Source organism: Sinorhizobium terangae (assembly GCF_009601505.1).
In the GTDB taxonomy this organism is placed as follows: domain Bacteria; phylum Pseudomonadota; class Alphaproteobacteria; order Rhizobiales; family Rhizobiaceae; genus Sinorhizobium; species Sinorhizobium terangae.
The window spans coordinates 1-81,859 of the sequence record NZ_WITC01000027.1 but is presented as its reverse complement, the minus strand read 5'-3'; the positions used below and the strand labels follow the sequence as shown (position 1 = coordinate 81,859).

Sequence of the window (81,859 nt, the reverse complement as noted above, 5' to 3'; positions counted from 1 at the left end):
CCAATCTCCCCCCTTGTGGGGGAGATGCCCGGCAGGGCAGAGGGGGGTAACGAAGAGTGCCTCAGATTCAGGTGTAAGGTGGCCGGGGCGCTCTGTCTCCCCTCAACCGTTGCGAATTTCGGTGAGCGTTCGCGTGGGCGTGATCGCTTCCGGGTCGAGCTTGATTTCGACGATGGCGGGCTTGCCGCTGGCGCGTGCTCGGAGGAATGCGTCTGCGAATTCTTCGGTTCGCACCACGGTTTCGCCGTGGCCGCCATAGGCGCGCGCGAGTGCTGCAAAATCCGGGTTGGTAAGGTCCGTCGCGCTGACGCGGCCGGGATACTCGCGCTCCTGGTGCATGCGGATCGTGCCGTAGATGCCATTGTTGATGACGAGCACGATGATCGGCAGCTGGTAGCGGATGGCGGTCGCGAACTCCTGCCCGTGCATGAGGAAGCAGCCGTCGCCGGCAAAGCAGACGACTTCGCGCTCCGGGTGGAGTTGCTTGGCCGCGACGGCTGCCGGCAGGCCGTAGCCCATCGAGCCTGATGCAGGGGCGGCCTGGGTTCCGTAACGGCGGAAGCGGTGGAAGCGGTGCAACCAGGTGGCGTAGTTGCCGGCGCCGTTGGTGAAGATCGTGTCCGGCGCGGTGTTCGCCTCGATCCAGTTCATGATCGGCCCCATCTGCACGTCGCCGGGCCCCTTCTCGGGCGGCGTCGACCATTTGAGGTAGGATTCGTGCATTGCGGCGGTACGAGCGGACCACGCGGGTTCGCCCGCAGGCCTGACGTTGCCGAGCGCCGCCACGAAATCGCGCGGGCACGCGGCGATCGCCAGATCCGGGCGGTAGACGCGGCCGAGCTCGGCGGGATCGGGATGGACATGGACCAGCGTCTGCCTGGGGTAGGGGACGTCGAGCAGCGTGTAGCCGGAAGAGGGCATCTCGGAAAAACGGCCGCCGACGAGCAGGACGAGATCGGCCTCCTTGATTTCCTTCGCAAGCGCGGGATTGATGCCGATGCCGACATCGCCGGCGTAAACCGGATTAAGGTGATCGAAGAGCATCTGGCGGCGGAAGGAGCAGCCGACGGGCAATCTCCAGCGCTCGGCAAAGCGCTGAAACTCAGCCACGCTTTCGGCAGACCAGCGCGTGCCGCCAAGAATGGCGATCGGTCGTTTGGCTGTGGCAAGCAGTTCCTCAAACCGGGCGATCTGGCTCCGGCCAGGATGGCTTTCGACCGGCTGGTAGGCGCGGGCCAGAGTGGCCTCGGTGCTATCGGTCAGCATGTCCTCCGGGAGCGTCAGCACCACCGGGCCCGGCCGGCCGGACGTCGCGACGGCGAAGGCGCGGGTCACGAATTCCGGGATGCGGGCTGGATCGTCTATTTCTCCCACCCATTTCGCGACCTCGGTAAAGGCGCGGCGATATTCGATCTCCTGGAAGGCCTCGCGCTCGCGCGCGTCGCGCTGCACCTGGCCGACGAAGAGGATCATCGGAATCGAATCCTGCCTGGCGACATGAAGGCCGGCGGAGGCGTTGGTGGCGCCGGGGCCGCGCGTCACCATGCAGACGCCCGGCTCGCCGGTGAGTCGTCCCCAGCAATCCGCCATCATCGCCGCGCCGCCTTCCTGCCGGCAGACGATGACGTCGATGTCGGTGTCGTGCAGCGCATCCAGAACCGCCAGATAGCTCTCCCCCGGCACGCACGAGATGCGCCTGACGCCATTTGCCACCAGGGCCTCGACAACCAGCTGACCACCCGTTTTCATCCAAATTCCTCCCAATGCTCTTTCATTCTTATCCGTTGCTGGCGCCTCAGATCGCCGGCGAGACGGGCGCGATGCTTGCGGTCTTCTCAACCCTGCGCTCGCGCCAGATAATATAGAGGCCCGAGCCGATAATGATCGCGATGCCGAGCCACTTCAGCGCGTCCGGCAGATCGCCGAAGACCAGCCAGCCGAAGATCGTCGCCGACACAATTTCGAGATATTGCAGCGGCGCGAGCACCGAGGCCGGGGCGGCGCGATAGGCATAGACACCGAGCACGCCCGAGATCGTCGCCGCGACGCCGACGCCAAGCAGGTAGAGCCACGCGTTGCCCTCGGGCCAGACGGGATCGAACACGCTCGAGCCGCTGCCTTCGCCCAGCGAGAGCAGGGCGAGGCAGAAGAGGCCGCCCCAGATACCCGCGTGGAACTGCATCGACCAGGGGTCCTCGTTCTGCGCGACCATGCGCGTGACGAGCAGGAAGACGGCGAGTCCGAAGGCGGAGACGATCGGCAGAAGCGCGATCAGGCCGACTTCCTTCATGCTCGGCTGGATGACGAGCAACGCACCGAAGAAGCCGACGGCGCAGGCGGTGTAGCGCCTCCAGCCGATCGTTTCCTTGAGGAAGATGCTACCGAGAATGGTGAGGATGATCGGCTCGACGAAGAAGATTGCGATCGCGTCGGCCACTTCCATCACCTTCAGCGTGGTGATGAAGGAGAGCATGGTCAGCACCAGAAGCCCGCCGCGAAGGGCATGCAGCGCGCTCTTCTTCCAGGTGAGGTCGAGGAGCGTGCGGCGGACGAGCACGACCGGCAGGATGAAGACGACCTGCAGCAGGAAACGGACGGCGGTGATCTCGGCCGAGGGTACCGTGGCGATAGCAAGCTTGGCGAAAATGTCGATCAGCGGCGAAATCAGAACGGCGATGACCATCAGCGTCAGGCCATAGGAAACGCGATTATGAGCGGTGGCGATTCTGGGCAGGGTGAGGTCGGTCATGGTCTTCCGTCTCGTCGGCGCTTCCGGTCGACCGCCTTCAGGCACCAGGCGACGAAGTCTTCGGTTGCCTGCTCCCGGCCGATCTCGTTGAGTGTTTCGTGGCGCATGCCGTCATGGATGGTAATGGTCACGTCGGTCATGCCGCGTGCCTTCATTCGTTCGCCGAGCCAGCGAATGGCGGCGCCGTTGAACGTCGAAGGATCCGCGCTGCCGCCGACGAGATGGACCGGCAGGTCGGCGGGCAACCGCGCCAGCCGGTCCGAGCGGGCGCCGGCGAAGGCGAATTTGAACACGTCGATCCAAAGCGACACCGTCGCATCGAAACCACAGAGCGGATCGGCCACGTATTTGGCGACTTCGTCTTCATCGCGCGACAGCCAGTCGAAATCGGTCTTTCGATCGGCAATCGCCTTGCTCCAGGCGCCGAATGTGAGTTTCGTCAGCAGCGGGCTCGGCACGTCCGAACCTTTGAGCATTCTCTCGATCGCCAGTATCGCCTGGCCGCCCCGGCCGGCGAGACCCGGACGGAAATTGGAGTTCCAGACGGCGAGAGCGTCGTAAAGCTTAGGATCGGTTTCTGCGGCGTTGAGCGCGATGAGGCCGCCCATCGAATGGCCGAAGAGGATAATCGGCAGGCCCGGATGATCGGCGGCGGCCACGTCCCGCATCGCCCGGACGTCCGCGATCACCTTGGCCGCCCCGTCGCGGTGGCCAAAGGTCGCAAGCGGGGCATCCGGTGCGCGGCTTTCGCCATGGCCGCGATGGTCGTGCGCATAGACATGGAACCCATGTTTGGCCATCGCCTCGGCGAAACGCGCATAGCGGCCGGAATGCTCGGCAAGCCCATGGCTGACAATGAGGATTCCGTGCGGCCCGGTCGAGGCCGCGAAGTGGCGCCAGCCGAGCGCAGCACCCGTCGGGCTTTGATGCGTCCTCACCTGCCCGAACATCCCATGCCCCCCCGGACCAATCGTCAGACTCTCGTGTGCGGGTTACCAACGGAGCGTCCGTTGCGCGAACCGGAAGCACTTTCCAGCAGAAAATGTGCCTCTCTGCGGAAAATGCACACCGGCCGATATCAAATCGATTTGCGCCGCAAAGGCAATCGTTGCTTGTTGCTTGTTGTGCATGACGTCACAACGAATCTGGAAATGAGAATTAGAGGTTGCAATTTTCGCGCATTCGTCGATATTTGTTCCCGTTTTGTTTTCATGTGGGGGTTATTCGAAATGCGGACGAGGGTGAAAGCGAATCTTGCGAGAGTTGCAACGCTCATGCTGGGGCTGGGACTGTCGTCCTTCGCCGCCGCCGAGGAAGTATCGACGCAGGAAGCCGCGGAAGTGGCAGGCTCCGGCAAGACGCAATATGTGCTGGCGGTCAGCTGGCAACCGGGATTTTGCGAGACGCGGCCGACCCGCAACGAATGCGCGGATCAGACGGCCGATCGTTTTGATGCGACACACTTCTCGCTTCACGGCCTCTGGCCGCTGAAGAAAAGCTACTGCGGCGTCGAGGCGGAGCTCAAGGCGCGCGATCGAAAAGGTGATTGGCTGGACCTGCCGAAGCTTGCCATGGCCGAGGAGACCGCTGCGCGCCTGCTCGTTGCCATGCCGGGGGTCAAGTCCGGCCTCGATCGCCACCAGTGGCTGCAGAGCGGCACGTGCCAGACGGCAAAGGCGGAAGATTATTTCAGGCTGCAACTGCGCCTTCTCGATGAATTGAACAGTTCCGCGGTGCAGGCCCTCTTTGCCGACAAACTCGGATCCGAGATTGACGAAAACGAGATCAAGCACGCCTTCGACCAGAGCTTCGGGGCAGGGGCCGGGGACCGGGTGCGCATGCGCTGCCAGACTGTCAACGGCCGCAGCGTCATAACCGGCCTCACCATCGGACTTGCCGGCGACCTTTCGGGCAAGGCCGGCCTCGGTAGCCTCATCCACGCGGCCGGGACGACCGAGTTCAAATGCGCCAAAGGGATCGCCGCCGCCGCCGGGCATGGTTGATCCGCGACGGTTGCCTGCCGGAAGGGATTGGCGTGGGCAGGCCTTTGGCGGATTGCCCCGCTACCATAATTCGCCTACATAGCGGGCAAATTTCCCTTCCGATGCGGAGCATTCCCTTATGGCACGTCAGTTCATCTACCACATGGCCGGGCTCAACAAGGCCTATGGCAACAAGAAGGTCCTCGAGAACATCCATCTCTCGTTCTATCCGGACGCGAAGATCGGAATTCTCGGCCCCAACGGCGCCGGTAAGTCGACGGTGCTCAGGATCATGGCAGGCCTCGACCACGAATACACCGGCGAAGCCTGGGTCGCCGAGGGTGCGACTGTCGGTTATCTGCCGCAGGAGCCGCAACTCAATCCCGCAAAGACCGTGCTCGAGAACGTCATGGAGGGCGTCGCCGCCAAGAAGGCGATCCTCGATCGTTACAACGAGCTGATGATGAACTATTCCGACGAGACGGCGGAAGAGGGCGCCAAGCTACAGGACATCATCGACAGCCAGAACCTCTGGGACCTCGACAGCCAGGTGGAAATGGCGATGGATGCGCTGCGCTGCCCGCCGGGCGACGCCGACGTCAACAATCTCTCGGGCGGCGAGAAGCGCCGCGTTGCGCTCTGCAAGCTGCTGCTGTCACAGCCGGATCTTCTGCTGCTCGACGAACCGACCAACCACCTCGACGCCGAAACGATCGCCTGGCTCGAAAAGCACCTACGCGAATATCCCGGCGCGGTGTTGATGATCACCCACGACCGCTACTTCCTCGACAACGTCACCGGCTGGATACTCGAACTCGACCGCGGCCGTGGCATTCCCTACGAGGGTAACTATTCCGCCTATCTGCAGGCCAAGGCCAAGCGCATGGCGCAGGAAGGGCGCGAAGAGGCTGCCCGCCAGAAGGCCATCAACCGCGAGCAGGAGTGGATCGCCTCGAGCCCGAAAGCCCGACAGGCGAAGTCCAAGGCGCGTGTTCGCGCCTATGACGAACTGGTCAAGGCAGCCGCCGACCGGCGTCCCGGCGACGCGCAGATCATCATTCCCGTCGGCGAGCGCTTGGGCCAAGTGGTCATCGAGGCGGAGAATATTTCCAAGGGCTATGACGACCAGCTGCTGATCGAAGGCCTGAGCTTTAAGCTGCCGCCCGGCGGCATCGTTGGCGTCATCGGTCCGAACGGCGCCGGCAAGACGACACTCTTCCGCATGATCACCGGCCAGGAACAGCCGAACGACGGTTCGTTCCGGATCGGCGACAGCGTGCAGCTTGCCTATGTCGACCAGAGCCGCGACGCGCTCGACCCCAACAAGACCGTCTGGGAGGAGATCTCCGGCGGCAACGACATCATCAAGCTCGGCAAGCACGAGGTCAACTCGCGCGCCTATTGCTCGTCCTTTAACTTCAAGGGCGGCGACCAGCAGCAGAAGGTCGGGACGCTGTCGGGCGGCCAGCGCAACCGCGTGCACCTTGCGAAGATGCTGAAATCAGGCGGCAACGTGGTCCTGCTCGACGAACCGACGAACGACCTCGATACCGAAACGCTGGCGGCACTCGAGGACGCGCTCGAAAACTTCGCCGGTTGCGCGGTCATCATCAGCCACGACCGCATGTTCCTCGACCGCTTGGCGACCCATATCCTTGCCTTCGAGGGCGACAGCCATGTCGAGTGGTTCGAAGGCAACTTCGAGGATTACGAAAAGGACAAGATCCGTCGTCTCGGCCCCGATTCAGTCAATCCGAAGCGCGTGACTTACAAGCGCCTGACGCGCTAGTCGGCGTGGCTTTGGGCGAAGCCGCCCGAGCCATAAATGTCTCACGAGTTCGAGGGCTATCTTTGGACGGGCGGACCGCGGGGTCCGCCCGTCAGCCTATCTTTCCTGCGTCATTCGATTGTCTTTACGCGCAAATTCGCTTGCGCACGTCTCGCAAATTACATAAAGATATCTTTATGTGTTGATGAGGAGGCGGTGGTGACGCGAGAAACGCTTGGATTGGACGCGTTGGTCGACGTGCTGAAGGCGGCGGGTGAGCCGACGCGGATGCGACTTCTTGCGCTGCTTTCTGCGAGCGACCTCACCGTCACCGATCTTACCGAAATTCTCGGACAATCGCAGCCGCGCATCTCCCGGCATCTGAAGCTGCTTGCCGAAGTGGCGCTCATCGATCGCTATCAGGAAGGGGCCTGGGCCTATTTCCGCCTGCGACAGGAGGGGGGACGCGTCGCGTTGGTGCGTGAGTTGCTCGCGGCGGCCGCGGCCGAAGATGCCATCCTCGCCAGGGATGCGACGCGGCTCGCCGTCCTGAAGCGGCAGCGTGCCGAGAAGGCGCAGGCCTATTTCAGCCGCAATGCCGCCGAATGGGATGAACTGAGGCGACTGCATGTCAGCGAAGGCGACGTCGAGGCGACGCTGAAGGCGATGGTCGGCGAGGAGCCGGTCGAAAGCCTGCTCGATCTCGGCACCGGCACCGGCCGTATCCTGCAACTTTTCGAGGGCATCTACCGGCGCGGCATCGGCGTCGACGCCAGCCGCGACATGCTGGCGGTGGCGCGCTCCAACCTCGACAGGGCGGGGATCACGAAAGCCTCCATCCGCCATGGCGATATCTTCAACCTGCCGCTCGACGGGCAGGCCTTCGATCTCGTGACGATCCATCAGGTGCTGCATTTCCTGGAAGAGCCGGAAGCGGCGATTGCCGAGGCCGCACGCATGCTCGCCCCTGGAGGCCGGCTCGTCATCATCGATTTCGCACCGCACGGGCTCGAATATCTGCGCGACGAGCATGCCCATGCGCGCCTCGGCTTTTCCCATCAGGCAATGGCCGATTGGCTGCAGAAGGCTGGTCTCGCGCTCGAGAAGACAACCGACCTCGCGCCGGAAGGCGTGGACGAGGGCAAACTGACAGTGACGATCTGGCTGGCACGCGATCAGCGTGTCGCCGATCACATCGCCGATATGCCGCGTCAGCGCGTTCAGGCAGGGGGAGTTTAGGAATGACGACACGGACGCTTTATCCGGCCGAGCGTGGCAATCTCAGGCTTTCATTCGAGTATTTTCCTCCGAAGACCGACGAGATGGAGGTGCAGCTCTTCCAGACGGTGGCTGACCTCTCGGTTTTCGACCCTGCCTTCGTCACCGTGACCTACGGTGCCGGCGGCTCGACGAAGGCCCGCTCGCTGACGACCGTCAAGCGCATGATCGGCGAAATGGGCATCGGGAACACTGCGGCGCATCTGACCTGCGTCGGCGCCCCGAAGGCCGAAGTCGATGCGGTGATCGAGGAGTTCCTGGCCTTCGGCGTCCGGCGTTTCGTGGCGCTCCGGGGCGACCCGCAGGGCGGCATCGGCAGCGCCTACCAGCCATTTCCCGGCGGTTATGAAAACGCCGCCGCGCTCGTCAAGGCCTTGCGCGCCCGTGGCGACTTCGAAATATCGGTTTCGGCCTATCCGGAAAAACACCCGGAGAGCCCGGACGTCGCCGCCGATATCGACATGCTGAAGCGCAAGGTTGACAACGGGGCGACGCGGGCGATCACGCAGTTCTTCTTCGACAACGACGATTTCGAGCTCTATCTGGAGCGCGTGCGAAGGGCTGGCGTCCAGGTGCCGATCGTGCCGGGGATCCTGCCGATCAACAATCTCGCTCAGGTGCAGAGATTCGCCGGACTGTGCGGTGCGCGTGTTCCCGAGGTGATCCATTCGCGGCTCGCCCATCTTGAAGACCAGCCCGCGGAGCGGTTCAAGGAAGCCACCCATATCGCCGCCGAGCAGATTGTCGATCTCGCCCGGCGCGGCGTGCGCGATTTCCATCTCTACACGATGAACCGCTCGCCGCTTGTTACCGCCGTTTGCGATCTTGTTGGCTACGCGCGCGTCCCGGCGCGGGAGGCCGCTGTCGACCTTCCGATGAGGGCGGTCGCAAGCGCGTAGACGTTTCCGGACAAACGCTACTGCATGTCTCCTTAAATCGACCTCGATTTAAGGACAAAGACATGCAGCAATTCAAAGTGCTACAGCGTCCTTTGCGCGTCTAATAAGACGCGCGGCGCTGTATGTTTCGAGCAAAGATAAAGCCCATGAACGGATCGACGTTCATGGGCTTTGGTTTTATCGCAGCCTGTTGACCGGGTACTCTCTGAGTGGCCTGCCTACAACTCTTGCTGCAAATGGATTTTCCGGAAATTAAAGTCCTTGTCTCGGTTTGGACTTTTCAGCGGCCCTGCTCAGACAAAAAGCATGACGGCCACGAATGCGAACGCTGCACTGATCATGAGGACATTCAACGAATGTGTAAGTCCCATATGATGATCCTCCCTGCGTTGACCGGTAAAACATAGGGCGAAAAAACGGCGCATGAAAGCGAAACTTGTGCTGCGCTGCGAAAAGAGGAATGTCAGAAAACGTTGTTTACAGGCGTAAGCGGCGGAAATCGTTTTGATATTCGAACTTGCCACATTTTTTTCACAATTGCTTCGCGCTGGTTAATGTAACCGTTTGTAATGCTCCGTGAGCCTCGCCGAAGCCATTTCGATTCGGTTTCAGGTCGAATATCGAAGCTTCAGGATGCGTCCGTCGAGGACCGCGAGGCCGGTTGCGATGAGCGCCATGCCGGCGATATCCGCCGTCTGCAGCGTCTCGCCGAGAAAGAGATAGCCAAGCAATATGGCACTCGGCGGTACGAGCAGAGTGACGAGCGAAGCATTGGTCGCCCCGGCCTCCGCCATGATCCGGAAATAAAGAATGTAACCGTAAGAGGTGGAGACGAGGGCGAGGCCAAGGACAGCGAAGACGGCCGTCATCGGCGGCGCGGGCAGCATCCATGGCGTATCGGCAAGCGCCGCGATCGGCAGCATCATCAGTGTCGATGCCGTCAATTGTCCGGCTGCAGTGACCGGCGGTGCCAGACTGCGGAAGCGCTTGCCGTAGGTTGCCGCCAGGCCGTAGCTGACGGCGGCCAGCACCGGCAGGACAAGTGCCCAAAGCGGGATCGTTGTGGAATTACCGACAAGGCCCGCAAGCGCACTCGGCCCGATGAGCACGATGGTGCCTGCCAAGCCCAGCAGACAGCCGCTGATCTTGGCGGCGCTCAGCTTCTCGTCGTCCGTTGCCATGTTGGCGATCAATACGGTCCAGATCGGGGTTGTCGCGTTCAGGATTGCGGCGAGTCCTGCGCCGATGTGGGTCTGGCCCAGGAAGATGAAGGCGTGCGGAATGGCATTGTTGATCAAACCCATCAACAGGAATTCGGGCCAGCGTTCCTTGAGCGCCGGATAGATGCCATAGCGGCCGCGGATGTAGATGTGGAGAGCAAGTGCTGCGAGACCGAGACGCAGGAGAACCAGCGTGAAGGGTGGCACATGGGCAACGGCAACGCGGGCGAAGAAAAAGGAGCCGCCCCAGATAAGACCGAGCAGGGTCAGGAGCGCCCAGTTGCGCATCGTCATCTGTGTGTTGATCGCCTTTGCCGGTGAACTCATGGTCGTGCCTGTGCCAATCTGCAAGTAATGCGCAAGCTCTAATACAGAGAAGCGGGTGTTGCCACCCGCTTCTTGCACGTGTTCGAGTATTACCAGACCCGTCGCGGTCGGTTCAAGGACGAGCGTGGATCAGAGCGCCTGCAAGAGCTCCGGCGTTGCCCAACCATCAGCAGGCAGTCCGAGCTTCAGCTGTTCCTTCTGCAGTGCGGCGCGCGTGCCGGAACCGAGAATGCCATCGATCTTACCGACATCGTGGCCAAGCGCCTGGAGCCGCGTTTGCAACGCCTTCATCTCGACGTCGTCGAGGCCCGGCTCCGGATTACCGCCCTGATAGGGCGGAGCGCCGGCGAGGCGGGTCGCGAAATAGGCGGCGGAGGTCGTGTAGATGAACGACTGGTTCCACTCGAGATAGATGTTGAAATTCGGATAGGTGAGGAAGGCGACGCCCTTGCGGCCCTGCGGCAGCACAAGCGATGCTTCAAGCGCGCTGCTGGCGGTGTTGCCGTCACGCGGCGTGACGCCGAGCGCGAACCAGTCGCCCGCCGTCATGCCGGATTGCAGCCCGGTCTTCTCCCAGGGCAGGTTTTCCGGGACGCTCACCTCCTGGATCCAGGGCTGGCCGGCCTTGAAGCCGAGGCTCTGGATGAACTTTGCCGCCGTGAGAATGGCGTCGGGCGAGCTCTTCTTCAGATTGACGTGGCCGTCGCCATCGCCGTCGACGCCATAGGCGATGATGTCTTCCGGCAGCATCTGCACCTGGCCGATCTCGCCGGCCCAGGCGCCGGTGGTCGTCGCCGGGTCGAGGTCGCCGTGCTGCACCATTTCGATCGCAGCAAGGAGCTGCGGCCGGAACATTTCCGGACGGCGGCAATCATGTGCCAGCGTCACCAGCGCATTGCGCGTGTTGAAATCGCCCTGGACCGCGCCGAAATCCGTCTCCATCGCCCAGAAGGCAGTGATGACCGGCGCCGGCACGCCGAATTCGCTTTCCGCCCGGGCGAAGACGTCGGCATATTCCCTCATCTTCTGCGCGCCGATATCGAGGCGGGCCTTGCTGACGGTTCGCTTGGAAAACTCGGTGAATGTCTGTTTGAACACGCCCTGGGCGCGGTCACGGCTCAGCACCTTCTTGTCGATTGCGGCGCCGGCGAGCGCCCGATCGGCGACATCGGCCGGAATACCCTTGGCAACGGCCTCGGCCTTGACGCCCTCGAGGAACGTGGCGAGATCACCGCCGCAGGCCACGGGTGGTATCGTTTGCGGTTGGGTTTGCGCCAGTGCTGACGTGCTGGCGAGCGCCAGTAGTCCGAGGGTGAAAAGAGCTTTGCGGGCTGTTCCAGTCATCATAATTCCTCTCCGTCGCCGCGCGGACCCCGGTAGGCCGGCGAGCGTGCAATCTGTCTCACACCTGTTCTCTCAGACCCGCATCGATTTGAGGAAACAGGCAACCTTTTGAAATGCCCCCAGCGACCTTTATGCGTCTGAGAAACGCCGGCGCTGTAGAAGTCTGCCGAAGCTCTCTCAGAGCATTATGACCGAATGAAGAAACGCGGGGCTTGTGCCTGCAATCTGGCCGCCAATTCTCGTCTATCTGGCGCGGGAAACCGCTGCGACCCACTTCTGCCAGTTTTTCGCGGACCCGGCGAAGGCATTGATGTCCGTGCTTCCCTGGATGCCGGGGATGACACCCGTGCTCGTGTATTGCCAGAAGGCCCAGCGGCGCTCGACATAGACCTCGCCCGGATGCTTGGCCGTGGAGCGCACCCAGAAGTGATAGTCCTTGAACTGGTCGACGAGGTTGTCGCGATGGAAGTCGACGGAAGTGTAGATGATCGGCCGCTTGCCGTAATACGCCTCCAGCCGGTCCATGAAGCGCTTCATCTCGGCGCGTACGGTCTCGGGCGAGGGGCGATAGCGGCAGGTCTTCGACTCGCCGTTCCATTCAGCATCCAGAACCGGCGGCAAATAGACGGCGCTCTTCGGCACATTGGCGATGAACCAGTCGGCCTGGGCGTCGGCCGTCGAGCAGAAGTAATAGAAATGGTAGGGCGCATAGGGAATTCCGGCGGCGCGCGCCTGCTGCCAATATTCATTGAAGCGCGTGTCGACCCTGTCCTTGCCTTCTGTCGCCTTGATGAAGGCGAAGGAGACGCCCGAATTCTTCACCCGCGCCCAGTCGATGTTGCCGTTCCACTTGGAAACGTCGATGCCGTGGATGTTGTGACGATGCGGCGTGCGGCCGCCGAAATCCTGCGGGTCCGTATCCTGGAACCGCGGTGATATCGAAGCGGTCTGTACCAGGTCGTAGTCGGTTGAGGTGCAGGCGGAAAGAAGGGTTGCAACAGGCAGCAAAGCCAGGAGAAGCCGGCGCATGGGGTTCCCGTTTTGAGACGATCGACGATCCTGCCTCACGCGATGGCTTCCATGATGATGATTTTCCCCTCGGAGGCGTGCCCCATTTTCACCATATCATCGTAAAAATTGGGTTAGCTCAAGCGGGAATTGCGGCAGAGGCAACCCAGGCGGGACGCTCGCTGGCGCGAGCGGGCTTCCGTCGGCGCCGCGCAGGATGTTCTCAGGCGCCGTTCCGATCCGGGCGACGATAGACGGCAAGCCAGGCATATCCCCGGCCGATCGACTTCAATTCGAGCGTCGCGCCGTTTCTCTTCGCCTTCTCGCGCATGATCTCGAAAAGCGTCTCGCGGGGCGTCACGTGAAAGCGCTTCAGCCATGCCTGGAGCAGGCGGCGGAAACCGCCGGGCCAACCCTCCTGCTGGCCGAAGTCGGCAATGTGGAGTGAGCCGCCGGGGTTGAGGGCGGCGATCGCAGCCTCGAGCGACTTCTCCCATTCGGGAATCATCGATAGCGCATAGGAGATGACGATGCGGTCGAAGCCCGGTTGCCCGAACGCGGCGGGCGTGAAATTCGTCGCATCGGCGACGCGCAGGTTTACGCTCGACAGGCCGTGACGCCGAAGCTTTGCCGTCGCGGTCGCGAGCATCTCCGCGGAAATGTCCAGACCGTACAGGTGCCTACCGGGATAGAGTTCGCCGATCATGGCGAGGTTGCGGCCGGTGCCGCAGCCGACTTCGAGCACCGAGGCGCCCGCCGGCGGATTGAGCTCCCGGATCAGCGTGTCGCGTCCGAAGAGGTAATATTTCCGAGTGAAGTCATAGATGTAGCGCTGATAGCGGTACATCTGGTCCATCAGGCGGGCGTGGTTGTTTTCCAAGGGCTGGGCGGCGTTCATGCTTTCTTCCGATAGACGTGGAAGCCGCCGTAGATGGCCGAACGGTCCGCTGCGCCGAGTTTGATGGACGTTTCGGCATCGTAGTGCCACTGGTCGAGCAGTGCAGCGGAAACGCGGCCCGGCAGGATGCTCGCTTCCGCGGCGGTGCGGAAAATCACCACGGCGCCGCGGTCGGCGGTGCGCGTGATCTCCGTCCAAAGGTCGTTCAACTGCCGATCGGTCATCCAGTCTTGCGCGTCGAGCAACACATAACGATCGACTGACGAAGCCGCCTTGCGGGCAAGCAGTTCGGTGAAGCTTGCGTGATGGACCTCGACGCGGTCCGCATGATCGCGGATCGCTTCGTGGTTCTCGGCCTGCAGATAGGCCGGCAGTTCGCCCTCGTGCGGCAGCGGGTAGCGCCGCGCGAAAGCCTGCCAGGCGAAATAGTTCTCGCGGAGCGGGAAATGGCAGGTGAGCTTTTCAAGACGGTGCCGCAGCACCGCGGCAAGCGACTTCTCCGCGCTGAGGCTAGCGAGCTCATCGAACTGCTGGGGCGGGATGCCGAGGCCGAAAAGCGAGCTCTTGCGGCTGGTGATCCAGCGGATGACCGGACGGTCGAACAGCGGCGCGAGCTTGTCGTCGAAGAACTGGCGTTGTTCACGCATCGAGCGCGCCTGGACGAACTCTTCCGGATTGATGCCGTGGAGACGGGCGAGCAGGTGACTGGCGGCAATGAAGCGACCGAGAAGGCCGGTTCGATAGATGTTGCGGCCGAAGACGCCGATGCGTCGGCGTCCGTCGAGGGACCGGCCGCTCCAGTATGCGCGGGTCGCCGCGTCGAGCTTCGGCGCGAGGAAGAGGTCGAAGGCCTGCACATTCGACCGCGTGCCGGCTTCGGCGAGAAAGCGCACGATATCCTTGTGGCTCGGCAGGTGGCGGAAGGCGGCAAGTTTCAGCCGGTTCAGTGCGATATGGTGCGGATTGAGGTCGACGACATCGATATGGGCAGGGCCGGCGGAGAGATAGGTCAGCATGTTGCAACCGCCTGAACCGATCGTCACGATGCGGTGTCCGGGACGGATCTGCATTGCTGCCATGTCGACGCTCGGGTCTTCCCAGATCTGCGGATAGACGAGACCGGAGAATAGCAGCCCGAACAGGCGTTCCGACAGGCCGGCGAGGGAGAGGGGCTTGTGCTGCAGCAGCGCGCTTTTCAGCTTCGGATTCTTCCTGCCAAAGCCGGCATCGGGAGCGAGTTCGGTCATCTTTGCCTGTCATCCAGTTGAAACTTAGGCGCTTCTAAAGTGACTCCGCTACACTTTGATGACGGGATTTCGCACAGGCGCGGGGCTTCCAAGGGCTTTTCCTTTCGCCTGAACCCTGTTTCTCTCGCGATTGCCGCGTGGTGGAGACGTGGTGGTCCTGAAGCCGGGAGGAAGCGCATGAAACGTTTGCTGAAGACGACCGCCGGGGCGGTGGTCGTCGGTCTTGCGGGCATCGGCGGCTGGCTGGCGCTGTTTCCGCCGGAGCTTCTGAAGGTCGGCGACGGCTATGCCGCCAAGATCGTCTGCTCCAATGTCTTCCTTGCCAAACGCGATCCGCAAGCCGTTCTTGCGGAAGACGTACAGGCGCCCGGTCACCCGCTCCTGAAGTTCGTCAGCGTCTCGGTCGATCGGGAGAAGCAGAGCGTGACGGCGCGCATATTCGGCTTTGCCGCTCCTGGCCGAGCGGTGCACAGGCCGGGACTTGGCTGCACCAATGTCGATGACAGCGGAGCGCAAGCGCTTGCGGGTTCGGTGAGCGAGACAAAAGACGAGACGGGAGCATACGAGGCCCATGATGCTGCCGTTGCCTGGCCCGACGGCAGCAAGGCCGAGATCGACCCGGCGATTCAAGGCGTCATAGAAGATGCCGGCCTGGCAGGTCCCGGCATACGGGCGATCGCCGTCGTGCGGGATGGCCGGCTGGTCGCGGAGACCTATGGACCCGGGTTTGATCGGGATACGCCTCTGCTCGGCTGGTCGATGACGAAGTCGGTGACGGCGGCGCTGGTTGGCCTGCGGATCGGTGAGGGAAAAATGGATGTCGCTCGCGGCGACCTGCTGCCCGCCTGGGCCGGCGATGATCGGTCGCGGATCAAGCTTGCCGACTTGTTGGCGATGCAGAGTGGGCTCGCGTTCAACGAGGACTATGGCGACGTCACCGACGTGACGCGCATGCTCTATCTCGAAAGCGACATGGCCGGCTTCGTGGCATCAAAGCAGCTAGACACGCAGCCGGCCGCGAAATTCCGCTATTCGAGCGGCACCAGCAATCTCCTCTCCCAACTATGGATGCGGACGTTCGACGACCCGGCCGAAGCGCTCGCCTATCCGCGCAAGGCGCTCTTCGCTCCGCTCGGCATGACCAGCGCCGTGATGGAAACGGACGCGAGCGGCACCTTCGTCGGTTCCTCCTACATGTATGCGACCGCACAGGACTGGGCGCGCTTTGCGCAGTTTCTGCTGGATGGTGGAAGCTGGAAGGGCAGGCGGATTTTGCCTGAGGGTTATGTTTCCTTCATGCGCACGCCATCGACGGCATCCGGCGGCGATTATGGCTCTGGCCAGGTGTGGCTGCAGGAGAACGGCATTCGGGCCGGCACGGGCAACTTCCCTGCGGATACCTTCTGGATGCTCGGACACGACGGACAGACGATCATGCTCGTTCCCTCTCTGCGGCTGGCCGTCGTCCGCCTCGGCCTCACGCCGTCGCGCACCGGCTACGACGTGCAGAAGCTGAATGCGAAAATAATAGAGGCGCTCGACTGAGCGCCTCGGACATCAGTTCCACCCCGTTTGTCGGACCCCGCGCTTACCGCATGTCCAGCGCGTCGAGCAGGCCTTTGCGCTTGGCGTGATAATAGTAGCCACTGGCGTAGAGCTTCACCGCCCCGTCATGCTGGCTGTCGGCCACCATCCAGGCGCCGCGCAGGTACTTGGTCGCGTATTTGAGGTTGGTTTCCGCGTCGAACAGGCCTTCGGCCGGTCCTTCATAACCGAGCCCCTTCGCGGTGTTGTAGCGGATCTGCATCAGGCCGTAGTTGCCCTTGCTGTAGGCGCGGGGATTGTAGTTGCTCTCGCGCTTGACGACCCGGTGCACGAGCTCCACCGGAATACCGTTCAGCTCGGCGTAATATTTGATCAGCCGGTCGAGCTCGGGACGGGAACTGGTCGGCGTCTTTGAAAACTTCAGCGAGTCGGGAATGACGTTTGCGACGGCGCCGACAGCCGAGCCGATCACGCCAGTGTTCGGCCGTGCCGTCGGAACGATCATCCGCTTGGCGACCAGCGTTTCGAGGCCGACCGGCTCGCCCGTGTCGAAATCCGATTCCCAGGCGACAGCAATCCCGAGGAAGGGCGTGGCCACCGGCTCGGCGCCGGCCGGCTTTTCCGCGAGTGCGGCCGATGCTGTCGAGGGGACTGCGGGCGCCGCTGGTGATGCCATCGCCACTTCAAACGCCTGACCGGGCTTGGCCGTGGGAATCGCTACCCTCTCAGGCGCGGCATAGGCCAGCGTCGCATCGCTCGCCGGCATCGTCGCAGTTGCAGGTACCGCGGTCGCCGCTACTGGAGAGATCTCAGTTGCCACGGTTGCCACCGCGGTTGTCGTCGATGCCGCGGCCGCGTCCGTCGCGGCCGGTGTGGTCTCACCGGGCGTCGTTTGAGAAACAAGGGCTGTCGAAGCTACGGTTGCCGCCCCGTTCGGTGTCGGCAGGGCATAGGCCGTCATTTCCGTTCCGGGCTTGGGGATGGGGGTGACCGTCTGTATGGCGGTCAGTTCTTCAAGCGACGTATGCTCGACCGTGGAGCACCCCGAGGCAATGGCCACCGATGCCAGGGCAGCGGCCGTAAATGCCTGTTTTGAAAGGGAGATACGGAATATAGCCATCGTGTCACTTTCGTGCTTCTGGGCCCCGTAGCCCCTGCAAATCAGTGGATGCCAACCACCGCGCTTGAATCTCCATTAACCCATGCCATCAGTTGCGGCAAGCGCGGCACCGATTTTCACGACGTGGCCCGCTTCAGACCGGCCGTCAGCACGCCGGCGCCGACCAGCAGCGAGCCGCCGGTGCGGTTGACCACGCGGCGAATATTCGGTTTGCGGATCGTGTTTCGGGCGGCCGAGGCGAGAAAGGCATAGAGCATTGCATTGAGTGCCGCGAGTATGAGGAACGTCGCCTCAAATACAACCATCTGGGCGAAGAGCGGTCGCGATAGATCGAGGAACTGAGGCAGGAAGGCGACGAAGAAGATGATGCTTTTCGGATTTAGTGCGGTGACCGCATAGGCGTGGAGAAAGATACGCCACGGCCTTTCCGGCGCGGCTGCGCCGTCGGCATCCTGATCCTCGCCGCCGACGGGTGCCTTCCAGAGCTTGATGCCGAGCCAGACGAGGTAAGCGGCGCCGACCCACTTCAAAATGGTGAAGATGGCAGCCGACGTGGCGAGCAGGGCGCCGAGGCCGAGCATCGAGGCGGTCATGGCGGTGAAGTCACCAAGGGTGACGCCGGCGACGGTCGCGCCGGCGGTCTTGCGACCGTGCCCGAGGGAATAGGAAATCACAAGAAGAATGGTTGGGCCAGGGATGGCGAGCAGCACTGCCGAGGCGGCGGCAAAGGCGAACCAATGTTCGAAGGACATGAAAAGGCTCCGCGCTTGGATGGTTTTCCTGGAAAGAACCCGGAGGGAGCCACGCAAGCGCGGAGCCGTCAACTGCAATTATGGGCGCTCTTTAGTCTGCCGCCTGCCACTTCTGGCCGATGACGTCCATGACGTCGCCGAACCACTTGGTCGACATGTCGAAATGCTTGCCGCCCTTGATGCGCGGAAACTCGATCGTGCGCAGCTTGCCGCCCTGGTCCTCGTCATGGCCGGTGACCCCGGAGACCTTGTTTAGAGCGCTTTCGACCGAAAGGTCGACCATGCCCTGGATCAGGCGAAGGTCGTCGCCATTGGCAGGCGCGGAGCGGGCGTAATAGCCGGACTTCTGCACCATCGAGCGTTCGGCGCCGAGAAGAGCTGCAAACTGCTTCGAGAACCAGTTGCCGACGTTGATCGTGTCGATCTTTACGTGGCCGAAAGCATCACGCTTCACTGTCTCGCCGGCCGCCTCGCGCTCGGCGACGATCGCGTCGAGGCAGGCACCTTCGCTGACGAACAGGGTGACGAAACCAGCGCGGTCCATGACTTCGCGCAGGCGCTCTGCCTCGGCGTCCAGATCGAACTTCATCTCCGGCAGGTAGAGGCCATCAATGCTCTTCAGCTGTTTGTTCATCATGAAGCCGTCGACATATTCCTTGTCTTTGGCCATCTGGATATAGGAGCGCGCGGTTGCCGCTGTCAGCCAGCCGCAATGGCGGCCCATCACTTCGTGGACGACGAGCGTGCGCGGCGCCGCGCTCTGCTCGTTGCTGACATTGTCGAAGAAGCGGGCGCCGTATTCGGCCGCCGTCCAGGCGCCGAGAGTCTGGCGGATCGGCACGACGTCGTTGTCGACTGTCTTTGGCAGGCCGACCACTGTCAGGTCATAGCCGTTCGCGCCGAGATAGGCGGCAAGATCGGCCGCCGTCGTATTGGTGTCGTCGCCGCCGATCGTATGCAGGATCGTGACACCGTCCGAGGCCAGCCTTTCGGCGGCGACCCGAAGCGGGTTCTGACCTTCCTTGACGAGCCCGCGTTTCACGCAGTCGGCTGTGTTGGTAAGTTTGACGCGGCTGTTGCCGATCGGCGAACCACCGTGGCGGTGGAGGATATGCGCCTTCTCGCGCATGTCCCTGGTGATCTCGATGCGGTCAGCGAGAAGCAGGCCCTGATATCCGGAACGGTAGGCAACGAGTTCGTAGTCGGGCGCAATGTCCGTGTACCGTTCGATCAGGCCGCCGACTGCGGATGAAAGGCAGGGGGCGAGCCCGCCCGCCGTCAGCATTGCGACTTTCTTCTTGGCCATGGTTCCTCCTCGGCGATTCGGCACTGGCAACGGCTCAGCGGAGCCGGTCATGTTCATTATCCTTGCTCATTCAAGGACACCGTGGTCTAGCGCAAATCCGATGGAAGTTAAATGACAGGCCTGTGGATGCTTCAAAAGTTCGGCCGCCAGCTGCGGAATCGATCAAGGCCCATATACTTCGAAATAGGTTGAGATTTACGGCAATATGATTTATTGAGGGGCCATCACAAACTCGTCATCCGTGACGTTTTCCGGCGATCGGCCGCTTGCAATTTGCCACCACTTCGGGTCATGCTGCAGGGTGGACAGGGAAAAATCGCACATATGTCATTCTGGGACAGCCTGCTGAAAATCGTCACAGCCACGGGCAATGCGCTCGCGGGCGTGGTAGAGGCCGTACGCACCCTCTTTGAAGGGGATCCGGAAACGCGGCGCAAGGTCGCGTTCTCGGTCGCAATGATCGCCCTTTCCGCGAAGATGGCGAAGGCCGACGGCATCGTCAGCGAGACCGAGGTTGCCGCCTTCCGCGATATCTTCAAATTTCCCGCCGATCAGGCGCAGAACGTTGCGCGTCTCTACAACCTCGCGCGTCAGGACGTCGCGGGCTACGAGGCCTATGCCGAGAAAATGGCGTCGCTGTGCTCTTCCTGCGAAAAGAACTGCCCGATCCTCGAGGACATCATCGACGGGCTCTTCCACATCGCGAAGTCCGATGGCGCCGTGCATGAGAAGGAACTCGCTTTCCTCATGCGGGTCGCGGAGATCTTCAAGATGGACGAGGAGCATTTCCAGCGCATCATGGCGCGCCATGTCCATCTCACGGGTGATCCCTATGAGGTGCTGGGCGTGTCGCCGAAGGACGATTTCGCCAAGATCCGCAGGCGCTATCGCGTGCTCGTGTCCGAGAACCATCCGGACATGCTGGTGGCGCGGGGCGTGCCGGAGGAATTTCACGCGATCGCGAACGATCGCATGGCGGCGCTCAACGCAGCCTATGAGGCGATCGAGAAAGAACGCCGCGCCGCATGACAGCGAAGACATGCGATTTTCCCGGTGCGCGTCTGGTGCCGTCGCCCAATTACGGCGAGCGCGCCGGCGGGCGAAATCCGGATATGATCCTGCTGCACTATACCGGCATGGAGACGGCCGCTTCGGCGCTCGACTGGCTTTGCCGCGAGGAAAGCCAGGTCTCCAGCCACTATTTCGTCCATGAGGACGGTCGCGTCGACCAGCTCGTCGCCGAGGGGCGACGCGCCTGGCACGCGGGCAAAAGCTCGTGGAAAGGCGAGACGGACATCAACTCCTGTTCGATCGGCATCGAGATCGCCAATGCCGGCCATCCGGGCGGACTGCCGGACTTCCCTGAAGCACAGGTCGACGCGGTCGTCGAATTGTGTCGGGACTGTGGCCAGCGCTGGTCCATCGCCCCGGAAAGAGTGCTTGCACATAGCGATGTGGCACCGATTCGCAAGGTCGATCCGGGAGAAAAATTTCCCTGGCATGTGCTGCACGCCAAGGGGGTCGGACACTGGGTGGAACCGACGCCGGTGGGCGGAGGCCGGTTTTTCCAGCGCGGTGACCGCGGGCAACCGGTCGAGGCCATCCAGTCGCTCTTGTCTCTCTACGGCTATGGAATTGAAATAACAGGCGATTTCTGTGAGAAGACGGAAGGCGCCGTGGCCGCTTTCCAGCGGCATTTCCGTCAGGCGAGAGTGGACGGAATCGCCGATGTTTCGACCATCGACACGCTTCACCGCCTGCTCTCCGCACTTCCGAATCGCAGCGTTTAGGCGGCGATTTTTGGGGGCGCAAATTTAGCGCGCTCATCACTTTCTTGCGCGATTTTTTTGTGTTGCCACATGTTTACCATGATGGCCCCTTCATTTTCCCTGCATCAACTGCAGGGGATGCAGCGCGACCGCGCCGCTCTTTTGTCAATAAAAACGATCGGGAAATTCGGTCGTGGCGGCGGGGTGCGCCGGCGCGAGCGGTTCCCCAGACCGGAGACTTCAAACTAAATGAGAATATCGTCTGTTGCTGCGGTGGCGGCATGCTTTGGCATGTCCGTTGCCGGGATGGATGTGTCGTATGCAGGGGATGTCGACAAAACCATCAAGACCTCTTCGCTTCAGTCAGTGACCAGAACGACTGGTTATCCGAAGCCTGACCTGAGCCTGTCGACGGGCTCGCAATATACGATCCTCATCCAATCCTACGCCAAGCAATTTGGCGTCCCCGCCGGCCTCGCCCACGCCGTCGTTCAGATCGAAAGCAACTTCGACGCGAATGCACGCGGCAGCGCCGGTGAGATCGGCCTCATGCAGATCAAGCCCGCCACTGCCCGCATGATGGGCTACTCCGGTTCCGCCAAGGGTCTCTACGATCCGGAAACCAACATCAAGTTCGGCATGATGTATCTGGCGAAGGCGCAAGAGCTCTCGGACGGCTCAACCTGCGGCACCATCCTGAAATACAACGCCGGCCATGGCGCCAAGCGCATGAACCCGGTGTCGAAGCGCTATTGCGGCAAGGTCGAGAGCATCCTGAACTAAGCGCTCAATCATCGGTTCCGCGGGGGGCTCCGCCCCGAGCCGATACATGACTTGCCTTGGATCGGTCGCGGTCCAAGGCCTACAGCGCCGCGCGTCGAGTCAGACGCGCAAAGGTCGCTGCAGAGCTTTGAGTTTCTGCATGATTTTGTCCGTAAATCGGTTCCGATTTAAGGAATCATGCAGTAGCCGGACAGGTCTCGCGTTCCGGCATAGCGTTAACCCCCGAAGGAATTCTGTGCCAATGCTCTTACGACATGTTATCCCGGCGGAGCGAACGATCGGGGAGTCGCATGTCGGAAAGTCTTGATTTCGTTGTCGTCGGCAAGGGCATGATGGGGGCTGCGGCCGCGCGGCATCTGGCCGCTGCAGGTGCAAGCGTCGCGCTTATCGGCCCCGACGAGCCAGAAGATTGGGCCAGCCACGGCGGCGTTTTCGCCAGCCACTACGACAATGCCCGCATTACCCGCACGATCGACGAGGATCCAGTCTGGGCCCGTCTCGCGCGCCGCTCGATCGATCGCTACCCTGCGATTGCCGGCGAGAGCGGCATCGACTTCTATGCGGAGGTCGGTTGCCTGATAGCGGCACCGGCGCCGGGCGGAGAGTTCGACTATCTGGACAAGGTCGGGCACGCCCGCGACAGGCTTGGCGTCGAGGCGCCCCTGATTTCTGGCGATGATCTCGTTCAGCGCTTCCCCTGGTTTCGTTTTCCACAAGGCTATGGCGGTATCCATGAGGCGAGCGGCGCGGGCCACATCAACCCGCGGGCGCTGGTGCGGGCGCAGACGCTGCTTGCCGAAAGATCGGGTGCGCGGGTCATCCGTTCCGAGGTGATTTCCGTCGATGAGCGTTCGGATCACGTCGCTGTTGCGACCGCCGACTTCCAGACGGTTCGCGCGAGGCGCGTCCTCGTCGCGGCCGGTGGCTTCTCGCTGTCGAACGCGCTGCTACCCCGGCCGATCGATCTTGTCGTGAAGGCGCGCACGGTGCTTTTCGCCGAGGTTGGCGCCGAGGATCTCGCCGACTTCGAGGGCATGCCGTCGCTGATCGGCGCGGCTCCGGAGCAGGCGCGAAGCTACTATTTGCTGCCGCCGGTTGCCTATGCGGACGGCAAATACTACATCAAGATTGGCGGCGACCCGACTGATCGGATGCTTGCGAGCGAACCGGCGGTGAGGGGATGGTTCCGCGCTGGCGGCAACAAGGCGGCGGCCGATCATATGCATGGCCTGCTGGCCGAAGTAATGCCGGGCTTCCGGCCTGTTTCGACGCATTTTGCGCCTTGCGTCACGTCGTTCACGCGGCACGGTTATCCCTATATCGGCTTTGCCAGCGATCGCCTCGCTGTCGTCACCGGCGGCAACGGACAGGCCGCCAAGAGTTCCGACGAGATCGGCCGGCTCGGTGCCGTGCTCGTCCTGAACGGGCACCTCGATGCCCCTGAATACGAGACCGACTTTGCGGTTTCGTACCGCTGACCGATCCGCGTAAGCGAAGATGAAATATTCGATTTCTCTGGCGCTTGCCGCTTCGGTCGGTTAATGACCCCTCTGCCAGTTGGCCGGGCAGCCGCGCTCCGCAAGTGCCGAAAGGCCGCGGGGGGAGGAAAGTCCGGGCTCCACGGAAACACGGTGCCGGATAACGTCCGGCGGGGGCGACCCCAGGGAAAGTGCCACAGAAAGCAAACCGCTTCGCTTCGCGGAGTAAGGGTGAAAGGGTGGGGTAAGAGCCCACCGCGGACATGGCAACATGGACGGCACGGCAAACCCCACCGGGAGCAAGACCGAATAGGGATGACACGGGCGCGCAAGCGTCCAGCCGGTTTCCAGGCGCGTCATCCGGGTGGGTTGCAAGAGGCTGCGCGCAAGCGCAGTCCCAGATGAATGGCTGCCACGCTCCGTTCCTCCGGGAGCGGGGCCATACAGAACCCGGCTTACAGGCCAACTGGCTATTTTTCTTTCCCCTGCTGTTCGCAACCGCATTTCGAGCGGAGCCGCCTCTTCTCAAACGAATCAGCAGCCGAAAGTTCCCGCGACCATTGCTGCCGCAGGGCGGTTTCGCGCGGGATTCCAAGGGATTAGGGTCCCGGTCGTAACTTTTTGTTAAACTTAACAACCTATCAATATTTGATCATCCGCAAGGCTTATTACGAGCTTCTCCCATTGACGCCCATATGGTCCCATGTTATCCCATAATGGCACTGCGCAAGGGCCGCGTCGTGGCCCATCATCGCAAAATTCCAAGGTTCCTTCCTCGGAAGGATCGGGCGGACACGCTTGTGTTCGGCGGGGGTCTTTTGCGCGCGCAGGCGAGTGTTCGCGCGGGCCAATGATCGTGGCCCGTCAGTCGGAGGCGGCCGTTTCGCGTTATGAACCGCTTCTTGTCACATGCTACGAACCGGATCGATGCAAAGGGACGGGTGTCCGTGCCTTCGGCGTTCCGCGCCGTGCTTTCGGATGGAGGCGTCCGGGAGTTATACTGCTTTCAGGACTTCGTCTTTCCGGCGATCAGCGTAGGTGGGCCGGAGCTTCTGGACCGGTTCGAGAAGCAGATGGCGGCAGAGGATCCGTTCTCGGATGTCGCCAACCAGATGTCGCTCCTCGTTCATGGGGGCGGCGTCTTTGTGAAGCTCGACCCGGAGGGCCGGTTGATGGTGACGGATTTTATTCGCGACTTCACCGGCATCTCGACCGACGTGACTTTCGTCGGGCGGGGCGATCATTTTCAGCTCTGGGAGCCGCAGGCGTTTGCGAGGGCGCAGGCGGAGGCCCGGGAAGGGCGCAAGCAAAGGGGGTTGCGTCCGGAATAGAATGGAGAGGCGGAATGGTGACGGATCAAGGCGGCGGAGATTCTGAAGCCGACGGCGGACCGGTTCGTCACATTCCCGTCCTGTTGAGCGAAGTGCTCGCTGCCCTCGATCCCGCACCCGGCAAGATCATTCTCGACGGCACGTTTGGTGCCGGCGGCTACACGTCCGCCATCCTGAAGGCCGGTGCCGACGTGATCGCGCTCGACCGCGATCCGACGGCGATTGCCACAGGTCAACCTCTTGTCGCTGCCTCCGAAGGCCGGCTCACGCTCATTCATTCCCAATTTTCAGAACTGGCCGAACATGCGCCGGCAGAAGGCCTCGACGGCGTCGTGCTCGATATCGGTGTTTCATCGATGCAGATCGACGAGGCCGAGCGAGGCTTTTCCTTTCAGAAGAAGGGGCCTCTCGACATGCGCATGTCGGCGGCCGGCGTCTCCGCCGCCGACGTCGTCAACCGCGCCAAGGTCTCCGATCTCATCCGCATCTTCGGCTTCCTCGGCGAAGAGAAGCAGGCGGGCCGCATCGCCCGCGCCATCGAAAAGCGCCGCGCGGAGGCGCCGTTCGAAACGACGCGCGACCTCGCGGGCCTCATCGAGACCGTCACGCCGCGCAAGGCCAAGGACAAGATCCACCCCGCGACCCGCGTCTTTCAGGCGCTGCGCATCTTCGTCAACGACGAACTCGGGGAACTCGCCAATGCGCTTTTTGCCGCCGAGCGGGTACTGAAACCTGGCGGGCGCCTTGTCGTCGTCACCTTCCATTCTCTCGAAGACAGGATCGTCAAGACGTTCTTCCAGGACCGATCGGGCAAGGCGGCCGGATCCCGCCATCTGCCGATGGTCGCGGCACGCGCCGCAACCTTCACGCCAGTTGGCAAGCCTATGATTGCGGCCAGCGAGGAAGAAGCGTCCCGCAATCCGCGCGCCCGGTCCGCCAAGCTCAGGGCCGGCATCCGCACGGAAGCCCCGTCGCCGGGAAACGATCTATCCATTTTCAATCTGCCGGAACTGGCGAGCCTTGCGAAACTGGGGGGCTAAGAGAAGATGCTGCGAACGCTCGACATTGTCCTGATCGTCGTCATGACGGCAGCTGCGACGGTCACCTACACGATCAAGCATCAGGCCGAGAACAAGCGCGAAGAAGTTCGCCGGCTCGACGCCGCGATCAAGCTCGAGGAAGACACGATCGATCTCCTGAAGGCGGATTGGGCGCTACTGACGCAACCGAACCGGCTCGAGCGCCTCGTGGGCGCCTTCGCTGCAGACCTGCAACTCGCGCCGACCCCTTCGACACAACTCGCGCGGCCCGAGGAGCTTCCGATGCTCAAAGCGGACCTGCCGCAGCCGGAAGACGACAAGGCGGCTGAAGACGGCATCGCCGCCGTCATCAAAACAGATGGTATTGCAACAGGATCGGTGGCGCGCTGATGTCGTTTCTCTCCCGTATCATGGTGCTGAAGAGCAAGGCGCATTTCTCGGCGGGCGGCAACAATCGCCCATCCGATGGGGTGAAAGTCACGATCCAGGGAGCACGCAAGAAAAGCGCCAGCCAGGCGAAGAACCGGGTGGCGATCGTCATTGCCAGCTTCGGCATCGTCTATGCGGTGATCGGCGGGCGGCTGGTGCAATACGGCATGGCCCAGCCGGAGACCGTTTCCTCGATCGGGCCTGCCGACAGTTTGATGGCCTCGCGCCCCGACATTCTCGATCGCAACGGCGAAATCCTCGCAACCGATATCCGCACCGTGTCGCTCTACGCCGAGCCGCACAAGATCGTCGATGCCGACGAAGCGGTCGAGCGTCTGGCGACGGTTCTCCCCGATCTCAATGCCCGCGAGATCTACAACAAGCTCAAGTCGAAATCCCGGTTCCAGTGGCTGCGCCGGCAACTGACGCCGAAGCAGCAGAGCGAAATCCTGGCGCTCGGCATTCCCGGCGTCGGCTTCCGCCCGGAAAAGCGGCGCTTCTATCCCGGTGGTCCGACCGCCGCCCATATCCTCGGTCATGTCAATATCGATAACCGCGGCGTTGCCGGCATGGAGCGCTACATCGACGGCCAGGGCCTCGCCGACCTCGCGGCGATCGGCATGACGAGTGATGCCAAACTCGAGCCGGTCAGGCTTTCGATCGATGTGCGCGTGCAGAACATCGTTCGTGATGTGATCGACGCAGGCATGAAGAACTTCCAGGCGATTGCTGCCGGCGCGGTCGTGCTCGACGTCCATACCGGCGAAGTGCTGGCAATGGCCTCGGTTCCGGACTACGACCCGAACAAGCCGGCGGAAGGCGCCGAGGAAGGCTGGATGAACCGCATGTCGAACGGCACGTTCGAGATGGGGTCCACCTTCAAGACCTTCACGATCGCGATGGGGCTCGACTCCGGCAAGGTGACGCTCAACGACAGCTTCGATGCGTCGGCGCCGATCCGCATCGGCGGCTTCACCATCAAGGACTTTCACGGCAAGCGCCGCGTGCTGACGGTCCCGGAAATCTTTCAGTATTCCTCGAACATCGGCACGGCCAAGATCGCCGACCTGATCGGCATCCCCGGCCACAAGGAATTCCTGACGCGCATGGGGCTCCTTTCGAAGCTGCCGACGGAGCTTCCGGAGGTCAAGACGCCGACCCAGCCGCGCGAATGGAAGAAGATCAACTCGATCACCATCTCCTTCGGCCACGGCGTTTCCACGACGCCGCTGCAGACGGCTGTTGCCGGAGCAGCACTGGTCAATGGCGGCAAGCTCATTCCGCCGACCTTCCTGCCGCGCACGGAGGAACAGGCAAACGAACTCGCGACGGCGGTCGTCAAGAAGAGCACAAGTGACGACATGCGCTTCCTGCTTCGCTGGAACGGCATTGCCGGATCGGGCAAGCGGGCGCTCGTTCCCGGTTTCAACGTCGGGGGCAAGACCGGCACGGCTGACAAGGTGGTCAACGGCCGTTACGCCCACGACCTGAACTTCAACGCATTCCTCGCCGCGTTCCCGATCGACAATCCCAAATACATCGTGCTCACCTTCATCGATGCCCCGAAGACCGGCGAAGGCGGCGGGCGGACCGCGGGTTCAAACGCAGCGCCCATGGTGCGCGACATCATCAGCCGCTCCGCGCCGCTTCTCGGCGTCGAACCGAAATTTGGAGAAGACGGTTCTGCCTTGCTTGTGTCTTATTGACCGTGAAATGAGAATGCGAGCGATTCGCGATCCGGCGGGTCGATATCGATGCGGGACATGCAGTTCATGAAGATCAAGGACCTGGCGGGAGCAGCTTTCCCGGAACTATCGGCGCAATTGAAGGGCGTTTCCTCGGATATCGAGATCGCCGGCATTACGGCCGATAGCCGGCAGGTCAAACCGGGCGATCTTTTTGTCGCTGTCTCCGGCACGAAGGCGAACGGTGCCGCATACATTGCCGACGCCCTTTCGCGTGGCGCCGCAGCCGTGGTCACCGCGGCCGGCGGTGTTGCCGAAGCCGGCATGCCGGTATTCGGGCTGTCGGAGCCGCGCCGTTTCCTGGCGAAGGCTGCAGCCGCCTTCTACGGTCGCCAGCCGGAGACCATGGTGGCGGTGACCGGGACGGCGGGCAAGACCTCTGTTGCTTCGTTCACCCGGCAGATCTGGGCGCATTCGGGCCTTGCCGCCGCGATGATCGGGACGACCGGCGTCGTCGCACCGGGCCGCAACGACTATGGATCGCTGACCACGCCGGACCCTGTCTCGCTGCACAAGCTGCTTAAGGAACTCGCCGATGTCGGCGTGACCCATGCGGCGATGGAAGCCTCCAGCCACGGCCTCGACCAGAACCGTCTCGACGGCGTTCGGCTTGCCGCTGCCGCCTTCACCAATCTCGGCCGCGACCACATGGACTACCATCCGACGGTCGAACACTACATGGCCTCGAAGATGCGCCTCTTCTCGGCCCTCCTGCCCAAGGGTGCGCCGGCGGTGATCTTTGCCGACGACCAATGGTCGGACCAGGCAATCGCCGCCGCCCGCAAAGCCGGCCAGGATGTGCGCACCGTCGGGCGCAAGGGCGAATTCATCACGTTGAAGCGCGTCGAGCACTTCCGCCACAAGCAGTCGGCGGAGGTGCATGTCGGCGACGATATCTTTGAAATCCACGTGCCGCTTGCCGGCGACTTCCAGATCGCCAACGCACTGGTTGCCGCTGGCCTTGCCATGTCCACCGGCATCAGCGCCAAGGCGGCCTTTTCCGCGCTTGAGAAACTGCAGGGCGCATCCGGGCGCCTGGAGCTTGTCGGGCACACGAAGGATGGCGCGCTCGCCTATGTGGACTATGCCCACAAGCCGGATGCGCTGGAGAATGTCCTGACTTCGGTTCGTCCGTTTACCACGGGTCGGATCATTGTCGTATTCGGCTGCGGTGGCGACCGTGACAAGGGCAAGCGGCCGATCATGGGCGAGATTGCCACGCGGCTTGCCGATGTCGTCATCGTCACCGACGACAACCCGCGCTCGGAAGTGCCGGAGGTCATCCGCGCCGAGATCATGGCTGCGGCCAAAGGCGCGACCGAAATCGGCGACCGCGCTGAGGCGATCCGCGCCGCGGTCGGGATGCTGAAAAGCGGCGACACGCTGATTGTCGCCGGCAAGGGACATGAGGAAGGGCAGACGATCGGTTCCGTGACCCTGCCGTTCTCGGACCACGAGGAAGTACGCAAGGCATTGGGAGGGCGGTGACTTGAACTGGCTCTGGACAAGCAGCGATCTTCTGGCTGCGATGAACGGCCGTCCGGTCGGAAATCTGCCAGAGGGCATAGCCGGCATCTCGATCGACAGCCGAACGATCAACAAGGGCGAGGCGTTTTTCGCGATTAAGGGCGATCGCGTCGACGGCCATGACTATGCCGGGATCGCGCTTGCCAACGGAGCTTCCCTCCTTGTCGTCAGTGAGGGCAAGATTCCCGCCCTCGGTCGGCTGATCGCACCTATGATCGTCGTCGATGACGTGCTGGAGGCCCTGATCCGCCTCGGCTGCGCAGCGCGCGACCGCAGTGCGGCAAAGGTTATCGCCGTCACCGGATCGGTCGGAAAGACCACGACGAAGGAGATGCTGAGACACGTGCTGTCCCCGCTCGGCAGGGTGCACGCGTCCGTTGCCTCCTTCAACAATCACTGGGGCGTGCCGCTGACCCTTGCGCGGATGCCTGAGGCCACCGACTTCGGCATTTTCGAGATCGGCATGAATCACCCCGGCGAGATCCGGCCGCTGACGAAGATGGTTCGTCCGCACGTGGCAGTCGTCACCAGCATCGCGCCGGCTCATCTCGGCAATTTCGAAAGCCTCGACGAGATCGCAGCGGCGAAGGCCGAGATCTTCGAGGGTGTCGTCAAGGGCGGCCACGCCGTCCTCAATATCGACAGCCCGCAATTCACTCTCCTGGAGCGCGCCGCCGGTGCTGCCGGTGTGAGCTACATCCATTCCTTCGGCGCCAATCCCAAAGCCGAGTTCCGGCTGGTCGAATTCACCGGTCGATCGGAAGGATCGGTGCTTTGGGCGGGGATCGGCGGCAAGACGCTTGAAGTCGCGATCGGCGCTCCGGGACGCCATATCGCCGAGAACGCCCTGGCCGTGATTGCGGCGGCGAAGCTTGCAGGCGCTGATCTCGATCAGGTCCTGGCCTCGCTTGCGACGATGCGACCGGAAAAGGGCAGGGGATTGCAGCACCGTCTGAAGGTCGGCACTGGACGGCTGACGCTTATCGACGAGAGCTACAATGCCAACCCGGCTTCGATGCGCGCCGCGATCTCGCTGCTGCGCGACGCCGAGCCGCCCGTCGGCGGGCGCCGGATCGCAATCCTCGGCGACATGCTGGAGATGGGCGAGCACGCGGCCGATGTTCATGCGGCTCTCGCCGGGCCGATCGTCGAGGCCGGCATTGTCGACGTCTGGCTCGCCGGGCCCGAGATGGCGCATCTGCGCGACTCTCTGCCGCCGGAGGTTTCGGTCGTTTATCGCGAGTCTGTCGACGATCTCACGGACTATGCACTCGCAGCGGTTGCCGCCGGTGATGTGGTGATGGTCAAATCGTCCAAGGGAACCGGCTGCGGGCGGATCATCCAGGCGCTTCTCAACGCCTATCCGGAAGAAGCGGCGAGGAGCAGGGAAGTATAGCGCTGCCACCACTGCACGTGGTGGATACCGCGCTCGGCCAGGGGATATGGCCTAACATAGTCGACCACAAGTGGGTAACGTCTATCAGATGATTCTGTTGGACGATGTCCGATTCTAAACCTTTGGGGAAAGGTCCCTTATGCTGATCTGGCTCGTGGAACTGGCGGACCACTTTCAATTCTTCAATCTCTTTCGCTACATCACTTTCCGCACGGGTGCAGCTCTCTTCACTTCCGCCCTGATCGTCTTCCTGTTCGGCCCGGCGATGATCGCATCGCTTCGTATCCGCCAGGGCAAAGGTCAGCCGATCCGCGCCGATGGTCCGCAGACCCATTTCAAGAAGGCTGGTACGCCGACCATGGGCGGTCTAATGATCCTCGCCGGTATCGTGGTCTCGTCGCTGCTGTGGGCCGACCTTTCGAGCGTCTATGTCGTTTCGACCCTCCTGGTTACGCTGGGCTTCGGCGCAATCGGCTTCTACGACGACTATCTCAAGGTGACCAAGCAGTCGGACAAGGGCTTTTCGGGCAAGGCGCGCCTTGGCATCGAGTTCGTGATCGCGGCGATCGCAGTCTTCTTCATGATGCAGGCGTCGCTTTCGGCGGGGACCGCCGGCTCCACTTTCGGTTCCTCGGTGACCTTCCCCTTCTTCAAGGACCTGATGCTCAATCTCGGCTATTTCTTCGTGCTTTTCGGCGGTTTCGTCATCGTCGGCGCGGGCAACGCCGTGAACCTGACCGACGGTCTCGACGGCCTCGCCATCGTACCCGTGATGATCGCGTCCGCCGCCTTCGGGCTCATCGCCTACCTCGCCGGTAACGCCGTTTTCGCCAACTATCTGCAGATCCATTTCGTGCCAGGCACCGGCGAACTCGCCGTAATCCTCGGCGCCGTCATCGGCGCCGGCCTCGGCTTCCTCTGGTTCAACGCACCGCCCGCCGCGATCTTCATGGGGGACACGGGCTCGCTGGCGCTCGGCGGCCTCATCGGCACGGTTGCCGTTGCCACGAAGCATGAAGTCGTTATGATCATCATCGGCGGTCTCTTCGTCATGGAGACGCTGTCGGTGATCATCCAGGTCTTCTGGTTCAAGCGCACGGGCCGCCGCGTGTTCCTTATGGCGCCGATCCACCATCATTTCGAAAAGAAGGGCTGGACGGAAAGTCAGGTGGTGATCCGCTTCTGGATCATCGCCGTCATCCTCGCGATGATCGGCCTTTCGACGCTGAAGCTCAGGTAACGGCGCGATGATTCCGGTCACCACATTCAAGGACAAGAAGGTCGCGCTCTTCGGGCTCGGCGGTTCGGGCCTCGCGACAGCGCAAGCGCTGGTCGCAGGCGGGGCGGAGGTCGTCGCCTGGGACGATAATCCGGACAGCGTCGCCAAGGCCGCGGCTGCAGGGCTTTCGACGGCCGATCTGCGCAGCGTCGATTGGTCGGCCTTTGCCGCCTTCGTGCTTTCTCCCGGCGTGCCGTTGACGCATCCGAAGCCCCATTGGACGGTCGATCTCGCCCGCCACGCTGGCGTCGAGATCATCGGCGACGTGGAACTTTTCGTGCGTGAGCGCCGGGTTCACGCCCCCGATTGCCCGTTCATCGCCATCACCGGCACCAACGGCAAGTCGACCACGACGGCGCTGATCGCCCATATCCTCAGAGAAAGCGGGCGGGACACCCAGCTTGGCGGCAACATCGGCACCGCGGTGCTGACGCTCGATCCGCCGAAGGCCGAGCGCTGCTACGTGGTGGAATGCTCCTCCTATCAGATCGATCTTGCGCCGACGCTTGAGCCCACGGCCGGCGTCCTGCTGAACCTGACGCCGGACCATTTGGACCGGCACGGCACGATGCAGCACTATGCCAGTATCAAGGAGCGGCTGGTGGCCGGAAGCGGCACGGCGATCGTCGGCGTCGATGACAGCTTCTCGAGCCTGATTGCCGATCGGGTGGAGCGCGCCGGAACCAGGGTCGTGCGCATTTCGCGTCGGAATGCGCTTGCCGACGGGTTTTATGCCGAGGGCTCGCGGCTGATGCGCGCAAGCGGCGGCACGTCTTCGCTGTTCGCAGACCTTGAAGGGATCCAGACGCTGCGCGGAGGGCATAATGCACAGAATGCCGCTGCCGCAATTGCCGCTTGCCTGGCGGTCGATGTCAACGAGAAGGACATTATCGATGGGCTGCGCAGCTTCCCGGGACTTAAACACCGGATGCAGCCCGTGGGCAAGAAAGGTGACGTCGTCTTCGTCAACGACAGCAAGGCGACCAATGCGGATGCCGCGGCGCCAGCACTTTCGAGCTACGATCGCATCTACTGGATCGCCGGCGGTCTGCCGAAGGAGGGCGGCATCACGTCGCTGGTGCCGTTCTTCCCGAAGATCGTCAAGGCCTATCTGATCGGCGAGGCCGCGCCGGCCTTTGCAGCGACGCTCGGCGAGGCCGTGCCCTACGAGATTTCCGGGACGCTGGAGAAGGCGGTCGCGCATGCGGCGGCGGATGCGGCACGAGACGAGGGCGGGCCTTCCGCCGTGATGCTCTCCCCGGCTTGCGCAAGCTTCGATCAGTACAAGAATTTCGAGGTGCGTGGAGATGCCTTTGTCGGGCATGTGGCAGCACTCGAAGGCGTGACCATGCTCGTCTGACGAGCGGAGCCGGCCTGAAGGATGGACATTGGCGCAGACCTGCGCCGGAAAAGGGGACAGACAGATGGTAAGCCGAGCCGAACGTGGCCCCGTGGCCGACTGGTTCTGGACGATCGACAGGTTGTTTCTGGCGACCTTCATCCTCCTGATGGGCGTCGGCTTCATGCTCTCCTTCGCGGCAAGTCCGCCGGTTGCCGAACGGCTCGGCCTCGACAGCTTCCACTTCGTCAAGCGTCATGCGCTCTTCCTCCTGCCGTCGCTCGCAGTGATGGTCGGCATCTCCTTCCTTTCGCCACGCCAGGTCAGGCGCGCAGCGATCATCCTGCTCGGCGTCTCGCTCGGGATGATGGTGCTGGTTCTCTTCGTCGGCCAGGAGGTCAAGGGCTCTCTGCGCTGGATATCGATCGGCGGCATTTCTATCCAGCCCTCGGAATTCATGAAGCCGGCCTTCGTTGTCGTCTGCGCCTGGCTTTTCTCCGAGCACGCACGGCAGCCGGAAATCCCAGGTAATCTCTTCGCCATCCTGCTTTTCGGGATCGTCGGGGCGCTTCTTGTCGCCCAGCCGGATCTTGGCCAGACCATCCTGACCACGGCGGTCTGGGGCGGCATGTTCTTCATGGCCGGCATGCCGTGGCTCTGGATTATCGTGCTTGCGGGCGCCGCGGTCGGCGGTTTCTTCGTCGCCTATACCATGCTGCCGCACGTCGCCGGTCGCATCGACCGGTTCCTGACCGGCGAGGGCGATACCTTCCAGGTGGATACGGCCCGCGAGGCGATCATTCGCGGCGACTGGTTCGGCCGCGGCCCGGGAGAAGGTGTCGTCAAGCGCATCATTCCCGACAGCCACACCGACTTTGTGTTTTCCGTGGCTGCCGAAGAGTTCGGCATCGTCTTCTGCATGGTCATCGTGCTGATCTTTTCCTTCCTGGTCATGCGTGGTCTCAGCCATGCCTTCCGCGAGCGGAACGATTTCAACCGCTTTGCCGTTGCCGGTCTTGTGCTGCAACTCGGCATCCAGTCGATGATCAACATTGGCGTGAACCTCGAGTTGCTTCCGGCCAAGGGCATGACCCTGCCGCTGATTTCCTATGGCGGCTCCTCGATGGTGGCGATCTGCGTGACGGCCGGATTCATCCTGGCATTGACCCGTCACCGGCCCGAGAAGCGCGCCGTGGAGCGCAGCCTCTTTCGATCCGGTGTCGGAATGCCGGCGGAGTAAGTCATGAGCAAAGGCATCATTCTTCTTGCCGCCGGGGGCACCGGCGGCCACCTCTTTCCCGCCGAAGCGCTGGCGCATGAGCTGAAGGCGTCCGGCTACGACGTGCATCTGGTGACGGACAGCCGCGCCGAGCGCTTTGCCGGCCGATTTCCGGCAGACGAGATCCACATCGTGCCTTCGGCGACGATCGGCTCGAAGAACCCGATCAAGCTGGCGCGATCGGTCTGGAAGCTCTGGACTGGCTTGCGTGCGGCGCGGCGCCTGATCACGCGCCTGAAGCCCAAAGCAGTGATTGGTTTCGGGGGCTACCCGACGGTGCCGCCGCTGCTCGCCGCGACCGGCATGGGAGTGCCGTCAATCATCCACGAGCAGAATGCCGTGATGGGACGGGCCAATAAGATGCTGGCCTCACGCGTGCAGGCAATTGCCGGCGGCTTTCTTCCCGAAGGCACCGGGGTTTTCGCGACGAAAACGGTGACGACCGGCAATCCCGTGCGTCCACCCGTGCTCGAGGCGGCGGGCGTGCCCTACGCGGATTCGATGCGCGACGCACCATTCCATCTGGTCGTATTCGGCGGCAGCCAGGGCGCGCAATATTTCTCGCAAGCGATGCCGCAGGCGATCTGCCGTCTCGGCGACGCCACGCGTCAGCGCTTGCGGGTCACGCAGCAGGCGCGTCCCGAGGACCGTGAAGGCGTAATCGCGACTTACGACAAACTCGGCGTTCCGGCGGAAGTCTCTCCCTTCTTCAACGACATGGCGGCGCGGATAGCAGCCGCCCAGCTCGTCGTTTGCCGCTCGGGCGCATCGACCGTCTCCGAGCTTGCGGTGATCGGCAGGCCGGCGATCCTCGTGCCCTATCCCTATGCCCTTGACCACGATCAGGCGGCGAATGCGGCCGCACTTGCGGCCAAGGGCGGTGCCCGCGTTATCGCGCAGGCCGAGCTCAGCGCCGAACGGCTTGCGGGCATCCTCGCCGACGCGATGAACAATCCACAGTCCCTGGCGCAAATGGCCGCCAGTGCCCGCGAAACCGGCAAACCGGACGCCGCGCGCTTGCTTGCATCCCTCGTAGAGGCTATTGCCAGCGGTTTGACAGTCGAGAAATTCAAGGAAACACGCTCATGAAAATGCCGAAGACGATCGGGCTCGTACATTTCATCGGTATCGGCGGCATCGGCATGAGCGGCATCGCAGAGGTGCTGCATAATCTCGGGCATCGGGTGCAGGGGTCGGATCAGTCGGACAGCGCCAACGTGCAGCGCCTTCGCGAGAAGGGCATCAAGATCTCCGTCGGCCATAAGGCTGAAAACCTCGGCGATGCCGAGGTCGTCGTCGTCTCGACGGCGATCAAAAAGGACAATCCCGAGCTGATCGCCGCGCGCGAAAAGTTCCTGCCGGTGGTGCGGCGCGCCGAAATGCTGGCCGAGCTCATGCGCTTCCGCAACGCGATCGCCATCGGCGGCACGCACGGCAAGACGACGACGACCTCGATGATCGCGGCGCTTCTGGACGCCGGCGGACTCGATCCGACGGTCATCAATGGTGGGATCATCAATGCTTACGGCACGAATGCGCGCATGGGTGCCGGCGAATGGATGGTGGTCGAGGCGGACGAGTCGGACGGGACCTTCCTGAAGCTGCCCGCCGATATCGCAGTGGTCACCAATATCGACCCCGAACATCTCGACCACTACGGCAATTTCGACGCCGTGCGCGCTGCTTTCCGACAGTTCGTCGAGAACGTGCCCTTCTATGGCTTCGGTGTGCTCTGCCTCGATCACCCCGAGGTCCAGGCGATGGTCGCCAAGATCGAGGACCGCAAGGTCGTCAGCTATGGCGAGAACCCGCAGGCGGACGTGCGCTACCACAATATCCGCATGGACGGCGCGACCTCCGTCTTCGATATCGAGATTCGCCGCCGCCGCACGGGTCAGGTGATCACGATGAAGGATCTGCGGCTGCCTATGCCCGGCCGCCACAACGTTTCCAACGCCACGGCCGCGATTGCCGTCGCCCAGCGCCTCGGCATCAAGCCGGAGGATATCGCGAAAGGGCTCGCCGCCTTTGGTGGCGTCAAGCGGCGCTTCACGCTCACCGGCGAGTGGAACGGGGCGCGCATCTTCGACGACTATGGCCATCACCCGGTCGAGATCAAGGCGGTGCTGAGGGCGGCGCGTGAGGCCTGCCAGGGCCGGATCATCGCCGTTCACCAGCCGCATCGCTACAGCCGTCTTTCGAGCCTTTTCGAGGACTTCGCCTCCTGCTTCAATGATGCCGACACGATCCTGATCGCGCCGGTCTATGCGGCGGGTGAAGACGCGATCGACGGGGTGGATTCGGAAGTGCTGGTCAACCGCATCAAGGCGGCAGGGCATCGCGACGCGCGTTACGTTCCCGGGCAGGAGGCGATCGCGCCGATCGTCTCGAAGATTGCGCAGGCGGGCGATTTTGTGGTTCTCTTGGGGGCCGGCAGCATTACCTATTGGGCTGCGGCCCTTCCCAAGGAACTCGCGAATATTTCAGGAATTTGAGCATGAAACAGGTTAACGGTGAAAGACTTCTCGAAGCGCTCGGAAGCGGCGTCAGCGCAGTCCGCGGACGCATCACGCCCGATGCCCCGATGGACCGGGTGACCTGGTTTCGCGCCGGCGGGCTTGCCGAGCTCATGTTCCAGCCGCACGACACGGACGATCTCGTCACCTTCCTGAAGCTCGTGCCGGAGGAGGTTCCGGTCATGGTGATCGGCGTCGGCTCCAACCTGCTCGTGCGCGACGGCGGCATACCGGGCGTCGTCATCCGCCTTTCGGCCAAGGGTTTTGGCGATCTCGAACTCGTCGGCGAAAACCGCATCAAGGCAGGTACCATCTGCCCCGACAAGAACATCGCGGCCATGGCCCTCGATCATGGCATTGGCGGCTTCTATTTCTACTACGGCATTCCGGGCTCGATCGGCGGCGCGCTCCGGATGAACGCCGGGGCAAACGGCGGCGAGACGCGCGAGCGGGTTGTGGAGGTCCATGCGGTCGACCGCAAAGGCAAAAAGCATGTGCTGAGCAATGCCGACATGGGATATTCCTATCGTCACACTGCAGCGGCGAAGGACTTGATCTTCACGCACGCGATTTTCGAAGGATATCCGGAAGACAAGAACAAGATCCGCACCGACATGGACGCGGTGCGCCAGCATCGCGAGACGGTGCAGCCGATCCGCGAGAAGACCGGTGGCTCGACCTTCAAGAACCCGGAAGGCCACTCCGCCTGGAAACTCATCGATGAGGCGGGTTGCCGCGGCATGATGATCGGCAGCGCGCAGATGTCGCCGCTCCACTGCAACTTCATGATAAACACCGGACAGTCGACCGGCTACGAGCTCGAATATCTCGGCGAGACTGTGCGGTCACGCGTGCTGGAGCATTCCGGCGTTCGTCTCGAATGGGAAATCAAGCGCATCGGCAATTTCATGCCGGGCTACGAGATCAAGGAATTCCTCGGCCGCGGCATCGCCTGAGCCGGAAGCATGAAAGCGAAAGGACCGCGACGGAGTCACCGTCGCGGCCCTTTTGCTGTTTGCTTGGAACTGCCGTCAGCCGGAGACTTCTTCTTCCTTTGATAGCAGCAGGCAGGCGAGCGTGATCAGCGCGGCTGCAAGCAGGTAATAGCCGACATGGCCGAGGCTGTAGTTGGTCGCGAGCCAGGTGGCGATATAGGGCGCCAGCGATGCGCCAAATATGCCGGCGAGGTTGAAGGTCATCGATGCACCGGTGTAGCGCACGGCTGTCGGGAAGGGGGCGGCGAGTGCCGCGCCGATCGGCCCGTAGGTAAGCCCCATCAGGCCGAGGCCGATGATCGAGAAGGCGAAGGCGCCGCCACGGCCGCTCGTCATCAGCGGAGCCATGGCGAGACCGAAGATGCCGATGCCGATCGTCGTCAGCACCAGAACCAGCCGTCGGCCAAAGCGATCCGAAAGAATGCCGGAGACCGGAATCATCAGGCCGAAGAAGACGACGCCGACCATCTGGACGATCAGGAACTGCTCGCGCGAAAAACCGAGCTTCGCCGTGCCCCAGGAGAGCGAGAAGACGGTCATCAGATAGAACAGGACGAAGGTCGCGAGGGCCACGAAAGTGCCAAGCACAAGGCTGCGCTTGTGCGAGCGGAAGATGGCTGCGACCGGAACCTGAACGCGCTCATGCTTGTCGATCGCCTTCTGGAATTCCGGTGTCTCGGTGATCTTCAGCCGGACATAGAGGCCGACGATGACGAGCAGGACGCTGGCGATAAAGGGAACCCGCCAGCCCCAGGCGAGGAAGGCTTCTTCGCTCATCACTTCGCCGAGCACGAGGAAGATGCCGGCGGAAAGGCTGAAGCCGATTGGCGCACCGAGTTGCGGGAACATCGCATACCAGCTCCGCTTGCCTTCCGGCGCATTCTCGGTCGCCAGCAGCACGGCGCCGCCCCATTCACCGCCAAGCCCCAGGCCCTGGCCGAAGCGGCACAGCGCAAGCAAGAGGGGCGCGGCGATGCCGATCGTGGTATGGGTCGGCAGGAGACCGATCACGACGGTCGAAACGCCCATAGTCATCAGCGCCGCGACCAGCGTTGCCTTGCGGCCGACCTTGTCGCCGAAATGGCCGAAGACCACCGCGCCGAAGGGGCGGGCGAAAAAGGCGATCGAGAAGGTGGCGAAGGATTGCAGCATCGCCGAGGTCGGATCGGCCGAAGGAAAGAAGAGATGCGGGAAGATGATTACCGCCGCGGTCGCATAAACATAGAAGTCGAAGAATTCGATGGTCGTGCCGACGAGGCTCGCAAACAGCACCCGGGCGGGGGAATTCGCTGCCGGCCGAACGAACGCACTATCCTTCGGCGACAGCGAGGTTGTCGCGTCTGTCATTGTGTTATCCTGGTATGAATTGTCGTGCCGTCTTGGGAGGCGGTCGGCGGGTTCTTAGCGCAAGTTGCGATCGGGAGAAAGTCGGAATTCGTAAGAAATGCGAACTAAATTCGCGGCGCGCGCAGCATTATTCCGCTGCTGCATGGCTCACGAGATCTATGCGGTCGGATGCCTCAATTTTCGGCAGCGGGCAGGTCGCGGTGGCATCCCTATCACGGTCTTAATCGTTCTCTGATAAATCGTCTGCGAATGGGAGTGTCCCGCTTAATGGCTGGCGTGGCTATACTCGCGGAGGGCGCCTCGTCGTTCCAGGATTTCCGGCGCAATCATTTTTTCGGCTTCTGCACTCCTTTCTCAACGTGGTCGCGCAAGCCACTGAAGTTGCCCCTAATTACCTCTTTTCGTCAGGCGTTTTTGGGCGGCGAACCTGATGCTTTTCATGAGAAGAGTTAACCAAAGTAAACGGTTCATTAACCATAATGCCGTTCTAGTGGCCCTGTTCGGGCGCCGGTGACTCGGCAACCGGAATCAGCCAGACGCAAGCAAGCATTGTAATAGTGGCGTATTCTTTGGGGGGTTTGATGAGCGGCAGGCATGTTGCTGTCCTGATGGGCGGATTTTCCTCGGAGAGGCCGGTGAGCCTGTCTTCCGGGGCTGCCTGCGCCGATGCTCTCGAAGCCGAAGGCTATCGCGTCACTCGCGTGGACGTCGGTCGCGACGTGGCCGCGGTTCTCGCCGATCTCCGCCCGGATGTCGCTTTCAATGCCCTGCATGGCCCATTCGGCGAAGACGGCACGATCCAGGGAATCCTGGAATATCTGGAGATCCCCTATACTCATTCCGGCGTGCTTGCCTCGGCTCTCGCCATGGACAAGGCGCAGGCCAAGCATGTTGCCAAGGCCTCCGGCATTCCGGTCGCCGAGGCGCTGATCATGGACCGGCGCACATTCGGCAACGAACACCCTATGAAGCCGCCCTATGTGGTCAAGCCGGTGCGCGAAGGCTCGAGCTTCGGCGTCGTGATCGTCAAGGAAGACCAGTCGCATCCGCCGCAGGTGATCACGTCGAGCGAATGGCGCTACGGCGACCGCGTCATGGTCGAGCGCTACATCGCCGGCCGCGAGTTGACCTGCGGTGTCATGGGCGATGTCGCGCTTGGCGTTACCGAGATCATTCCGCAGGGGCACGCCTTCTACGATTATGATTCAAAATACGTAAAAGGTGGTTCAAGCCACGTCATTCCGGCACAGATTTCACCAAATATTTACCAAAAAATACAAACACTCGCTTTGAAGGCGCATCAGGCAATCGGTTGCCGCGGCGTCAGCCGATCCGACTTCCGCTTCGATGATCGCGGTCCCGGCGAAGGCGAGTTGATCTGGCTGGAAATCAACACCCAGCCCGGCATGACCCCGACCTCCCTGGTGCCCGAGATGGCGCAGCATGCGGGCCTTCAGTTTGGTGAGTTTCTCAGGTGGATGGTGGAGGACGCATCGTGTTTGCGTTGAGGGGCAGAAGGGGCAGAAGGGTGCGTCACCCGCTCGGCGTCGCCGCTGAGGCGGATGAGACGTTCGTTCTGCCGCGTCCATTGCGCAAGGTGGTCCGTTTCCTGGTCAGCCTCGGTACCGGGCGCATCCGCTTTCCGGCGCATACCGGCACACTTTCGGCTGCTGCCTTCTTGGCGGCGACGGGCTTCTACGGCATGTCGCTCGGCGGCCACACGCAGAATTTCGCGCAGGCCTCGACAACCGCCGCCGGCTTTGCCATCGAGGACGTGCGGGTTTCCGGCAACGAGCAGACGTCCGAGATCGATATTCTGCAGCAGCTTGGGCTGGATGGCACGACCTCGCTAGTGGCCCTCGACATCGCCGAGGCCCGCAGGCTGATCAGCGAGTTGCCCTGGGTGCAGAACGTCACCGTGCGCAAGGTCTATCCGGGCACGATCGAGGTGAACCTCGAGGAGCGCAAAGCCTTCGGCATCTGGCAGCACGGCTCCGACCTGTCGCTGATCGAGCGTAGCGGTAGCGTCATCGCGCCGCTTCGCGACAACAAGTTCGCGGCCTTGCCGCTGTTCGTCGGCCGCGATGCCGAGACGGCGGCCGCCGGCTTCTATGACGAATTCTCCCGCTGGCCGGAGTTCCGCTCGCGCGTGAAGGCTTTTGTGCGCGTTTCCAGCAGGCGGTGGGACCTGCGCCTCGACAACGGCATTATCGTCAAGCTTCCGGAGGACGACGTCGCGCGGGCGATGAAGGTTCTCTCCGACATGGAGGAGAAGCATCAGCTTCTGGAGCGCGACATCGCCGCCGTCGATCTGAGGCTTGAAGACCGCACCACGGTACAATTGACGCCGGAAGCCGTTGCCCGGCGGGAAGTCGCGTTGAAGGCGAGGGAGAAGATGCTGAAAGCCCAGGAGAAGCGGATATGAGTTTGTTCGGTTCTTCCAATTTGGGTCTTCCGCGCCTGAAGCCGCTGTCTTCCAAGCGGTCTCATGTCGTCTCGGTGCTAGACATCGGCTCGACCAAGATCGTCTGCATGATTGGCCGGCTGACGCCGCGCGCCGAAAGCCAGATCCTGCCCGGTCGCACCCACAATATCGAAATCATCGGCATCGGCCATCAAAAGTCGCGCGGCGTGAAGAACGGCGTCATCGCCGATCTCGACGCGGCGGAAGGTGTCGTTCGTCTTGCGGTCGACGCCGCGGAGCGGATGGCGGGGCTGACGATCGACAGCCTGATCGTCAATGTTTCCGCAGGCCGTCTCCAGAGCGACGTCTACACTGCGACGATCGATCTCGGCGGGCAGGAAGTCGATGCGAGCGATCTCAAGAAGGTTCTCGCCGCTGCCGGCCAGCAGTCGCAGCGCTCCGACCGCGCGATCCTGCATTCGCTGCCGACCGGCTTCTCGCTCGATGGCGAGCGTGGCATCCGCGATCCGCTGGCGATGTTCGGCGACGTCCTCGGCGTGGATATGCACGTGCTGACGGTCGAGCGGGCTGCTCTCAAGAACCTCGAGCTCTGCGTCAACCGCGCCCATCTCTCGGTCGAGGGTATTGTTGCGACGCCTTATGCCAGCGGTCTTGCCGCACTCGTCGACGACGAGGTGGAGCTTGGCTGCGCGGCGATCGACATGGGCGGCGGCACGACGACGATTTCCGTCTTCGCAGAAGGCAAGCTGGTTCACGCCGACGCCGTCAGCCTCGGTGGCCACCATGTCACCACCGATCTTGCGCGCGGGCTTTCGACGCGCATCGAGGATGCCGAGCGGCTGAAGGTCGTGCACGGTTCAGCGCTGCCCAACAGCGCCGACGAGCGCGATATCGTATCTGTCCCGCCGATCGGAGAGGACGATCGCGACCAGCCGACCCATGTGCCGCGCGCACTGGTGTCGCGCATCGTTCGCGCCCGCATTGAGGAGACGCTGGAGCTCATCCGTGATCGCATCCAGCGCTCCGGTTTCAGCCCGATCGTCGGCAAACGCATTGTGCTGACGGGCGGCGCCAGCCAGTTGACCGGCCTGCCGGAAGCCGCGCGGCGCATTCTCGCCCGCAATGTCCGCATCGGCCGCCCGCTCGGCGTGTCCGGCCTGCCGACCGCGGCCAAGGGCCCGGCGTTTTCGACGGCCGTCGGACTGATGATCTATCCCCAGGTAGCCGATCTCGAGACCCATGCTGCCCATGGCGGCATGTTCTCCACCTTCGGCGGCGGCAACAGCCGCATCGCCCGCATGGGGCAGTGGTTGAAAGAGAGTTTCTGAGCTTCGCCGATGCCGCAGGGGCGTCGGACGTAACAGGTGTTTGAGTTTTGAAGGATTTGGCCGGCTCGGCAAGGCGGCCAGAAAACGAGAAGGAACAGTGATATGACCATCAACTTGCAAAAGCCGGATATTACCGAGCTGAAGCCCCGCATCACGGTCTTCGGCGTCGGTGGCGGCGGCGGCAACGCCGTCAATAACATGATCACCGCGGGCCTGCAGGGCGTCGACTTCGTCGTCGCCAACACGGACGCGCAGGCGCTTACCATGACCAAGGCTGAACGGATCATCCAGATGGGTGTTGCGGTTACCGAAGGTCTCGGCGCCGGCTCGCAGCCCGAAGTCGGCCGCGCGGCCGCCGAGGAGTGCATCGACGAGATCATCGATCACCTGAATGGCACGCACATGTGCTTCGTTACCGCCGGCATGGGCGGCGGCACCGGCACGGGTGCGGCTCCGATCGTCGCCCAGGCGGCCCGCAACAAGGGCATCCTGACCGTCGGCGTCGTCACCAAGCCGTTCCACTTCGAAGGCCAGCGCCGCATGCGGCTTGCCGATCAGGGCATTGCCGAACTGCAGAAGTCGGTCGACACGCTGATCGTCATCCCGAACCAGAACCTCTTCCGCATCGCCAATGACAAGACGACCTTCGCGGACGCCTTCGCCATGGCCGACCAGGTCCTCTATTCGGGTGTTGCCTGCATCACCGACCTCATGGTCAAGGAAGGCCTGATCAACCTCGACTTCGCCGACGTCCGCTCGGTGATGCGCGAAATGGGCCGCGCCATGATGGGCACCGGCGAAGCATCGGGCGAAGGCCGCGCAATGGCCGCCGCCGAGGCTGCAATCGCCAACCCGCTGCTCGACGAAACCTCGATGAAGGGTGCGCAGGGCCTGCTCATTTCCATCACCGGCGGTCGCGACCTCACGCTCTTCGAGGTCGACGAGGCTGCAACACGCATCCGCGAGGAAGTGGATCCGGACGCCAACATCATCCTTGGCGCCACCTTCGATGAAGAACTCGAAGGCCTGATCCGCGTTTCCGTTGTTGCAACCGGTATCGATCGCACGGCTGCGGAGGTGGCCGGTCGCACTGCTGACTTTCGTCCGGTAGCGCCGAAGCCGATCGTACGCCCGTCCGCCGCAATCCCGGCCCAGCCGCAGCCGGCCGCCCAGCACCAGCCGCCGGCACCGCAGCCGCAGCCGGTCGCTCAGCCCGTGCCGCAGCAAAACACCGTCGACCAGATCGCGCTTGCAATCCGCGAGGCCGAGATGGAGCGCGAGCTCGATATCGCCACCCGTGCCCAGGTCGCCGCGCCGGTACAGCACGTGCAGGAAGAAGCCTTTCGGCCCCAAAGCAAACTTTTCGCCGGCGCCGCGCCGGTGGAGGCCGCTCCCGTAGTGCGTCAGGCCCCGCCGGTGCAGCGTCCGGTCGAAATGCCGGTGCAGGCACAGGTCCAGCCGCAGGTGCAGCCGCAGCCGGTTCGCCACGAGCCTGCTCCGGTCATGCGCCAGCATGCCGAACCGGTGCGCATGCCGAAGGTCGAGGATTTTCCTCCGGTCGTGAAGGCTGAGATTGATCACCGCGCGCATGCCGCCCCTACTCACCAGGAAGAGCGCGGGCCGATGGGGCTCCTGAAGCGAATCACCAATTCGCTTTCCCGCCGCGACGATGACGACCACGGTGTGTCGGCCGACATGACGGCGGCAGCGCCGAGCCCTGCGTCCCAGCAGCGCCGCCCGCTTTCGCCGGAAGCGAGCCTTTACGCACCGCGTCGCGGTCAACTTGACGATCACGGCCGCGTCTCGCCGCAGGCGCGCTCGCACGAAGATGATCAGCTCGAAATCCCGGCATTCCTTCGCCGCCAGTCGAACTGATTTTGAAGGACTGTTCCTTCACCTTGCCGAATGCCCGGGCAACCGCCCGGGCATTTTTCGATTTTATTCGTTATTTCAATGGCTTGCAAATTATGTTGCGCGCATGACAATTGCGTAACAATGCGAAACGAACAGTGATTTGGAATGGTGCCTCCAAAATCATATTTTCAGCATCGGAATTGGGGACGCATACGATTCGATCGGGCGCTGTTAGTTCGGAGATTCGAGGTTTCGGCCAATCGGGGCCGTTCCTCGGAACGTCCGACTTGCGCCTTGAGCATCGCTGCTTCCCTCGTGCGTTTGGCCGATGGCTTATCGAGTGCCAGGGCCGCATAGAGTGAAAGTGAAGACGAGAATGGGAATTGAGCTCCTCGGGTTTCAGACGACGATTGCGAACCCGGTAACGCTGAAGGGAATTGGCGTCCATTCCGGCGCGGAAGTGTCGATCACCTTCCATCCGGCGGAGGCCGACGCCGGCATCGTGTTTCAGCGCGTTCTCGCCGGCGGCCGCGTTGCCGAGTTCAGAGCCGTCTCGTCGCAGGTCGGCAACACCGACCTCTGCACGGTTCTCGGCTTCTCGTCGGCAACGTCGATCGCCACGGTCGAACATGTAATGGCAGCGATCTATGCGCTCGGTCTCGATAACCTGCTCGTCGAGGTTCATGGCGCTGAAATGCCGATCATGGACGGCAGCTCCGAGCCATTCATCGACGCGATCGAACAGGTCGGCCTGAGGGCACTGGCCGTCAAGCGCCGCTATATCCGCATCATCAAGCCGGTACGCATCGACTCGGGCGCTTCCTGGTCGGAGTTCACGCCCTATGACGGCATGCGCTTCGAGGTCGAGATCGACTTCGACTGCCCGCTGATTGGCCGCCAGGCCTGGAAGGGCGACATGACGCCTTCCGTCTTCAAGCGGGAACTGTCGCGCGCACGCACCTTCGGCTTCATGCGCGACGTCGAACGGCTGTGGGCCGGCGGCTTTGCGCTTGGTTCGTCGCTCGAAAACTCGGTGGTGATCTCGGACGACAACACGGTGGTCAATGTCGAAGGGCTGCGTTATGCGGACGAGTTCGTGCGCCACAAGACCCTTGATGCCGTCGGCGATCTTTCGCTGGCCGGCGCTCCGTTCATCGGCTGCTATCGCTCCTATCGCGGCGGCCATAAGATGAATGCGAACGCGCTGAAGGCCCTGCTGAGCGACCCCACCGCCTACGAGGTCGTCGAAACGGCAACACCGCGTCAGCGCACCCGCTCGCGCGACATGGTCGCCGTCGCAGCTCCGGGCTTTGCGCCCTGGTCCGCATAACAATAAAAGTCAGTTCTTCTCCAGTCGCCGGCCGAAAGGCCGGCATTTTCATTGTGCGGGGTGATTCTCGGCAGCCCATTTGGGAGCCGAGATATCCTTCCGCGCCAAGTATTGGACGGCTTTTATCCGTGGAAAACGCGCAAAGCACTGCATACCGCCACAAATTTGCATGAATTGCTGATCATGACATTGCGATCTTGAGGCAACTTGCTCTAAAACGCGCAGGTCTGGCGGGATGCGGTCCGCCGAATGAAACGGGAATATTCGATGGTTCTTGCAGTTTCGCTCGATATGAGAAAATCAGTGCGCGTTGCCGCGGTCGTTGTTGCGGCTGTGGTTGGCAGCAGCCTGATCACAGCCTGCCAGAACGACCCGGATATCGATATCACCAAGCTCGCGGCGGAAACCGATCCGCCGGAGGTGCTCTACAACCAGGGCCTTGCCAACCTTAACGCCGGCAAGACGACGGAAGCGGCGCGCAAGTTCGAAGCGCTCGACCGCCAGCACCCGTTTTCCGAGTACGCCCGCAAGGCTCTGGTGATGAACGCCTTCGTCGCCTACCGCAACGGCCAGTATCAGGACGCAATCAACGCCACCAGCCGCTATCTGAACCTCTACCCGCAATCGGACGATGCGGCCTATGCGCAATATATTCAGGGTCTCGCCTATACGAAGCAGATTCCGTCGGTAACGCAGGACCAGAAGGCGGCCTCGAAGGCGATTGAGGCGATGCAGACGGTCATCGATAAATATCCGGACTCGGACTATGTCGAGGACGCCCAGGCGAAGATCCGTTTCGCCCGCGACCAGCTCGCCGGCAAGGAAATGCAGGTCGGTCGCTACTATCTCGAGCGCAAGGAATATCTTGCGGCCGTTTCGCGGTTCCGCACGGTAGTCGAGCAGTATCCGAATACGAACCAGGTCGAAGAAGCGCTTGCCCGACTCGTCGAGGCCTATTACGCCATGGGTGTAACGGCGGAAGCGCAGACTGCGGCGGCGGTGCTCGGGCACAATTATCCGGACAGCCAGTGGTATGCCGATTCCTACAAACTGCTGCAGTCGGGCGGACTTGAGCCGCGCGAAAGCGGTACGTCCTGGATTGCGCGCGCAGGCAAGAGGCTCATCGGCGCCTGACCTGCTCGGCGCTCGACAAGGAAGATCTGAAACCGGATGCTCGCGCAGCTCTCGATCCGCGATATCGTCCTGATCGAACGGCTTGACCTCACCTTCGAAGCCGGGCTCTCCGTGCTGACCGGCGAAACCGGCGCGGGCAAATCCATCCTTCTCGACAGCCTGTCGCTGGCGCTCGGCGGCCGCGGCGACGGCTCGCTCGTGCGCCACGGCGAGGACAAGGGACAAGTGACCGCGGTCTTCGATGTCCCGACCGGCCACGCGGCGCGGCTGATGCTCCGCGAAAACGGCATCGACGACGACGGTGATCTGATTTTCCGCCGCGTGCAGTCGACCGATGGCCGTACCAAAGCTTTCGTCAACGACCAGCCGGTCAGCGTGCAACTGATGCGTCAGCTCGGCCAGACGCTCGTCGAAATCCACGGCCAGCATGATGACCGGGCGCTGGTCGACACCGATGCGCACCGCGCGCTGCTCGATGCTTTCGGAGGGACATCGGAGGCGGCGGAAGAGGTTGGTGCGCTTTACCGCGGCTGGCGGGACGCGGAACGCAATCTCAAGAAACACCGCGAGCGCGTCGAGGCGGCGGCGCGCGAAGCCGACTATCTGCGCTCCTCGGTCGAAGAGCTGGAGACACTTTCGCCGCGCGACGGCGAAGAGGAGGAACTGGCCGAAGCCCGCGCGCGGATGATGAAGGCTGAGCGGATCGCCGGCGATATCAGCGAGGCCTCGGAATTTCTCAGCGGCAATACTTCGCCCGTTCCGCTAATCGCCTCGTTGGTCCGGCGGCTCGAGCGCAAGAGCCATGAGGCCCCGGGGCTCCTCGAAGAGACCGTGGAGCTTCTGGATGGAGCGTTGAACCAGCTTTCGGACGCGCAGATGGCGGTGGAGCGGGCGCTGCGCAACACCGAATTCGATCCGAAGGAACTGGAGCGCGCCGAGGAGCGGCTCTTCGCGCTGCGTGCTGCAAGCCGCAAATATTCGGTTCCGGTTACGGAACTGCCGGCGCTTGCTGTCCGCATGATCGCCGACCTCGCCGATCTCGATGCCGGCGAGGAGAAGTTGAAGCAGCTGGAAGTGCAGGTGGGGGAGGCAAGGGCGGCGTTCGATGCCGCGGCCCGGTCGCTGTCGGAGAAGCGCCGCCACACTGCAGACGCGCTTTCGGCGGCAGTGATGGCGGAACTGCCGGCATTGAAGCTCGAACGGGCGCGTTTCATGGTCGAGGTCGCGAGCGATCCGTCGTCACCGACTGCCGACGGCATCGATGTCGTCGAATTCCATGTCCAGACAAACCCCGGCACCCGGCCAGGGCCGATCATGAAAGTCGCCTCCGGTGGCGAGCTATCGCGCTTCCTTTTGGCGCTGAAAGTGGCGCTTGCCGATCGCGGCTCGGCGCCGACACTCGTCTTCGACGAAATCGACACCGGCGTCGGCGGGGCGGTTGCGGATGCCATCGGCCAGCGGCTGAAGCGGCTTTCCAGGAATGTCCAGGTGCTGTCCGTCACCCATGCGCCGCAAGTGGCGGCGCGCGCGGCGACGCATCTTCTGATCTCCAAGGGCCCGTCGGCGGAAAAATCCGAAATGATCGCCACCCGCGTCGCCCGCATGGACGACAGGGCGCGTACGGAAGAAATCGCCCGCATGCTTGCCGGCGCCTCGATCACCGAGGAGGCGAGGGCGGCAGCAGCGCGGTTGCTTGCCGGAAGCGGCTGATCACAGCTGATTTTCCATAGCGCCGATCACGCTACAGCGCCGTATCTCTTGAGAACGCAGAAGATTGCTGTAGCACTTTGAATTGCTGCATCATTCTATCCTTAAAGCGGATTCCGCTTTAAGGAATCATGCAGTAAAAACGACTCCCCAATCCGGAGTCGTCGCCCATGTTGAGTGAAAGAAAACCCGTCGAGCAATTGACTGAAACGGAAGCGGCCGAAGAGCTCGCCTTTCTCGCGGCGGAGCTTGCCCGTCACGACGCGCTTTATCATGGGCAGGATGCACCCGAAATCTCGGATGCCGACTACGACGCGCTGAAGCGGCGGAACGACCTGATCGAGGAGCGGTTCCCCGCGCTCATCCGCGAGGACAGCCCTTCGCGCAAGGTCGGCGCGGCTCCGTCGCTCACCTTCCAGCCGGTCGTCCATGCACGGCCGATGCTGTCGCTCGACAACACATTCTCGGACGAAGACGCTCGCGATTTCGTCGCCGGCGTCTATCGCTTCCTCGGGCGGCTTCCGGACCATTCGATCGCCTTTACCGCCGAGCCGAAGATCGACGGGCTTTCGATGTCGCTGCGCTATGAAAACCGGCGGCTTGTGACGGCCGCGACACGCGGCGACGGCACGACCGGCGAAAACGTCACCGCCAATGTCCGCACGATCGGCATGATCCCCAATAGCCTTCCGGCCGACGCCCCAGATGTCGTCGAAGTGCGCGGCGAGATCTATATGGCGAAGTCGGACTTCGCCGCGCTCAATGCCGAAATGGCGGCGCAAGGCAGGCCGCTCTACGTCAACCCGCGCAACACCGCCTCCGGCTCGCTCCGGCAACTCGACGCCAAGGTGACGGCGAGCCGTAAGCTCCGGTTCTTCGCCTATGCCTGGGGCGAGATGTCGGCGATGCCGGCCGATACTCAGCTCGGCATGGTCGAGACGTTCAAGGCCTGGGGCTTTCCGGTCAATCCGCTGATACAGCGTTTCGCTTCTGCGGACGAATTGCTGGAGCACTATCACCACATCGAGCGCGAGCGGCCCGATCTCGACTACGATATCGACGGCGTCGTCTACAAGGTCGACCGGCTCGACCTGCAGGCGCGCCTCGGCTTCCGCTCGCGCTCGCCGCGATGGGCGACGGCGCACAAGTTCCCGGCCGAGCAAGCCTTCACGCGGCTCAAGGGCATCGACATCCAGGTCGGCCGCACTGGCGCGCTGACGCCAGTTGCGCGGCTTGAGCCGATCACCGTCGGCGGCGTGGTGGTAACCAACGCGACCTTGCACAACGAGGACTATATCCGCGGTGTCGGCAATCGCGGCGAGTCGATCCGCGAAGGGCGCGACATCCGCATCGGCGACATGGTCATCGTGCAGCGGGCTGGGGATGTCATCCCTCAAATCGTCGACGTGGTGATGGGCGAACGTGCGGAAGGCGCCGAGCCTTACAAGTTCCCGACCACATGCCCTGTCTGCGGCAGCCACGCGGTGCGCGACATCAACGAGAAATCCGGCAAGCTGGATGCCGTGCGCCGCTGCACCGGCGGCTTCGTGTGCCGGGCGCAGGCGGTCGAGCACCTGAAGCACTTCGTCTCGCGCAATGCCTTCGACATCGAGGGGCTTGGCTCCAAGCAGATCGAATTCTTCTTCGAAAGCGAGGACGAGAAGCTGAGGATCCGCACCGCGCCGGAGATCTTCACGCTGGAGCGCCGCCAGGAGGTCTCGCTCACCAAGCTTGAAAACATCGAGGGTTTTGGAAAGGTCAGCGTCAGAAAGCTTTTCGAGGCGATCAACACGCGCCGCTCGATCGCGCTCCACCGCTTCATTTACGCGCTCGGCATTCGCCACGTGGGCGAAACGACCGCGAAGCTGCTCGCCCGCTCCTATGGCAGCTACGATCACTTTGGCGCGGCGATGGTCGAGGCGGGCAGTTTTGCCGGCGACGCCTGGAACGAGCTCAACAGCATCGACGGCATCGGCGAGGTCGTCGCCCGCGCCATCGTCGAGTTCTACAAGGAGCCGCGCAACGTCGAGGTCGTTTCACGGCTCCTGGAAGAGGTGACGCCGGAAAGCGCGGAGATGCCGGTTACAACCGGCAGTCCGGTTGCGGGCAAGACGGTGGTCTTCACCGGCTCGCTCGAAAAGATGACGCGCGACGAGGCCAAGGCAAAAGCGGAAAGCCTCGGCGCAAAAGTAGCCGGCTCGGTGTCGAAGAAGACCGACATCGTCGTCGCAGGACCGGGTGCCGGCTCGAAGCTCGACAAGGCGCGCGAACTTGGCGTCCAGACCATGGACGAGGACGAGTGGCTGGCGCTGATCGGCGGGTAGGAAGCGCAGCAGCGGCATGCTAGGGCGCGATTTGAGTCTATCGCGACGCGGACGCGTCGGCGTCGCAAAGAGACTCTTGAGCGGCTGGGCATTTCCAGCGCGCCGTTTTCCGCACTGGCTCAGCCAGTCACGCCGCCTGCTCGGCCGACATGTCCATCCACATGAATTCCCAGACATGGCCATCGAGATCCTGGAAGCTGATTCCGTACATCGAGCCGTAGTCGATTGCCGGCTTCCACGGCTTGGCGCCGGCGGCGAGCGCCTTGGCAAGCATGTCGTCGCACTCGGCGCGGCTTGTGGCGGAAAGGGCGGTGATGACTTCCGTGCCCTTGGCCGTGTCGCTGATCTCCCCGGTGATAAAGTTGCGGAATTTAGGCTCGGTCAGCAGCATGGCGAAGATATTGTCGTCGATCACCATGCAGGCGGCCGTGTCGTCCGAGAACTGCTCGTTGAAGGTGAAGCCGAGGGCGGAAAAGAAGGTCCGGGAGGCTTCCAGGTTTTTGACGGGCAGGTTTACAAAAATCATGCGCATGGGACGTTCCTCGTGACGGATAGTTGTTTCTACGAACCAAGGACGAAACGCGGCTTCGCCAGCCGACAGGCGGAGACGAGTTTAAACTGGTGCTCGCGCAGCGGCTTTCAACCGCAGTTCAGCCGATGCTTCCGGCAAACGTTCCGCCGGCCGCTCGCGTTCGACGGTCCGATCGACGAGATCACCGAGGCGGGTTACAATCGCATGATCGCGGTCAATGTCACCGGCGTCTTCGTTGCCACGCAGGAGGCGGTGCGCAACACGAAGGCGGGCGGGCGCGTTATCCATGTCGGCAGCTCGATGTCGCTACGCCGACCGCCTCGCTTTGCAGTTGACCGAGGTGCGGTCGCCGGCTTCACCTGCAGCTGGTGCGCGATCCCGGTCTGAACGTCACCGACATGAACGCCGACGGCGGGCCGGTCTCCACGATCGTCGGCCCGGATCGGCTGCCATGGTAAGTCGGACGAGATCGCGAGCGTCGTTGCCTCTCTGTCGAGCCCCGATGCCGCCTTCATCACGGGCGCCGACATCGTCGCTGGCGGCGGCTTCACCGCCTCAGGTCGCAGCGACTGGCAACTTGAAAGGAAGTCGCCATGTCCATTGGCATCATCGGATCCGGCAACATCGGGGCGGCCGTTGCCAGGGCGCTCGCCCGGGCGGAGATCCCGGCGATCATTTCCAACAGCCGTGGGCCGGAGAGCCTGAAAGCGCTTGCCGGCGAACTCGCCCCTTACATCACCGCAGGAACACGCGAAGAGGCCGCAAGCGCCGATCTCGTGCTGGTCGCGGTCACCTGGTCGAAGCTGCCCAAGGCGCTTTCCGGTCTGCCGGATTGGAACGGCCGGATCGTCATCGACGCAAACAATCCGATCGAAGCGCCGCTCTTCAAGCCCGCCGAGCTCAAGGGTCGGCTCTCGAGTGAGGTCTTCGCCGGCCTCGTCCCGGGTGCGCGCGTCGTCAAGGCCCTCAATCATCTGCAGCCACACCTCGTTTCCGGCGATCCGAAGGCAGAAGGCGGCCGCCGCGTGCTCTTCTTTTCCGGCGATGACGCCGCCGCCAAGGCGGAGGTCGGCGCGCTGATCGACCGGCTGGGCTTCTTCGGCATCGATCTCGGCCCGCTCTCGGTTGGCGGAAAGCTCACGCAGTTTCCCGGCGGTCCGTTGCCCGCGCTGAATCTCGTCAAGTTCGATTGAAATCGGGTAGGCCGCTGATCCGGCCTGCTTTTTGGACCCTGCAATCCGGCTTCACGCACCATTTCCATTTGTCTTTTTGCGCTGCACAAGATAGAGCTTTGCAAGCCAAAATTTGTGCAGTTGCCTTTTTCGCGGGGCTCACAAGGGGCCATATGGCGAAACGGGGCGCGTACGCCCGCGCCCCGGCGGATTGGAGGGTCCGAAGATGAAAACGATCACCACCATCGCCGAACTGCGCGCGGCTCTCGCCGAGCATCGGCGCGCGGGCAAGAGTATCGGTCTGGTCCCCACCATGGGCTATCTTCACGTCGGCCACATGGAACTTGTCCGCCGCGCGCGCGGTGAGAACGACGTGGTCGTCGCCAGCATCTTCGTCAATCCCCTGCAGTTCGGACCGAGCGAAGATCTTGCCAAATACCCGCGCGATCTTGCGCGCGACCAGGCGATGCTTGCCGAGGGCGGCGTCGATTTTCTCTTCGCGCCCGGTGTTTCCGACATGTATCCGCGTCCGATGGAGGCCGTGGTCGACGTGCCGAAGCTCGGCTCGGAGCTCGAGGGTTCGGTCCGGCCAGGCCATTTCGCCGGCGTCGCGACGGTCGTCACCAAGCTCTTCAATATCGTTCAGCCGGACCGCGCCTATTTCGGCGAGAAGGATTTCCAGCAGCTCCAGATCATCCGCCGCATGGTCGAGGATCTGGCGCAGCCCGTCTCGGTGACCGGCGTGCCGACGGTGCGCGAGGCCGATGGGCTCGCCTGCTCGTCGCGCAATGTCTATCTGACCACCGACGAGCGTCGCGCCGCGGCGATTGTGCCCAAGGCGCTGGGCGAGGCCGAACGGCTGATCGCCAGCGGCCTGACCGACCCTGCTGCCGTCGAGAAAGGTGTTCTCGACTTTCTGTCCACAGAACCGCTGGCGCGACCGGAGGTCGTCGCGTTGCGCGATCCGGAAACGCTGGAACCGATCGAGGAAATCGGCGAGAAACCGGTTCTGCTCTTGCTGTTCGTCCGCTTCGGTACCACGAAGCTGCTCGACAACCGTGTGATCGCACCGAAATCCGCCCATTTTGCAAAGGTAGCCTGAGAATGAGCGTACACACCGCGAAGCGGCGGCTGAGCCCCGCCAATATCGAAGCCCTGAAGGGTGAACGCCCGATCGTCAGCCTCACCGCCTATACGACGCCGATCGCGCGCCTGCTTGATCCGCACGTCGATTTCCTGCTCGTCGGCGATTCGCTCGGCATGGTGCTCTATGGCCTCGACACCACAGTCGGCGTCACGCTCGACATGATGATCGCGCATGGCCAGGCGGTGATGCGCGGTTCCGAGCGCTCCTGCATCGTCGTTGATCTTCCCTTTGGCTCTTATCAGGAATCGAAGGAGCAGGCTTTCCGCAGCGCCGCGCGCATCCTGAAGGAAACCGGCTGCAGCGCGGTGAAGCTGGAAGGCGGGGCGGAAATGGCCGAGACGGTCGATTTCCTCGTCAGCCGCGGCATTCCGGTGCTCGGCCATGTCGGCCTGATGCCGCAGCTCGTCAACACCACCGGTGGCTACCGTTCGGTCGGCCGCAACGAGAAGGAAGTGGCGAAGATCCGCCGCGACGCCAAAGCGATCGACGATGCCGGCGCCTTCGCCATCGTCGTCGAAGGCACGGTCGAACCGGTCGCGCGCGAGATTACCGCTACCCTGCGTTCGCCGACCATCGGCATCGGCGCATCCCCCGCCTGCGACGGCCAGATCCTCGTCTCCGACGACATGCTCGGCATCTTCAACGATTTCAAGCCGCGCTTCGTCAAGCATTTCGCCGAGCTCGCTCCAGCGATCTCGAAGGCGGTCGAGGACTATGCCAACGAGGTGAAGGCGCGGACCTTCCCGGCTATCGAGCATACGTTCCAGTTGAAACGCTGATCACTGCACGATCGCAATCTTTGCCCCCTCACCCTAACCTTCTCCCCGCGCGCGGGGAGAAGGTCGCGGTAGCGGGATGAGGGGCAGAAATGCGAGCAAAACGGTATGTCGCCGGATGATCGTGCCCCAGGTGCAGCAGCTGCACCGAGCCTGGCAGTTGCCATTCAACCATCAGAAAATTCAATCACTGTATCAGCGCAATTGAATTGTCGTCGGGTGCGGCAGCCCCTATCTGTCCCCATGCCGGTTCGCGGACATGCCTCCGGTTTCGGCGGAGGATGATCATGAACAGAGACGATTTCCGTGCGGGCCTGCGGACGGGCTTTCCCGTCATGCTTTCCGCGTCGCCCTTCGGCGCGCTCTTCGGTGCGCTTGCGGTCGATAACGGTTTTTCGGTTGCCGATGCGGTGTTCATGAGCGCCACCGTCTATGCGGGCGCCAGCCAGATGGTCGGCATCGAACTCTTCGGCAACAATGTGCAGCCGTGGCTGGTCGTGCTTTCGGTCTTCGCGGTCAATTTCCGTCACGTGCTTTATTCCGCCTCGATCGCAAAGCACATCCGCCACTTCACGCTCGCCCAGAAGCTCATGGCTTTCTTCCTGCTGGTCGATCCGCAATATGCCGAAAGCGAAAGGCGGGCGGAGCGCGGTCTGCCGGTGACCTTTTCCTGGTATCTCGGCTTCGGGCTCGTGATCTATTTCCCGTGGATCCTCAACACGCTGGTCGGCGCACTGTTCGGCCAGTTGATCGGCGATCCGAAGGCGATCGGCCTCGATGTGCTCCTGCCGATCTATTTCCTCGGGCTCGTGCTCGGCTTCCGCACACGCGATCGCTTCCTGCCCGTGGTCGCCACCAGCGCCGTCGCCTCCGTTGCCGCGATGCATTTCGTCGGCTCGCCCTGGCATGTCAGTATCGGCGCGCTTGCGGGCATCCTACTCGCGGCCGTCTTGCCGCCGGAGCATCGCCTGAGGCAAGGGCCGGCGCCCGTGAAAAAGGAGGCCTGAGCCGTGGACGCACAGCACCTCAACCTGATCTACCTGATCGTTGCCGCCGCACTCGCCACCTTCGCGACCCGGTTCGGCGGCTATGTGCTGATCACCCAGTTGAAGCGCATTCCACCGCGGCTCGAAGCGGCGCTGAACGCCGTCCCGGCGGCGGTCCTGACGACGCTGGTTGCACCGGCCTTTGTCTATGGTGGCTTCGATGTCGCGGTGTCGATGCTCGTCGCCTTCGCGATCGGACTGCGCTTCTCGACACTCCGGATGCTGCTTGTCGGCTGGGCCGTGGTGATGGTGATCCGGCACGTGGTTCTGTAGTTCTCTCGTCCTCCCGGCTGCCGGACAGTGCTAGTCGGGCGCCCACCATTGGCGCTGAACCGACACTGGGCTATCATCTTTTGGTTGCCGGAGAGGCATCAGCCCTCCGGCTCTGGAGGAGCGACCCCATGATTATCAGGATTTCAATTGCCCTTCTTTTGGCGCTCGCACCTGTAACGGCCTTCGCCAATCAGTGCCCCACCATGATGGCGGCGATTGACGCCGCCCTGCCGAACGCCTCCCTTTCTGAAGCCGACATGGCCAAGGTCAAGCAGTTGCGCCAGCAGGGCGAACAGTTGCACCAGTCCGGCGATCACGCAGGCTCGGAGGCAGCGCTCGGCGAGGCGAAGAAAATGCTGGGAATCTGAATGGAAGAGCCGGGAATCGCCCCGGCCTTTCAGCTTTGAAAATTCCGCGAACGATCGGTCAGGCCTCGAGGGTGCCGCGTGGCCCGGCCTTTCACGCTTGGCGAATGACGATTTTCAAACCAAGCGTGCAATCCCGTAAAATTTCCGGGTTACGCCGGAGTGGCGCGGGAAATATAACAGTATCGTTGGTAGAGACATCGTACCTCCCAACCGAGGCCCGGCCGCCCCCTGTAGCCCCCAACCTACGCCGCCGGGCCTCCCCGCGTCCTTTACTTGTCACGAAGTTTCGCGACGCCGGTTCGCGAAAAGACTCCTATTTCTGTGGCGATTAGATCGTTTTCACTGTTTGAATGAACTCGCGAAGCGATCTAGCTATTTGATATTACACAATTTATGCCGCCACACGCTTTTCCTGGAATCGCTCTAACTCTTTGAAACAATGCAAGTTCTATCGCGCGATCACGTCGGTGGCGGCTTCCAGCCAGTGGCGTGTGTCGTCGCTGGCGATGAGCGGCATGAGCTTGTCGCGCGTTTCGGCATGATAGGCGTTCAGCCAGCCAAGCTCCTCGTCGGTCAACAGCGAAGGGAGGACGAGGCGCCGGTCGATCGGGCAGTAGGTCAGCGTGTCGAAGCCGAGCATCGGCAGGTCGCCGCCTTCGATCTCCGAGGCTTCCCGGACGACGACGAGGTTTTCGATGCGGATGCCGAAGGCGCCCGGACGATAGTAGCCGGGCTCATTGGAAAGGATCATGCCCGGCAGCAGCTCTTGCGTCGAAAGCCGGGCGATGCGCTGCGGTCCCTCATGCACGGAAAGATAGGAGCCGACGCCATGGCCGGTGCCGTGGGCATAGTCGGCGCCGGCTTTCCAGAGCGCGATGCGGGCGAGGGGATCGAGATCGACACCGCGCGAACCCTTGGGGAAGCGCGCCGTGCTGATCGCGATCATGCCTTTCAGCACCAATGTGAAGAAGCGCTTCTGCTCTTCCGGAACGGCACCGATCGCAACCGTTCGGGTGATATCGGTCGTGCCGTTGATATATTGCGCGCCGGAATCGATCAGGAACATGGTTCCGGGCTCAATTGTCCGGTCCGTGTCCGTCGTCACGCGGTAATGCATGATCGCCGCGTGTGAGCCGGCGCCCGCAATCGTGTCGAAGGAAATGTCCTTCAGCGGATTCTGCATGCGCTCGCCGACGGTCGCGCGCAGGGCCTCCAGCCTTTCCGTTGCGGCGATCTCGGTCACGCTGCCGGGCTCGGTCTGGTCAAGCCAGGCGAGGAATTCGACCATCGCGGCGCCGTCCTGTAGATGCGCGCGCGCCGATCCCTGGATCTCGGCGGCGTTCTTGCGGGCGCGGGGGAGGCGGGCCGGATCGACTGCGCCGACGACCGAGCCGCCTTTCTCGCGGATCAGTTCACCGATGGCGAAGGGCGCAAGGTCCGGATCGATCATGATCGCCGCACCAGTCGTCGCGAGCGCCGCCAGCCGGTCCTCGAAACTCGCCGGAGCGGTGATTTCGGCAAGCTGGGTCAGATAGGCTTCCTGTTCGATGCCGGTCTTGCGCTTATCGAGGAAGATCTCGGCGCGGCCGTCCGCATGGATGATCGCGCGGGCAAGCGGATGCGGCGTGTGCGGCACGTCGCTGCCGCGGATATTGAAGGTCCAGGCGACCGAGGAGGGGTCGGTGAGGACGACAGCGGCCGCCTTGGCTTCAAGGCCGGCAGCGATCGCGGCAATCTTGTCCTTCGCCAGTTGGCCGGCATGCTCGCTCGGCTGGATCGTCACCCGGCCAAGGGGAGCTGCGGGCCGGCCGGTCCAGATTTTGTCGAGCGGGTTGTGATCGAGGAAGACCAGCGCGCCGCCGACCGCCGCGAGCGCCTTCTGCAGCTTGAGGACCTCGGCGCCGGTATGAAGCCACGGGTCGATGCCGAGGCGGAAGCCTTTCGGCGCATGAGCCTCCAGCCAGACATGCGGCGGCTCGCCGATAAGGTCACCCCCCGTGAAGACGCTGCCGTCCACCTGCTCCTTGAGCTGGGTCACATAGCGTCCATCGACGAAGACGATCGCTTCACGCTGCGTGACAAGCGCAACGCCGGCGGAGCCGGTGAAGCCGGTCAACCAGGAAAGGCGCTCGGACGAAGCCGGCACATACTCGCCCTGGAATTCGTCGGCGCGCGGCACGAGGAAGCCGTCAATGCCAAGGGCCGGGAAGACGGCGCGCAGAGCGGCGGTGCGCTCCTTGCCGAACTGAGGCGTGGAGGTGACTTCGAAGGACTGAAACATGGAATATTTCCGGCAATTTGGCGGAGAACCGCGACTGGGATGATCGTCATGTTAGCGGAAAGGTCGCTGCCGAGGAAAGAGGCGATATCCGGCTGTGAACAGGCGCAGGCCGCCGCGGTTACGCACCTGCCAATCAGGGCATTTGCCCAGGCTGCGGACATATGCATCATATGCATGGCACCCATGCTGCAACGCATCTATCTCTATCGGAATAATGGTTTATAAGCGCGCTCAACGAACACGGACGAACATCCGGTGGTTCAAAAAAGCTGCGGTTCTGAGAATAGTTGGTCATTCTGTTCTCCTCCTCCCTCAAGGGTGGCCAATTTCAGAACGGTAGACGCCCGCTCGAGCGCTCCTCCTCCTCAGGCTCGCGGGCATGGTCGGCCTCAAAGCCGCCCAGCAGGCGATGCCTCCGGCATCGCCTTTGTTTCGAAAAGGTCACCCGTCATGATGGACTGGGTGGCCTTTTTCGTTTTCTGCTTACTCGGCGATTTCGCTGGATCAGGGGAGTAGCGTCCGCGCTGCGACCGCCGACACCAACAATTGCCACCAGTGCTCCTTTGATCGGCCCTCACCCTAGCGCTCTCCCCGTTCTGACGGGGAGAGCGGATTGGGAGCGTGCGGCGTCGTCCCATCCCCCTGCTTGCGAGGAGAAGGTGCCGGTAGGCGGATAACGGGCAGGTGACAACCCGCTATTTCGTCAGATGGATGGTGACCCAGCCGTTGCGCCAGATGGTGCGCACGTGTTTGAGGCGCTGGCCGTTATAGGCGGCAAGCACCTTCCAGCGCTGTTCGGCGAGAATGCCGGACAGAATGACCGAGCCGCCGGCGGCGAGATTGGCGACAAGCTGCGGCGCCATCTTCATCAACGGCCGCGCCAGGATGTTGGCGATGATCAGGTCGAAGGGGCCATTGGTGCTGAACGCCGTCGAGTGGAAACTGGGGGCGGTGGCAAAGGTCATGCCAGTGACGACGCCGTTGCGGCGGGCGTTTTCGCTCGCGACGCGGGTCGCGATCGGATCGATGTCGGTGGCAAGCACCGGCACATGCAGGAGTTTCCAGGCCGCGATCGCAAGCACGCCGCTACCTGTGCCGAGGTCGAGGACATTGCGGACCGGCCGCGTATGCGCAACGGAGGCAAGCACTTCTAGGCACCCGGCGGTTGTGCCATGATGGCCCGTGCCGAAGGCCTGGCCGGCGTCGATCTCGATCGCTATCTCGCCGGTCCTGACCTTGTCTCGATCATGAGAGCCGTGGACGACGAAGCGTCCGGCGCGCACGGGGGCGAGCCCTTCCAGCGATTTGGCGATCCAGTCGATATCGGGCAAAACTTCGCGTTCGATCGGCAGATGGGAGAAACCCGCGGCGAGCGCGTCGGCAAGCCGCACCCTGACGCTCTCCTCCTCGTCCGCCATCATGTAGACCGAGGCTTCCCAGACGTCGCGCTTCTCGTCGATCTCCATCGTCGCGATGGCATAGTCGTCGTCCTCGAAGATCGTGCTCATGACATCGAGCACGGCCGCGACCTGTTTCTCGGTGCTGGTGACGAAAAGTCTTATCTCGCTCAACGATCTGTCCTTCGGATGTGGTCGGCCTCGCGGCTATCATGGATCCGGTAGAAACGCAAAGCGCCGGCGGGGAGCCGGCGCTTTGCGGGAATGGGAGATGATGAAGTAGCCGCTCAACTCTTGGTCAGGTTCTCGAGCTTCTGAACGGCGGTGTCCGGGTTCTCGCCATAGGCAATCGTGCCGCTGAAGTGCCCGTTGGCGTCGAGAAGGAACACCGAGGCCGTGTGGTCCATGGTGTAGTCGCCGTTCGGGTTCTTTTCGTCGACCGGCACCTTCTTGTAGTAGACGCGGTAGCCCTTGACCATTTCAAGGACCTTGTCCGGCGGTCCGGAAATGCCGGTGATGCGCTTGGAGACGTTGGAGACGTACTGGCCAAGAACGTCCGGGGTGTCGCGCTCCGGGTCGACGGTGATGAAATAGGCCTGCAGCTTGCTGCCGTCGGGGTCAACCTTTTCAAGCCAGCCGTCCAGCTCGAAAAGCGTGGTCGGGCAGACTTCCGGGCAATGGGTGAAGCCGAAGAAAAGCGCGGTCGGCTTGCCGGTGAACGCCCGTTCGGTGATCGGCTTGCCGTCCTGTGCGACAAGCGTGAAGGGCACGCCGAAGGGACCGGAGGACGCCTGCTGCCGCGATTGCGTCATGTCGTAGGTGAGCCAGCCGAGGATCGCCACCATGACGAGGATGGCCGCCCAAAGGACGATGCGTATGGTTTTCATCGTTGCTACCGGTTTGCTGAGCCTTCGTAAGGGCGTTCAATGAACGTGGCGTTGTGATACCGCGTCACCACCACCGGCGCAAAGGGAGAATTGCCGCAGGCGGTGCATGCGGCAAGCCAGGGCGTCAGAAGCACCAGGAAATGCCGGCTTGAGCGAGCGACAGGAAGATGTCGGCGCCATGCGCGATCCAGCCTTGGAAAGCCAGGAGTGCGACGAGTGCGAACACGCCCGCAAAAAGGGTGAGGACGAGGGGCGAGAGCGATTTCTTCGTGTCCGTGCGCATACCCCGGATCATAGCACTCGAAGGCGACAAAGAAAGGGGAGCACAGGCGGTTGATCCGCAGAGCTGGTAGCCATGTTTTAGCGAATGGTTAAGGTCTGTTTGCCAGTGTCGCCGAAAGCGGAGAAGTGCACCACTTCGATATGACATGAGGTCATCCGGTTTGATCGAGCCCGGCCTTCCGCATCGATCGTAACGGAGGACCTCGCCTGCCGCGGCGGGTCCATTGCCATGGACTGCCAGTCAATGAACACCTCTCCATCCGTCGGACGCACCCTCTCGATCAGCCAGCGACTGGCGACTCTTGCAGCCGCCGCCTTCCTCGGCTTTGGTTCGGTGCTCACCGTTGGTTTGTACCAGGAGCGGCGATCGGAACAGACGCTTGAAAAGGCGGTCGCCGCCCAGCGCGGCATGAGGACGGTCGAGGAAATGCGACTTGCCGGCCTTGAGCTGGTGCTCGCGGCGATGGACACGATCGTCGATCGTGACGAAGGCAAGATTCTGCCCGAGCGCGCGGCCCAAATCAAAGCTTCGCTCGCAACGCTCGACGCCAGGAAAGCCGATGTCGAGGCGCTGGCGCGTCTCCTCGGCAGACCGGAAGTTCTCTCCAACTTCGATGCCGATCTTGCCCAATTGCGCAAGGCGGTTGAGGTGGATCTGAAGGCGCTGGTGGAGACTGGAGCGCAAGCGGACGAATTCGCCCGCATCGACGATGCGATCGATGGCGGCGGGGAGCGTCTTGGCGCCGCACTCGCTGAGCTGAGCGAAGCCGCCGCTGGCCTTGCGTCCGCGCGCATCGCCGAGACACAAGCCGCATCAGCGAACGCACTCGTATTGCAGGGAGCCGCAGGGCTGCTGGCGATGGCGACCTTGCTGGCGCTGATCTGGTTCCACGGCAATGCATTGCGCCGGGGCATCCTCGGCTTGCGCGACAGCATGCAGCGGATCCATTCGGGCGATCTGACCTCCAGCCTGGCAGGGCTCGCGCGCGGCGACGAAATCGGCGAGATGGCCCGGTCCGTGGAGCTCTTCCGGGCTTCGGCGATCGAAAAACGTTCGCTGGAGCAGAACGCGATGGCGAGCCGCAGGGAAATCGAGGAGGAGCGCCAGCGTCAGGAAGCCGAGCGCGACCAGGCTGTCGCCCGCATCAAAACCGCGGTCGATGCGCTCGGGCGGGCCCTTAACCAGCTTGCCGAGGGCAATCTTGCAGTCGCAATCCGCGAACCTTTCGTAGGTGACCTCGATGTGCTGCGCCGTGATTTCAACAACACCGTCGAACGGCTGGGCCACGTTCTTGCAAGCGTCAAGGAGAATGCCGTTTCGATCGAAACAAACGGTCGGCAGATGCGCAGCGCCGCCGACGATCTGGCTCGGCGGACGGAACGGCAGGCGGCGTCGCTCGAACAGACCTCGGCCGCTCTGGAGGAAATCACTGTGACGGTGAAGACCGCGACCGAGCGCGCCGAAGAAGCAAGCCGCATGGTCGACGAGACGCGCACCAACGCGGAAGAATCCGGACGCATCGTCGGCGAAGCGATCTCTGCGATGGCGCGCATCGAGGGCGCCTCCAACGAAATCGGCAAGATCATCAATGTCATCGACGAGATCGCCTTCCAGACGAACCTTCTGGCGCTCAATGCCGGTGTCGAGGCTGCGCGGGCAGGGGAAGCGGGCAAGGGCTTTGCCGTCGTTGCCCAGGAGGTTCGCGAACTCGCCCAGCGGGCGGCCGGCGCGGCGAAGGACATAAAGGCGCTTGTCACACGATCCGGCAACGAGGTCGGCACGGGCGTAAAGCTGGTGCAGGCGACCGGCGAGGCGCTCGGCCGCATCGGCGCCGACGTCGCGCGCATCAACGAACATATGAGCTCGATCGTGATGGCGGCGCGCGAGCAGTCGACCGGGCTCAACGAAATCAGCACCGCTGTCGGCCAGCTCGATCAGATGACGCAGCAGAACGCTGCGATGGTCGAGCAGACCAACGCTTCGAGCCACACGCTCGCGCAGGACGCCGAGAAGCTCAGTGAGCTCGTCGGCCAATTCCGCCACGGGCAGGTGAGTGAGGCAGCATTCCGGAAGGCAGCGCCCGCTCCGGCGCAGCCCTCCGTCAAGATCGGCGCCCCGGCCAAGAGTCCAGTCCGGGCCAGCGCCGCGGCCCCCGCAGGGCCGGTGCCCCTGCGCAAACCGTCCGCCGCGCAGGCATCCGCTCGTCCAGCTCCATCACCCGCCAAGGCCCTGATGGGCAAGCTGGCGGGCGCTTTCGGCAACAAGCCGGGCTCCGTACCTTCCGTTACGGCCTCCGGCGATAACTGGGAAGAATTCTGACCATGAGCAACGCTATCAAACAGTCCGGCGCCTATCTCGAAATCGTCTCCTTCCACCTCGGAGACCAGGAGTTCTGCATCGACATCATGGCGATCCGCGAAATTCGCGGCTGGGCGCCGGTTACCCCGATGCCGCATACGCCGCCTTACGTCCTTGGCCTCATCAACCTGCGCGGCGCCGTGATCCCGGTGATCGACATGGCCTGCCGCCTCGGCATGAAGATGACCGAGCCGTCCGAGCGCTCGGCAATCATCGTCACCGACATCAATGGCAAGCTTGTCGGGCTTCTGGTCGAGCAAGTCTCCGACATGATGACGATCCGCAGCGAAGACCTGCAGCCGCCACCGGAGATCATTCCGGAGGCGCAGCGGGCCTTCTGCCGCGGCATCGTGGCGCTCGAAAAGTCGATGGTCTGCTTCCTCAATCTCGATACAGTCATCGCCGACGAGCTGGCACAGGCGGCATAGCCTGAGCGCAGGCTCAGATCTTCCAGGCAAAAGGCCCGCTTCGGCGGGCCTTTTTATATGCCGGCGATGCAAGTTTGTCCCGGTTTCCACCGGCGCTTCAAAGTCAGACGGCGCTGAGGCAGTCGCACTCCAGGAACACGGGCGCGGCGAAGGAGTTATACCCTAACAGCATGGTAAACAGCCTATGCTGAAAAACCACAGCATCCCTCGGGAGGCGGGGTGCTACCGACACAGGAGCAATGCCATGAGAGTTTCCATGAGAACATCCTTGGCCGCATTCGTCCTCTCGTCTGCCCTTGCAGGCGTCGCGGGTTCGGCCCTTGCCGACAGCTACTATCAGGGCATCGATCCGCATAATCCTCCTGGGACTCAAAACAGAGGAACGGTGTTAGTACCGATGCAACGACGCCCATATTACGTCGATGAAATGCCGACAGGCAGCATCTACGTCGATCCCATGGCGACGGGCAGCGTCAGTGGAGCCCCGGGGCGCGTGCGTGAGCAGTATCGGAATGAGTACCAGGGTGGCGGTCAGGGCGACTACTACTAGGGTATCATGCCCCCGGCACCGGTTCCCTGAGTGACAGCATAGTCTGGATCTTACCGATATATTACCGGCACTAGACAGCGCGCGATCGGCGATTTTTCGTCCTCCGGCGTCATGAGTGCGTGGCCTCAATGAGGCGAGCACCACCGGTATATGCGCATTGGCGATTGCAGATCCCGATCGCCGGTGCGTGGGAGTGGTTCGTTCTCGATCGTCACCCAGTAGGGCCGCGAACGCGGCGTCAAGTTACAGCTGCGTAATGTTCCATCACGGTTGCATGAGTCATTCGTGACAAAACGTCACCGCTTGCAATGAACAACTGCTCTCCAAAGGTGTTATGCTTTCAGTATCCGTTGGAGGCCGGATGCAAAATGAACATAGGAGCTAATGTCATGAAAGTTTCGCTGAAAACATCAGTTGTTGCATTTGCCCTGTCCTCCGTACTCGGCGGCGCAGCGCCAGCCTTGGCGGACTCCTACTATCCGGGCATCGACCCGAACAATCCTCCGGGCACGCAGAACCAGGTACGGGCCACGGCTATGCCGCAGAACCGGCCGGCTGCGGTTGACGAGATGCCAACGGGCAGCATCGACCGCAACGGTCGGATCATCTATCCGAATAGCGGCGGATCCACCCTTCAGCCACGCTATCAGACCGGGGAAGGCGACTATTACCGCGGTATCGTTCCCCCAACACCGTGACATTCGGATAGTGTGAACAATTCTCAAGGCGGGATGGGACAACCGCCTTGAGCTCTGACAACACTATTGCGGGCGCCCTTTCTCCCAGGTAACCGTCTGGCCGAAGAGCGGCACGGTCGTAATCGACATCTTGGCCGATCCATCGGTCAGCTGTCGCGAATGCGCAAGGTAAATCAGCGTGTCATTGGCCTTGTCGTAAATGCGGGTCACCAGAAGATCTTTCCAGATCAGCGACAGGCCGGAGCGGAAAACCTCTTCCCCTTCCTTCGACAGATCGATGTCGCCGATGGTGATCGGCCCCGTCTGCCTGCAGGCAATCGAATTGTTGGAGGGGTCCTCGAACCAGTTGCCGTTCTTCAGGCGGTCGATCACACTGCGATCGAAATAGGTCACGTGGCAGGTGACGCCGTTGACCTTGGGGTCGCGGACGGCATCGATCTTGATGTCGTTGCCGAGCCAGTCGACGCCCACTTGGCCGACCGTTTCGGCGCGCACGGGGAGGGACGCTGCACAGGCGGCCAGACCGGCAAGGAGCAGGATGCGGATGGGGCGGAACATGAAATTCACTCCGATGGATCGCAGCGTTGAGATAGGTGGCGGGCGCGGCAATGCAAGGCGCCGGCCTGTAGCTGCTTTGTCGCGGCAGGCCGCGGTGCGTTCACAGCTTGAACCTCAAGACCGATACTGACGTGTCGCCTGCCGCGGAGTCGCCTTTTCCGGCTGCGGACGACTATCGGACTGGCGCAGCTGCGCCGCTGCCGCCGCGAGCGCCCGAGCACTGGCGTCGATCTGGCGCTGCCTTGCGATCGTGCAGCGATCGCGGCCGTCCGCCTTGGAATCATAGAGCGCCAGGTCGGCGCGGATCATCACGTCGGTAATCGTGTCGCCTGGCGCTGCGGCCGCGATGCCGATGCTGACGGTCAGCCGGATGCGTTGATGGACGCGGGTGACGGGCGTTTCACGCACGGTCCGGCAGATTGCCTCGGCAAGCGCTGTCGCCTGCTCCTCGGTGTGGTCCGGCAGGATCAGGCCGAATTCCTCGCCGCCGATACGGCCAAAGGCACCGCGTCCGTCAAGAAAGGCGGATACGGTCTCTGCGAAATGCTTGAGCGCAATGTCGCCGCAGGCGTGGCCGTAATGGTCATTGATTTGCTTGAAATAGTCGAGGTCGAGGAGCAGGAAGGCAAGCGGCCGGCGCCGGGCCGCGCAGTCCGCGAAAATCCGTTCTCCCGCCTCGATCAGCGCCCCGCGCGACAAGGCGCCGGTCAGTCCGTCGCGGGCGATCGTCGTCCTCAAACCAGCGATGATGCGGCTCTGGACGCTGAGGATAACAGCGAGGAACAGGAGCGGCAGAAAAGCCACCCGCATTGCGGCAAGCGCGAACTCGGAGGCGACAGAAGCAGGAGCCGCGGCTGACTGATGCAGGGGGGTCAGCGCATGGAAGAGCGCGGCGCAGCCGACTGCGACCGAAATGACGATGACCACGTGGCACGCAAGCCGTGCCTTCGGCCAGCGATCGACGACGGCGAGGCCGGCGACCAGAAGAAGGGCAGAGGCAAGACCGACCACAAGCAGCAAGGCGCCGACTCTGTCGTCACCGTTCAATGATACGACCAGGCCGACAATGCCGGCGGCGAGCACCAATGCCGGCAACAGGAAAGCGGGAGCGGGTAGCGCAAGGAGACCACGGAACCCCAGAAGGATGAAGAGGCACGCGGAGATCAGCGCGCCGTAGCCGACGACGACGGGAAGAATGGCCGAGACCATACCCGCAAGGATCATCAAGGCGATTGCGATCGCCGCAAGCGCGCAGCCGAGGCAAAAAGACTGCATGCCGGCCGCCGACTGCCGTAGCGACAAGAGGATCGGCAGCATCATCAAAAGCGCCAAAAGCGATATGGCAGGGAGAAAGCTCATTTCGAAACGGCCTGTCGTGCTAAAATAGAAAGGCGGCTTGCGTTCCAGCCAATATGCGAAGTCAATTGGTACCCGTGGCGCATTAACGAAAGCCGGAAAAATTGGATGCAATTTTAGCGATTGGTTGACCGCGTAACGGTTGTGCATGCCAATGCGCGGAGACCGGCGGGAGCGGATGCGATGCCGGGTGAAAGCCTACCTTTTGCGGACAGGGTCGATGCAGGCCGAAAGCTGGCGCGCGCGATCGAGCGCGAGGATTTCGCCGATCCCGTGGTGATGGCGCTGCCGCGCGGCGGCGTGCCCGTGGCATTCGAGGTCGCCGCCCATCTCGGCGCGCCGCTCGAACTCCTGATCGTCCGCAAGATCGGCGCGCCCGGGCATGCCGAATTCGGGCTCGGTGCACTCGTCGACGGCGAAGTGCCGCAGCTTGTATTGAACGACGAAGCGATGCGCCTCGTGCATCCGCCCGAGGCCTATATCGAGGCCGAGACCGAGCGCCAGCGGCTCGAACTGACACGGCGCCGGGCGCTTTATGTGGGCGACCGACCGCGCGTTTCACCGAAGGGGCGCAATGTCATCGTCGTCGATGACGGCATTGCTACCGGCGGCACGGCCAAAGCGGCGATCCAGGCACTGCGGAAGGCAGGTGCGGCAGCGCTGATGCTCGCCGTTCCGGTCGCGCCGCCGAGCGCTGTTAGCAGCTTGCGCCGGGAGGTGGACCGGATCGTTTGCCTATCGAGCCCCAGCCCGTTCCATGCGGTCAGCATCTACTACGACGATTTTGAGCAGACGACGGATGCAGAGGTGGTCGCGCTTATGAAGGAGGCGAGGGGGCGGTGAGCCATTGGCGATCGCGACGACATTCCGCTTTCATGAAGTATTGATTTATCGAGCGCCTGCCTCATGTCCTTGAACCATCGTCGAGCGATGAACTGGTGCGCGACAGCCGCATGGACCGGATTGATGTCAGGGTTTATCCTCTCGCGCTCTGCAAGGCCTTCCTGGTGGGTTCGAAAATGACCGAAGACCTCTCGATCCGACCCGTCGTGCGCAGTGACTACGATCGATGGCTGCCGCTCTGGGAAGGCTATAACGCCTTCTACGGCCGCGCGGGGGCAACCGCGCTCACGCCCGACATCACGCTCATGACCTGGTCACGCTTCTTCGATGCCTATGAACCGATGCATGCGCTGGTTGCCGAAAGCAAAGGCCGGCTGATCGGGCTCACGCATTACATCTTCCATCGCAGCACGATCTCGATCCAGCCAAATTGCTATCTCCAGGACCTCTTCATCAACGAAGCCGCGCGCGGCAAGGGCGTCGGCCAGGCGCTGATCAACGGCGTCTTCGAAGCGGCACGACGGGCAGGCTCGCCGCGTGTGTACTGGCTGACGCACGAAAGCAACATCAAGGCGATGCGGCTCTACGACAAGCTGGCGCAGAAGTCTGGCTTTGTGATGTACAAGATGATGATTTGAGCGCGGGGCGGTGGCGTCGACCCAGCGTTCGGCCTGATCACACCCGCTCCACAAACCCCTCGAGCACGCGCTTCTGTCCGGCCCGATCGAAATTGATCGTCAGCTTGTTGCCCTCGATCGCGGCGATGTTGCCATTGCCGAATTTCAAGTGGAAGACGCGGTCGCCGATGTTGAAGCGGGAGGGTTCCGAGGTCGTCGACTTGGCGACCAGTTCGCCCTCGATCATGCGGGTGCGCGGGCCGGACTCGCCGTAGCCGATGCGCTCGACGGCGTGGCCGGAGCGGGTGCCCCAATTGTCGCGGGTCGCCTCCGAGCGGTGCTGCTGGGCGCGCTTCCAGCCGGGGGTCTGGTAGGAGTTTTCGAAGGGATCGGCCTTGTCGAAACCCGACTGGCCATAGCCGCCGCGACCGTAGCCGCCATAGGAGACATCCTGCTCGGCCACTTCCACATGGTCGATCGGCAGTTCGTCCAGGAAGCGCGAGGGCATCGTCGATTGCCATAGGCCGTGGATGCGGCGGTTCGAGACGAACCAGATATGGCAGCGGCGCTTGGCGCGGGTGATGCCGACATAGGCGAGGCGGCGTTCTTCCTCGAGACCGGCGCGGCCGCCCTCGTCGAGCGCGCGTTGGTGGGGGAAGAGGCCTTCCTCCCAGCCCGGCAGGAACACCGTGTCGAATTCCAGGCCCTTGGCCGAATGCAGCGTCATGATCGAGACGGCATCCATATCCTCGTTCTGCTCGGCGTCCATGACGAGCGCGACATGTTCCAGGAACCCGCGCATCGACTCGAAGGCCTCCATCGAGCGGATGAGTTCCTTCAGGTTTTCGAGCCGCCCCGGGGCTTCCGCCGATTTGTCGGCCTGCCACATGGCGGTGTAGCCGCTCTCATCGAGAATCTGCTCGGCAAGCTCCGTATGCGGCGTCGTTTCGAGCAGCGTCTGCCAGCGGCGGAAATCGGTGACGACGTCGAAGAGGGCTTTGCGCGCCTTCGGCTTCAACTCGTCGGTCTCGATGATCTCGGTCGCAGCGGCGAGCATGGGGATGTCGCGCGCGCGGGCATAGTCGTGCAGGGTGCGCACCGTGGTGTCGCCTAAGCCCCGCTTCGGCGTGTTGACGATGCGCTCGAAGGCGAGGTCGTCGGCCGGCTGGCAGACAAGGCGGAAATAGGCCATGGCGTCGCGGATTTCGAGCCGCTCGTAGAAGCGCGGGCCGCCGATGACGCGGTAGTTGAGCCCGAGTGTGACGAAGCGGTCTTCGAATTCGCGCATCTGGAACGAGGCGCGCACCAGGATCGCGATGTCGTTCAGATTGTGCTTCTGCCGCTGTAGCTGCTCGATCTCCTCGCCGATGGCGCGGGCTTCCTCTTCCGAATCCCAGGCGGCATGGACGTGCACCTTCTCATCGTCCGGATTGGTGCGTTCGGTGAAGAGAGTCTTGCCGAGGCGGCCTTCGTTGTGGGCGATCAAGTGCGCGGCGGCGCCGAGAATATGTTCGGTCGAGCGGTAGTTGCGCTCCAGCTTGATGACCTTGGCGCCGGGGAAATCCTTTTCGAAGCGCAGAATGTTGTCCACCTCCGCGCCGCGCCAGCCGTAGATCGACTGATCGTCGTCGCCGACGCAGCAGATGTTGACGGTGGGTTTCCTGTCGCCGGCTCCCTGCGATTTCCCCTCCCCAACCCCTCCCCACAAGGGGGAGGGGCTATCCTGCCGCGCCGCCGCGTTCCGGTCATCGAGGTTCGACGCTTGCTCCTCGCTCGACTGCGATGGGGAGCGGGAGTCAGCGGCACGCACCTGCCCCTCCCCCTTGTGGGGAGGGGTTGGGGAGGGGTTTCGTTGCGACCAGCTTTTTCCCTGCGGCCGCTGCGCCAAGAGCCGCAGCCACATATATTGCGCGGTGTTGGTGTCCTGGTACTCGTCGACCAGGATGTAGCGGAACTTGTCGTGATATTCCCGGAGCACATCCGGATTGGCGCGGAACATGCGGATCGGGTGCAGGAGCAGATCGCCGAAATCGCAGGCGTTGAGCGTCAAGAGCCGGTTCTGGTAGGCGGCGTAGAGTTCGCGGCCCTTGCCGTTGGCGAAGGCGCGGGCGTCGCCCTCCGGAATTTGCGAAGGATCGAGGCCCTTGTTCTTCCAGGTGTCGATCATGCCGGCGAATTGCTTGGCCGGCCAGCGCTTGTCATCGAGCCCTTCGGCCTGGATGAGCTGCTTGATCAGCCGCACGACATCGTCGGTGTCGAGGATGGTGAAATCCGACCTCAAGCCGACGAGCTCCGCATGGCGGCGGAGCAGCTTGACGCCGATCGAATGGAAGGTGCCGAGCCAGGGCATGCCTTCGACCGCATGGCCGACAAGCACGCCGATGCGCTCCTTCATCTCGCGCGCGGCCTTGTTGGTGAAGGTGACCGCGAGGATCTGCGAGGGGAAAGCGCGGCCGGTCGAAAGGATATGGGCGATGCGGGTCGTCAGAACGCGGGTCTTGCCGGTGCCGGCACCGGCGAGGACGAGCACAGGTCCTTCGAGCGTCTCGACAGCTTCCGTCTGCTCGGGATTGAGGCCGGAGAGATAATCCGGGCGCTTGGCGTTGTCGCGGGCGGCCATGGCGCGCGCAGCGATACCGTTGGCGGCGGGCGCGGGTTTGCGCGGTGCCGGCTCCTCGTCGAAGAAGGGAATGTCGTCAAAACCTTTGCTCATGCGGCCCAATGTAGTGATTCGGGACCGAAAGGCCAGAAATGATGTTCTTCTTTTATTCCGGATTCTTCAAGCGCGAAGACAAGCCTGTGGAAAGATAGGCTATTTCGAAGCCATCAATTTTCGCCTGTCGCATCGAAAGCCGGATCGACAGGGACCTGCAGCGCGGTCGCCAATTGATTGGTCTTGGCGGCGAGCGAGATGACGCGCAGAAGGTCGGCATGCTGCGCCTCTGTCATGCCCTTGGCCTTGGCCGATGCCGTGTGGGAGTGGATGCAATAGCCGCAGCCGTTGCTGACGGAAACGGCGATATAGAGCATTTCCTTGACTAGTGGGTCGAGGGCGGAGGGCGTCGCCATGACCGCCTTCACCTCCGCCCAAGTCCGCTCCAGGAGGTCCGCGTCGAAGGCGAGCCAGAGCCACATATTGTTGATGAAGTCCGATTTCCGGGTGGCACGGATGTCATCGAAAACCGCCTTGACACGCGGGTCGGCTTCGGGATCGGGCGGCGGGACGACAGTACTCATGCTTTCTCCTTGCCAACCGCAGCAGCGTAGAAAAAGCCGCGCCGCGACAGCATACGCTGCCTTACGGCTTCCATGACGCAGGCGTCGCACATCGTCCTTCTCCACAACATGAGTTGAACATCGAAACCGATCGGAAATGGTCCCCGAGGCAAGCAGAATAGCCCAGCCGTCGAGGCTGTAAACACTGGTTGTCCAGCAAAACACTGCGCAATCGACGCACGGCGATCGGCGCCATCATGCCGCCAACAAATTCGCTTTTATTACAATTGCGTAATGATGGCATTCCGAGATTGCTCGAAGGCACGCAAATAATGATACTCGGGGCAAATCGGAACGCTCCGCCGGCACGGGCCGCGCTGGAGCGTGCTTTTCATTTGGAGATGTGAATGCGGGTTTGGAAGCAACTGGCGGTCAGCGCCGTTGTGCTCGTGGTGGGGGCAGTCGCCTGGGTACGTTTTGCGCCCGGCGCGGGGGAAACGCTGGCGGCGATCGGCGTTTCGCATCCGTTGATCGACGCACTGTCGAAGTCTGACGGTGGCGAAGGCGAAGGCGGGCGGCGCAACGGCGGACGCGGGCAGGGCGGCTTCGGCGACGCGACATTGGTTGTCGTCAGGCCGTCGGCGAGCGCGATCGTCAACGACAGGCTCAACGCCATCGGTAACGGCGAGGCGATCCACTCCGTCTCGGTAACACCGACGGCGACCGGCAATCTCACCGAAATATTGGTAAAATCCGGCGACAGGATCGCCGAGGGTCAGGTGATTGCCCGGCTCGACAGCGACGACCAAAAGGTTGCGGCGCAACAGGCGAAGCTGACGCGCGACAGTGCCGAGGAAAAGCTCGAGCGCTATCGCAATCTCAGCACGGCAAGGGCTGTGACGGCAGTCGAGGTACGCGACGCGGAAATCGCGCTGCAGGCGGCGGAGTTGGCGCTGAAGACGGCAGAACTGGATCTCAAGCGCCGCGACATTGTCGCACCCTCGAAAGGTGTGGTCGGTATCATCACCGTCAATGTCGGTGACTACGTCACGACCTCGACGCCGATCGCGGTGGTGGACGACCGTTCGCAAATTCTTGTCGATTTCTGGGTGCCGGAACGCTTCGCCAGCAAGATTTTCGTTGATCAGCCGGTGACGGCAAATGCGATCGCGCAACCCGGGCGGCAGCTCGAAGGCGTCATCCACGCCATCGACAACCGTCTCGATCAGGCGAGTCGGACGCTCCGCGTCCGCGCGCGGCTTGAAAATCCCGACGACATGCTGCGGGCGGGCATGTCCTTCTCGGTCACCATGGCCTTCGATGGCGACCGTTATCCGACGGTCGATCCGCTGGCGATCCAGTGGAGTTCGGACGGATCCTATATCTGGCGTGTCAAAGGCGACCGCAGCGAGCGGGTGCCGGTCAAGATCATCCAGCGCAATCCGGACAAAGTGCTTGTCGATGCCGCTCTTGCCGAGGGCGACCGTGTCGTGACCGAGGGCGTGCAGCGCCTGCGCGACGGCGGCGCAGTGCGCGTTGCCGGCGAAAGCCGGCCCGAGCCCGAGCAGAAGGTCGCGGGAGATGCGCAATGAACATCGGGTTCGGGGGGCATCACGGCAAGGGCGGAGACCAAGGGGGAAAGAGCGGCTTTACCGCGCTCTTCATCCGCCGGCCGATCTTCGCGCTGGTGATCAACACGCTGATCGTCGTTGCGGGCCTCGCCGCCTGGAACGGGATCGAAATGCGCGAACTGCCGCAGGTCGACCAGCCGGTCGTCTCCGTGACGACATGGTTCGAAGGCGCTTCGCCGGAAACGATCGACCGCGAGGTGACCTCGGTCGTCGAAGGCGCGGTGTCGCGCGTCCAGGGCCTTAAAAGCATTTCGTCGAGCTCTTCCTTCGGGCGTAGCCGCGTGACGCTCGAATTCTCCGACACGACCGATATCGGCCAGGCCGCCAATGACATCCGCGATGCGCTCGGCCGCGTTGCCGGCCAGCTTCCAGACGATGCCGACGAGCCGATCATCGTCAAGGCGGACGCGGACAGCCAGCCCATCATCCGGCTGGCGCTCACCTCCGACACGATGACCATGGAAGACATGACGCTGCTTGTCGAGAACGAGATCAGCGACCGGCTTGCGGCTGTTGAGGGCGTCGCCGATGTAACCGTCTACGGCGACCAGGAGAAGATCTTCCGCATCGACCTGGACCAGGCGAAGCTCGCCGGGCGTGGGGTCACGGTGGCCAATCTTCGCGAAGCGCTCTCCAACGCGTCTTACGACGTGCCCGCGGGCTCGCTGACCAGCGCCAGCCAGGATATTTCTGTTCGGGCGACGGCGGACCTCCAGACGCCCGAGCAGTTCGAAAACCTCATCATCGGCGACAATGTGCGGCTGCGCGACGTCGCGACGGTGACGCTCGGCCCGGACACGGGCACGTCGGCGCTGCGCTCCAATGGTCGGCAGGGCATTGGTCTCGGCATCGTCCGCCAGGCCCAGTCGAACACGGTCAATATCTCCGAGGGCGTGCACAAGGTGGTGGATACGATCTCCGCGGAGATCCTGCCTGAGGGAACGGAACTCAAGATCACCAGCGACGATGCCGTCTTCATCAACGGCGCGATCCACGAAGTGGAGATAGCGCTCCTCGTCGCCGTATTCATCGTCACCTTCGTCATATATCTCTTCCTGCTCGACTGGCGGGCGACGCTGATCCCGGCGATCTCGATGCCGATCGCGCTGATCGGCACGCTCGCGGCAATTTATCTTGCCGGTTTCTCGATCAACATCCTGACGCTGCTCGCGATCGTGCTTGCAACCGGCCTCGTCGTCGACGACGCGATCGTGGTGCTCGAAAACATCGTGCGCCGCCGGGCGGAGGGGCTCGGACCGCGGGCCGCCGCCGTCCATGGCACGCTCGAAGTCTTCTTCGCGGTGCTGGCGACAACCGCCACGCTTGCGGCGGTCTTCGTGCCGCTCTCGTTCCTCCCCGGGCAGACCGGTGGACTCTTCCGCGAGTTCGGCTTTGTGCTCGCCTTCTCGATCCTGCTCTCGTCCTTCGTCTCGCTCACGCTTTGCCCGATGCTCGCCTCGCGTCTGCTGACGACCGATGCGCATGCTCATCAGGGCGTGATGAGTCGGCTCGGGGCGCGGGCCGCGGCGTTCTATCGGGTGACGCTTCGTGCGTGCCTCAATGCGCCGCTCATCGTCTTCGTCGTCGCCGCCTTCTTCACCGCGGCAGGTGCCGCCGGTTTCCTGACGCTGAAGTCCGAGCTGACCCCCAACGAGGACCGTTCGCAAGTCATGCTCAGGATCAACGCGCCGCAGGGCGTCTCGCTCGAATATACGCAGGCGCAGATGCGTCGCATCGAGGAAGGCCTTGAGCCGTTGGTCAAATCGGGCGAGATCGCCAATGTCTTTTCAATCTCGGGGCAGGGCGGCACGGCCAATAGCGGCTTCATGGTGCTGACACTTGCCCCGTGGGAAGAACGAGAGCGCACGCAGCAGCAGATCGTCGCCGACATCAATAAGGTGACCGCGAAAGTTCCGTCCGTCCGCTCCTTTGCCATCCAGTCCAACAGTCTTGGCATTCGCGGTGCCGGTAGCGGCCTTCAGGTGGCCCTGGTCGGCAACGACTACACGAAGCTCGGCGACGCGGCGGCGAAACTCGTCCGCGAGATCGAAGACACCGGCCGTTTCGAGAACGTGCGGCTCAACTATGAGGCCAACCAGGCGCAACTCTCGATCACCATCGATCGCGAGCGCGCGTCCGACCTCGGCGTGGATATCAGCGGCCTCTCCTGGGCGCTGCAGGCGATGCTCGACGGCAGCAGCGTCGTCGATATCTTCGTCGAGGGCGATGCCTATCCCGTCAAGCTGCTTTCCTCGACGACCCCGCTCAACGACCCGACGGATCTGCAGAACATCTTCGTCAAGGCCCGCGACGGCCGGATCGTGCCGATGTCGAGCATCGCGACGATCGAGGAAAAGGCCGTGGCGCCGCAGCTGGCGCGCGAGTCGCAGCTTCGCGCCGTTTCGCTTTCGGCGGGCCTCAAGTCCGACCTCGCGCTCGGTGAGGCGCTGTCGATGGTGGAGGAGATGGCGGAGCCGCTGTTGCCGCCGGGCTCGCGGGTGATGCCGCTCGCGGAAGCGGCAACGCTCAACGAGAATGCCAATGGCCTTTTCATCACCTTCGGCTTCGCGATCGTCATCATCTTCCTGGTGCTGGCAGCACAGTTCGAGAGCTTCGTCAGCGGCCTCATCATCATGTCGACCGTGCCTCTCGGGCTTGCCTGTGCCGTCTTCGCGATGATCCTGACGGGCAATACGCTGAACATCTATAGCCAGATCGGTCTGGTCATGCTGGTCGGCATCATGGCAAAGAACGGTATCCTGATCGTCGAGTTCGCCAATCAGTTGCGCGATCGCGGCCAGGATGTGCGCAGCGCCATCGAGAGTGCGGCCAATATCCGCCTGAGACCCGTGATGATGACGATGATCGCGACCGTCGTCGGCGCTGTCCCATTGGTTCTGGCGAGCGGGGCAGGGGCCGAGGCGCGTGTCGCGCTCGGCTGGGTTCTGGTCGGCGGGCTGGGCCTTGCGGTGATCGTGACACTCTACCTCACTCCGGTCGCCTATCTCGTCATTGCGCGCTTCACGAAGCCGCATGCCGACGAGGAGCGCAAGCTGCACGAGGAGATGGACGCGGCCTCAGCGATGGTGGAGATGCGCTAAGCGGGATGAGGAAAAGTGCGCGCGGTTTTCCGCCCGCATCCCGCATCCATCAGAATGGAATCGATTCTTTGCACGTCTTCAAGAGACGCGCGGCGCTTTAGGCGGACGTGAAAACCGGAAGGTCGAATGCCATCACTATCACTCCGCGTCCGGCCTATCGCGGCCGATCTCGTCGAGGCGCTGTTGCAAGGCGAGCTTGTCGAGAGAGGGCATAGGCAAGTTGATGAAGATCGATATCCGGTTATTCAGCATCCGGTAAGCCTCTGCAAAGGCAAAGTGTTTTTCGGGCTCGCTGCCTTCGGCCGCGGCCGGGTCCGGCACGCCCCAATGCGCAGACAGCGGTTGCCCCGGCCAGACAGGGCAAGCCTCGTTGGCGGCATCGTCGCAGACGGTGAAGACGAAATCCATCTTCGGCGCGTCAGGAGTTGCAAACTCGTCCCAGCTTTTGGAGCGCGCGAATGAGGTATCGTAGTTGAGGCTCTCCAGGACCTCCAGTGTGAGAGGATGAACCTTCCCCCTGGGCTGCGATCCGGCCGAAAACGCCTTGAACTTGCCCTGACCGAGCCGATCGAGGATCGCCTCGGCGAGGATCGAGCGCGCGGAATTGGCTGTGCAAAGAAAGAGAACGTTGAATGGCCTGTGGTCGTTCACGATTAATCCTCCTCAACGATTGCAGGTCACGGCATCAATGACCGGGCGGCAAAGTTTGGGACTACCGTTGGAGCGGTGCTTCACGAGATAGGCGAGCAGATCCCTGAAGCCAGTCATATCAGCGACGCATCGCACGACCCGTTCGTCGCGTGTTGATTGTGCCAAGCCCGCGTGGCGATTTCGCCGGTCCGCACGCCATCCGGTCCGGCGCGCACCAGAAGGCGAAAAGCTTCGAGCCGCGGATCTTGGTCAAGGGCCGAAGGGGCTCCTTAGGTGCTTATCGTGACGATGTGATGACGCCTACAACCCGCGCAGTGCGGCGATCAGATAGATCGCCGTCGCAATTGCGCCGAGCGCGCTTCGGCCGGCATGGAGCTTGCCCCAGCGCGTGAGCAGCGCACGGGTCTCGTCGCCGGCCTCTTCCGGGCGTGCCGCCTCTAGGCGGCGGTTGACGGGCATGACGACGAGCAGGGTATAGGGCCAGTTCAGGATGATGACCGCAGCCCCGAGGCCCCAGAGCGAACTGCCGGTCTGCCACCATGCCGCGGCGCCAAGGAGCCCGGAAACAACGGCGAGGGAAGCCTGCATCTCGAAGCCTCGCCGGTAGGCCGGACGCCACTCGGTGAGCGCCGAGCGGTCATCAAGGACGAGCCGTGCCGGTTGCTCGGCCACGTTGATATAAATCGCGGCGCCGAAGAAGACGGACGCCGTAATGAGGGCGAGCAATCCAAACATTCAACCTTCTCCAGAATAATGGGTGATGGACGGCGGTACGGTGATCATAGCACCGCTTGCTACCAGACGTGGAAGGAACGCTGTCGACCGGCGAAGAGGCCGCCAGTCGCGCACTTGTGACAAGCCGGTATCACCATCCGTGATTTCGCGCCGTGCGGAGCTTCGAGCTTGCGTGAACTTCTGGACAAATTGATTCCGATTTGCACAGTAGCGCCTTGAAATGTCAGCGCTTCCGATCTGACTTCGGGCGTCTCGTCGCGACGTGGCATCACTGAAAGACGAGTGCGCGTACGGGCTTGGGGCGCACCACGCCAGGGTGGAGGCAGCCGCCGCGCAATTCCTTAATTCCGCGTGGAATTGGGGATAAAATCGAGCGGCGATTCAGAATGTTAGAGTGCCTTGCGCGACCGGCCGGAACGCGAGGGCTGCAGGGAAAGGGCGTTTTCGTGGCGTTGAAGGCAATCAAAGCGGGAACGAGAAACGACAGCGGTATCGTTGCGGCAAAGGAACTTCTTGCCGCGCGATTCGGCGAGCGCTTCCAGGCGGGCGAGGCGGTCCGGGCCCAGCACACGCACACGACGACCTATATTCCTGCGCAATTGCCGGATGCCGTGGTCTTTCCCGAAAGCGGCGCCGAAGTGCGCGAGATCGTCAAGATCGCCAGCGCGCACCGCGTGCCGCTGATCCCTTTCGGCACCGGATCGTCGCTGGAAGGGCACGTCAACGCGCCGCATGGCGGGATATCGGTCGACATGATGCGCATGAACCGCGTTCTCGCCGTCAATGCCGAGGATCTCGATTGCACGGTCGAACCCGGCATCACACGCGAGGACCTGAACACTTATCTGCGCGATACCGGTCTTTTCTTTCCGATCGACCCGGGGGCGAACGCCTCGATCGGCGGCATGGCGTCGACGCGTGCCTCCGGCACCAACGCGGTGCGCTACGGCACGATGAAGGAAAACGTGCTGGCGGTGACGGCGGTCGCTGCCGACGGTCGCGAGATTTCGACCGGCCACCGGGCGCGCAAGTCCTCGGCAGGCTACGACCTGACGCGGCTCTTCGTTGGCGCGGAAGGCACGCTCGGTATCGTCACGTCGATCACGCTGCGCCTGCAAGGCATACCGGAGGTGATCTCCGGTGGCGTCTGCCCTTTCCCGACCATTGCCGATGCCTGCAACGCGGTGATCCTGACGATCCAATCGGGCATTCCGGTAGCGCGCATCGAACTGCTCGACGCGCTGCAGATGAAGGCGTGCAATGCCTATTCGAACCTCAACTATGAGGAGACGCCGACGCTTTTCGTCGAGTTTCATGGCAGCGCCGAGAGCGTCGAGTTGCAATCGCGCCAGTTCGCCGAAATAGCGTCGGAATTGGGGTCTACTGGTTTTATCTGGACGACCAATCCGGAAGAGCGCTCGCGACTCTGGAAGGCGCGGCACAACGCCTATTGGGCACAGAAGGGGCTGGTGCCCGGCGCCGCGATCCTTTCGACGGATGTCTGCGTGCCGATCTCGCGGCTTGCCGATTGCGTCGCGGCGACGCAAGAGGACAGCGCGGCACACGGGCTGGTCGCCCCGATCGTCGGCCATGCGGGCGACGGCAACTTTCACGTCGGGCTGCTTTTCGACGACAAGGATCCAGCCGATGTTGCGCGGGCGGAGGCCTTCGTGGAGCGGCTGAACGCGCGGGCTCTGTCGATGGACGGCACCTGCACGGGCGAACATGGAATCGGGCAGGGCAAGATGCCGTTTCTCAAGGCGGAGCTCGGCGACGCCTTGGATCTGATGCGGCAGATCAAGCGGGCGCTTGATCCAGACAATATCTTCAATCCGGGCAAGATCTTTGCCTGACAGCGCGGGGATCGGCCGCTCAAGGATGCGAGCAGGGCGCGAATGAGACAGACGGGAAAGTGACGCGGTGCTGGCGCGAATTCTGGTTACCATCGGTGGGCTTGTTGTCGTCGCGCTCTTTGCGGCGTTGATCGCGCCATTGTTCATCGACTGGACCAACTTCCGCAAGGATTTCGAGCGCGAGGCAAGCCGCATCATGGGCAAGCCGGTGGTCGTCCATGGCAGTGTCGACGCCCGCATCCTCCCGTTCCCGACCGTGACCCTCAATGACGTGCGCGTCGGTTCTACTGAGAGCGACCAGCCGATCGTCCAGGTCGCGCAATTCTCGATGAGCGCCGAGCTTGCGCCGTTCCTGAGCGGCGAGGCGCTGATCTTCGATATGCGGCTCGATCGACCGAAAGCGAGGATTCGTCTCCTGCCGGATGGCACGCTCGACTGGGCGCGTGGGTCGCAGGCATCGATTCCTGCAAGTACGGTCGTTCTCGAAAAGGTCGAGGTTGTCGACGGTGAGATCGAGTTCGTCGACGAGCAGACGGGACGGACGCGCCGTGTCACAGACCTTTCCGCCGACCTGTCGGCGCGCACTCTTGCCGGTCCATGGAAGGTCGAGGGGCGCGCGGCACTCGACGGTGAAGCCGGCAGCTTCGCCTTTTCCAGCAACGCGGTGGACGAGGAAGGGGCGCTGAGCCTCAGGGCGCGGCTGACACCGGACAAGCGACCGTTCGGCGTCGAGCTCGACGGCGATCTCAAGGTTGTCGACTTCAGGCCGGTCTATGGCGGGCGGTTCACGCTGACGGAAAACCGGCCGGCGGACGAAGCCAAGCAAAGTGGCGCTCTGCGCATCAACGGCGAATTCCAGCTCACCAACGAGAGCATCCGTGTCCCGGAATACCGCTTCGAGGCCGGCCCGCCGGACGATCCCTATGTCGTCACCGGGGAGGCGACCCTCGACACCGGCAAGGACCAGAAATTCCTGCTGATTGCCGATGGCCAGCAGATCGACGTCAGCCGCATCGGCAATTCCGGCCGAAGCGGCAAGACCGGCCGCGACCCCGCAATTTCGCTGCGCCAGCGGATCGAGGCGATGCTGGCGATCGCCGCCGACATACCCATCCCGCAGGTGCCGGGACGCGCCAGCCTAAAGCTGCCGGCGATCGTGATCGGCGACACGACGGTTCGGGACGTGCGGCTCGATGTCAGGCCCGACGGCGCCGGCTGGATCGTTGAGAATGCCGTGGCGCTGCTACCCGGCCGAACGCAAATGGAGGCCAGCGGGCGGCTGAACCTCAAGGAGCAGCGTGCCT

Annotated in this window: 69 protein-coding genes and 1 other RNA gene; 47 read left to right on the top strand and 23 right to left on the bottom strand. The window is 62.8% G+C overall.

Annotation, left to right across the window (positions count from 1 at the left end; translation table 11 throughout):
* Nucleotides 1–102 precede the first annotated feature (102 nt).
* From GHK62_RS05890 to GHK62_RS05880, 3 genes are read right to left on the bottom strand one after another with little or no spacing between them, the layout of a single operon-like run.
* Complete coding sequence (locus GHK62_RS05890; RefSeq protein WP_153437387.1) at nucleotides 103–1,749, bottom strand: thiamine pyrophosphate-binding protein; 1,647 nt, start codon at nucleotides 1,747–1,749, stop codon at nucleotides 103–105.
* A 46-nt stretch (nucleotides 1,750–1,795) separates the two neighbouring features.
* Nucleotides 1,796–2,749 carry a DMT family transporter gene (locus tag GHK62_RS05885; protein ID WP_153437386.1) on the bottom strand — a complete coding sequence of 318 codons (954 nt, stop codon included), beginning with the start codon at nucleotides 2,747–2,749 and terminating at the stop codon, nucleotides 1,796–1,798.
* The gene (locus GHK62_RS05880) at nucleotides 2,746–3,699 is read right to left on the bottom strand and encodes an alpha/beta fold hydrolase (RefSeq protein ID WP_153437385.1); all 954 of its coding nucleotides are present in this window, start codon (nucleotides 3,697–3,699) and stop codon (nucleotides 2,746–2,748) included. Before GHK62_RS05880 ends, GHK62_RS05885 begins: the two co-directional genes overlap by 4 nt.
* Nucleotides 3,700–3,978: 279 nt before the next feature.
* Here GHK62_RS05880 and GHK62_RS05875 point away from each other — a divergent pair, with 279 nt between their 5' ends.
* The 4 genes from GHK62_RS05875 (at nucleotide 3,979) to metF (ending at nucleotide 8,676) form a co-directional block, all read left to right on the top strand.
* The gene (locus tag GHK62_RS05875) at nucleotides 3,979–4,752 is read left to right on the top strand and encodes a ribonuclease T2 (protein WP_153437384.1); all 774 of its coding nucleotides are present in this window, start codon (nucleotides 3,979–3,981) and stop codon (nucleotides 4,750–4,752) included.
* A gap of 118 nt (nucleotides 4,753–4,870) precedes the next feature.
* A complete protein-coding gene (gene ettA, locus GHK62_RS05870) occupies nucleotides 4,871–6,520 on the top strand; it encodes an energy-dependent translational throttle protein EttA (RefSeq protein WP_153437383.1) in 1,650 nt (549 codons plus the stop codon).
* A 195-nt stretch (nucleotides 6,521–6,715) separates the two neighbouring features.
* On the top strand, nucleotides 6,716–7,738 hold the full coding sequence (locus GHK62_RS05865; protein WP_184108542.1) for an ArsR/SmtB family transcription factor: 1,023 nt from the start codon (nucleotides 6,716–6,718) through the stop codon (nucleotides 7,736–7,738).
* 2 nt (nucleotides 7,739–7,740) lie between these two features.
* Complete coding sequence (metF, locus tag GHK62_RS05860; RefSeq protein ID WP_153437382.1) at nucleotides 7,741–8,676, top strand: methylenetetrahydrofolate reductase [NAD(P)H]; 936 nt, start codon at nucleotides 7,741–7,743, stop codon at nucleotides 8,674–8,676.
* Between the two features lie 608 nt (nucleotides 8,677–9,284).
* On the opposite strand, the gene GHK62_RS05850 is transcribed toward metF, so the two are convergent.
* The 5 genes from GHK62_RS05850 to GHK62_RS05830 all read right to left on the bottom strand — a co-directional run bounded on the left by GHK62_RS05850 (nucleotide 9,285) and on the right by GHK62_RS05830 (nucleotide 14,720).
* Nucleotides 9,285–10,223, bottom strand: coding sequence for a DMT family transporter (locus GHK62_RS05850; protein ID WP_153437380.1), 939 nt, complete (start codon nucleotides 10,221–10,223; stop codon nucleotides 9,285–9,287).
* 129 nt (nucleotides 10,224–10,352) lie between these two features.
* Nucleotides 10,353–11,567, bottom strand: a complete 1,215-nt coding sequence (locus GHK62_RS05845; RefSeq protein WP_153437391.1) for a lytic murein transglycosylase — start codon at nucleotides 11,565–11,567, stop codon at nucleotides 10,353–10,355.
* 243 nt (nucleotides 11,568–11,810) lie between these two features.
* Nucleotides 11,811–12,596: a glycoside hydrolase family 25 protein gene (locus GHK62_RS05840; RefSeq protein WP_153437379.1), complete on the bottom strand. Its 786-nt coding sequence runs from the start codon at nucleotides 12,594–12,596 to the stop codon at nucleotides 11,811–11,813.
* Between the two features lie 202 nt (nucleotides 12,597–12,798).
* Nucleotides 12,799–13,473, bottom strand: a complete 675-nt coding sequence (locus GHK62_RS05835; protein WP_153437378.1) for a class I SAM-dependent methyltransferase — start codon at nucleotides 13,471–13,473, stop codon at nucleotides 12,799–12,801.
* Complete coding sequence (locus tag GHK62_RS05830) at nucleotides 13,470–14,720, bottom strand: BtaA family protein (RefSeq protein WP_153437377.1); 1,251 nt, start codon at nucleotides 14,718–14,720, stop codon at nucleotides 13,470–13,472. Before GHK62_RS05830 ends, GHK62_RS05835 begins: the two co-directional genes overlap by 4 nt.
* Nucleotides 14,721–14,897: 177 nt before the next feature.
* On the opposite strand from GHK62_RS05830, the gene GHK62_RS05825 reads away from it, so the two are divergent.
* Nucleotides 14,898–16,265 (top strand): serine hydrolase domain-containing protein, encoded by a 1,368-nt coding sequence (locus GHK62_RS05825; protein WP_153437376.1) that lies wholly within the window; start codon nucleotides 14,898–14,900, stop codon nucleotides 16,263–16,265.
* A 43-nt stretch (nucleotides 16,266–16,308) separates the two neighbouring features.
* On the opposite strand, the gene GHK62_RS05820 is transcribed toward GHK62_RS05825, so the two are convergent.
* The 3 genes from GHK62_RS05820 to GHK62_RS05810 all read right to left on the bottom strand — a co-directional run bounded on the left by GHK62_RS05820 (nucleotide 16,309) and on the right by GHK62_RS05810 (nucleotide 19,443).
* Nucleotides 16,309–17,385 (bottom strand): lytic transglycosylase domain-containing protein, encoded by a 1,077-nt coding sequence (locus GHK62_RS05820; protein ID WP_153437375.1) that lies wholly within the window; start codon nucleotides 17,383–17,385, stop codon nucleotides 16,309–16,311.
* A gap of 116 nt (nucleotides 17,386–17,501) precedes the next feature.
* Nucleotides 17,502–18,137 (bottom strand): LysE family translocator, encoded by a 636-nt coding sequence (locus GHK62_RS05815; RefSeq protein WP_153437374.1) that lies wholly within the window; start codon nucleotides 18,135–18,137, stop codon nucleotides 17,502–17,504.
* A gap of 91 nt (nucleotides 18,138–18,228) precedes the next feature.
* The gene (locus tag GHK62_RS05810; RefSeq protein WP_153437373.1) at nucleotides 18,229–19,443 is read right to left on the bottom strand and encodes a pyrophosphate--fructose-6-phosphate 1-phosphotransferase; all 1,215 of its coding nucleotides are present in this window, start codon (nucleotides 19,441–19,443) and stop codon (nucleotides 18,229–18,231) included.
* Between the two features lie 324 nt (nucleotides 19,444–19,767).
* Here GHK62_RS05810 and GHK62_RS05805 point away from each other — a divergent pair, with 324 nt between their 5' ends.
* The 17 genes from GHK62_RS05805 (at nucleotide 19,768) to murB (ending at nucleotide 38,310) form a co-directional block, all read left to right on the top strand.
* A complete protein-coding gene (locus GHK62_RS05805; protein ID WP_153437372.1) occupies nucleotides 19,768–20,472 on the top strand; it encodes a J domain-containing protein in 705 nt (234 codons plus the stop codon).
* Nucleotides 20,469–21,233: an N-acetylmuramoyl-L-alanine amidase gene (locus GHK62_RS05800; protein ID WP_153437371.1), complete on the top strand. Its 765-nt coding sequence runs from the start codon at nucleotides 20,469–20,471 to the stop codon at nucleotides 21,231–21,233. Before GHK62_RS05805 ends, GHK62_RS05800 begins: the two co-directional genes overlap by 4 nt.
* 228 nt (nucleotides 21,234–21,461) lie before the next feature.
* Nucleotides 21,462–21,995 (top strand): lytic transglycosylase domain-containing protein, encoded by a 534-nt coding sequence (locus GHK62_RS05795; protein ID WP_153437370.1) that lies wholly within the window; start codon nucleotides 21,462–21,464, stop codon nucleotides 21,993–21,995.
* Between the two features lie 290 nt (nucleotides 21,996–22,285).
* Nucleotides 22,286–23,473: an NAD(P)/FAD-dependent oxidoreductase gene (locus tag GHK62_RS05785; RefSeq protein WP_153437368.1), complete on the top strand. Its 1,188-nt coding sequence runs from the start codon at nucleotides 22,286–22,288 to the stop codon at nucleotides 23,471–23,473.
* Between the two features lie 75 nt (nucleotides 23,474–23,548).
* Nucleotides 23,549–23,947, top strand: an RNA gene (gene rnpB, locus GHK62_RS05780) — RNase P RNA component class A.
* A 416-nt stretch (nucleotides 23,948–24,363) separates the two neighbouring features.
* A complete protein-coding gene (mraZ, locus tag GHK62_RS05775) occupies nucleotides 24,364–24,804 on the top strand; it encodes a division/cell wall cluster transcriptional repressor MraZ (protein ID WP_153437367.1) in 441 nt (146 codons plus the stop codon).
* Nucleotides 24,805–24,818: 14 nt separating this feature from the next.
* A complete protein-coding gene (gene rsmH / locus GHK62_RS05770) occupies nucleotides 24,819–25,844 on the top strand; it encodes a 16S rRNA (cytosine(1402)-N(4))-methyltransferase RsmH (RefSeq protein WP_153437366.1) in 1,026 nt (341 codons plus the stop codon).
* Between the two features lie 6 nt (nucleotides 25,845–25,850).
* Nucleotides 25,851–26,234, top strand: coding sequence for a cell division protein FtsL (ftsL, locus tag GHK62_RS05765; RefSeq protein WP_153437365.1), 384 nt, complete (start codon nucleotides 25,851–25,853; stop codon nucleotides 26,232–26,234).
* The gene (locus GHK62_RS05760) at nucleotides 26,234–27,979 is read left to right on the top strand and encodes a peptidoglycan D,D-transpeptidase FtsI family protein (protein WP_153437364.1); all 1,746 of its coding nucleotides are present in this window, start codon (nucleotides 26,234–26,236) and stop codon (nucleotides 27,977–27,979) included. The genes ftsL and GHK62_RS05760 overlap by 1 nt, the downstream gene beginning before the upstream one ends.
* A gap of 66 nt (nucleotides 27,980–28,045) precedes the next feature.
* Nucleotides 28,046–29,506 carry a UDP-N-acetylmuramoyl-L-alanyl-D-glutamate--2,6-diaminopimelate ligase gene (locus tag GHK62_RS05755; RefSeq protein WP_153437363.1) on the top strand — a complete coding sequence of 487 codons (1,461 nt, stop codon included), beginning with the start codon at nucleotides 28,046–28,048 and terminating at the stop codon, nucleotides 29,504–29,506.
* Nucleotide 29,507: 1 nt separating this feature from the next.
* Complete coding sequence (locus GHK62_RS05750; protein ID WP_153437362.1) at nucleotides 29,508–30,941, top strand: UDP-N-acetylmuramoylalanyl-D-glutamyl-2,6-diaminopimelate--D-alanyl-D-alanine ligase; 1,434 nt, start codon at nucleotides 29,508–29,510, stop codon at nucleotides 30,939–30,941.
* Between the two features lie 139 nt (nucleotides 30,942–31,080).
* A complete protein-coding gene (mraY, locus tag GHK62_RS05745) occupies nucleotides 31,081–32,181 on the top strand; it encodes a phospho-N-acetylmuramoyl-pentapeptide-transferase (RefSeq protein WP_153437361.1) in 1,101 nt (366 codons plus the stop codon).
* Between the two features lie 7 nt (nucleotides 32,182–32,188).
* Entirely contained in the window at nucleotides 32,189–33,580 is a 1,392-nt protein-coding gene (gene murD, locus GHK62_RS05740) for a UDP-N-acetylmuramoyl-L-alanine--D-glutamate ligase (RefSeq protein WP_153437360.1), read from the top strand.
* Between the two features lie 64 nt (nucleotides 33,581–33,644).
* Nucleotides 33,645–34,799, top strand: a complete 1,155-nt coding sequence (ftsW, locus tag GHK62_RS05735; protein WP_153437359.1) for a putative lipid II flippase FtsW — start codon at nucleotides 33,645–33,647, stop codon at nucleotides 34,797–34,799.
* A gap of 3 nt (nucleotides 34,800–34,802) precedes the next feature.
* Entirely contained in the window at nucleotides 34,803–35,927 is a 1,125-nt protein-coding gene (murG, locus tag GHK62_RS05730; protein ID WP_153437358.1) for an undecaprenyldiphospho-muramoylpentapeptide beta-N-acetylglucosaminyltransferase, read from the top strand.
* Complete coding sequence (gene murC / locus GHK62_RS05725; RefSeq protein WP_153437357.1) at nucleotides 35,924–37,333, top strand: UDP-N-acetylmuramate--L-alanine ligase; 1,410 nt, start codon at nucleotides 35,924–35,926, stop codon at nucleotides 37,331–37,333. Before murG ends, murC begins: the two co-directional genes overlap by 4 nt.
* 2 nt (nucleotides 37,334–37,335) lie before the next feature.
* A complete protein-coding gene (gene murB, locus GHK62_RS05720; RefSeq protein ID WP_153437356.1) occupies nucleotides 37,336–38,310 on the top strand; it encodes a UDP-N-acetylmuramate dehydrogenase in 975 nt (324 codons plus the stop codon).
* A 75-nt stretch (nucleotides 38,311–38,385) separates the two neighbouring features.
* On the opposite strand, the gene GHK62_RS05715 is transcribed toward murB, so the two are convergent.
* The gene (locus tag GHK62_RS05715; RefSeq protein WP_153437355.1) at nucleotides 38,386–39,696 is read right to left on the bottom strand and encodes an MFS transporter; all 1,311 of its coding nucleotides are present in this window, start codon (nucleotides 39,694–39,696) and stop codon (nucleotides 38,386–38,388) included.
* 581 nt (nucleotides 39,697–40,277) lie between these two features.
* Here GHK62_RS05715 and GHK62_RS05710 point away from each other — a divergent pair.
* The 8 genes from GHK62_RS05710 (at nucleotide 40,278) to ligA (ending at nucleotide 51,798) form a co-directional block, all read left to right on the top strand.
* Nucleotides 40,278–41,204, top strand: a complete 927-nt coding sequence (locus GHK62_RS05710) for a D-alanine--D-alanine ligase (protein ID WP_153437354.1) — start codon at nucleotides 40,278–40,280, stop codon at nucleotides 41,202–41,204.
* Nucleotides 41,192–42,121 (top strand): cell division protein FtsQ, encoded by a 930-nt coding sequence (gene ftsQ, locus GHK62_RS05705; RefSeq protein WP_184108543.1) that lies wholly within the window; start codon nucleotides 41,192–41,194, stop codon nucleotides 42,119–42,121. The genes GHK62_RS05710 and ftsQ overlap by 13 nt, the downstream gene beginning before the upstream one ends.
* Nucleotides 42,118–43,449: a cell division protein FtsA gene (gene ftsA / locus GHK62_RS05700; RefSeq protein ID WP_153437353.1), complete on the top strand. Its 1,332-nt coding sequence runs from the start codon at nucleotides 42,118–42,120 to the stop codon at nucleotides 43,447–43,449. Before ftsQ ends, ftsA begins: the two co-directional genes overlap by 4 nt.
* A 102-nt stretch (nucleotides 43,450–43,551) precedes the next feature.
* On the top strand, nucleotides 43,552–45,324 hold the full coding sequence (gene ftsZ, locus GHK62_RS05695; RefSeq protein WP_153437352.1) for a cell division protein FtsZ: 1,773 nt from the start codon (nucleotides 43,552–43,554) through the stop codon (nucleotides 45,322–45,324).
* Nucleotides 45,325–45,679: 355 nt separating this feature from the next.
* A complete protein-coding gene (gene lpxC, locus GHK62_RS05690; protein WP_153437351.1) occupies nucleotides 45,680–46,633 on the top strand; it encodes a UDP-3-O-acyl-N-acetylglucosamine deacetylase in 954 nt (317 codons plus the stop codon).
* 267 nt (nucleotides 46,634–46,900) lie between these two features.
* Entirely contained in the window at nucleotides 46,901–47,767 is an 867-nt protein-coding gene (locus tag GHK62_RS05685; protein WP_153437350.1) for an outer membrane protein assembly factor BamD, read from the top strand.
* Nucleotides 47,768–47,803: 36 nt separating this feature from the next.
* Nucleotides 47,804–49,477: a DNA repair protein RecN gene (gene recN, locus GHK62_RS05680; protein WP_153437349.1), complete on the top strand. Its 1,674-nt coding sequence runs from the start codon at nucleotides 47,804–47,806 to the stop codon at nucleotides 49,475–49,477.
* Between the two features lie 167 nt (nucleotides 49,478–49,644).
* Nucleotides 49,645–51,798, top strand: coding sequence for an NAD-dependent DNA ligase LigA (ligA, locus tag GHK62_RS05675; RefSeq protein ID WP_153437348.1), 2,154 nt, complete (start codon nucleotides 49,645–49,647; stop codon nucleotides 51,796–51,798).
* 127 nt (nucleotides 51,799–51,925) lie between these two features.
* On the opposite strand, the gene GHK62_RS05670 is transcribed toward ligA, so the two are convergent.
* Nucleotides 51,926–52,330: a VOC family protein gene (locus tag GHK62_RS05670; RefSeq protein WP_153437347.1), complete on the bottom strand. Its 405-nt coding sequence runs from the start codon at nucleotides 52,328–52,330 to the stop codon at nucleotides 51,926–51,928.
* Nucleotides 52,331–52,342: 12 nt separating this feature from the next.
* Between GHK62_RS05670 and GHK62_RS34810 the strand changes: the two genes are divergently transcribed.
* The 7 genes from GHK62_RS34810 to GHK62_RS05635 all read left to right on the top strand — a co-directional run bounded on the left by GHK62_RS34810 (nucleotide 52,343) and on the right by GHK62_RS05635 (nucleotide 57,112).
* Nucleotides 52,343–52,717, top strand: a complete 375-nt coding sequence (locus GHK62_RS34810; RefSeq protein WP_283061430.1) for an SDR family NAD(P)-dependent oxidoreductase — start codon at nucleotides 52,343–52,345, stop codon at nucleotides 52,715–52,717.
* Between the two features lie 206 nt (nucleotides 52,718–52,923).
* Nucleotides 52,924–53,523: an NADPH-dependent F420 reductase gene (locus GHK62_RS05660; protein ID WP_153437346.1), complete on the top strand. Its 600-nt coding sequence runs from the start codon at nucleotides 52,924–52,926 to the stop codon at nucleotides 53,521–53,523.
* Nucleotides 53,524–53,728: 205 nt separating this feature from the next.
* On the top strand, nucleotides 53,729–54,604 hold the full coding sequence (gene panC / locus GHK62_RS05655; RefSeq protein WP_153437345.1) for a pantoate--beta-alanine ligase: 876 nt from the start codon (nucleotides 53,729–53,731) through the stop codon (nucleotides 54,602–54,604).
* 2 nt (nucleotides 54,605–54,606) lie between these two features.
* Nucleotides 54,607–55,428: a 3-methyl-2-oxobutanoate hydroxymethyltransferase gene (gene panB, locus GHK62_RS05650; RefSeq protein ID WP_153437344.1), complete on the top strand. Its 822-nt coding sequence runs from the start codon at nucleotides 54,607–54,609 to the stop codon at nucleotides 55,426–55,428.
* A gap of 284 nt (nucleotides 55,429–55,712) precedes the next feature.
* Complete coding sequence (locus GHK62_RS05645) at nucleotides 55,713–56,432, top strand: AzlC family ABC transporter permease (protein ID WP_153437343.1); 720 nt, start codon at nucleotides 55,713–55,715, stop codon at nucleotides 56,430–56,432.
* A 3-nt stretch (nucleotides 56,433–56,435) separates the two neighbouring features.
* Complete coding sequence (locus GHK62_RS05640) at nucleotides 56,436–56,744, top strand: AzlD family protein (protein WP_184108544.1); 309 nt, start codon at nucleotides 56,436–56,438, stop codon at nucleotides 56,742–56,744.
* 128 nt (nucleotides 56,745–56,872) lie between these two features.
* Nucleotides 56,873–57,112: a hypothetical protein gene (locus GHK62_RS05635; protein WP_153437342.1), complete on the top strand. Its 240-nt coding sequence runs from the start codon at nucleotides 56,873–56,875 to the stop codon at nucleotides 57,110–57,112.
* A gap of 448 nt (nucleotides 57,113–57,560) precedes the next feature.
* Here the strand turns inward: GHK62_RS05635 and GHK62_RS05630 are convergent, their stop codons facing one another.
* The 4 genes from GHK62_RS05630 to GHK62_RS05615 all read right to left on the bottom strand — a co-directional run bounded on the left by GHK62_RS05630 (nucleotide 57,561) and on the right by GHK62_RS05615 (nucleotide 61,960).
* Nucleotides 57,561–59,393: an aminopeptidase P family protein gene (locus GHK62_RS05630; RefSeq protein ID WP_153437341.1), complete on the bottom strand. Its 1,833-nt coding sequence runs from the start codon at nucleotides 59,391–59,393 to the stop codon at nucleotides 57,561–57,563.
* Nucleotides 59,394–60,088: 695 nt separating this feature from the next.
* Nucleotides 60,089–60,964 carry a 50S ribosomal protein L11 methyltransferase gene (locus GHK62_RS05625; protein ID WP_153437340.1) on the bottom strand — a complete coding sequence of 292 codons (876 nt, stop codon included), beginning with the start codon at nucleotides 60,962–60,964 and terminating at the stop codon, nucleotides 60,089–60,091.
* Nucleotides 60,965–61,077: 113 nt separating this feature from the next.
* The gene (locus GHK62_RS05620) at nucleotides 61,078–61,677 is read right to left on the bottom strand and encodes an SCO family protein (protein ID WP_153437339.1); all 600 of its coding nucleotides are present in this window, start codon (nucleotides 61,675–61,677) and stop codon (nucleotides 61,078–61,080) included.
* Between the two features lie 124 nt (nucleotides 61,678–61,801).
* On the bottom strand, nucleotides 61,802–61,960 hold the full coding sequence (locus GHK62_RS05615; protein ID WP_153437338.1) for a hypothetical protein: 159 nt from the start codon (nucleotides 61,958–61,960) through the stop codon (nucleotides 61,802–61,804).
* A 243-nt stretch (nucleotides 61,961–62,203) separates the two neighbouring features.
* On the opposite strand from GHK62_RS05615, the gene GHK62_RS05610 reads away from it, so the two are divergent.
* From GHK62_RS05610 to GHK62_RS05595, 4 genes are all read left to right on the top strand, one after another.
* Nucleotides 62,204–64,279, top strand: coding sequence for a methyl-accepting chemotaxis protein (locus GHK62_RS05610; protein ID WP_153437337.1), 2,076 nt, complete (start codon nucleotides 62,204–62,206; stop codon nucleotides 64,277–64,279).
* Nucleotides 64,280–64,281: 2 nt separating this feature from the next.
* Nucleotides 64,282–64,746 carry a chemotaxis protein CheW gene (locus tag GHK62_RS05605; protein ID WP_153437336.1) on the top strand — a complete coding sequence of 155 codons (465 nt, stop codon included), beginning with the start codon at nucleotides 64,282–64,284 and terminating at the stop codon, nucleotides 64,744–64,746.
* A gap of 244 nt (nucleotides 64,747–64,990) precedes the next feature.
* Nucleotides 64,991–65,296, top strand: coding sequence for a hypothetical protein (locus tag GHK62_RS05600; protein WP_153437335.1), 306 nt, complete (start codon nucleotides 64,991–64,993; stop codon nucleotides 65,294–65,296).
* Between the two features lie 389 nt (nucleotides 65,297–65,685).
* Entirely contained in the window at nucleotides 65,686–65,994 is a 309-nt protein-coding gene (locus GHK62_RS05595; protein ID WP_153437334.1) for a hypothetical protein, read from the top strand.
* 63 nt (nucleotides 65,995–66,057) lie between these two features.
* Here GHK62_RS05595 and GHK62_RS05590 read toward each other — a convergent pair whose 3' ends face one another.
* A complete protein-coding gene (locus GHK62_RS05590; RefSeq protein WP_153437333.1) occupies nucleotides 66,058–66,552 on the bottom strand; it encodes a CreA family protein in 495 nt (164 codons plus the stop codon).
* A gap of 114 nt (nucleotides 66,553–66,666) precedes the next feature.
* A complete protein-coding gene (locus GHK62_RS05585) occupies nucleotides 66,667–67,911 on the bottom strand; it encodes a GGDEF domain-containing protein (RefSeq protein ID WP_153437332.1) in 1,245 nt (414 codons plus the stop codon).
* A 180-nt stretch (nucleotides 67,912–68,091) separates the two neighbouring features.
* Between GHK62_RS05585 and GHK62_RS05580 the strand changes: the two genes are divergently transcribed.
* Both GHK62_RS05580 and GHK62_RS05575 read left to right on the top strand, forming a co-directional pair.
* Nucleotides 68,092–68,751: a phosphoribosyltransferase gene (locus tag GHK62_RS05580; RefSeq protein ID WP_153437331.1), complete on the top strand. Its 660-nt coding sequence runs from the start codon at nucleotides 68,092–68,094 to the stop codon at nucleotides 68,749–68,751.
* Between the two features lie 176 nt (nucleotides 68,752–68,927).
* Entirely contained in the window at nucleotides 68,928–69,389 is a 462-nt protein-coding gene (locus GHK62_RS05575) for a GNAT family N-acetyltransferase (RefSeq protein WP_153437388.1), read from the top strand.
* Between the two features lie 37 nt (nucleotides 69,390–69,426).
* On the opposite strand, the gene GHK62_RS05570 is transcribed toward GHK62_RS05575, so the two are convergent.
* Nucleotides 69,427–72,081, bottom strand: a complete 2,655-nt coding sequence (locus GHK62_RS05570; protein WP_153437330.1) for an ATP-dependent helicase — start codon at nucleotides 72,079–72,081, stop codon at nucleotides 69,427–69,429.
* 113 nt (nucleotides 72,082–72,194) lie between these two features.
* Nucleotides 72,195–72,605 (bottom strand): carboxymuconolactone decarboxylase family protein, encoded by a 411-nt coding sequence (locus tag GHK62_RS05565; RefSeq protein WP_153437329.1) that lies wholly within the window; start codon nucleotides 72,603–72,605, stop codon nucleotides 72,195–72,197.
* Between the two features lie 386 nt (nucleotides 72,606–72,991).
* Between GHK62_RS05565 and GHK62_RS05555 the strand changes: the two genes are divergently transcribed.
* Nucleotides 72,992–74,176, top strand: coding sequence for an efflux RND transporter periplasmic adaptor subunit (locus GHK62_RS05555; RefSeq protein WP_153437328.1), 1,185 nt, complete (start codon nucleotides 72,992–72,994; stop codon nucleotides 74,174–74,176).
* Complete coding sequence (locus GHK62_RS05550; RefSeq protein ID WP_153437327.1) at nucleotides 74,173–77,316, top strand: efflux RND transporter permease subunit; 3,144 nt, start codon at nucleotides 74,173–74,175, stop codon at nucleotides 77,314–77,316. Before GHK62_RS05555 ends, GHK62_RS05550 begins: the two co-directional genes overlap by 4 nt.
* A gap of 138 nt (nucleotides 77,317–77,454) precedes the next feature.
* Here the strand turns inward: GHK62_RS05550 and GHK62_RS05545 are convergent, their stop codons facing one another.
* Both GHK62_RS05545 and GHK62_RS05540 read right to left on the bottom strand, forming a co-directional pair.
* A complete protein-coding gene (locus GHK62_RS05545) occupies nucleotides 77,455–77,967 on the bottom strand; it encodes an arsenate reductase ArsC (protein ID WP_184108545.1) in 513 nt (170 codons plus the stop codon).
* Between the two features lie 300 nt (nucleotides 77,968–78,267).
* The gene (locus tag GHK62_RS05540) at nucleotides 78,268–78,702 is read right to left on the bottom strand and encodes an anthrone oxygenase family protein (protein WP_153437326.1); all 435 of its coding nucleotides are present in this window, start codon (nucleotides 78,700–78,702) and stop codon (nucleotides 78,268–78,270) included.
* Nucleotides 78,703–79,148: 446 nt separating this feature from the next.
* On the opposite strand from GHK62_RS05540, the gene GHK62_RS05535 reads away from it, so the two are divergent.
* The gene (locus GHK62_RS05535; RefSeq protein WP_184108562.1) at nucleotides 79,149–80,555 is read left to right on the top strand and encodes an FAD-binding oxidoreductase; all 1,407 of its coding nucleotides are present in this window, start codon (nucleotides 79,149–79,151) and stop codon (nucleotides 80,553–80,555) included.
* Nucleotides 80,556–80,622: 67 nt separating this feature from the next.
* A partial coding sequence (locus GHK62_RS05530; RefSeq protein WP_337731409.1) for an AsmA family protein occupies nucleotides 80,623–81,859 on the top strand: 1,237 nt, incomplete at its 3' end.

What these genes read in the sequence shown, in the direction of transcription:
- GHK62_RS05890 (WP_153437387.1), bottom strand. Translation starts at nt 1,749, where the DNA reads ATGAAAACGGGTGGTCAGCTGGTTGTCGAGGCCCTGGTGGCAAATGGC.
- GHK62_RS05885 (WP_153437386.1), bottom strand. Translation starts at nt 2,749, where the DNA reads ATGACCGACCTCACCCTGCCCAGAATCGCCACCGCTCATAATCGCGTT.
- GHK62_RS05880 (WP_153437385.1), bottom strand. Translation starts at nt 3,699, where the DNA reads ATGTTCGGGCAGGTGAGGACGCATCAAAGCCCGACGGGTGCTGCGCTC.
- GHK62_RS05875 (WP_153437384.1), top strand. Translation starts at nt 3,979, where the DNA reads ATGCGGACGAGGGTGAAAGCGAATCTTGCGAGAGTTGCAACGCTCATG.
- ettA (WP_153437383.1), top strand. Translation starts at nt 4,871, where the DNA reads ATGGCACGTCAGTTCATCTACCACATGGCCGGGCTCAACAAGGCCTAT.
- metF (WP_153437382.1), top strand. Translation starts at nt 7,741, where the DNA reads ATGACGACACGGACGCTTTATCCGGCCGAGCGTGGCAATCTCAGGCTT.
- GHK62_RS05850 (WP_153437380.1), bottom strand. Translation starts at nt 10,223, where the DNA reads ATGAGTTCACCGGCAAAGGCGATCAACACACAGATGACGATGCGCAAC.
- GHK62_RS05845 (WP_153437391.1), bottom strand. Translation starts at nt 11,567, where the DNA reads ATGACTGGAACAGCCCGCAAAGCTCTTTTCACCCTCGGACTACTGGCG.
- GHK62_RS05840 (WP_153437379.1), bottom strand. Translation starts at nt 12,596, where the DNA reads ATGCGCCGGCTTCTCCTGGCTTTGCTGCCTGTTGCAACCCTTCTTTCC.
- GHK62_RS05835 (WP_153437378.1), bottom strand. Translation starts at nt 13,473, where the DNA reads ATGAACGCCGCCCAGCCCTTGGAAAACAACCACGCCCGCCTGATGGAC.
- GHK62_RS05830 (WP_153437377.1), bottom strand. Translation starts at nt 14,720, where the DNA reads ATGACCGAACTCGCTCCCGATGCCGGCTTTGGCAGGAAGAATCCGAAG.
- GHK62_RS05825 (WP_153437376.1), top strand. Translation starts at nt 14,898, where the DNA reads ATGAAACGTTTGCTGAAGACGACCGCCGGGGCGGTGGTCGTCGGTCTT.
- GHK62_RS05820 (WP_153437375.1), bottom strand. Translation starts at nt 17,385, where the DNA reads ATGGCTATATTCCGTATCTCCCTTTCAAAACAGGCATTTACGGCCGCT.
- GHK62_RS05815 (WP_153437374.1), bottom strand. Translation starts at nt 18,137, where the DNA reads ATGTCCTTCGAACATTGGTTCGCCTTTGCCGCCGCCTCGGCAGTGCTG.
- GHK62_RS05810 (WP_153437373.1), bottom strand. Translation starts at nt 19,443, where the DNA reads ATGGCCAAGAAGAAAGTCGCAATGCTGACGGCGGGCGGGCTCGCCCCC.
- GHK62_RS05805 (WP_153437372.1), top strand. Translation starts at nt 19,768, where the DNA reads ATGTCATTCTGGGACAGCCTGCTGAAAATCGTCACAGCCACGGGCAAT.
- GHK62_RS05800 (WP_153437371.1), top strand. Translation starts at nt 20,469, where the DNA reads ATGACAGCGAAGACATGCGATTTTCCCGGTGCGCGTCTGGTGCCGTCG.
- GHK62_RS05795 (WP_153437370.1), top strand. Translation starts at nt 21,462, where the DNA reads ATGAGAATATCGTCTGTTGCTGCGGTGGCGGCATGCTTTGGCATGTCC.
- GHK62_RS05785 (WP_153437368.1), top strand. Translation starts at nt 22,286, where the DNA reads ATGTCGGAAAGTCTTGATTTCGTTGTCGTCGGCAAGGGCATGATGGGG.
- mraZ (WP_153437367.1), top strand. Translation starts at nt 24,364, where the DNA reads ATGAACCGCTTCTTGTCACATGCTACGAACCGGATCGATGCAAAGGGA.
- rsmH (WP_153437366.1), top strand. Translation starts at nt 24,819, where the DNA reads ATGGTGACGGATCAAGGCGGCGGAGATTCTGAAGCCGACGGCGGACCG.
- ftsL (WP_153437365.1), top strand. Translation starts at nt 25,851, where the DNA reads ATGCTGCGAACGCTCGACATTGTCCTGATCGTCGTCATGACGGCAGCT.
- GHK62_RS05760 (WP_153437364.1), top strand. Translation starts at nt 26,234, where the DNA reads ATGTCGTTTCTCTCCCGTATCATGGTGCTGAAGAGCAAGGCGCATTTC.
- GHK62_RS05755 (WP_153437363.1), top strand. Translation starts at nt 28,046, where the DNA reads ATGAAGATCAAGGACCTGGCGGGAGCAGCTTTCCCGGAACTATCGGCG.
- mraY (WP_153437361.1), top strand. Translation starts at nt 31,081, where the DNA reads ATGCTGATCTGGCTCGTGGAACTGGCGGACCACTTTCAATTCTTCAAT.
- murD (WP_153437360.1), top strand. Translation starts at nt 32,189, where the DNA reads ATGATTCCGGTCACCACATTCAAGGACAAGAAGGTCGCGCTCTTCGGG.
- ftsW (WP_153437359.1), top strand. Translation starts at nt 33,645, where the DNA reads ATGGTAAGCCGAGCCGAACGTGGCCCCGTGGCCGACTGGTTCTGGACG.
- murG (WP_153437358.1), top strand. Translation starts at nt 34,803, where the DNA reads ATGAGCAAAGGCATCATTCTTCTTGCCGCCGGGGGCACCGGCGGCCAC.
- murC (WP_153437357.1), top strand. Translation starts at nt 35,924, where the DNA reads ATGAAAATGCCGAAGACGATCGGGCTCGTACATTTCATCGGTATCGGC.
- murB (WP_153437356.1), top strand. Translation starts at nt 37,336, where the DNA reads ATGAAACAGGTTAACGGTGAAAGACTTCTCGAAGCGCTCGGAAGCGGC.
- GHK62_RS05715 (WP_153437355.1), bottom strand. Translation starts at nt 39,696, where the DNA reads ATGACAGACGCGACAACCTCGCTGTCGCCGAAGGATAGTGCGTTCGTT.
- GHK62_RS05710 (WP_153437354.1), top strand. Translation starts at nt 40,278, where the DNA reads ATGAGCGGCAGGCATGTTGCTGTCCTGATGGGCGGATTTTCCTCGGAG.
- ftsA (WP_153437353.1), top strand. Translation starts at nt 42,118, where the DNA reads ATGAGTTTGTTCGGTTCTTCCAATTTGGGTCTTCCGCGCCTGAAGCCG.
- ftsZ (WP_153437352.1), top strand. Translation starts at nt 43,552, where the DNA reads ATGACCATCAACTTGCAAAAGCCGGATATTACCGAGCTGAAGCCCCGC.
- lpxC (WP_153437351.1), top strand. Translation starts at nt 45,680, where the DNA reads ATGGGAATTGAGCTCCTCGGGTTTCAGACGACGATTGCGAACCCGGTA.
- GHK62_RS05685 (WP_153437350.1), top strand. Translation starts at nt 46,901, where the DNA reads ATGGTTCTTGCAGTTTCGCTCGATATGAGAAAATCAGTGCGCGTTGCC.
- recN (WP_153437349.1), top strand. Translation starts at nt 47,804, where the DNA reads ATGCTCGCGCAGCTCTCGATCCGCGATATCGTCCTGATCGAACGGCTT.
- ligA (WP_153437348.1), top strand. Translation starts at nt 49,645, where the DNA reads ATGTTGAGTGAAAGAAAACCCGTCGAGCAATTGACTGAAACGGAAGCG.
- GHK62_RS05670 (WP_153437347.1), bottom strand. Translation starts at nt 52,330, where the DNA reads ATGCGCATGATTTTTGTAAACCTGCCCGTCAAAAACCTGGAAGCCTCC.
- GHK62_RS05660 (WP_153437346.1), top strand. Translation starts at nt 52,924, where the DNA reads ATGTCCATTGGCATCATCGGATCCGGCAACATCGGGGCGGCCGTTGCC.
- panC (WP_153437345.1), top strand. Translation starts at nt 53,729, where the DNA reads ATGAAAACGATCACCACCATCGCCGAACTGCGCGCGGCTCTCGCCGAG.
- panB (WP_153437344.1), top strand. Translation starts at nt 54,607, where the DNA reads ATGAGCGTACACACCGCGAAGCGGCGGCTGAGCCCCGCCAATATCGAA.
- GHK62_RS05645 (WP_153437343.1), top strand. Translation starts at nt 55,713, where the DNA reads ATGAACAGAGACGATTTCCGTGCGGGCCTGCGGACGGGCTTTCCCGTC.
- GHK62_RS05635 (WP_153437342.1), top strand. Translation starts at nt 56,873, where the DNA reads ATGATTATCAGGATTTCAATTGCCCTTCTTTTGGCGCTCGCACCTGTA.
- GHK62_RS05630 (WP_153437341.1), bottom strand. Translation starts at nt 59,393, where the DNA reads ATGTTTCAGTCCTTCGAAGTCACCTCCACGCCTCAGTTCGGCAAGGAG.
- GHK62_RS05620 (WP_153437339.1), bottom strand. Translation starts at nt 61,677, where the DNA reads ATGAAAACCATACGCATCGTCCTTTGGGCGGCCATCCTCGTCATGGTG.
- GHK62_RS05615 (WP_153437338.1), bottom strand. Translation starts at nt 61,960, where the DNA reads ATGCGCACGGACACGAAGAAATCGCTCTCGCCCCTCGTCCTCACCCTT.
- GHK62_RS05610 (WP_153437337.1), top strand. Translation starts at nt 62,204, where the DNA reads ATGAACACCTCTCCATCCGTCGGACGCACCCTCTCGATCAGCCAGCGA.
- GHK62_RS05605 (WP_153437336.1), top strand. Translation starts at nt 64,282, where the DNA reads ATGAGCAACGCTATCAAACAGTCCGGCGCCTATCTCGAAATCGTCTCC.
- GHK62_RS05600 (WP_153437335.1), top strand. Translation starts at nt 64,991, where the DNA reads ATGAGAGTTTCCATGAGAACATCCTTGGCCGCATTCGTCCTCTCGTCT.
- GHK62_RS05595 (WP_153437334.1), top strand. Translation starts at nt 65,686, where the DNA reads ATGAAAGTTTCGCTGAAAACATCAGTTGTTGCATTTGCCCTGTCCTCC.
- GHK62_RS05590 (WP_153437333.1), bottom strand. Translation starts at nt 66,552, where the DNA reads ATGTTCCGCCCCATCCGCATCCTGCTCCTTGCCGGTCTGGCCGCCTGT.
- GHK62_RS05585 (WP_153437332.1), bottom strand. Translation starts at nt 67,911, where the DNA reads ATGAGCTTTCTCCCTGCCATATCGCTTTTGGCGCTTTTGATGATGCTG.
- GHK62_RS05580 (WP_153437331.1), top strand. Translation starts at nt 68,092, where the DNA reads ATGCCGGGTGAAAGCCTACCTTTTGCGGACAGGGTCGATGCAGGCCGA.
- GHK62_RS05575 (WP_153437388.1), top strand. Translation starts at nt 68,928, where the DNA reads ATGACCGAAGACCTCTCGATCCGACCCGTCGTGCGCAGTGACTACGAT.
- GHK62_RS05570 (WP_153437330.1), bottom strand. Translation starts at nt 72,081, where the DNA reads ATGAGCAAAGGTTTTGACGACATTCCCTTCTTCGACGAGGAGCCGGCA.
- GHK62_RS05565 (WP_153437329.1), bottom strand. Translation starts at nt 72,605, where the DNA reads ATGAGTACTGTCGTCCCGCCGCCCGATCCCGAAGCCGACCCGCGTGTC.
- GHK62_RS05555 (WP_153437328.1), top strand. Translation starts at nt 72,992, where the DNA reads ATGCGGGTTTGGAAGCAACTGGCGGTCAGCGCCGTTGTGCTCGTGGTG.
- GHK62_RS05550 (WP_153437327.1), top strand. Translation starts at nt 74,173, where the DNA reads ATGAACATCGGGTTCGGGGGGCATCACGGCAAGGGCGGAGACCAAGGG.
- GHK62_RS05540 (WP_153437326.1), bottom strand. Translation starts at nt 78,702, where the DNA reads ATGTTTGGATTGCTCGCCCTCATTACGGCGTCCGTCTTCTTCGGCGCC.